This window comes from Euzebyales bacterium (genome assembly GCA_036374135.1).
Classification (GTDB): Bacteria; Actinomycetota; Nitriliruptoria; order Euzebyales; family JAHELV01; genus JAHELV01.
In genome coordinates, this window is record DASUUK010000043.1 from 1 (window position 1) to 100631 (window position 100631).

Genomic DNA, 100631 nt, shown 5'->3' on the forward strand with positions numbered 1-100631 from the left:
CGCCCACACCCCCTGGGCCCCGCCCGCCGGCTCGCTGACGCACGCCCTCACCCCCTGGTCCCCGCCCGCCGGCTCGCTGACGCTCGCCCTCACCCCCTGGTCCCCGCCCGCCGGCTCGCTGACGCTCGCCCTCACCCCCTGGTCCGGTCTTGAAGAGCACGGAGCCCGGCTGGATGGCGAAGGTGGCGCCACGGGCTCCGCGATAGGCGAACCCGTCGCCCTCGCGGACGCCGATGTGCGACAGCAGGCCTGCCAGCAACGAGCGGTGGACGGCGTCGGGCTTGGCGGGCTCCCGGTTGCGATGCATGTCCATGTCGCCCGTGACCCGGCACAGCTGCGTCACCAGGTCCTGCCACTCGCGGATCCGCAGGTAGTGGAGGTGCTCGGCCCGGCAGAGCCTGCGGAACTGGTTGCCCGAGCGCGCATCCCGCTGCTCGCGCACGTAGCGCCACAGGTTGAGCCACGTCAGGAAGTCCGACCCCTCGGCGGCGAAGCGCGCGTGGAGCGCATCGGCGCCCTGGCGCGCATCGGTTGGGCGCTGCCGTGGATCCGGGATCGACAGTGCCGCGGCGATGATCGTGACCTCGTTCAGGCACGCGTTGCGGTCGGCCTCGATCAGCATGCGTCCCAGACGCGGGTCGACCGGAAGGCGGGCCAGCGTGCGTCCGACCGGTGTGAGCGACGATCCGTCGTCGCGACCACGCCGTCCGCGACCTCGGCCCCGGTCTCGGTGGTGGCGTGGCGGCGACGCCCCATCGAGGTCGATGGCACCCAGCTCGTGCAGCAGCGCCAGCCCGTCGCGCACCTGGCGTGGATCCGGCGGGTCGAGGAACCCAAACGCGGCGATGTCGCCCAGGCCCAGCGCCGCCATCTGCAGCAGCACGGACGCGAGACTGGTGCGCAGGATCTCGGGCTCGGTGAAGCGCGGTCGCGCCTCGAAGTCCTCCTCGTTGTACAGCCGGATGCACACGCCATCGGCGGTGCGGCCACAACGGCCCTTGCGCTGGTCCGCCGACGCCTGGGAGATCCTCTCGATCGGCAGGCGCTGGACCTTCAGGCGCGCGCTGTACCGGGAAATCCGTGCGTACCCGGGGTCGATGACGTAGCGGATGCCGGGCACCGTCAGCGAGGTCTCGGCGACGTTGGTCGCCAGCACGATCCGTCGCCCGCTGTGCGGCTGGAACACGCGCCGCTGCTGGGCGGTCGCCAGCCGCGAGTACAGCGGCAGGATCTCGGTGTCGGCGAGCTTGAGCTCCCCCAGCGCGTCGGCCGTGTCGCGGATCTCACGCTCGCCGGACAGGAAGACGAGGATGTCACCCGGGCCCTCCGATCCCCGCCCACCGGCTCGCTGGCGCTCGCCCTCACCCTCCGTCCACAGCTCGGTCACCGCGTCCGCGATCGCCTCCGTCTGATCACGCTCGACCCACGCGTCGTCGTCGCTGTCGTCTGCGGGCGGCTCGTCGAGGGGCCGGTAGCGCACCTCCACGGGGTACATCCGTCCGGACACCTCGACGATGGGGGCGTCGTCGAAGTGTCGCGAGAAGCGCTCGGGATCGATCGTCGCCGAGGTGACGATGACCTTCAGATCCGGTCGGCGCGGCAGGAGCTGGGCGACGTAGCCGATCAGGAAGTCGATCGTCAGGCTGCGCTCGTGCGCCTCGTCGATGATCAGCGTGTCGTAGGTCGCCAGCGCGGGGTCGGACTGGATCGAGGCCAGCAGGATCCCGTCGGTCATCACTGAGACCAGCGTCTGGTCGCCGATCCGGCGGTTGAAGCGGAACTCGTAGCCGACCGGACCCCCGACCTCGACCCCGAGCTCGTCGGCGATGCGGTCGGCCACCGTGCGGGCCGCGATGCGCCGCGGCTGGGTGTGCCCGATCATCCCGCGCACGCCACGGCCGAGCTCGAGGCAGACCTTGGGCAACTGGGTCGTCTTGCCCGAGCCGGTCTCGCCGGCGACGATCACGACCTGGTGGTCGCGGATCGCGGCGGTCAGATCGTCGATGCGCGCCGAGATGGGCAGCTCGGGCGGGTAGGTCACCGACGGCACGGCGGCGCGTCGCCGTGCGACGTGCTGCTCCGCGCGGTCGATCTCACCCGCCACCGCCGCGAGCGCCTCGGCGCGGGCTTCACCGTCGCGCCGGCGCACGCGGTCGAGCCGCCGCCGCAGCCGGCGCTCGTCGCGCAGTGTCAGCTGCGGCAGGCGCGCACGCAGATCGGCGACGGCGGGGCTCACGACGGGTCCATTGCTGGGTTCGGTGCGATCGGTCGCGACGACGGTAGCCGCCTGCGGCCGCGCTGTACCGGCCGCCGGCGGAAACAGTCATCCTGGAGCCATGATGGAACCGGCCGTCGACGACGTGGCGCCCGACGGCTCCCCGGTGCCCGTCTATCTGGCGATGCCCGCGCATGACGCGCTCGATCTGGTGCGCGACCAGGTGCCGCCGGGCGGGTCGATGCTCGACCTCGGCTGCGGCGTCGGACGGCTGGCGAACGCGCTGGCCGACGCGGGATTCGCCGTGACCGGGGTCGACATCCACGAGCGCATGCTCGCCCACCTGTCGCCCGCCGTCGACGCGGTCCATGCCGACATCGCCGGGCTGAACCTCGGAATGACGTTCGACGTCGTGGTGCTCGCCAGTCATCTGGTCAACCATCCGACCGATGCCGGCGCGTTCCTCACGACCTGCCGGCGCCACGTCGCTGACCACGGCGTCGTGCTGGTCGAGCGCTTCCACCCCGACCTCCTCGACGCGTTCGATCAGCAGGAGGGCGCCGTCCACGGTGTGCACATCCGCCACGAGGTGCAGACGCGACAGGGCGCGCAGTTCTCCGCCAGCGCCCACTACACGGTCGCCGGGCGGACGTGGACGCAGGACTACGCCGCCGTGCTGCTCGACGACGCGGCCCTCGCCGAGCTCCTGCGGACAGCGGGGCTCGCACCGGACGCGTGGCTGGACGACGACGCCCGCTGGCTGCGCGCCGTCCCTGCGTCGTGATCGGCAACGGGACGGCGGGCCGGGGATACGTCCGTCATCCGGCCGATGCGTGGGGGCTCGGGACATCTGCGAGCGTGTCGCCCCCCGCCCCGACATGTGCCCGGCGAACCTGTACTGCGCAGGCTACAATACGTATATACTGTTGGCACAGCATACGTATGGGAGCCAGTTCATGCGTTCGATCTACGGGTCCAGCGAACGGCCCGTCGAGGACCTGACCGCGCGGGCGCGCATCCGTGACGCCGCGATGGCGCAGTTCGCCGAGCGCGGCTTCTCGGACGCCACCCTGCGAGACATCGCCGACGCCGCGGGCGTGTCGGTCGGGCTCGTGCAGCACCACTTCGGCACCAAGGACGGGTTGCGACAGGCGTGTGACGACCGGGTCCTGCACCTGCTCGGACCGCAGATGGAGCTCATCGAGGAGGCCGCGACCGCGGTCGACCGCCCGGACTTCGCGTCACTGCTCTACGGCAACGACGAGGTGCTCGTCCGGTACGTGGTGCAGATGATCCTCGAGGGGTCCGACGCCGGCAACGCGCTGTTCGACTGGATGGCAGCCAGGACCGAGCGGTTCCTCACACAGGGCCAGCTCGACCTGTTTCCGCGCGGCGATCCGCGCAGCCGCGACGCGGCGACGGTCCTGATGATCATGCATCTGGGCATGGGCGTTCTGCGCGGGCAGCTTTCGCGCCGGCTGGGCGCCGACGTCGCCGAGCCGGCCGTGGCGCCGCGCGTGGGGCTGCTGATCCTCGACGTCTACGCGGCGATGGGGCGCTGGGTGACCTCGGACGTGGGCGGCAAGGCGCGTGCGGCGCTCGCGGCGTACATCCGCCAACTGCGACCACCGACCGGCGAGGAGGGTGATGAGCATGACGACACGTGACGCGATCGCGGTCACGGGGCTCGTGAAGACCTACGGGTCCACGCGTGCGCTCGACGGCCTGGACCTGTCGGTGGCCACCGGCGAGGTCCACGGGCTGCTGGGGCCGAACGGGGCGGGCAAGACCACCACGATCCGCATCCTGCTCGGGTTGCTCCGCGCGGACGCGGGCCGCGCCAGCGTCCTGGGCCACGACCCCTGGTCGGAGGCCGTCAGCCTGCACCGCCGCCTCGCCTACGTTCCGGGCGACGTGGAGCTGTGGCCCAACCTGACGGGTGGCGAGACCATCGACGTGCTGGGGCGCCTGCACGGCGGGGTGGACCGTGCACGGGTCGACCGGCTGTGCGAGCGCTTCGACCTGGATCCCACGAAGAAGGGCCGCACCTACTCCAAGGGCAACCGGCAGAAGGTTGCGCTGATCACCGCCCTGGCCTCCGACGCAGAGGTGCTCCTGCTCGACGAACCGACCGCCGGACTGGATCCGCTGAAGGAGGCCGTGTTCCAGGAGTGCATCCGCGAGGTCCGGGCCGCCGGCCGGACCGTGCTGCTGTCGTCGCACATCCTGGCACAGGTCGAGGTGCTGGCCGACCGGATCTCGATCGTCCGGCGCGGCAGGATCGTCGAGTCGGGGTCCCTGTCGGACATGCGCCACCTGACCCGCACGACCGTCACGGTCGAGACCAACCGCTCCACCGACGGCCTGGCCGCGCTCGTGGGGGTCCACGACGTGCGCCCGGTCGACGGGCAGGTCCGGTTCGAGGTCGACGGCGAGCACGTCGACGCCGTCATGCGGCACCTGGCCGCGTCGGGCATCCGTTCCATCGTGGCGCACCCGCCGACACTGGAGCAGTTGCTGCTGCGCCACTACGGCGACGAGGTCCGCGCCAACGGCGCGCAGGTGGCACCGTGACCGCCGTGACCGCGCGGCGCGCTGACGTCCGCCGTCGTGACCACCTGACCACCGGGACGTGGCGGCTCGTCCGGCTGACACTGCGGCGCGACCGCATCAAGCTGCCGGGCTGGCTGCTCGGCCTGACCGTGTTCGTGTTCTACTTCAACACCGCGCTGCCGATCATCGCCCCGACCGAGGCGGACCTGGCGGCGTTCAGCCAGTTCTCCGCCGGGCCGGTCGGCGCGGTGCTCAGCGGACCTGGCTACGGCTTCGACGCCGGCCTGACCTACGAGCAGTTCTTCGTCGGCACCTACGGGCTGTACTTCCTGCTGGCCGCGGCGCTGATGAACATCCTGCTGGTCTCGCGCCACACGCGGGTCGAGGAGCAGTCGGGGCGCGCCGAGCTGGTCCGGGCCGGGGTCGTCGGTCGCAGCGCCCCGCTGACGGCCACCCTGATCGTCGCCGTCGCCGCCGACGTGCTGCTCGCCCTGCTGCTGGGCGCCGCGACCGCCACTTTCGGCTACGCGCCGGGCGACGCGCTGCTGTTCGGCGCCGGCGTCGGAGCCGTCGGCCTCGTGTTCGCGGCCGTGACCGCCGTGACCGTGCAGATCACGGAGTACTCGCGTGCCGCGTCCGGCCTCGCCGGGGCCGTCGTGGGCGTCGCGTACCTGATCCGCGCGGCCGGCGACTCCCTGACCGAACACGGCAGCCTGCTGTCGTGGTTCTCACCGCTCGCGTGGTCGCAGCAGACCCGCCCGTTCGTCGACGGGCGCTGGTGGCCGCTGCTGCTCTCCCTCGGCCTGGTCGCCGCCACGACCGCCGGCGCCTTCGCGCTGGCCGACCGCCGCGACCTGGGCGCCGGGCTGCGGTCGGCCCGGCGCGGTCCGGCGGGCGCCGCCGCCTGGCTGCGCTCGCCGTCGACCCTGGCGCTGCGCCTCCAGCGTGCCGGCCTGCTGGGCTGGACGGTCGCGCTGGCCGTGCTCGGCCTCACCTACGGCGCGCTGGTCGGACCGATGACCGACACCTTCGCGGACCTGTCGGGTCAGTTCGCAGAGATCCTGGGTGCCACCGATGACGTACTGGACGGCTACCTGAGCTTCATGGCGCTCTACGACGTGATCATCGTCAGCGCCTTCACGATCCTCGCGCTGCACAAGGTGCGCGGCGAGGAGACCAGCGGGCGCGCCGAGCCCGTGCTGGCCACCATGACCGGACGCGTGCGCTGGCTGGGCACGCACCTGCTGGTGGTCTGCGCCGCCGCGGTCACGATCCTGGTCGTGACGGGCCTGGCGTTCGGGATCGGCGCCGCCGCCAGCACCGGCGAGGTCGGACAGATCGCGGAGCTGACCGCGGCGCACGCCGTGCGCATCCCCGAGCTGCTGGTGTTCGCGTCGGTCGGCGTGCTGCTGTACGGCATCGCTCCCCGCGCGTTGCCCCTGGTGTGGCTCGTGTTCGCCTACGCCGTCGTCCTGGCGCTGTTCGGCCAGCTGCTCGACCTCCCGCAGTGGGCGCACGACCTGTCCCCGCTTGACCACATCGGCCGCATGCCGCTCGAGGATGCCGGGGTCACCCCCGTGCTCACGCTGTGCGCCGTTGCGGCGGCGACGGCCGCGGCGGGTCTCGTGGCGTTCCGACGCCGCGACCTGACGGTGACCTGAACCGACCGGCGAAGCACCCCGCTGACCGGACGTATCCTCAGCACCACCGCCGGGATGCGCTCGTGGAACGACGGCGCCCGCGCGGTGCACCGTGAAGGCCGCGGAGGGACGTCCGATTCAGTCGCCGGCGGTGTAGAACGCCTCCATCCTGCGCCGCATCTCCTCGTCACTGACGTCCTCGACGTGCTGTCCGAGGCCCCACGTGTGCCCGAACGGATCGCGTACGCGCCCCGAGCGGTCGCCGTAGAACTGGTCCTCGAGCGGGAACACCACCTCGGCTCCCGCAGCCAGCGCGCGCTGCCAGAGCGCATCGACGTCATCGGTGTAGATGAACAGCGCGGCGGTGGAGCCGCCGAGCGTCGTCGGGGACTGCGTCGGCCCGCCCGGCCACTCGTCGGCCAGCATGATCACGCTGTCGCCGAAGCGGATCTCGGCGTGGCCGACCGACCCGTCGGGTCCGGTCATCCGGGGCCCGATCTCGGTCGCGCCGAACGCGCGCTCGTAGAACGCGATCGCGTCGACGCACGGCGTGCAGACCAGCGAGGGTGTGACCGTGTGCAGGTGCTCGGGCACCGGTTGGGCGGTCATGATGCGCTCCAGTCGTTCGGTCGCCATGAGCCTAGGCCGCCGCCGTCCAGTGGCGCACATCCGTCGACTGGCCCAACCACTGCTCAGTGGTTGCGCAGAGCGTCGATCAACTCGTCCTTGTCCATCTCGGACCGGCCGTCGATGTCGAGCTCCCGGGCGCGCTCGTACAGCTCGTCGCGGGTCCACTCCTCGTACGGTCCATCACGGCCTGATCATCGGCTGCGCAGCTGCCGGGCAAGCTCGCGACTGCGCGCAGCGTCGGCGGCGGTCGCCTCGCGTCCCGCGTAGCGGATCGCGCACACGAGCCCCGCGAGCTCGTCCAGAGCGGCCGCCCCGCTCCTGGTCGCATGTGCGAGCACCGTCTCCGATGACCGGCGTCGAGCGGACGGCGGCAGGCGCCGCTGCACCTGCCGGTAGTCGTAGAGGATCGCTGCCTCGGGGTCCCGGGGGCGGCGGCGCAGCAGCCGGGTCCACGCTGGTGGCGGGGCGCGCACGCCGACGTCGTCGGGGGGTGGCGTCCGCGCGGCCAGGACCTCGTCGGGGGCGTCGACGGTCGTCCTGTCGCGTCGGAAGGCGAACAGCGAGCGCAGGAACATCAGCAGCGACATGCCGTGCCCGGGTCGCACGCGACGCTGACCGCGACGGCGCCTGACCGGACCGATGACGATCGCCAATGCGAGCGCCAGCAGTGCGGCGATCTGCCAGATCACGCGCCGGGATGGCGGCGCCGGAGCGGACGGTGCCGACGCGGGCGAGCCGGCCGTTCCGTCCAGCAGATCGAGCTGCACCGCCGGCATCTGCGGCAGGGCGGCGCGCAACGCGCTCTCGGCGCCTGCGGCGAGCGCGATCGCCGCGACCGCGACCAGCAGCACGGTCACACCGAGCACCGGCAACAGCGTCCGCGTCCAGCCGTCGCCGTCGGGAGGCCCGGTCATCGCCGCGCGGGCGCGCAGCACGTAGGGGCGTGCGCCGACGACCATGGCGAACGCGACCAGCACCCACGCGACACCGATCCATGCCGGCGGCGGCACCAGGCCGTCCGCCGCCCACGCCAACGTGACGATGCCCGCGACGACGAGCACGCCCGTCAGTAACGCCCCCATCAGCGCCGCGTCCGCGCTGCGGTGCGCCCGCACCGTGCGCAGCGGATCGGCCTGCCTGCGGTGGATGCGTCCAATGGACCGTCCGGCGAGAAACGCCGTGATCAACAGCACCGATGGGACGGCCAGCGGCGGCCCACGGACAGCCGGCGCTCCGGTGCCCGACACCACCATCGTCAACGCCGCGACGCCGACCAGCACGACGCCGCGCAGCACCCGCAGCACCATCCGCCCCACGATGCCGCCGCGACGGTCGGTCGCCTCCACGCCGACCCGTGCACCCCACGCCGCGGCGATCCCGACCGCCACCGCCAGCACCGGCGCGGTCAGCCACGGCACGGCCGCCTGCACCGCCACCCACCCGAGCAGCCCGATCGGGACGGATGCCGCCACCAGGGAGGCACGCGTCACCGCAGCGGGCGGATCGGCGGGGCTCACAACGGCAACCGTTGCAGCGCGCGATCGGCCGCCACGGCCACGCAATGCGCCCCGGCGACGTGGGTCGGCAGACGCGACTCCCACTCGACGCCGCTGCCGACGCTGGTGACCACGACCGCAAGACCACGACGGCTCGCCTCCGCGACGGCCGGGCCGAGCGTCTCGTCGACGATCCCGGTGACCACGACCACCGTGGTGCCCGCGTGCAGGCCGCGCACCGCGCCCTGCACGAGCGCGTCCAGCGGCACGGCGTCGTGCAGACCGATCCGGGCGAGCGTGTCCAGCATCGTGTGCAGGTGGCGGTCGCCGCCGCGCACGGGCCACCGCCGGCTCTCGGCCGCACCGTCGTCGCGGGTGGGCCATGAGAGGACGAGCCCGGCCTGCTGCCGTGCGGCGATCATCGTGTCCGCCAGCAGCGATGCGGCCGTGCTGATCGCCGCCTCGGCGACCGGGGGACGACCGCGCCGCTGATAGCCGTCGGTCCGCAGGTCGAGGCAGACCAGCAACTCCCGGGCGGCGGCGCGCTCGGCCTCGGTCCGCATCAGGCGCCCGACCCTGGCGGTCGCCGGCCAGTGGACGCTCGACAGCGGGTCACCACGCTGGTAGTCACGCAGTCCCACGAGCGCGGTGCGGTCGAAGAAGAGCGAGCGGGGGTGGGACAGCTGGGCCAGCGGCGAGCGGGACGGCAGGTCCAGGCGCCGTACCGGCGCCAGGCGCGGCACGATGACGGTCGCACCCCGCCACGTTCCCACACCGTGCGGTGCGGGCAGGCCGAGTGGGTCGGGCGCTGTCCACGTCAGCTCGGACGGCCCGTGGACGCCGCGGGCACCCGCGACGAACGCGACGGGGAACCGCCGGCGCCGGCGGCCCCGCAGGCGCAGGACGAAGCTGAACGCGTGCGGTTCCGCCGCGGCCGCCGGCAGCCGAAGATCGACCTCGAGCCAGGGCACGGGCCATCTCGAACGGTTCTCCACGGTCAGCGTGCCGGTCACCGTCGCGTCCGGCTGCACCCGCGGCGGCCCGTCCCATGTCACCGACACGCCCCGCTGCACGTCCGCCGACCACCGCCACGCGATCGCGCCGACGGCCCACAGCGTCACGCTGATCAGCGCGTTGCCGGGGATGGGCAGCCCGATGACCAGCAGCCCGACCAGCACCAGCCCGATCCGGGGTGACATCGACGCTCAGTCGTCACCGGTGCCGGGCACCGGCACCTTCGCGATGATCTCGCGCACCACGTCGCGGCTGTTGCGCCCGCGCACGTGCGCGTCGGTCGACAGCACCAGCCGGTGCGCCAGCACGGCGACCCCGACGTCCTGCACGTCATCGGGCAGCACATGGCCGCGACCGCGCAGCGCCGCGAGCGCGCGGACGACCCGTTCAAGCATCAGCATGCCACGCACGCTGGCGCCGAGCGCCACGTCGTCGTGCTCGCCGGTCGCATCGCAGACGTCCATCAGATAGTCCTCGACCGGCGCGGACAGGTGCACGGCCGCGACCTCGTCCCACACCACCGTCAGGTCGTCGGGAGCGACGACCTGACGGATGCCCGCCACCGGATCGTGGTCGCGGTGGCGGTGCAGGATCGTCCGTCGCGCCTCGCGTGCCGGGACACCCATCTCGATGCGCAGTAGGAACCGGTCGAGCTGCGCCTCGGGGAGCGGGAACGTCCCGGCGTGCTCGATCGGGTTCTGCGTGGCGGCCACGACGAACGGCTGCGGCAGGCGGTGGGTCTCACCGTCGACGGTGACCTGGCGCTCCGCCATGGCCTCCAGCAGCGCGGACTGCGTGCGCGGCGTCGTGCGGTTGATCTCGTCGACCAGCACCAGTGAGGCGAACAGCGGACCGGGGCGGAACGTGAAGCGCCCCGTGGACGGATCGACGACGTTGACGCCGGTGACCTGTGACGGCAGGAGGTCGGGCGTGCCCTGCACCCGTCCGGCGCTGAGACCCGTGGCGGCGGCGAGCGCTCTGATCGCCGCCGTCTTGCCCGTTCCCGGCACGTCCTCGATCAGCACATGTCCCTGGCAGAACAGGGCGAGCAGCAGCCGCTCCAGCTGCGGGCGCACACCGACCAGGGCGTCGGCCAGCGCCGCCAGCACCGCGTCTGCGAACGCGGCTGAGGTCGTCGACCGCCCGGCACCGTCAGGTTGCGTGCCGCTCAACCACCCACCCCCGACGTGACCGACGCGTCGCAGCACCGCTTGCGCGCGACATCGATCGGCTGCGGCACGGACGCTCCCCGGGCGGGTGGCTCACTTCGACCAGTACACCACGGCGGCCCCGACCCGTCGACGGCCGCTCAACGGCGGGCCAGACCGTGCAGGGTCGCCTGGATCTCGCCCGCCTCAGCGCTCGCGGGCAGGTCGACGGTGACGTCGAGATACCACTCGCGGTGGTCGGCGGGGTCGAGCACCACCTGCGCCAGCGTCCAGCTGACCGGGTCGGCGTGGTCGAGCTGGAACAGCGCGGGGCCGCGGGCATCACCGGTCAGGACGATCTCGTCGTGCTCGGTGAAGTAGGGGCCGAACGCGTCGGCCAACCGCTCGGCGGACCAGCTGCGGTCACCGGCCTCCGCGAGGTCGGAGGCCAGCGCGTCCCACGAGCGCGCAGCGGCCAGCTGCACCCAACGAAAGGCCCGTGTGCGTACGAGAGTCCGGAACGCGCGCCGATCGGCCGTGATGTCGTGGTCCGCCTCGGGATCGGGGACGGTCACTGCGGCCCTCGCGACGAGCGCCGCGGGGACCAGCGCGTCGTCGCCGGTCACGGCCGCCTGCGCGATCAGCGCCTGCCACTCGTCGACCAGGCTCGAGTCGGTCGCCCGGATCACCGCGGCGAGCCAGTCCAGCAGGTCCTCCACCTCGTCGGTCTTGGCCTCGTCGGGCACCGTGCGCTCGCAGGTGCGCAGGCAGTCGGTCAGGTACCGCAGGAGCCGTCCCTCGCTGCGCTTGATCCCGTAGTGCCGGACGAACTCGGGGAAGTCCATCGCGCGGTCGAACATGTCGGCCACCACGCCCTTGGGCGCGATGTTGCGGTCGCCGATCCAGGTGTTGGTGACCCGCCACCGGTCGAAGCGATCGTAGATGAACTCCGCGAACGGCTGGGGCCAGCGGATCTTCTCGAGCAACTCGATGCGCTGCTCGTACTCGATGCCCGCCGCCTTCATCTCGTCCATGGCCCGGTCACGGGCCTTGTCCTGCTGGGCGTACAGGATCGGCCACGGCTGATCCAGCACGCTCTCGACCAGCGCGAGCACGTGGAGCGGATAGGCGGGATCATGCCGGTCGAGCGTGGGCAGCACGTGAAGAATGAACGGCGCCAGCGGCTGGTTGAGCGCGAAGTCCTCCTGCAGATCGTGGTCGACGACGACCAGGCGCCCGTGCTCGTCGGGAGCGTCGAGTCGCGCGACCACCCCCGCGTCGCGCAGTGCGCGGTACAGCCCGATGGCCCGCCGGATGTGCTGCCGCTGCCGGTCACGTGGCTCGTGGTTGTCGGTCAGCAGATCCCGGGCCGCCACCCACGGGTCGCCCGTGCGGTCCAACAGCTGCAGCAGCATGCCGGGCGTCACCTTGAACGATGACTCCAGCCGCTCGGGCGGCGCCTCCTGCAGCCGCTTGAAGGTGGTCTCGTCGTAGTGCACGAACCCCTTGGGCGGGGCGGCGCGGCGTAGCTTGCGGCGCCTGCGGGGGTCGTCGGCGACCTTGGCCAGCGCGGCCTCGTTCTCGGCGACGTGCTCCGGCGCCTGGCAGACGACCAAACCGTGCGTGTCGTAGCCGGCGCGGCCGGCGCGACCGGTGATCTGATGGAATTCGCGCGCCGTCAGCAGGCGGTTCTCGGAGCCGTCGAACTTGTAGAGCCGCGTGAGCACGACCGTGCGGATCGGCAGGTTGACCCCCACGCCGAGCGTGTCAGTGCCCGACACCACTCGCAGGGCGCCCTGCTGGGTGAGGCGCTCCACGACGCGGCGGTACCGGGGCAGCATGCCGGCGTGGTGCACGCCGACGCCGTTGCGCAGCAGCCGCGCGAGGTCGCGCCCGAAGCCGGAGGCCAGCCGGGCTCTGGCGAGCTCGTCGGCGACGGCCTCCTTGCGTTCGTCGGACAGCTTCTTCGTCACCGACGTGATCGCGTTGGCCTGCGCCACCGCGTCGGCCTGGCTGAAGCTGACGATGTACAGCGGCGCCGCGTCGCGGTCCAGCAGCGACTCGATCGTGTGGTGCAGCTGGCTGCGGGCGTACTCGAACGACAGCGGTACCGGCCGCTGCGCGTCGGTGACCACGGCGGTGGGGCGCCCGGTGCGTCGGGTGAGGTCCTCGGCCAGTGCGGTCATGTCGCCCAGCGTCGCGGACAGCAGCAGGAAGGCCGACCGTGGCAGGTTCAGCAGCGGCACCTGCCAGGCCCAGCCGCGGTCCGGATCGCCGTAGAAGTGGAACTCGTCGAGCACGACGGTGCCGACGTCGGTGGCGGCGCCGCCGCGCAACGCCACGTTGGCGAGCACCTCAGTCGTGGCGCAGATCACCGGCGCGTCGGCGTTGAACGACGAGTCGCCTGTCATCATCCCGACGTTGGCCGCCCCGAGCTCGCGACAGAGGTCGAAGAACTTCTCGCTGACCAGCGCCTTGACCGGTGCCGTGTACCACGAGCGCGCGCCGCCGGTCACCGACCGCGCGTGGGCCGCGAGCGCCACCAGCGACTTGCCGGAGCCCGTCGGCGTCGACAGCACCACGTTGCTGCCGGTCAGCAGTTCGAGGATCGCCTCCTCCTGGTGGGGGTAGAGCGTCATGCCGCGCTCGGCGGCCCACGCAGTCATCGCGTCGAGCAGCGTCTCGACGTCGGAGGACGCATCGGAGAGGAATGACGACAGCGGTGCGGCGGTGGGCATGGGCGCCCAGTGTGCCCGACGTGCGACGTCCGTCCGGCTGGCGGTCGACGCCGCGCGCTCATGCCCACCGTTCAACGCGCCTGGATGCGCCATCCATGAGACCGAAAGTTCAAACTTCTGTGTCGGCGGGCGCTGCGTCGTGGCCGGGTCATGACCTATGGTCGTCAGACAGCGCTGCCGGGGTGGTGCGCAAGTGCGGGAGGTCCAGAGCGCATGTCCACGTCGTCGACCGCAATGACGATGCTCGACGCGCTCGAGCGTCTGGGCGACCCAGACGCTTCGGAGGGACCCGACCTGCGCGCCGCCTTCGACGAGGCGACGACCGACGCGAACGCCGACGACGTCCTCGCCACGGCACCGCCGACCGTCCACGCGGCGGTCGCCCGCGTCTGCCTGCTGACGGCCGCGGGGCGCGACGAGGAGGTGCTGGCGCTCACCCACGGCGTGGTCGCCGTCGACGACCTCAGCGCCGTGCTGGTGTGCTGCCGGGCGACCGCGCTCGCCCGCGTCGGCATGACGGCCGGTGCGGACGACGCGTGGAAGGTGCTCAACGGGCGGCACCGTCACGCCGACGTGCGCGCGCTGGCGCGCCACCAGCGGGACACCACCGCCCCGCCCGCTCGGCCCGTCGGCGCCTGACCCGCCGAGGGACGACGCCGGATCGCATCCCCGGACGGCGGCGCGGAACGTCAGGTGTAGACGCGGTCGATCATGGTGAACGCCCCGAGCTCGTGATCGGCGATGAAGAGCTCGTGGTCCCGGCGCACGCGATCGGCGGCCTCCTCCGCGAAGCGGACGATGTCGTCGATGAACAGCTCGCGGTTGCCGACCGCGTCCATGATCTTGGGTTCGATGTCGTGTTCGAGCTGGCCGACATCGTCCGACAGCGCGTGGGCGTGGGCGAGCGTGCGCCCGCAGATCTCGGCGTAGCGCATCCACTGCTTCTTGGACAGGTCGTCCAGGGCGATGTCGTCGCGGTACGGGGCGCGCTCGCGCGACATGAAGCTCATGCCCTCGAACTCGATGTGACCGTAGAACACGTCGCCGCGGACCAACTGGACACCGTGCGCGTACGCGATGCGGTCGGCATGGCCGTCGAACGCGTACTCCGACGGCGGGACCAGCCCCGCCATCGCCGACCGACGTGCCTGCTTGAACTCGATGACGAGATCGTCGCTGCCGTCGGCCCGAGGGCCCTCGATCAGCAGGTAGTAGCGAGCGAGTCCGAGTGACGCCGTGCCCGCACCCTTGCGCTCGGCGACGTCCTTGACGCGCAAGTCACCGGCACGCGGCGGCACGTCGACGTCGTTCTCCTCGACGAACCGGTCGATCAGGGCCTGGAACTCGTCGCGGCGGCTGGAGATAGGCACGAGCTCGTCGTCGGCGCGGAACCCGCGGCCGAACTCGTCGTGGTGATCGTCGGCCAGCCACTGCGCGCGGTCCTGCTTGGCGCCCTTGATGAGCTTGCGGATCAACTTCGGCGCGTTGTCGAGGCGGATCTGATGTTCGTGTTCGACAGGGTCCTCCGCGTACTCCGCGATGCCCTCGATGTAGCCGCGTACGAACCGCTCGGCGATCCTGCGCTGGCGCTTGGCGCCGTGGTCGCCCTCCTCCTCGGCGGCGAGCATGAATCCGACGGCGCCGCGCTTGAGGTCCCACGTGAACGGCGCGTAGTAGGACTCGTCGAAGTCGTTGACCCCGAAGATCGGCACGTTGTCCGCACTGGGCATGACGCCGAAGTTCTCCGGGTGGACATCGCCGAGCGTCAGCACCGTGGGCATCCACGCGTCCTCGCCGGCCAGGTCCCGGTAGAACAGCAGGCACGTACCGCGGAAGAACGCGAACAGCGAGTCGGCCAGCTCGTCGAACTTGACGTCCGCATCCTCGTGCCCGGTGGCGATGCGCGTCTGATGGTCCTCGCGCAGGGTCTGACGGACGTGCAGCCGCCGGTCGTTGCCGCTGAGGATGCGCGGCAGCATGACCAACTCACCGCGTGCGCGCGCCTCCGCCAGCGCCTTGAACGCCTCGAAGCGCGACGCGGTGGTCGGGTCTTCGCCGGCCGCGTCGGGCGCCGCCGCGTCAACGGCCTCCTCCATGGTCTGCTCGTCCACGTCCACGACGTCGCTGCGCTGTGGTCGGGCCTCGGCAGGCGCCTGACCGTCGGAGGCACCGCCATCCCCACCGGGCGAGCCGTCGTCCGCACGGAGGGCGGCGATCAGCTCCTCCTTGCTCATGGACGAGCGTCCTTCGATGCCGCGCTTCTTGGCGAGCTTGTACAGCTCCTTGCGGGTCGCGGCGTCCAGTGATGCGGTGTCAGAAGTCATGCACCTCTGCTACCCACCGAGAGCGTGAACCAACACGCGTGAACGCCGCATGCCGCCAGCACCTCCACATGCCCGACGCCGCTGATCCCCGTCCCCGCGACGCCGCGCCGACCTCCGTGCCGCACCGGCCACCAGGCAGCCCATAGTCGAACATATGTTCTATGCTGGGCGACAATGGCATTCGTCCGATGGCACTACCGTCGCGGGATCTATGTCCGGTCCCACCACCGCCGGCTACGACCGAGGCCCGGACCGGACCAGTCGGCACTGCTCCCAGCGCTCTTCGGACCCGTACAGACTGCGCCGGCACGCGCGCCCGAGTCCGTCGTGGACCCACTCCCGGCGCTGCCGGTCCCGGGACAGCGCAGCCTGCCACTCGGCGCGTGAACGGCCGGCGCCATGCAGCCTCAATGTGCTGGCCCGCAGACGTGGCGACCGGCGTCCCGTCAGCCTGCTCCCGGATCGGGACCGGGATCACCGCCGGCGGCACAGACGGCCAACCGCGCCAGGTAGTGGACCCAGCCCACCCGGTGCATGTCCGCGTGGTCGGCGGGCATGTCGCGATGGGTCAGCCGGATCAGCGTACCGTCGCCGTCGTCCTCGAGGTCGATCTCGACGACGGTCGAGCCGGGCGGCAGGTCGGGCAGGTCGATCCAGCCCCAGGTGAACACGACCCGCTTGTGGGGCACGAGTTCGACGAACTGACCCCGCGCACACATGCCGTTGCCCATGCGCACCCGGAACAGTCCCCCCGGGTGTGCATCGATCGTGGCCTCCTCACCCTGCCACCGCGCCCACCGCTCGGAGTCGGTCAGGTACGCGTAGACGGCAGGCGGCGCGGCGTCGACGTGACGCTCGACCACCAGCGGCGACGGTTCAGCGGCCATCTCGGTCCTCCGTGAGGTCGGCCTCGATCGCCCCGGCCAGATCGTCCAGCGTCTGACGCCACATCTGCTCCAGCGCGGGTCGAAGCGGCCCGAGCCGGTCCTTGTCGGTGCGGTAGTACCGCCGGTTGCCCTCGCGCCTGACCGTCACGTAGCCGGCGTCCCGCAGCACGCCGAGGTGCTGGGAGACCGCGCCGAACGTGACGTCGAACCGGTCGGCGATGTCGCCGGCCGACAGTTCGCCGTCCCAGACGAGCCGCAGGATCTCACGACGTCGGGGTTCCGCGACGATCTGCCAGGCGTCCATACGCCGCATTTTAGTCCACCTTGAAGCAGCGCAATCCATCCATTACATTACCCTTCGCTAAAGTAGCTACAGGAGGATCTCCCCATGGGTGACTACGCCGTCCGCATGCAGTTCGACATCGACGCCGAGCCCGAGGCGGTGATGGAGGCGCTGACGACGTCCGCGGGCGTCGAGGGCTGGTGGTCCCGCCCCGTCGACGGGGCGCCGGGCGAGGACGGTGGCGAGTTCCGCATCTCGTTCCCCGACGTTCCGCAGCCGTTCGCGTTCGCCGTCGAACGCGACGAGCGGAGCGTCGCGTGGCACACGCAGGCCTTCCCGCCGTGGTGGGCTGACACGACGATCCGGTGGCAGGTCGAGCAACCCGACGGCGTCGAGGGCACGCGACTGGTGTTCACGCATGAGGGCTTCGATCCCGCCAATCCCATCATCCCGGTCATCACGCCGGCCTGGGCACAGTTCATCTTCGGGCTGCAGGATCAGGTCGAGCAGCAGGCGTGACGGTGTCCCGGCGACGTGGCTGGGTCGGTCGATGACCTCGGCGGTGGACGGCTGACAGGTGGGCGAGGGCCGTTGAGATGTGGGCATCCGACGCCCATGGCCCGGTGAGGCGACAGCAGCATGCTGGCCCCTGTCCACACCGAACAGGGAGCACCGTCGTGTCGCACATCGAGTACCACGTCGCCACCGTCATGGCCGACCGCCGGCGCGAAGCTGACGCGGCGCGCCGGCCGGCCGTCGTCCGCCAGAAGCCGCGCTGGACAAGGAGCGGACCACTGCGCCGCGCCCGCCTCCGCCTGCGCCTGGCATGATCCCATCCCCCCGTGACCCCCTCCCCCACCGGAGGGGGTCACGCCGTCTGCGGCCCTCCGACCGCAGCGTCCGGGACGAGAGGGCGGCCACGTACCGCATCCTGATCACACGGGTGCCTGCCTACGGAGGTGGGCACATGGGCGCGTGATCTGGGCAACCGGCGCCCATGGCCGCCCGACCACGACACCTCAGTATGTGGACTGCCGCCACGACGAGGAGCCCACCGCCATGTCACACTTCGAGTACTACGCAGCCGCCGTCATGTCCGACCGCCTGCGTGAGGCCGAGGGGGCCCGCCGCCGCGCCGCCGCCCGCCGCCCGCGCCCGTGGGCACGCCGCCGGCCACGGCTGGGACTTCGCCCCCGCCTTCGCCTGGCCTGATCCGACGACCCCTCCCGGTTGAGGGGTCGTCGCCGTCTGCGTCCATCTCGGAGTTTGCGTGATATCTTAATTGCGTGAGTGCTGAACCAGCTGACGTGGCGGCAGACGACATCGCACTGCGCGCGATCGCACATCCCGGTCGGCGACGCATGCTGCGGCTGGTGTGGGACGCCGAGCGGACATCGACCGATCTTGCCGAACGGACCGGCATGTCGCGCCCGGCGACGAGCCAGCACCTGCGGGTCCTGCGTGACGCGGACCTCGTCGATGTGCGCGTCGACGGCAATCGCCGGTGGTACCGGGCCGATCGGCGGAGCCTCGCCCGCATCCGCGTGCTGATCGAGGCCTTCTGGGACGACCGGCTCGCTGCGCTGCAGGCCGCAGCCGAGGCGGAGGCGCAGCGCCGTGCCTGACGTCGTCGTGCGGCGCAACATCGCCGCGCCGCCGGAGATCGTGTTCGCGATGTTCACCGATCCGGCCTTGCTCGTCCGGTGGCTGGGTGACACGGCCGAGCTCGACCCGGTCCCCGGTGGGGTGTTCCGCTTCACGCTCGCCGACCAGGACGCGTGCCGCGGCCACTTCGTCGAGCTCGACCCGCCGAACCGTCTGGTCTTCACGTGGGGGTGGGAGCGCGCCGAGGCGATCCCCGTGCCGGCCGGGTCGACGGAGGTGACGGTCGAGCTGACCGCGACCGATCACGGCACCCACGTGACGCTGACCCACCGGGGCCTCGACGGCGACGCTGCGACGCTGCATTCCCACGGCTGGGACCGGTTCCTCGCTCGGTTGCGCGCGGTCGTGGGTGGCGCCGAGCCGGGACCCGATCCGTGGCACGAGCAGCCGGACGACGTGCTGGCCAGGATTCCCAACGAACCATCGGCCTGACGAACCACCCACGCAAGGGATCACACAGGAGCGCCCAGGTGGAGCTGTCCGCGACGCAGACGATCAACAAGCCGGCTGATGAGGTGTTCGCCTTCGTCGCCGACGCGACCAACAACCCCCGCTGGCAACGTGGCATGCGGCAATGCGCCTGGACATCGCCGCCACCGATCGGGGTGGGTTCCACCTACCGGCAGGAGGCGCGGTTCCTGGGACGCGATGTCGTGACCGAGTTCGAGGTCGTCGATCACGATCCGGGGCGCTCGATAACCATCCGGTCGACCAGTGGACCGTTCCCGATCCGCGTTCATCGGGCCGTGAAACCGGTCGACGCGTCCACGAGCCAGGTCTCTGCAGCGATCTCCGGTGATCCCGGCGGGTTCTTCCGGTTGGCCCGCCCTCTCGTCCAACGCCTCGCACAACGGTCGGTGACCGCCGACTACCGGCGCCTCAAGGCCCTGCTCGACTCCGCCTGAGTCGTCGGCGGGACCACCGTCGCCGATGATCTGGCAGATGCCGCGTGCTTCGAACCGTCGGCCGTCTGCGATGATGCAGGTGACAGCCGCACATGCGCGCCACACGCCGAACCGGGAGATGGCGATGCTGACCCTGTCGACCAGCGACATGCTGTGGTACATCGACCATGCGCTCGACGAGATGGTCGCGATCGTGATCGCTCTGGGCGACGACCTCGCCAACGCGCGCCCCGATCTGCCGGGCGCCAACTCGCCGTACGTCATCCTGACGCACTGCCTCGGTGTCATGGAGTACTGGGGTGGACGGATGATCGCCGGGCGGTCGATCGTCCGCGACCGCGCCGCGGAGTTCGTGGCGACGGGCGCCACGGCGGAGCTGGCACGGCGCGCCGTGGCCGCGCGCGACCAGCTCGAGGCCGACATCGCTGGCATGGATGCGACGGCACCACCGCCGGCGGCTCCGGACCCCGACGATACGGAACTGCCACTCGGCAGGACCCAGGGCGGCGTGCTGCTGCACATCTACGAGGAGCTGTCCCAGCACCTCGGGCACATGGAGATCACGCGCGACATCCTGCGCGCCCGTCTCTCATGACCGTGTGACCACGTTGCCGGGGCAATGCTCGCGCTCACACGACGTGTCAGAGGTAGCAGAGGAAACCATCGACGACAGTCGCGCCGCTCAGTCGCGGCGGCGCAGGGGGTGGTCGATGGGCGTCTCGACGATGACCAGCGGCAGGCCGTCGGGGTCGTGGACGACCGCTTCGACCAGTCCCCAGGGCCTGCGCTCCGGTGGTTCGGCGATCTCGACCCCCCGGCCCGCGAGTTCGTCGCATGCGGACGCCACGTCGGCAACCTGCAGCCACAACCGGACGCCGCCAGGAGCCGGTGGACGCGGGCCGCCCGGGGGCGTCTCCGTCAGCTCCAGGAAGCCACCGCCGAGGAAGTACACGATGCCGCGGTGCGGGGCGCTCCCCCACTCGCGGTAGCGCACCAGCCCGACCTGCTGCTCGTAGAACGCGACCGACGCGTCGAGATCGGACGGTCGCAGCAGCACCCGCGAGGACAACACCTGCATGGCGGTCACGCTACCCCGAGCGCGTCGGTTCGGACACGGGTGACACCAGCAGCGGTGTCGCTGGTGTCCGAACCGTGGCGTCGCAGCGCCGGCGATGTCTGCCGGTACCATGCGTGACGTGGCAGGGACCGCGCAGCAGCTGACGATCGACGGGCACGACGTCCGCGTGACCAGCGCAGACAAGGTCTTCTTCGGCGAGCGCGGTGAGACCAAGCGCGACCTGATCGACCACTACGTCCGGCTGCGCGAGCCCGTGATGCGGGCACTGGGCGGACGTCCCGTCATGCTGCAGCGCTTCCCCGAGGGCGCCGGCGGCCCATCGTTCTTCCAGAAGCGGGTGCCGAAGAACGCGCCGGAGTGGCTGCACACGACGACGGTCACCACCGTCAACGGCACGCCGTCACGAGCGATGGTCGTCGCCGACATCGCCCACCTCGCGTGGGCGATCAACCTGGGGTGTCTGGGGTTCCATCCGTGGCCGTTCCTGGCGGACGATCCCGAGCACACCGACGAGCTGCGCATCGACCTCGATCCGCAACCGGGCACCGGCTTCCCCGAGGCCGTCGCCGCTGCCCACGAGCTGCGCACGTTGTTGGGCGAGGTCGGCCTCACGGGGTGGCCCAAGACGACCGGGCGCCGCGGCCTGCACGTCTACGTCCGGCTCGAGCCGCGCTGGGACTCCTACGAGGTCCGTCACGCCGCCGTGGCGATCGCCCGCGAGCTGGAGCGCCGGCGTCCCGACCTGATCACCGCCGCCTGGTGGAAGGAGGAACGCGGCGAACGGGTGTTCGTGGACTACAACCAGAACGCCCCGCACAAGACGGTCTTCGGCGCCTGGTGCGTGCGCGACCGGGGCGGCGCGCAGGTATCGACGCCGGTGTTCTGGGACGAGCTCGACGACGTCGACCCCGACGAGTTGACGATCGCCAGCCTGCCGGCACGCCTGGCCGACCGTGGCGACCCGTGGGCGGGCATTGGCGACACCGCCCAGTCACTCGACGGCCTGCTGGCGATGCACGAGCGCGACCGCGCCGCCGGCCTGATGGACGCGCCCTGGCCGCCGGTCTACCCCAAGCAGCCCGACGAGCCGCCACGGGTCGCGCCAAGCCGCGCCCGGTCCGACACGACCGCCGGTTGACGACGGTCGACGGCGGCATCGCAGGCGACGCCGACCCACGGCACCGAGGACGTGGAGCACGGACCCCAGGTCGTGTAGCGTCAGCTGACGCAGTCATCGGACGGAGCCCCGCAGTGACCACCGCCACCCCCACGCTGGCCTGGCAGATCGCCCCACGCTCGCGGACGACGACGCTCATCGCCGTCGTCGCGGTCGCGGCGCTGACCGCGTTGGCGGCCCAGATCAGGATCCCGATCCCGGGGTCGCCCGTACCGATCACCGGTCAGACGTTCGCCGTGCTGCTCGGTGGTGCCGCGCTGGGGTGGCGCGCCGGTGCGGCCAGCCAGTTGCTGTACCTCGCACTCGGCGCGGTCGGGCTGCCGGTCTTCACCGAGGCGTCGGGCGGCATCGACGTCCTCTACGGCGCGACCGCCGGCTACCTGGTCGGCTTCGTGTTCGCCGCCGCACTGACCGGATGGCTGGCCGAGCGACGCTGGGAGCGTCGTGTGCTGCCGGCACTGGCCACCTTCGGCGCCGGAAACCTGATCATCTACCTGCTCGGCGTGCCGTGGCTGATGGTCGTCACCGGATGGGGTCTGCAGGAGGCCGTGGTCAATGGCGCGCTGGTGTTCGTCGTCGGTGACCTCATCAAGATCGCGGCCGCGGCGGGACTGACGCCTGCGGCGTGGAAGCTGCTGGGTCGGCGGGACTGACCCGGGGACATCGGGCGTGAGGGGTCACACGTGGTCGAGGGCAGCTGCGACACCGGACCGGCGCCGTTGACCGTGCCTCCCCGGAGGACGCCATGAGCCCTACCGCGTTCCTGCACCCGTTCACGCCACCGACCGCGGACGACTTCATCAACATCGTGCGCGGCGAGGGCGCGCACGTCTTCGACGACGAGGGCAACCGGTACATCGACGCGATGGCCAGCCTGTGGTACTGCAACGTCGGCCACGGGCGCGGCGAGATCGCCGACGCGGTCGCCGAGCAGCTGCGCACGCTGGACGCGTTCCACACGTTCGAACGCTTCACCAACCCGCCGGCCGAGCGGCTCTGCGCGCGCCTGGCAGCGCTGGCACCGATGGACGACCCACGGGTCTTCCTGGTGTGCAGCGGCTCAGAGGCGGTCGACACCGCGCTCAAGTTCGCGCGGCTGAGCCATCGACTGGCGGGCGACGACCAGCGGTCGGTGGTGATCAGCCGCGCGCCGTCGTACCACGGCGTGACCTACGGGGCGGTGACGGCGACCGGGCTGCCGGCGAACCAGGAAGGCTTCGGGCCGCTCCTGCCCGACGTCGTGCACGTCCCCCACGACGACCTGTCAGCCGTCGAGCAGATCGCCGCCGAACGCGGCACCGAGCTGGCCGCGATCATCGCCGAGCCGGTGGTGGGCGCCGGTGGCGTGTACCCACCGGTCGAGGGCTACCTGGACGGGCTCCGCCGCGTGTGCGACGAGACGGGCGCATGGTTGATCCTCGACGAGGTCATCTGCGGGTTCGGTCGACTGGGCACCTGGTGGGGTGCGCAACGCTTCGGCGTGGAGCCCGACCTCGTCACGTTCGCCAAGGGCGTGTCGTCGGGCTACCTGCCGCTGGGCGGCGTGCTCGTCGGGCGCCGGGTGCGCGAGCGCCTCGAGCAGGAGCCGGCGCGCAAGCTCGCCCACGGCCACACCTACAGCGGCCATCCGGCGTGCTGCGTGGCCGCGCTGACCACCTTGGACATCACCGAGCGCGAGGGACTGCTCGAGCGGGCGCCACGCATCGGTGCCCGCCTGTCGGACGGCCTGCGCGATCTGGCCGACCGCGGCGTCGTCGAGGGCGTGCGCGGCGATGGGGCGGTGTGGGCCGTCGCACTGGCCGACGACCTCGACGCGTCTGCCGTCCGCGAGCACGCCATGCGGCTCGGCATGATCCCGCGCCCGATCGGGACGAGCACGATCAGCTTCTGTCCTCCGCTGGTCATCGAGTTCGACGACATCGACCGCTGCGTCGACGTCCTCGAACAGGCGATCACTGCCACGCGGGTGGCGAACGTCTAGGAGGCGGCGCGCCGGGTCCGGACGACCTCGTCGATCACGGGAGGCAGCGGCTCGACCTTGACGTTGAAGGGCGTGAGCTCGTCCCCGCAGTGATCACAGGTGATGACCGCGCGCGTGCTGCGGTCGCACGCGTCGTGGATCAGATCGATGGGCGCGTCGTCCTCGGGTCTCGCCCAGGTGTCACCCCATCGCATCATCGTCAGCAGCACCGGCAGCAGATCACGGCCCTTGGCGGTCAGGCGGTACTCGTACCGGGGCGGATGCTCCTCGTACTGACGCCGGACGAGCACGCCGGCGTCCACGAGACGGGTGAGTCGGGACGCCAGCACGTTGCGCGCGATGCCGAGGTCGCGGGTGAAGTCCTCGAAGCGCCGGACGCCGTAGAACGCGTCGCGCAGCACCAGCAGCGTCCACTTGTCGCCCACCACGTCGAGCGTGCGGGCGACCGAGCACGAGAACTGGGATAGGTCCACTGGACGGGGCATGTGCCCATCCTACCCCACCGCAGGTGCCTAAGTTGCAGAAAACAACGCATATGCGTTGCAAGAAGAAACGCACTTCGGTAGCGTGCGTTGCTAACAGCAACCCTATGCCCCGCGCACACGCCTGGAGCCGCCATGTACCCCACCGACGCCCACCCGGTCGCGATCACGCTGGACGACGTCATGGCCGACCTCGCCGCCGGACGCAGCGCTCCCCTGCGCGCGTCCGACCACGTGCCGTCGCTGCGACCACAGCGCCGACCGACGATCGGCTCCCCGGCGTTCCTCCGGACGCTCGCCGCCGCACATGCGTTCGGGCGCGTCCACCCACGGCTGGCGCACCGGGCGCTGCTGCGACTGTGGTTGACGCCGTGGGTGCATCCGTCGACGCAGCGCCCGCTCAACGGCCTCCCCGCGGGACTGCGCCCGTGGACGACGACCCACGACGGGACGATCCTGCGCGGCTACGAGGGCGGCCACGGGCCGACGGTCGTCCTGCTGCACGGCTGGGCGGGCCGCGCCGCCGACTGGCGCTACCTCGCCGGCGACCTGATCGCGGCCGGCTGGCGCGTCGTCGCTCCGGACCTGCCGGCACACGGCGCCACCGATGGCGCGACGACCGACATCTTCGCGCTCGGGCGCGCCGCCGCGTCCGTGCTGCGAAGGGAGCAGCCGGACGTCGTCGTCACGCACTCGCTCGGCTTCCCGCTGACCCTGCGGGCGTTGGAGGAGGGTGCGCAGGTGCCGGCGACCGTGGTGGCCCTCGCGCCGGGCCGTCGGGCGAGCGACGCTCTGGACGAGTTCGCCAGTCGGGCGCGGCTGGGTGACCGGCTGACCGGCGCACTGCGACGCGCCAACCAGGAGCGCTACGGCGCCGACGTGTTCGAGGTCCTCGACGTGGACCGGGTCGTGCCGCAACTGACCGCGCGGGGCCTGGTGATCCACGACAGCAAGGACGCCGACGTGCCCCTCGAGCACGGTCGCCACATCGCTGCCGACTGGCCCGATGCCGAACTGATCATCACCACCGGCCTCGGCCACCGCCGGATCCTGCGCGACGACCACGTCCGCGGCGTTGTCGTGGCTGCGCTCACCGACGACCTGGCGCGCGCCGTTCAGGCGGGCGCGTCGCGCAACCTGGGTGCGCACCAGCCGCGCACCGATGGCGGCGAGCGCGGCACCGAAGGCGAACGGCACCGCGAACCCCTAGCCCACCAGGAGCCCCGACGCGAGCTGTCCGGAGCGCCACGAGCGTGACCGCGACCAGCGCCACCAGACCCCGCGAAGACGAAACCGGCGCGGGCGAGGTACCGTCCCGTCCGCACTAGCGCCGACCCGGCCCCGAGGAAGGTCCATGAACCAAGACGACGGCGGGCCGCGCACCGAGGCCGCGCGCGACGGTTCCCGTGCCCGCGAGCCCGGCTCCCCGGCAGGTGTCGACCGGTGATCGCCACCGAGATGACGTGTGCCGCCGCGGCATCGACCGTCCACGATCTGCTGGTCGACGTCGACGCATGGTCGGTGTGGTCACCGCACGTCGCGTCCGTCGACGGTCCCACGCGGCGGATCACGTCGGGCTGGCACGGCCGCACGCGGGCGTTCTTCTCACCTGCGGCCACACCGATGACCGTCGACCGGGTCCGCGATGACGGCGGCTACACCTGGCACGCGACCGTCGGACCGTGGCGGCTCGACTACGACAACGCCGTCCGTTCCGATGGCGCCGACGGCAGTGTGCTGCGGTTCACGGCTGACCTGTCGGGGCCCGCCGCCGCACAGCTCGAGCGGATCGTCGCCCCCCTGTCGGCGCTCGGCCAACGTCGGCGCATGGCCCGGCTCGCTCGCCTTGCGGAGCTGATCGAACGCCGGACGCGATGACGCCCCACCGTCCGGCGCAGCTCTACTGCCCCGCGCGTAACCGTCCAGCGGGTTGGGCACCGGCACGACATGCAGCGCACGGGTGTCGACCAGCCCGCCGACCAGCAGCACCACCGGCACCAGCCACGCCTCGGCCGCCACCATGCGCAGCGGACGGCGGACCACGAGGCTGATCAGCGTGGTGGCGATCGCGCCCACCGTGAGCCACGCCAGCGGTGAAGGCGTCCACGGGATGAGGAAGTCGGCACCGGCGACGAGGGCGGTGACCAGCACCCGGAACGGGCTGGCGACATCGAACGCGATCCCGGTCGCGAGCAGTTCCTCGTGCGACGTCGCGCCGACCACGAACGTGAGCCGGTCGTCAAGGGTGGCGAGGGTCGATGGCGCGCGACGGGCACGCGCCGCCCCGCTACAGCAACGAGCGCGACATCCCGCCGTCCACCGCGATCACGGCGCCGGTGATGTAGCACGCATGCTCGCTGACGAGGAACGCGGCGACGGCACCGAGATCGTCGGGGTCGCCCATGGTTCCCAGCGGGATGTCGCCCGTGATCGCCGTAGGTGCGTCCGGGTCGTCGCCGAGCAGCTCCGCAAGGCGGTCCGTCGCGTGGTAACCGGGCGCCAGCACGTTGACGGTGATGCCGGCGTCGCCGAGATCGCTGACCAGCGAGCGTGCGTAGCCGGCAACGCCGGCCCGGGCCGTGTTGGACAACGCCAGCGTGGGGATCGGCTGTTTGACCGAGACCGAGGCGACGTACAGCACGCGTCCCCAGCCGCCCGCCCGCAGGTGGGGCAGCGCGGCCTGCGTGATGGCGATCTGCGACAGCAGGTTGAGCTCAACCGCGTCCCGGTAGGCGGCGAGGTCGAACGCGGTCGCCCGACCGCCGGGCGGACCGCCGGCGTTGGGCACCACGATGTGGAGCGCGCCGAGCTCGTCGGCGGCGCCGTCGATCCATCGCGTGACCGCGGCGGCGTCGCGCACGTCCACGGACGTGGCGGTCACCCGGCCGTCACCGACGGCCTCGAGCTCGGCACGGGCGGCCTCCAGCCGGTCGCGGTCGCGCGCCCCGATCGCGACGTCGGCCCCCTCGGCCGCCAGCGACCGTGCGATCGCCAGGCCCAGTCCGCTGCTCGCGCCCGCGATCGCCGCCACTCGTCCGCGCAGTCCCAGATCCATGCCCCACTCCCGTGTCGACGTTGACCATCCTCATCCGGGCCGTACGGGCGCCGGACGATGGCAGCGTACGCTGGGTGTCATGGCCAACGACGGGGGCGGGACCGACGTGCGACACACGCGGATCACGGTCGGCGACCTGACCTTCGACGCGCTGGTCGCCGGCCCCGACAACGGTGAGCCGGTCGTGCTGCTCCATGGCTTCCCGCAGACGGCGCACGCGTGGAGCGGTCAGCTCACGGCGCTCGCCGGCGCGGGCCACCGTGCCGTGGCGTTCGACCAACGTGGCTACTCGCCGGGGGCGCGTCCGTCCGACGACGCCGCGTACCGGGTGGGCGCGTTGGCCGATGACGTGCTCGGCGTCGCCGACGCCCTCGGACCGGGCCCGTTCCACGTGGTCGGCCACGACTGGGGCGGGTTCATCGCCTGGTGGCTGGGGGCGCGCCACCCCGACCGCCTGCGGTCGGTCGTCGCGGTCTCGACACCGCACCCGAAGGCGTTCGGACGGGCACTGCGCGGGCGCGGGCAACGGTTGCGGTCGTTCTACTTCCCGCTGCTGCGCTCACGCAGAGCGACCCGGGTGCTGACCGCCCGCGGCGCACTGGGCCTGCGCGCGTTGTTCGCGTTGAGCGGGCTGCCGTCACGGCTCGCACAGCCGTACGTGGACCGCGCGCGCTCCGATCCCGGCATGGTCGACGCCGCGCTGGCGTGGTACCGCGCCAACACCGGTGGTGATCTGGCGCATCTGGCGGGCACGGGCACTGTCACGGTGCCGACCCTGTACCTGTGGAGCACACGCGACACGGCGCTGGGGCCGGAGGCCGCGCGCCTGACCGGCCGTTACGTGACCGGCCCGTACCGCTTCGAGGCGCTGCGGGGCATCAGCCACTGGATTCCCGAGACGGCGACGGACGCCCTCAACCGCCTGCTGCTGGAGCACCTCGATGATGTGTCCAGCTGACGCTGACGCGTCGCCGCGCCGCGCGGCGACCGCGGACGCCCCGGAACCCGTACCCGCTCCTCCAGGATCCGCACCGACGGTGAGCACATGAGACTTCGTGAGACGATCGACTACGAGGCTCCGCCACACGCGGTCCTTGCGATGCTGACCGACCGCTCGTTCCGCACGATGGTGTGCGAGCGGACCCACGCCCTGGACCACGCGGTGACGATCGACGTTGCCGGTCGCGTCACCACGGTCAGTGTCTGGCGGAGCATGCCTGCGGACGTCCCCGGCTTCTTCAGGCGCCTGGTCGGCGACCGTCTGGAGATCCAGCAGATCGAGCGTTGGGACGGTCCGGTGCGTGCCGATCTGGCCGTGCGCATCGTCGGTAAGCCGGCGTCGCTGGATGGGTACGTCGCGCTGGAGCAGACGACGGCGGGCACGCGTCAGATCGTCGACGGCCGGGTCAACGTCAGTGTGCCATTCATCGGCGGTGACATCGCCAAGGAGATCGCCCGGGCGATCCGCGCGGCGCTCGCGGTCGAGGCCGAGACCGGCCGGGAGTACCTGCGCGCCCGGTAGGTTCCCGCGCCCGCGACAGCGGTCGCGGCCGCGTCGTCGCGCCACCGCTACGTCGTGGCGTTCGCGCGCCCACGGCTCCGTGCGGTAGCGTCGCGGGCCGACAGCAAGTTGGCCGGTCACACGGGGTGCCCGGCCACTGTGGTATCGAAAGGGACGCTCATGCGCACACGGGTCGTGACGGTGGCGATGCTCGCCCTGATGCTTGTCGGTGGCCTGGCACCGGCAGCGTCGGCGGTGCCGGATTCCGCCGGGAAGGCCGGCGGGTCGGAGTGCTGGGGCATCGTCTCGGCGCAGGCGGCGAAGGAGGGCGGGCTGGGCACCCACTCGTCGGAGCAGGAGGAGCCCCGCAGCGGCCTGGGCAACCTGTCGCGCGAACTGGGCTTTGACAGCCTCGGCTCGTTCGGCTCGTTCCTCGCGACCGTTGACGGGATCGACTCGACGGAGTGCAGCCAGCCCGACGCATGATCGCAGCCGACGACGGCCCCGGCCCGGCCGGGGCCGTCGTTGCGTCCGGGGCCGGCGACGGCATACGCGCGGCTACGCTGAGGCGGACCGGGCCGGCCGACGAGGGGTCCATGCGCAGTGACGTCAGGTACGCGGACAGCGACGGCACGCGGATCGCCTACCAGATCGTCGGCGACGGCACGCGCGACCTCGTGTTGGTCCACGGGTGGGTGACGCACCTCGAACTGCTGTGGGAGTATCCACCGGCGGCCCACGCCGTGGAGCGGCTGGCCTCGTTCGCGCGGGTCATCCACTTCGACAAGCGCGGCACCGGGCTGTCGGATCCGGTGCCGATCGACCACCTGCCAACGCTGGAGCAGCGCATGGACGACGTCCGCGCGGTCATGGACGCCGTCGGGTCGCAGCACGCGACGCTGCTGGGCCACAGCGAGGGCGGGCCGATGTGCGCGCTGTTCGCGGCGACGTTTCCCGAACGCACGGATCAGCTCATCATCTACGGCAGCTACGCGGCGCGGATCCCCGACGATGACGACTACCCGTGGGCGCCCACACCGGAGGTGCGCGAGCGCTACTACGAGACCTTGCGGCGGGAGTGGGGCGGTCCGGTCGACATCGACATGCTGGCGCCCAGCCGCGCCCACGACACACGGCTGCGCGCGTGGTGGGCGCGGTACCTGCGGTCGGCCGCGAGCCCGTCCGCCGTCGTGGCGCTGACGCGGATGAACACCCAGGCGGACATCCGCTCGATCCTGCCTACGATCTCCGTGCCAACCCTGATCCTCCACCGCAAGGGCGATCTGGACGTCGACATCGGCGGCGCCCGGTACCTGGCCTCGCACATTCCGGGCGCTCACCTGGTGGAGCTGCCCGGCGACGACCACCTGATCTGGTCCGATCCCGATCAGATCCTCGATCCGGTCGAGGAGTTCGTCACGGGCGCGATCGCCTCACCGCCGGTCGACCGCGTGCTCACGACGGTGCTGTTCACCGACATCGTCGGCTCGACCGGACATGCCACCGCACTTGGCGACGCCCGGTGGCGCCAGCTGCTCGACCACCACGACACGCTGGTACGCCGGCTGGTCGCGCGTCACCGCGGACGCGAGATGTCGACGGCAGGTGACAGCTTCATGGTGACGTTCGACGGCCCGGCGCGGGCGATCCTGTGCGCGCTGGAGATCGCCGGCGCCGTGTCGGAGCTGGGACTGGAGGTCCGCTGCGGTGTGCACACCGGCGAGGTGACGCTGCGCGGTGACGGCATCGGCGGCGTCGCCGTCCACACCGCCTCACGGATCATGCACGCCGCGGCACCGGGCGAGGTGCTCGCAAGCCGCACCGTCCGCGACCTGGTCGCCGGATCCGGGCTGTCGTTCGCCGACCGCGGAACCCACCGGTTCAAGGGCCTGAAGGAACCGATTGCGCTTGCGGCCGCATCCGCGGAGTGAGGCCGTGCGCACGCCCCTGTCGCTGCGCGCGACACTGTGCCCATGCCGCATCTGCTGCTGATCGCTCCGGCCGGCTCATACCGGGTCGGCGATCACATGGCGGCGGCGCGGGACGTCGGCTGCGACGTGACGGTGGTGACCGACGCCGCCATCGCCATGCCGGGTTCGGCGATCGTGGTCAGCCTGTGTGACCCCGGGCGCGCCGCCGCGACGGTGCTCGCCCGCCTCGATCGGCCCATCGACGGCGTGGTCGGCACCGACGGGCCGGCCGTGGCGGTGGCCGGCGCGGTCGCGCGACGCTGCGGACTTGTGACGAGCACGGCCGGGTCGCTGGCGGCAGCGGCGGACAAGCTCGCGCAACGCCGTGCGTGCGCGGGGGCCGGCGTGCCACAGCCGGACTTCGCCGTGGTCGCACCCGGCGTGCCACAGCCGGACTTCGCCGTGGTCGCACCCGGCGCCGCTGAGTCGGCCCGGCCGGAGGCACTGCTCCCCGCCGTCGTGAAGCCGGTCGACCGGACGGCGAGCCAGGGCGTGGTCCGCGCCGACACCCCGGCGCAGCTGCGGGGGGCCGTCGCACGCGTCCGGCGCATCTGCGGTCGGGATGCGACGGTGCTGGTCGAGCAGTTCGTGGCCGGCGCCGAGGTCGCCGTCGACGGGCTGCTCGTCGACGGCGCGCTGCACGTGCTGGCGATGTTCGACAAGCCGGACGCGCCGTCGGGTCCGCTGTTCCCCGAGACGCTGCTGATCTCACCGGCCCGCCTGCCGACGGATGTGCGGGAACGGGTCGTGGCGGTCGTCGAGCGCGCCGCGGCCGCTATCGGCCTCACCGAGGGGCCGATCCACGCCGAGTGCCGGATCGACGGTGACCGCGTCGGGTTCCTCGAACTCGCTGCGCGCAGCATCGGCGGGTTGTGCAGCCGGTCGGTGCGGGTCGCCGGAATGCGGTTGGAGGAGCTCGTGCTGCGGCACGCGTTGCGCCTGCCTCTGCCTGCTCCGACCGCACGAGCCGCTGCCGCGACAGGTGTGCTGATGCTGCCCGTGCCGCGCGCGGGGCGGCTCGTGTCGGTCCACGGGGTCGAGCATGCGCGGAAGGTGACGGCCGTCACCGGCGTCGTCATCGCGATCGGTCGGGGCGAGCAGGTCGTGCCGCTGCCGGACGGCGACCGCTACCTCGGCTTCGTGTTCGCACGCGCCAACGACCCGGACGCGTGCGAGCAGGCGTTGCGCGACGCGTGGGACGCGCTGGACGTCGAGATCGCCGACGGCGGGCCGGCACGGGAGCCGGCCGGCGAACCTCAGCGCTTGGTGGGCGGGTAGTACGGGTCCGAGCCTGCGGTGTGGTCGGTCGCGTCGACCACGCCGCGCACGCCGGGGACGTGGCGGCGCAGCAACGGCTCGATCCCCTGGCGGACCGTCACCTCGGCCATGGCGCATCCCTGGCACCGGCCGTCGAGGCGCACCGTCACGACGCCGTCGGTCTCGTCGACCAGGACCACCCGGCCGTCGTGGGCCGCCACCGACGGGTTGACGATCCCGTCCAGCACGCCGGCCACCGTCGAGACGTCGGGTTCGGGCAGCCCGAGCTGGTCGCGCAGTGGCTCGACCGCGCCCGGCGAGCCCTCGGCGATCACGTCGCCGCCGGCCCGCCGCACGTCGCCACCGCGGGCGACGACGGTCCGGCGCAGCGCGGCGAACGCGGCATCGCCCTCGGACAGCCGGGCGCCTGCGTCGGTCCGCGCAGCGTCGGGGGTCGTCGCTGGTGTGTGCGCGGCGGAGGCGCGGCCGGTCACGCCGTGGTCGAGTGCCTGATCGAGATCCGCGATCAGATCGTCGGGGTGTTCCAGACCGATCGACAGCCGCAGCAGGTCGTCGGGCACCGGCGTCGACGGGCCCTCCGCGGGCGCGCGGTGCTCGGCCAGGCTCTCGGTCCCCCCCAGCGACGTCGCGCGGGCGAACACCTGCAGCCGGGCCAGCGTCGCCGCCGCCGCGGCCGCTCCCCCGCGGACGCGCACCGACAGCATCCCGCCGAACCCGTCCGTCATCTGTCGTGCGGCCACCGGGTGGCCGGGGTGGGAGGCCAGACCGGGATAGAGCACCGACGACAGCCGGGGATCGTCGGCGAAGTGCTCCGCGATCGCGCGCGCGTTCTCGGAACTGCGCAGCACGCGCGGGAACAGCGTGCGCATGCCGCGCAGCAGCAGCCACGCAGACATGCTGCCCGGCACGGCACCCGCGCCGCGGCGCCACGCGCGGATCCGTTGGACGAACGGGTCGTCGACCGCCGTCACGAGGGCGCCGGCCAGCACATCGCCGTGCCCGTTGAGGAACTTCGTCGCAGAGTGGACGACGAGGTCGGCGCCGAACGCGAGTGGGCGGGTGTGGACCGGTGTGGCGACGGTGCTGTCGACGGCGAGCCGCGCGTGGGCGTCGTGGGCGATCTCGGCAACCGCGGCGATGTCGGTGACGTCCCACGTCGGGTTGGCGGGCGTCTCGATCCACACCAGTCGCGTGCGCCCCGGGCGCATCGCCGCACGGAGCGCGTCGAGGTCGGTCGTGTCGACGTGGGTGACCGTGACGCCCCAGGAGAGGGCGAACTCGCTGAGCCACTTGCGCAGGCCCCAGTACATGATCATCGGCGCCACGACGTGGTCGCCGGGCACCAGCGCGCAGAACGGCGCGGACACCGCCGCCATGCCGGACGAGAACAGCAGCGCGATGTCGCACCCCTCGAGCGCGGCCAGGAGTCGCTCGGGCTGCTCGTAGGTGGGATTGTCCGCGCGCGTGTACTCGTGACCGCCGACAAGCGACCCGTCGGCACCGCGCGCGAACGTCGTCGACATGTGGATCGGCGGGGTCAGCGCGCCGGTCACCGGGTCGATGTGGCCCCCGCCGTGCGCCGCGGTCGTGTCAGGTCGCATACCGCAACGCTACCGATCGCCCGCCCCGTCGGTCAGCCGTCGGCGCGCACCTCGTCGAGCCGATTCAGCAGGTCGTCGGCGGCGGCCTCGATGTCATGGTGATCGTTCTGCGCGGCGCGCTGCTTGGCCGCGATCAGCCCGCTGCGGTGCACGCGCTGGAAGTCGCCGTAGACGAAGCCGTAGTGCTCCTTGGTGTCCCGGCCCGCGTCGTCGTCGAGCGCGAGGTGCCACTGCCCGAAGCCGTCGTAGCCGTGCCGCTCGATCTGGGCGTTCTCGCCGGCGCTGTCCGGCTGCGCGTCGCTCCACCCGCTGTCCAGCACGTACTGGCCGGCATCGATCAGCTGGCGGGCCTTGGTGACGCCGTCGTCATTGACGCGGTAGGTCGGCATGGTGTCCTCCTGGGATGTCGGTCGGTGGATGATGGGCGGCGGTCCCGCCGCCATGCCGGCAACTGGTCGGGGTCAGGTCCGTCGAGGTTGAGCTCGTCGGCGAAGCGGGCCGCCAGGCGCCACATGACCTGTCGGCCGTTGCCGCCGACCACGCTGCGGATGCGGGGGTGCTGGAGCCCGGCCGGGGCGCAGACCGGCGCCTCGACGCCGTCGTCGTCGATCCCGACGGCAGATCCCGGGCCGAGCATGCGCGTGGCGGTCTCGAGCGCACGGGCCCACGCGTCATCGGGTCGCCGTCCGTCGTACTCGCCGACCATCCCGCTCGGGATCACCACGCCGACGTCCATCACAGGCGGTCGCCCCGCTCGACGCGCGCGTCGCGCCCGTCGATGACGACCGTGACGGCCTCACCCTTGCCGAGCGAGGCGATCCGCTCGCCGGTCAGCCCGTACACGGCCGCCTCGTTGGTCGGGCTGTGCCCGACGATCAGCGCATGATCGCCGTCGTCGAGGCGGTCGGCGACACGGCGCAGGGCGGCGCCCAGCGTGCGCGCCTCCTCGGCGACGAAGTCGGGCGCCACGCGCTGGAAGTCGGCCAGCTCACCACCGCCGGCCTGTTGGTAGGCGTGTCGCCAGCGGTCCTCGTGGTCGGAACGCAGGCCGAGTTCGACGATCACGCCCCTGTGGGCGGTGACGTCCGGGGCGGCCAGGATGCACGCCAGCGTCTGGGTCGCGCGCTGCGCGCCCGTCGACACCGCCAGGGCGTACTGGCCGTCGTGCTGCGCGGGCAGCCGCAACGCCGCCGCGACCCCCTCGTCGGTCAGCACGTCGGCGTCGTTGTCGGTGTGCCGCAGCACGTGGAGCGTCCTTGTCATCGCTGCACCTCCAGCCATGTTCATTCCCCACCTGCGCGCGTGACGTGCGTCACGTTGTCGAGGCCCGGCGGAGCGTGGGACCGGGTGCGGTGGGGTCAGCGTGATGGGCGGGACGTGCCGGCCGACCGGTCGGCGTCGCGCAGCGCGGCCTCGAGCCAGGCCGACAGCGCGGACTCCGGTGGCGCGCCGGTCTGCCGGGCGACGACGGTCCCGTTGCGCAGCACGAGCAGCGTCGGGATGCCCCGCACGCCGAACCGGTCGGAGATCTCCGGTGCCAGGTCGACGTTGACCTTGACCAGCTTCAGGCGTCCCGCGTGCGTCCGTGCGAGGCGCTCCAGTGCGGGACTCACCATGCGGCACGGTCCGCACCACGGTGCCCACAGGTCGACCAGCACCGCGATCCTCGACGAGTCCGCGACGGCGTCGAACGTCGCTGCGTCGGCGTCGGCCATCCAGGGCAGCGGCGTGTGGCACCTGGGGCAGCGCGGGACGCCGCGCGCAACGGCCGGCGTGCGGTTGCGCTGGCCGCACGCCTCGCACGTGATCACACCCGCGCTCGCCGCCATCGATCCCAGTGTCGCACCCAGCAGGCCCGTACGCTGGTGGCCAGCGCAGCATCGGAGCACGTGTGGACCACGCCCGTGGAACGCCGGCGACGGCGCGGGACGTGCACGACGCCGCACACGCCATGCCCCACGTCACCGTCGAGCGCGGCGGTGGCGACAACCCCGTCTACCAGGTCGGGCGGAAGTCGTTCGTGTACTTCCGCACTCCACGACCCGATGCCGTGGATCCCGACACCGGCGAGCGCTACGACGACGTCGTCATCATCTGGGTTGCCTCGGAGCACGACAAGCACGCGCTCGTTGCGGACCCTGACACCCCGTTCTTCACCACGAGCCACTTCGACGGGCATCCGTCGGTGCTGGTGCGCGCCAGCCGACTCGGCGAGATCGACCGCGACGAGCTCGTCGAGCTCGTCGCGGAGGCGTGGTTGTCCAGGGCGTCGCGGCGGCGTGCGAACACTTGGCTCGCGGCCCACGACCTGCCACTGATCGAGTGACCGTCCGGTCGCGCGCCGCTGCGCACGACCGCGCACCGCTCGCGTATGATGTGGCGCTTACGACGACGCGTGGGCGCCTACTGCATCGGTCGCGATGATGTGACATCGCGGACGCGCCCGGCCCTGCTGCGCGTCGCAAGGGACCAGCCAACATGAGCGTGACCAGCGAGGACATCACCCTCGAGATCGAGGTACCGCCACCACGCAGCCGCGTGCTGCTGCGCGTGGCGGTCGCGATCGTGGCGCTGTTCGCTCTGTTCGTGCTCGCCGGCGCCGGGCTGTTCCTCGAGCGACAGCGGACCTACGACCAGAACATCGAACGGATCGCGGACGCCTTCCCTGACGAGAGCGGCCGTCCCGCACCCGCACCGGACCCACCTCCGAACGCGGTGGCTCCGGCCGAGAACTGGCTGCTCGTGGGGTCGGACCGCCGGTCGGAGCAGGCCACGACCGGGCAGGAGGCCGACGGACAGCTGTGGGATTTCGGGGCACAGCGGGCCGACACGATCATGCTGGTCCACCTCCCAGCCGACCGCAGCCGTGTCTACCTCGTCTCCTTCCCGCGCGACTCCTGGGTACCGATCGCCGGATACGGCAACGCCAAGATCAACGCCGCGCTGTCGTTCGGCGGACCACCGCTGCTCATCGCGACCCTCGAGCAGCTCACCGGGGTTCGCGTCGACCACTTCGCGATGCTCGACTTCCAGGGCTTCGAGTCGATGACCGATGCGCTCGGGGGCGTCGACGTCCGGGTGGGTCAGACGGTCAGCGACCCGGCACGTGACGTGGAGTGGGAGGCCGGCGTCCACCACCTCGACGGCGAGCAGGCGCTGAAATTCGTGCGCCAGCGGTACAACCTGCCGGGCGGTGACTTCGACCGCATCAAGCGCCAGCAGGCCTTTCTGAAGGCGCTGGCCGGGCGGGCCGTGGACGGCGCTGTGCTGGCCAACCCGCTCCGGCTCAACGCGTTCCTCGAAGCGGTCACCAGCTCGGTCAGCGTCGACGACACGGTCACCGCGGCGAACCTGCGTTCGCTGGCGCTGCAGATGCGCGCCGTTCGCCCGAACGACATCGTGTTCATGACGATCCCGACGGCCGGGTTGGGCACGGAGGACGGGCAGAGCGTCGTCTACCTCGACCGTGCGAAGAGCCGCCCGCTGCACCGCGCGCTGCGCAGGGCCACGGTCGGCCGGTATGTGCGCCGTTCCGGTGACGCCGTCAACCAGGTCGACACGGTCCGCTGACCGTCTGGCGTCGCGTGCCGTCACATGGGTGATCTCACCCATCCTCGCACCGGGTGAAGATCCGGGGTCCTGCGGATCACAGCGCCCGCGTCCCGCCCTAACGTGCGTGACACGTGAGGTTATGTGGCGCACCGCCGACCGACGTGCCGTCGAGGGACGTCTCGCCGCTCGTGGCGCCACCCGGCGAAAGGCACTGTCGTGACCGGCATGGACGAGCACGTCGACACCGTGGTCATCGGGGGCTCCCAGTCGGGGCTGTCGGTCGGCTACCACCTGGCGCAGCGAGGGTGTCGGTTCGTGATCCTCGACGCCCACGACCGCGTCGGCGACGCGTGGCGCCGGCGGTGGGACTCGCTACGGCTGTTCACGACGGCGCGCTATGACGGCCTGCCCGGCATGCCGTTCCCGGCCCCGACGCACGCGTACCCGACCAAGGGCGAGGTCGCCGACTATCTGCTGGCCTATGCCCAGCGCTTCGACCTTCCGGTCGAGACCGGCGTCACGGTGCACCGGCTGGCCCGCGATGGCCGGCGATTCGTCGTCGCCGCCGGCGACCGGGCGATCACTGCGGACAACGTGGTCGTCGCGACAGGGACGTACCACACACCCCGGGTGCCCGCCTTCGCCGACGGCCTCGATCCGACGATCCGTCAGCTCCACTCGAAGGCGTACCGCAACCCCTCGCAGCTCCAGGCCGGCGATGTGCTCGTCGTCGGTGCAGGCAACTCCGGTGCGGAGATCGCCCTCGAGGTCTCGGAGCACCACCGCACATGGCTGTCGGGGCGCGACCCGGGCCAGGAGCCCACCCGCGCCGGGAGCCTGCCCGATCGGTTGCTCCACCCGGTGATGTGGTTCGTGGCGTCGCGCGTGCTCACGATCGATTCGCCCATCGGCCGGCGGGTGCGCGACCACTTCCTCGACCCGCCGCGCGGGATCCCGCTCGGTCGGGCCCGACGCAGCGACATCCGGGCCGCCGGCATCGACCGCGTCCCGAGGACGACGGGTGTGCGCGACGGCCGGCCGCGGCTTGAGGATGGGCGCTCGCTCGAGGTGTCCAACGTCATCTGGTGCACCGGCTTCGAGATGGACCTGTCGTGGATCGACCTGCCGGTGATCGGCGACCACGGCTTCCCGCGGCAGGAGTACGGCCTGGTGCCGTCGCAGCCCGGCCTGTACTTCATGGGCCTGCCGTTCCAGCGTTCACTGAGCTCGGCTCTGCTCGGCGGGGTGGGACGCGACGCCGGATTCATCGCCGATCACATCGCCGCCCGCACCGCCGGCATGCCCGCGATGTCGGCCTGAGCCGCGTAGCAGGTCACGCCACGCAGGGCCTCACGTCGACCTGTGGTCGTCGGTCGCCGGCGCGCGGCCGAGCTCGGCGTCCGGACGCAACTCGTCGCACGGCACGTCATCGACCACCGCGTCAGCCACCACCGCGCCGATCCACGGTGCCAGCTTGAACAGGTTGTGGCCGGCGACGATGCGGACGTCGCCGCGCTGCCACACGGCGAGCCCGTCGTCACCCCACGGCAGCCGCGTGATCCAGCAGGCGCGGGTGCCGATCGGCTGCGGTTCGAGGCCCGGCATCGCCCGACGGACGTAATCGCTCGTCTCCGTGCACACCCGGGCGAACGCGGCGCTGTCGGCCACGCCCCCGCCGGTGACCGCGATCGATCGGCTGAGGCCGACGGCGTAGGTGCCGTGACCGGGTTGTGGCGTGCCGTAGGCGCTGACCTCGCCGTACTGGCCGCTGGCGTCCTGCAGGCAGGCCATCCGTGGCATCTCGGCAGCGCGGACCGCGAACGTGAACCTGACGTGGGCTTCGAGCGACACGGGCACCGTGCACCCCATGCCGCGCGCGAGTTGCGCGGTGTGCCGCCCGGCGCAGACGACCACGTGGTCAAAGCGCGTCGTCGAGCCACCGGCGACGACGTCGGCGCCGCCAGTGGACCGCGGGGCGACGGCCAGCACCTCGTCGTTGACCAGGCGGTCGCCCACGCGCTCGGTCAGGGACCTGATCGCCGCCCGCGTGTGGATCGCACCGGCCGCGTGGTCCACGAGTGCGATCCCCTCGTAGCCCCGGGACACGGGCAGGTGCTCCGGCAGTTGCGCGCCGTCGATCAGGCTGGCCGCCACCCCGCCCAGGGCGGTCATGGTGTCGAAGCGTCGCCGCACCGCCGGGCCGACCGCGACCGCGCCGTCCGCTGACACCAGCCAGGTGTCGAACCGTTGCTCCCAGGTCCGCCAGATGCGCAGGCTGCGCCGCGCACGCTCGACCAGCCGGGAATCGTCATGGGCGTGACGGAAGATGCGCGCGTCGCCGCCGGACTGGCCATTGCCGGGAACGCCGCGCTCGAGGACGGTCACGGTCGCACCGCGGTCCACGAGCGCCACCGCGGTGGACAGGCCGACGATGCCCGCGCCGACGACCGCCACCCTCATGACGGTCCGGTCCGTCGCCGTGCCCGGGTCGTCGGACGGTCACGGCGACGCGCCTGATCGGGGCGACCGCTCATGCCTGGACGATAGCGCACCACCCCGCAGCGGATCGCGAACGGGCCTTTCCGGCGACAACACGCTCTGCTACGTTCCGCTCACAACTCGAGATCGGGGATGACGTGGCCCACGGCCTGGCGTCTCGAACGAACCGGGTGGTCGTGCTCGTGGTTGCGGCGCTGCTCGCGAGCATGGTGGCTGCCGCACCACCGGTCGATGCGACCGTCGTCGACGACCCGCAGCCGGGTCGTGCCGTTGCACCGTGTGATCAGCGCTCGGACGCCGACCGGTCGACGTCGGTCCGCACGCGCAGCGCGATGGTCGCCGCCGCACACCCGCTGGCGTCGCAGGCCGGCTGCAAGGTGCTCCTGCGCGGCGGGTCGGCGGTCGACGCCGCGATCGCGACCCAGATGGTGCTCGCGGTCGTGGAGCCCCAGTCGTCCGGCCTCGGTGGCGGGACGATCATCACCTATCTCGACGCCGGCAGAGACGACGTGCAGTTCTTCGACGGGCTGGCCCGCGCCCCGCAACAGGTGACCGACGGACTGCGGACCCCGACCGTCGAGGAGCAGGAGCGGTTCGGGATCGACAGCTTCCAGAGTGAGGTCGCGTCCACGGGCCGGGCGGTCGGCGTGCCCGGGACGCTGCGGGTGCTCGACCTGGTGCACGACCGCCACGGGCAGTTGGCGTGGGACGACCTGTTCGGCACGGCGATCACGCTGGCCGCCGACGGCTTCCCCATGCCGCCGTACCTGCACGACGTGATGAGCGCGTCGACGCGGGGACTGCCCCGCTGCGCCTACCCCGATCTCGGCTCCCGGTACTGCGACGACGGCGCGCCGATCCCGATCGGCGCCACGGTCACGAACGGCGAACTCGCCGACGTGCTCCGGACGGTCCGTGACGGTGGTGCCGATGCCTTCTATGATGCGGACGGAACGATCGCGCCCGCGATCGTCGAGCGGATCGCTCGCACGCCGTACAAACTCGAGACCGACGCGTCGGGACCCGCGGTCATCCCCAGCCTGATGACCGTCGAGGACATCGCCTCCTACGAGGCGGTCGAACGCGAGCCGCTGTGCCAGGCCGTGCTCCGCCGGACCGTGTGCAGCTCCGCGCCGCCGGCGTTCGGCGGCCTGACCGTGCTCTACGAGCTCGAACTGCTCGAGCGCGGGCAGGTGTGGGACACGGACCCGGCGACGCTCGCGCGGGTGCACCTGGCGATCGAAGCCAGCCGGCTCGCGCAGTTCGACCGTCGCGAGTACGTCGGCGACCCCGACTTCCAGCCGGTGCCCGTCGATGCGCTGCTGTCCGACGCCTACCTCGACGAGCGTTTCGCGCTGTTCTCTCCGGACAGTGCGATCCACCCGATCACGCCCGGATCGCCTGAGGAGGTCGACACGACCAGTCACGTCAGCATCGTCGACAGTGATGGCAACGCGCTGTCGATGACGACGACGATCAATTCGTCGTTCGGCGCTCAGCTGGAGGCGAACGGCATCGCACTCAACAACGTGCAGGAGAACTTCACGCGCCTCGACTCGATCTCACCGGGCAAGCCCGCCAACATCATGGAGCCGAACAAGCGACCACGGACGTCGATGGCACCGACCCTGGTGTTCGACCGCCGCGACCGCCTGCAGCTCGTGGTGGGCGCCGCCGGCGGCAGCGCGATCCCCGACTACGTGACCCAGACGATCCTGGGGACGGAGGTCGATCACGCCGACCCGCAGTCGGCGATCAACCGCGGTCACTGGAGCGGCCAGACGATCACCAGCAACTGCGCCGGCATCATCGGTGCGCGCTCGGAGCTCGAGGCGGGCACCGAGGTCGCCGGCCTGCTCGACGGTCTGCAGGGACTCGGGCACCCGTGCGCGCGGACGACCGGTCTCCGCAGCGGTCTGACCGCCATCGAGCTGCGCGGACGGGATCTGCTGCTCGGCGCGGCCGACCCGCGACGCGACGGCGCGGCCGTCGGCTACTGATCGGCGACGGCCGCGCCCGGAACTGGTCAGCGACTAGAAGCCGACCGCCTGACCGTCCTTGCGATGATCCGAGGCAGCCAGGTAGCCGTCGTCGAGCCGGTGGACCAGCTGGGCGCCACCGAACAGCGGGCTGGTCTGCGGGTCGTGCACGGTGAGCCGGTGGCCGCGAGCCGCGAGCTCGTCGAGCGTGTCAGCGGGGAAGCCGACCTCGACCGCGACGTCACGGCCACCCATCACGCGCCAGCGCGGGGCATCGACGGCGGCCTGCGGATTCTGCCCGTGATCCCGGAGGCGGACGAGCATCTGGACGTGGCCCTGGGCCTGCATCGCGCCGCCCATCACGCCGAGGGCCATCAGCGGCTGGTCACCGTCCATCACGAGACCGGGGATGATCGTGTGGAACGGGCGCTTGCCGCCGCCCACCTCGTTGGGATGGCCGCGTTCGACGGTGAAGCCGGCGCCGCGGTTGTGCATGCTGATCCCCGTGGCGGGCACCACGACGCCGGAGCCGAACCCGTGGAAGTTCGACTGGATGAACGAGACCATCATCCCGCGCTCGTCCGCCGCCGCCAGGTAGACGGTGCCGCCGCGGCGCGGCGTACCGTGGCCCGGGTCACCGGCGCGCGCCATGTCGATCCGGTCAGCGCGGTCAGCGAGGTAATCGCGATCGAGCAGCGCCGCCGGTGACACCTCGACGTGGTCGGCATCGGCCACGTGGCGGGCGGCGTCGGCCAACGCGAGCTTGGTCGCCTCGATCTGCACGTGCAGCGCATCGGCTGAGTCGACCCTGTGGTCTCCCGGCCGGTGGTGGCGCAGGATGCCCAACGCGAGCAGCGCGGCCAGCCCCTGGCTGTTCGGTGGGATCTCGTGCAGCGCGACGCCCCGGTAGTCCTGCGCGATCGTCCCAACCCACTCGGGCCGGTGGGCCGCGAGGTCATCCGCCGTGAGCAGGCCACCGTTGGCGGCGGCGTGCGCGGCGATCCGCTCAGCGAGGTCACCGCGGTAGAACGCTTCTCCTTCGGTCCCGGCGATGCGACGCAGGGTAGCCCCCTGGTCAGGGCTGCGGAACAGTTCGCCCGGTCGCGGGGCGCGTCCCTCAGGGAGGAAGGCCGCGGCGAACTCAGCCACGCCGGCGAACGTCGGCACCGCCCGGGCCCACGCGCGCGCGGTGACCGGTGGAACCAGGAAGCCCTCGTCGGCGTAGCGGGTCGCCGGCGCGACCAGCCGGTCGAGCCCCAGCGTGCCGAAGCGAGCCGACAGCGCAACCCAGGCAGACACCGCGCCGGGGACGGTCACGGCATCCCAGCCGCGCAGCGGCATCTGGTCGCGGTCGGCGAAACGGTCGGGCGTCCACGCCGCCGGCGCGCGACCGGACGCGTTGAGACCGTGGAGCCGCTCGCCATCCCAGACGATCGCGAAGGCGTCGGAGCCGATGCCGTTGGAGATTGGTTCGACGACCGTCAGCGCGATTGCGGCGGCGAGCGCCGCATCGACGGCGTTGCCGCCCTGGTACAGCATGGCGAGTCCCGCCTGCGCCGCCAGCGGCTGGGACGTCGCGACGACGTTGCGCGCGAGGACCGGCATCCGCCGCGACGGGTACGGGAACTCGTAGCCGAACATGTCCGGACGCGGGGCGGCTGCCGCGCTACGCCTCGCCGATGTCGCTGCTCGCGCCGGTGACGAGCACGCGTCGGCCCGCCGCCGATCCCGATCCAGCCAGGTCCGGTGCCATCAGCTCTCCTTGCGTTCGCGGGCCCGCGGGCGGCTGCGCGTCGCCGCGGCTGTCCGCAGGTCGCGGTCGGTCGTGCGGGGTCAGTGCATCGCCTCGGCGCGGATGCGCGTCTTCGTCGCGGCCCAGCCGCAGATCGGGCAGGCGGTCAGGTCGTGGTACCGGGCCGGGCAGTGCTCACGACCGAAGTAGATGATCTGCAGGTGACGTCGCGCCCACGTGTCTCTGGGGAAGACGGCCTTGAGGTCGCGCTCGGTCTGGACGACGTCGGCGGCCTTCGACAGGCCCCACCGCCCGGCGAGCCGGTGGATGTGGGTGTCGACGGGGAACGCCGGCTCGCCGAACGCCTGGGCCATGACCACGCTCGCGGTCTTGTGCCCGACGCCCGGCAGCGATTCGAGGAAGTCCCAGTCCGGCAGCACGTCGCCGCCGGCTTCGACGATCCGGGCGGCGGCTCCCACCAGGTTGCGCGCTTTGGTGGGCGCCAGCCCGATCGTGCGGATGAGATGCTGGATCCGGTCGGGACCCAGCGCCGCCATCTTCTCCGGCGTGTCCGCCACGGCGAACAGCGCGGGCGTGACCTCGTTGACCTTCGCGTCGGTGGCCTGCGCCGACAGCATCACCGCCACCAGCAGCGTGTACGGGTCACGGTGATCGAGCGGGATCGGCGGCTTCGGGTACAGATCGTCGAGCAGCACGCCGATGCGATCGGCCTTCACCTGGCGCCTCATGATCAGCGACGATAGCCGAGCCGGGCGGGCGCGTTCGACGTCTCCGACGTGGTCACGGACGCTCGTGGCCGTGTCTCCTCCGAGGTGCAGTCACGTGATCCGACCGTCGGCGTAACGCGCCCGGGCGGCCGCGCGTGGCGACCGGTCGGTACCTGACCGGTCGCCGCGTCGCTCGAGCAGCGACCGGAAGAGGCGCATGCCCGTCAGTGACGCCACCGTGTCGTACGGGCTCAACGCGGTGTCGCCACACAGTGCTGGAGGTTGCTGGCCCACTGTACGTCGGCCCCCTCGCGGCTGGACATCGCCGCCCGCTGCGCGCATGGTGTCGATGACCGCACGGTCGCGCTCGGCGTCCCACAGTACGCGACCGCCGAACCCAAGGACGCGATCATGCAGCGCTCCGATCTGCCCGCACCCGACAGCGGGTTCGTCATCACGCACTTCCTCGTCGTCGCCGACCAGGATCGCGCACGCGACTTCTACGTCGCCGTGCTGGGCGCGCAGCCCGTCGTCCAGCGCGATCCGGTCATCCTCAAGGTCGCCAACACGTGGGTCATCCTCAACGCTGGTGGCCCACCGACCGACGACAAACCCGGCGTCACGCTCGCCACGCCCGAACGTCACGATACCGTCAGCGCCTTCATGAACATCCGCGTCGCCGACATCGCGGCCTTCCACGAGCTGACCGTCGAGGCCGGCGCCGAGTGGCTCACGCCCCCGATCGACCGCGGCGCGGAGATCCGTGGCTACATCCGCGACCCCGACGGTCACCTGATCGAGGTCGGTCAGGCGACCGGCATGCTCGACGCGGCCGACGGCTGAACCTGGAGCGCTGCGATGGACGACCGCGAGCTGACGACGTTCATGCGGGCGTTCTCCGCCCTCGTCGACCACGTCATGGAGCGTCCGCCGGGCGACGCGAACCCGGTGGTCGATCAGCTCGCAGAGCATCTGCGCACGGACCCGATGGCGCTGCCCATCGTCAGCGCCGCGTTCGCCCCCTTCGAGCACCCCGATCTGCAGCTCGCGATCGACGCATACATCCGCGACCGGGAACGATCGGTGACGTCGTTCGGCATGTCCGGCGGCGGGCGGCGGCACATGGATCTCAGCGAACTGCTCGGCGCCCGCCACTTCGACGTCGGACCGGTCGTGCGGATCGACATGCCGATCGACGTCGACGAGACGATGGCGTGCATCGAGTTCGCGTTCCTCCTGGTGTCCGGCCCGGACGATCCACCGCACGTGATCCTGGTGCGCAGCGACGTCGAAGGGATCGGCCCGACCCTGATGGTCGAGGTCATGAGCGCGGAGTCCGGCCACGCGTCCACGGTCGTCGAGGAGATCCGCCGCCACATGCGCGCCTCCAGCGTGTACCGCGGCAAGGTCTTCTCGCTGTCGCGGGCGGACGACGAGTACGAACGCCGCATCGGCGTGGCGTTCATGCACCGGCCCTCGGTGGTACGTGACGACATCGTGCTCCCCAGGGGTGTGCTCGAGCGGATAGAGCGGCGCACGCTCGGGTTCGACGTCGTCGCGGACACCCTGGCAATGCGCGGACTGGCCCGCAAGCGGGGCATCCTGCTGTACGGACCGCCCGGCACGGGCAAGACGCTGACTGTCCGCTACCTCATCGGCCGGCTGACGGAGCGCACGACCGTCGTGCTGACGGGCATGGGGCTCGGCGCCATCGGGACCGCCGCGAGCCTGGCGCGACGGCTGCAGCCGTCGCTGCTCGTCCTCGAGGACGTCGACCTGATCGCGCAGGAACGGGACTTCGGCTACGAGAACCCGCTGCTGTTCGAGCTGCTCAACGAACTCGACGGGATCGGCGAGGACAGCGACGTGCTGACGCTGCTGACGACCAATCGCGCCGACCTGCTCGAACCGGCGCTGGCCGCCCGTCCCGGACGCGTCGACCTGGCCGTCGAGCTGCCGCTGCCCGGGACGGACGAGCAGCGCCGGTTGCTCGAGCTGTACAGCCGCACGGTCGACACCGAGGTGCACGACTGGGACACCGTGATCGAGCGGATCCTCGGGACGCCCGCGTCGTTCGTGCGCGAGCTCATCCGGACAGCGGCCCTGCACGCGACCTTCACGGATCGCGTCGTCGTCACCGACGCGCACCTCGACCGGGCCATCACCGAACTGCTCGACAGCGGCCCGGTGACGCCCCGCCTGCACGGCATCGGCATGGACCACGACATCGACCCCGACCTCGACTTCGACGACGATGTCTGATGGCCCCACGTGCCACAGCCAGCCGACAAGCCGTCACGACGCGCGGTCTCCGAACGCGGGCGAGTGCACGGCCTCGCCCGGTCGGCCCACCGCCGGCGTCAGTCGCGGGTCAGCGCCCCCGGCCGCTCGTCGAGGGACCGCGTCGGGCGCGACCGCTGCCGTCAGCCTGTGAGCACCCGCCAGACGATCCGCGGGTGCAGGATGGCCTGCATCGGCGCCACCTGCGAGATGACCCTCAGGTAGGTGTTCGCGACGGCGGGGTCGTGGTGCGCGACACGGAGCAGGCGCCCGAACCAGCGGTTGAGCAGCCGCCACGCCACGGTCCGCCGCTCGAGGATCTCCGGATGGCCGAGGTCGGCGCTGGTCGCGATCGCCCACGCGGCGTCGATCATCGGCGTGGCCTGCCTGAGGAACGCCGCCCCGACGCCGTCCGTGCCGTGCCGATCGATGACGCCGCCGAGCAGGGCGGCCTCGCGCAACGCCATGCTCATGCCCTGGGCGTACAGCGGGTTGAACGAGCACACCGCGTCGCCGAGCACCACGAACCCGTCCGGCAACCGCGGCAGCCGCTCGTAGTGGCGGCGCAGGTAGGTGGGGAACGCGCCGGTCGACGGTTGGCTCACGGGCTCCGCGCCGTCGACCAGGACGTGCAGGTCGTCGGTCTCGAGGGTGCTCGCATACTCCACGAATCCGTCGAGGTCGGTCGGCGGCCGTTCACCGAGGACACCGACGAGGGTGACCAGGCAGCGGTCGTCCTCGACGGTGACGGAGAATCCGCCACGGCGCCCGTGCGGCGGCACCGCGGCCACGACGTGTCGGCATCCGTCGAGGTCTTCCGGCCGACGGCTGAACAGTCGCGTCGTGTAGTTGACGCCCACGTGGAACCGTTCCTCATCCGGCACCGGATGCCCCACGTCGGCCAGCCAGCGCGGCGCACGCGAACCACGGCCGCCGGCGTCGACGACCAACTCGCCATGGAGGATGCCCTCCGGCCCCCCATCGCGTTCGCAGACGCGCAGCCCGGTCACCCGCACGCCGCCGTCCACCACGAGACCACGGGCGTCGTGTTCCTGCACGACCTCGACGTTCGGCAGCCCGCGGACCCGGCTTCGCACGGCCGACTCGAGCAGCGGTCGGGTCGCCCCGACGATCTGCAGTTCGGTGTCATCCACCGCCAGGTGGTCGCCGGCGATGTGGAAGCGGATCCCGCCCAGATCGATCAGGTGAGCGCCGGCGGTGAGCAGGTCGTCGGTGATCCCAGGTAACAGCGCGGACAGCGCCTGGAAGCCCGCCGGCAGCAGGATGTGACCGTGCCTGCCCTGCGGAACGCCCGTGCGGGGCCGCGGCCCGCCGGCGGGCAGCGTGTCGCGCTCGACCACGGTGACGCGGTCGAACCGGTCGGCCAGTGCAGCGGCCGCGGCGAGCCCCGCCAGGCTGGCACCGACCACGATGGCGTGTCGTCCCTCGTGTGGCATGGCCGGCCTGCCTTCTCCCGCGGTGTCCGGAGGTCGTCGATCGCGTCACACCGTGCCGACGCCGACGTTGATGGCCGAGTGGAGCACCGCCTCGGGGCCACCGCCGGAGCGCTCAAGGAGCATGCCGTCGAGCACGCGCCGGACCTCGGCGGTCTGCTCGTCGGTCAGGTCGGCCACCGCGGCCGCGCCCAGCGGGTTGCTGCTCGTGACCACGTCCCACAGGTGGACGCCGGAGCGCACCGGGATGTCCCACATGTCGGACTCCACCCGCACGTCGGTCAGGCCCGCGCCGGTCAGCTTGTCCCCCAGCCGGTCGGGGTCGGCGACCTGGAACGGCAGGGGCGGAGGGTCGGTCGGCAGACCGGTGAAGCCGGTGATCACCGCACGTACGGCGCCGAAGAAGAACGTCAGGAACTCCGTCCGCGGCAGAGGGCCGGCCGCGACGATCAGCACGCTGCCGCCGGGGCGGGTGACCCGCGCCATCTCGCGCACCGCGCGGGCCATGTCGGGGAACAGCGACACGCCGTGCTGGGACGCTGCCAGGTCGAAGGTGTCGTCGTCGAGGTCCAGGGCGTGGCCGTCCATCACCAGCGTCTCCACGTTGGCCAGGCCTTCGTCGCGGGCGCGGATGGTCAGCCGGTCGAGCATGACGGGTGAGATGTCGGTCGCCACGACGTGTGCGCCCAGCCGGGCGGCGGGCAGGGTCAGCGCGCCGCTGCCCGCCGCCACGTCCAGCATGCGCATGCGGGCGCTGACGCCGTGGCGGCGCAGCAGCTTGTCGCCCAGCGCGCTGTTCGGTGGGGTCAGGTACTCGTCGAAGCCGCGTGCGACGCGGTCCCAACCGGCCCGGACCTGCTCCGGCGTCGGTGCGGTCTGCGTACTGATTGGCGTCGTCATGATGTCCTCCTCGTCGATCAACGGACCGTCGGTGGTGACGCTAGGCAGCGACCGGCGGTGCCGCGTCGGGAGGACGACCCAGATCAGTCCAACCGGCGGAATGGGTCATTCTGTGCATGCCACAACGAGCCCGTCCTCGCAGGCCAACGGCGGTGGCTGCGACGCCGCTCGTCAGGCCACGGCAGTGACGAGCTGTGTGCGGTCCTCGGCCGTGGTGCTATGCCCTGGTGCCCACGGCGGAGCGTGCGAGCTCGCTGGCGACGCTGACCGGGTCGCCCTCGACGTAGGTCGCGCCTACCCACCGACGAACTGTTCGCGCGCGAGGGGCCGTCCCACCTGGTACTGATCACATGTGGCGGCGACTTCGACAGCGCGGCGGGTTCGTACCGGGCCAACGTCGTCATCCACGCACAGCCCTCCTCGGCCTAGGAAGGAAGCTCACCGTACGCGTAGCGCTCGATCGTCGGTCCGTAGATCGCCGCGAGACGGTCCCGGTCGGCCGAGGCGAGCGGCTCGAGGCGCACGACGTAGCGGGCGAGAAGCAGTCCGGCGACCTGGGAGCCGATCAGGACGGCACGTAGCTGCGGCTCCGGTCCGGGCAGCCGTTCGGCGAACGCCGCGATGATCGAGCGCTCGATGAACTGTCGGACCGTGTCGGAGACCGGTCCCTCGCCCGCGACCGAGCGGAGCACGGCGATCAGCGGGTTGCGATGGGCTGTGGCGTCCCACACGCCCAGCATCGTGGATACGAGCCGCTCCCCCATGTGGCCGGGTTCCGCCTCGTCGAGCACACCCCGCAGGATGGCGGCGGGGTTGACCGGAACGTGCAACGTGGCGACGAACAGCTGCTCCTTGGAACCGAAGTAGTGCAGGATCAGGGCGGGGTCCACGCCGGCGGCTGCGGCGACGCCGCGGATCGTCGCACCGTCATACCCCCGGCTGGCGAATTGTCGGCTCGCTGCCTCGAGGATCTCGCCATGTGTGTCGGGACTGCCCGGCCGGCGGCCCTTCCTACTCCTTGACACTTCCTGAGATCCCACCTGTACAGCGTTATTCAACGCTTGTAGAATAGCGGCCCATGGAGCGCATCGCCCGCGTCATCGTCCACCGCTCACGCGTGGTGTTGGGTGTGACCGGTCTGCTGACGCTCCTCGCGATCGCGATGCTGTTCCGCATCAGCCTGAACGCCGATGTCTCGTCGTTCCTGCTCGAGGGCAACGCGACCGGTGAGCAGTTCGCCGCGCTCCAGGACAAGTACGAGACCCGCGATCCGATCAACGTGGTCGCGTCGTTGCCCGACGGTCAGACGCTTCGCACGTCGGCCGGCCTGGCGCTGGTCGCCGACGTGCGTGACACCCTGCTCGACGTCGACGGGGTCAGCCAGGTGGCCTCTGTGATACCCGATGTCAACCCGGTGACCGGCGCCGCACTCGACGCCGGCGCCCTGCGGGGGCAGCCCGACGCCGCCGCGACGATGATGCTCGAAGAGAGCCCGGTCTCCGACCTGCTGGTCAGCAGCGACGCACAGCACACGCTGCTGATCGTCACCGCCGAGACCGATCCGACCGCGACGGCTCGGCGCGTGACCGACGTCAGCGTGCCGGGCCTGGATCTGACCTTCTCGGGCAACCCGGTCGTGTTCGCCTCGGTCGTCGACGCGTTGTCGGTGGTTCTCCTTGTGATCCCACCAGTGGTGATTGCACTGCTCGTCGCGGTCTTCTACTCCACGATCGGCGACCGACGGCTGAGCCTGCTCGCCATCGTCCCCGCGGTCCTCGGATCGCTGTGGACGTTCGGGGTGGTGTTCGGTCTCGGCTTCGAGATCGACATCGTCACGGTGATCGTGCCGATCTTCGTGATCGTGATGGGGTCTGCCGACGGGCTGCACTTCGTCACGCACTTCCAGAAGGAGGCCGCTCGCACCACCGATCGGGTCTCCCGGGTCAGCTCCGCGCTGTCGCAGGTCGGGGTGCCGATGATCCTGACGACGATCAGCACGGCGGCCGGGTTCCTGTCGCTGGTGTTCACCGATGTCGAGCCGATCCGTCAGCTGGGCCTGTTCACCGCCGTGGGCATCACGTTCGCCGGGATCGTGTCCTTCTTCTCGCTGCCCGCCCTGGTCAGCCACCTGCAGCTGCGTCCGCACGCTCACGGCCCGATCCTGGGACGCAGCGTCGTCCGTGGCCTCAAGGCGCTGGTGCGCACGCGGGTGCCCGCCGGGGTGCTGACGGCTGGGATCGTCGTGTTCGCCGCATTCGGCCTGCCCCGACTCGAGGTCAACGCCGACCAGCTGTTCTTCTTCGACGACGATGACCCGGTCCGCCTGGCCTTCGCGCGGACCGAGGAGCTGTTCGGAGGCGCGACACCGCTGATCGGCGAGTTCGTCTTCGACCCTGCCGCGCCGCAGGAATCGCTCGAGGCCGCCCGCACGACCTCCGAGGATCTCGAGCAGCTCGACGGCGTCCGCGAGGTCTTCTCCGTCGCCGAACTTGCCGATCAGGTTCCGCCGGACCAGCTCGATGCCGTCCTCTCCGGCCAGCAGGAACTCGCGCTCGGGAGGATGGCGAGCGACGACGGCCTGCGGTTCCTGCTGCTGCCCAGCGACTTCACCACGAGCGATCTCAACAGCTGGCTGGCATTCGCCGACCAACGCGACGAGATCCGGATGCTGACCGGCCTGCCGGCCGTGTGGGACGAGATCGCGCGACTGGTCCTCAACGCCCAACTCACGTCGCTGATCGTCGCCTACCTGCTGGTCGCGGCGCTGCTGGCGGTCGCCTACCGGCGGTGGCGGGACACGGTCGTGTCGCTCGTGCCGATCACCCTGACGATCGCGACGCTGCTGGCGTTCATCGCCCTTTCTGGCATCCAGCTCAACCTGCTGACCGCCGTGGTGTCGAGCATCGTGCTCGGGGTCGGCATCGACTACGTCATCCACTACATCGCCGCCATCAACTACGCACGCCGCGCAGGCGACGGGTACGTGCTGCGGGCCATCGACCGCGCCGGCCCACCGATCGTCGCGAACGCACTAGGCATCGCGATTGCCCTGAGCGCCCTGTGGTTGTCGCCCCTGAAGCTGCACCACCAGTTGTCGCAGATCATGTGGGTGGCGATGGTCATCGCGGGTCTGACCTCACTGGTCGTGGTCCCGACGCTGCTGCCGCGGGCCGGCGTCCGCGCGCCCGCGGACGCCGCTGGCCGGGCGCAGGTGCCCGACGACGCCACGCTGTCGCCGTAGACACCGCCGTCCCTCGTGACGGCGAATCCCGGCGGCACGATCCGCAGCAGTTCATGGACGAGGTCGTGGGCCACGGTGACGCAGGAGCGCCCAGCGAACGTTGACGCCTCCCGACGTGCGACGCGAAGCCATGAGCCCGTGACGGTTGGCGCTCCCCCAGATCATGCGCGATGCTGCCGGTACGACGTGCGCATGCGCCGTGGCGGCAGCGGCTGGACACGTCCGCAGCACTGAGAACTGTCCCGAACCGGGAGGCGGCGCCATGATCTCATCCGACCCCGTCCGTGCCTGGCTGGCGCCGCCGCCGGGCGCGTCGCTGCCTGGGATCGATGTCACCATGCTCGACCCGGGCGACGCGGACGATCGTGCGATGCTGGTGCGGGCCCAGCACCCCGACCTCGCCGCGGCGATCGATGACGGTGACGACGACATCGACGTCGACGGCGAGCCGATGAGCCCGCGCCTCCACCTGGCGATCCACGAGGTGGTCGCGGCGCAGCTGTGGTCGGGTGATCCGCCGCAGGCCAGGCGTGCCGCCGAGCGGCTGCTGTCCGCCGGCCACGACCGCCATGAGGCCCTGCACCTGATCGGGGCGGCCGTCGCCGAGGAGCTGTGGGCGGCACAACGGACCGGGGTGCCTGCCGATCCGGACCGCTACGTCGCCGCTCTGGATGCGCTGGCGGCTGACGACATCGACGGGTTCGAGGGCCCCCGAGCCGACGACCTCGACCTCGGCACCGACGACATCGATGTCGGCGATGAGGAGGCGTTCGACGACATCCGTGCCTGGCTGCTCGAAGGCCACCGCCGGTGGCTGTCGGAGCGGGGCCTCACCGGTGACGACTGGGTCGCCCATCAGATGCTGGACTTCAAGTGGGGACACCTCGACGGTCACCTCGGCCGCTGGAGGGTCGCCGATCTGCGTGAGATCCTGCTCGAGCTGTTCCCGAGGAAGACGATCGTCGACGAGGAGGATCTCGACGACGTCGTGCCCGCCGCCGGTCGCTTCCTGACCTTCCTCGACGACAGCAGCCTGCTCGCAGACGACGGCGAGACGCTGCCCCGCCTCCACGACGAGCTGGCGCGAATCGCCCCGTCGTTCGCGGAGCGCATGCGCGACGCCGCCGGCTTCGGGCTGGCCAAGTCGTTGTTCACCGGCATGCTCGACGACGGGGTCGATCCCGATGAGCCCGGAGCTGTCGAGGCCTGGATCGAACGCTTCAACGCGCTGCCCGACGACGAGCGCGCCCGGCTGCTCCCCGGCCCGCCGAGTCGCGGCGTGGTGCACCTGGAGGTGCCCGACGACGCCACGCTGGCCGTGGCGGCGTTCGAGACCCCCGTGATGCGACAGATCGCAGCGTTCCTGGACTGGGTCGGCGACGACGGTCACCAGCTGACGCAGAAGGGCAACGTCAAGCTGGGCGACGGCAAGGTGCTCGTCGAGCTGCTCGACACCGCCGACCAGTTCGACCCGACCATCGGCGATCGGACCTTCAGGACCACCAGCACCACCGAGCTGCCCGGCGTCGACCTCGTCTTCCGGTTGGCGCTCGCCACGCGGCTCGCGCGCCGGCACAGGGGTCGCGTGCTGCGTACCAGACGCGGTGCCGGACTGGCCGACGACCCGTTGGCGGTCTGGCGCGGCCTGGTCGACGCGATGCTCGACATCGGGCTGATCGACGCGGGCCGCGACGATCGCCATGGTCTGCGCTGGTGGGTCCCGTTCCTCGAGGAAGGCGCCGGCGAGCTCCTCGGCGTTGCCGCGAGCGCCGGTGAGCCGCTGCCCGTGGACGCTCTGGCCAGGGACGCGGTCGACGAGCTCGGTGCAACCTATGACCTCGACGCGATGCCCGATGTCGTCCGTAGATCACTGCCCGAGGTGATCGCCGGCGGTGTGGGCAGGCTGGTCGACCGGTTGGCCTGGTTGGGCGTCGCAACACGTGACGGTGTCGTCGTGGCGCGCGACCATTGGGGCGACGAGCGACGCGACGGTGGCGAGCTCGCGCTGACGGGCCTCGGCCGCTGGTTCGTGCGGCCGATGCTCACCGCCCAGGGCTACGACGTCGCGGTCGCCGGCGAGCTGGCGGACGCCTCGGCCGACGCGCTGCTGGCCGCCGTCGCCGACCGGCCGACCGACGCGATCCACGCCGAGGTGAGGGCATGGGCGACGGCGCGCGACGACGCCGCGCACGAGCTCGCGGCCGCGGCGCGGCACGCGTCGACGCCCGACGGGCGCGCGCTCGCGTTCGAGGCGTTGGAGGTCGTCGGGGACGACGCGGTCGACGTCGTACGGGACCTGACGGACGATCCGCTGCTGCGACCGTGGGCGATGGGATGGCTCGTCGCCCGCGGTGACGCGCAGCCGGACGCGCTCACCCCTGCGGACGCCACGGCGGGGTTCGTGCAGGCGTTGGCGGTGGCATTGACAGCGGGCGGTCCCGATGCCGTCGTTGAGATGCTGGCTGCCGACACACCTGTCGCTGAGCAGACCGCCATCATCGCGCAGCTGTGGCGCGTCGACGACCCCTACACCGTCCAGGTGCTCGAGGCGCTGGCCGGGGCAACGGACCGCACGGTCGCCAAGGCGGCCCGCAAGGCCCTGTTCAAGCACCGCACCGCCGCGTCGAACAGGACGGGATGATGGCTCACGTCCGGCGACCTGCCGACCGCTGAGCGGATCCGTCGACCGGGCTGCCCTGCCCGTCTGCGCTCGGGCGTGCAGGTCTGGGCATGCCCTACCGATGCCGTCGGCACCCGCGCGGCCGAGCCTGTGGACGCAACCACAGGAGACGCCATGTCGACCGCGCAACTCACCGTGTCACCCGTGGCGGTCCGTGCCCGCGTCGAGCCGACCGCGCAGCTCCAGCGGCGCACGATCGTCACGCTCGTCACCGCGCAGATCGCGGGCGGCATGGGCCTGGCCGCCACCGTCACCGTCGGCAGCCTGATCGCCGTGGATCTCGGCGGCGACGCGGTGGCCGGGCTCCCGCTGGCTGTGTCGCTGACCGGTACCGCCGCGGCCGCGCTACCGCTCGCGACGGTGATGCGCCGCTCGGGTCGGCGTCCGGGACTTCGCCTCGGCTGGCTCATCGGGGCGGCCGGTGCGGCCGTCGCGATCGCCGCCACGGTGCTGTCAAGCCTGCCGCTGCTGCTCGCGGGCATGCTGCTGTTCGGTGGCGCCGAGGCGGCCAGCTCCGCGGCACGGTTCGCGGCCGCCGACCTGGCGAGCCCGGAGCGCCGCGGGTCCGCGATCGGGATCGTGGTCAGCTTGACCGCGGTGACCGCGATGGTCGGACCGGGCATGGTCGGTCCGGCGACCTCGGCGGCGGCCGCCATCGGCCTGCCGGCGCTGGCCGGCCCGTTCGCGGTGTCCGTCGTGGCATTCACGATCGCCAGCACCGTGATCTCCGTGGCCCTACGGCCAGATCCGTTGATCGTCGCCAGTGCTGTCGCGGCGGACGGTCACGCTGCGGAGCCGACCACGACGCCGACCCCCCTCCGGATGCTGCTCCGGCAGTCCGCGGTCCGGCTCGGTGTCGCTGCGGTTGTGGTGGCCAACAGCACGATGCTGATGCTCATGACCGTCATCCCGCTGCATCTGACGGGCGGGCACGATCACAGCGAGCGGCTGGGCATCGTCGGATTGATCATCTCCATACACATCGGCGCGATGCTCGCACCGGCGCCACTGACGGGGCGGTTGGGAGACCGATTCGGTCATCGCCGGCTCATCGTCGCGGGCGCGGTCCTCATCGGTCTCTCGGGCGTGGCCGCCGCCACAGCCGCTCCACAGGACACGGTCACCGTGCTCGTCGCGCTCCTGGTGCTCGGCCTCGGGTGGAACTGCACGTTCATCGGCGGAAGCGCGCTGCTGACGAGCGCGGTGCGTCCGGCTCAGCGTCCCCGCGTGCAGGGGCTCGCCGACACCGCCATGGCGTTCGCGGGCGTGGTCGGCGCCGGGACGTCGGGCCCGATCATGGCGGCCGGCGGGTTCGGTCGAATCGGACTGCTGGCCACCGCGATCGCGGCCGCCCTCTTCCTGTCCGCGGGTCGACCGCACACCGACCGGACGTCGACGCCGGGACTGCGCAGCGGCGGGTGACGACCTGCCGGCCGCGACCACACGTGGGGTCAGCCAGCATCGCCGGAGGGATGTCCGTCCGACGTGCGAACCGCTACATGGGCACGGGCAGCAGTTCGTACAGATCGATCGCGAAGTCGCCCTTGCCCTCGCTGAGATAGGGGTGACCGTCAGCGAGTTGTTGCGCCGCAGCGATGTCCCCGGCCTCGACGATCGAGTAGCCGCTCAGAGGCGCCGGGGTTCCTGCGGATCCGTCGTCGACAACTGATGCGGCCGCCCGCAGCGGCGCACCGAGGTCGACCAGGGCGGACCCCACGTCCTCCATCCACGCGCCCCAGGCGGCCATGACCGCCTGCTGCTCCTGCTCAGACATGTCGGCGGTGTCCCTCGGGTCGCCCTTGTAGATCATCATGAACCGTGGCATGACGCACCCTTCTGCCGGGGGGTGCCGTGGAGTGTAGTGAAACGCCACGTGAGTGTGAACCTCGCGCCGGCACGCTGGAGTCGAGACGCCCGAGTGGGCGGTGATGTCGGTTCTCACGACACCGGGCATGACGACCGACACACCGACGTTCGTGCCGAGCAGTTCCGCATGGAGCCCCTCGGTCATCAGCTTGACGGCGGCCTTGCTGGCGCCATGGACCCCGCCAGAACGGGTTGCGGTAAGGTGAACACGCAGTAGCGGTGATGTGGCCGTCGGGTGGCAGTCGGCGGAAGGAGCGCCAGATGAGCGACTCCCCGCAGGCCCGGACGGACCGTTGGCACCACCTCCGGCGCTGGTTGCCGATCCTCAGCTGGTTGCCGTCGTACCGCCGGGAGCGTCTCCGCGGCGACGTGGTTGCGGGCGCGATCGTGGCGTCCCTGCTCATCCCGCAGTCGCTGGGGTACGCGGAGATCGCGGGCGTGCCGGTGCAGGTGGGCCTGTATGCCGTGCCGCTCGCACTGCTCGCGTACGCCGTCCTCGGATCGTCGCCGCAGCTCGTGGTTGGTCCGGCGTCGACGGTGGCGATCGTGTCGGGCTCGCTCGTGGCCGACCTCGGCAACGGCGATCCGCGCCAGGCGATGGCGGTCACCGCCGCCCTCGCGGTCGCCACAGGGATCGTGCTGGTCACCCTCGGGCTGTTGCGGCTGGCGTGGATCGCGGAGTTCCTGTCGAAGCCGATCGTGACCGGCTTCGTCTTCGGGCTGACACTGACGATCGTGATCGGTGAGCTGCCGACGTTGCTCGGGATCGACAAGCCTCCCGGCGACCTGCTCGGCGTGCTGGTGCGCACACTGGCCCGCATCGACCAGGCGCAACCGCTCACCGCCGTCATCGGCGGCACCGCGGTCCTGGTGCTGTTCGGCGGTGCCCGACTGGCGCCCCGGATCCCGTGGGGTCTGATCACCGTCGTGGTCGCCGTTGCCGCATCCAGCGTCGCAGGTCTCGTCGGCAGGGGTGTCGCGACCATCGGGGACGTGCCCACCGGGCTGCCACCGTTCGGCATCCCGCTCGTATCGCCATCCCAACTCGGCGCCATCGCCCTGGGCGGGATCTCGCTGGCGCTCGTCGCCCTGGCCGAGGGCCTCGCCGCCACGCGCCTGTTCGCATCCCGCGGCGGCTACCGCGTCGAGACGGAACGGGAGCTGATCGGCATGGGTGGCGCGAACATCGCATCCGGGCTCTCGGGCGGGCTGGCGGTCGCCGGCAGCCTGTCCAAGACGGCGGCGGCGAACCAGGCCGGCGGCGCCAGCCAGGTCACCGGCATCACATCTGCCGGGCTCACGTTGATCGTGCTCATCGCACTCGCATGGTTCTTCGAGGACCTCCCCAGCGCGGTCCTGTCGGCCATCGTCGTCGCGGCCGTCTGGAACCTGATGGACGTCAGCTCCATGCGCCGCTACCGGCTCATCCGCACAGCCGACTTCGCGGCGGCGACGGTGGCCGCGGCCGGCGTGGTGCTGTTCGGTCCGCTGCCGGGCCTGGGGATCGCGATCGCCATCTCGCTGCTCGCGATCATCTACCGTGCCGCATTCCCGCGCATCGAAGTGCTCGGCAAGATCAGCGACGAGAAGGCCGCATGGGGTCGCATCCGGAAGCATCCCAACCGGAAGCCGGTGTCCGGCGTGGTCGTCGCGAGACTCGATGCGCCGCTGTTCTGGGTCAACGCGACAGCGATCGAGGACCGGCTGCTCGCCGAGCTCGACGACTGGCCGGACACGCGCGCGCTCGTTCTCAACCTCGAGGCGACCACGCGACTGGACACCACGACCGCCGACGTCCTCACGCACCTGCTGGACGAGTTGCAGCGGCGCGACGTCGCGCTGTACCTCGCGCGCGTCCTGCACCCGGTGCACGCCGTGCTCACACGAGCCGGCTTCATCGAGCGACTGGGTGAGGACCACATCTGGCACAGCATCTCGCAGGCGGTGCGCGCCGCCCGTCGCGACACGGGTCTGAAGGCCGGCACAAGGCGGGCGGGGGCGGAGGCGGCGCCACCCGTCGCAGCGGCGGCTGACGGTGGCGGCTCGCCGGCGACGGCGCCGACCGACGGATCGGGTGAGGCCGAGAGCCTGGACGACAGCGCCCCGGCGCCGTGACCTCGCGCCCGTGCCGTACGGCAGATCGCCGATTCGGTGCTCACCGTCGGTCTGAGACGACGTCGGTGATGGCGCACCGCCGTCCCGGCTGCGCTCAAGATCGGGGTGTTCCAGGTGCTGCTGTTCGTCGCGGCCCACCGCCTCCCCGCCGGCGTGGCCGCCACGGCAGGCGCCGTGCAGCCTCTGGTGGTCGCGGCGCTGGCGACGGGTCTGCTCCTGCCGCTGTGCTCGTCCTCGAGGGCCCGCCTCCGAACTGCACGGGCCGCAACCTGCTCGGGGCGGTGTGGCGCGCGCGCTCCTCGCGCTCGTCCCCGCGCCGGCTGTCCGAGCTGGTCTTCGAGATTTCAAGAGCCGGCTAAGGAACGCGCGGATATGGTTAGCCGCACAACCAACTCGACGCAAGGAGCGGTCATGACCGCGGCGTCCTCGTCATCGACTGTCACATCCGTCCCGCGCAGCGGCATGGTCGCGGCGGCATTCGCCGTCTCCGCCGCACTCGTCGCCTACCTCGGCGCCCGTTCGGTCGGCGTGGCGATGGCCATTCCCTCACGTCCGGGCAGCACGGTGCTCGAGCCGCTGCAGCTGCCCCTGGCCATCGGCTTCACGGTCGCTGTCGCGGTCGCGGCCACGATCCTCGCCTGGATCCTCGAACGGTTCCTGTCACAAGCGGCCGCTACGGTGTTCACCGTCACGGCACTGACCGTGCTCGGGCTGTCGATCATGCCCCTGGTGACACTCGGACTCGCCGGCTCCGACATCGTCGCCCTGGCCGTCCTGCACGTCGCGGTCGGCGGGGCGATCCTCCTGCCGTTGCGACGGGCGCTGGTCACCGGGTGACCGGCATCTTCGACACCGTCGGGTTCCGCATCGCCCAGGTCGGCATGCGACACCGCATCCTGGCTCAGCGGCTGCTGGCGCAGGTCGGCGTCCACCCCGGTCAGGAGTTCCTGCTCGAGCAGCTCTGGCGCCACGACGGATTGGCCCAGACTGAGATCGCGGTGCGGGCCGGTGTGGAGGCGCCGACGATCTCGCGGATGGTCCAGCGCCTCGAGCGGGCCGGCTTCGTCGAGCGCCGCGCCGACGCGTTCGACGGCCGCATCCAGCGGGTGTGGCTGACCGCCGCGGGAGCAGCGGCCCGTCCAAAGGTGCACCGGGCCTGGGACGAGCTCGAGACGACGGCACTTGCTGGCCTTGGCGCCGCCGACCGCGAGACGCTGTCGGATCTGCTCGACCGCGTCCGACGCAACCTGCAACGCGCCCTCGACGGCCACGCACCACCCTGCGACGACCTGTCTGATGACACGAGGTGAAACCAAATGGAGACAATCGACGGTCCTGACCTGCACGCCGAGGTCCGCACGCTGGCGTCCGGCCGGAACTTCGCTGCCGTCGCAACGCTGCTGCCCGACGGCCAACCCCAGAACCAGCTGACGTGGATCGACACCGACGGCACCCACCTGCTGGTCAACACCCCCGCTTCAACACAGAAGCGGCGCAACGTCGCTCGCGACGCGCGCATCACGATCGCGGTGTGGAACCGCGACAACCCGTTCCAATACGCCGAGGTCCGCGGCGACGTCGTCGACACCATCGATGGCGAACAGGCATGGCAGCACATCAACACGGTCGCCCGGCGCCACGGCGGCGACGGCTACGGCATGCCCCGCCACGACCGCGTCGTCCTCGTCATCCGCCCCCGCCGCCAACTTCTCGCGAGACCCCCGCGGTTGTGACACGCGCATCATTCCGACCGCCGACGGCCAGCACGTCTGAAGTGGTCCGGCGACGGGACAGCTGTCGCGCCGCCCGCGTCACCGCCGAGGCGCGCAGGTTCCACTACCGCTACGCCTGCCGTCCCCACCCCGACACGACGTAGATGACGGTGCAGGCCGACGGACGTAGCTGCCGTCGATCACGAACCGGCTGTCCGCAGCGTCGCCGACGAACGGTCCCGGGGAGTTCAGTCGGTGGACGATCGCGGGGCACAGGCACCCACCAGGTCACAGCACCCGCGCCGCGTCACGACCCGCGCGGCGGAGATGTTCGACGTCCTGGAAGGACATGAACGCCACCGCCAGGTCGGCGACACCGTCGCGGAACGGCATGGCGGCGGCGGCGACCGCGATCTGAGTCGCCGGGTCCGCCTGGTGTGCCGCGGCCGCCAGGGTGGCCGACGCGTCGACCGCCACAATGCGATGGCCGCATCGGGACGAGCTTGAGCCGTTGCGACAGGCCTCTCGTCACTGCGTCCGGGCGGCTCGGGCCGGCATGGCATTCCCGAACGCGGGGACGTCAACGCACAACCGCCTGCGCACGGGTGCCTTGGCCAGCGCGACGAGCGGCAGTGGCGTGGTTCAGACCAGCGACAGCGAGTCGGTGATGGTCTGCAGCGCCTCCTTGGCGTCGCCGAAGAACATCATCGTCCCGTCCGCGTAGAACAGCGGGTTGTCGATCCCGGCGTAGCCCGGCGCGAGGCTGCGCTTGACGACCACCACGGTCTTCGCGCGATCGACCTCGATGATCGGCATCCCGTAGATCGAGCTGCTCGGATCGTCCCGCGCGGATGGGTTGACCACGTCGTTGGCCCCCAGGACGAGCACGACGTCGGTGAGCGTGGCGCGCTGGTTCGCCTCTTCGAGGTCGAGCAGCTTCTCGTAGGCGACGTCGGCCTCGGCGAGCAGGACGTTCATGTGCCCGGGCATCCGTCCCGCCACCGGATGGATGGCGTACGCGACGTCGACGCCCCGTGCCTCCAGTTCGCGGGCGAGCTTCTGGACGTCGTGCTGCGCCTGCGCGACGGCGAGGCCGTAGCCGGGCACGATCAGGACCCGGTCGGCGTAGGCCACCGCAATCGCCACGTCCTCACGGGTGGCGCTCTTCACGGCCCGATCGCCCGTGTCGGCCGCAACCGCGGCGGCCGGCGAGGTGAACGCCCCGAAGAGCACCTGCAGCAACGAGCGGTTCATCGCGTCGCACATCTGCACGGTGAGGATGAACCCAGCGGAGCCGACCAGCGCCCCGCCGATGATCAGCGCGCTGTTCTGGATCGCGAAGCCGGTGCCGGCGGCGGCCAGACCGGACAGCGAGTTCAGCAGCGACACGACCACCGGCATGTCGGCCCCGCCGATCGGCAGCACCATCAGCACGCCGATCACCAGGGCGACCCCGGCCGCCACCCAGTACGGCAGTACTCGCCCGGTCGTCAACGCCGCCAGCCCGGCCGTGGCCGCCACCAGCGTGATCACGACGCTCACCACGACCTGCCCCCGGTACACGAGCGCACGTCCGGAGACCAGGCCCTGAAGCTTGCCGAACGCGACGAAGCTTCCCGAGAAGGTCGCGGCGCCGATGACGAGGGCCAGCAGCGCAGTCACCTGCACGTCGAAGCGCAGGAGTCCTGGGTCCCGGACCGTCAGCTCGGCAGCGGCCACCAGCGCCGACGCTGCGCCGCCGAAGCCGTTGAGCGCCGCGACCATCTGGGGCATCGCGGTCATGGCGACCATGCGCGCCCACACGACACCGACCGCCGCGCCAGCGGCCGCCGCGGCCACGATCGCGGTCCAGTTGACGATGTCGGAGTACCACAGCGTCAGGACGACAGCGGCGAGCATGCCCAGCCCCGCGAGGATGTTGCCGCTGCGGGCCGTCCGAGGCGACGACAGCATCTTGAGTCCGATGATGAACGCCGCCGCACACGCGAGATACAGCAGTGGCAGCATGTCAACGCCGCCGTTCGGTGCGGAACATCTGCAGCATCCGGTCGGTCACCAGGAATCCGCCGACGACGTTGACCGTCGCGACGAACACCGCGAAGGTGCCCAGCACGATGGCGAGAGTCTCCTGCTCGATGCCCGCCGCGGTGATCGCACCGATCAGGGTGATGCCGGAGATGGCGTTCGCACCCGACATCAGCGGTGTGTGCAGCGTCGGCGGCACCTTTGCGATGACTTCGAAGCCCACGAACGTCGCGAGGACGAACACCGTGAGGCTGGTGATCAGGTCAGGTGCCACATCAACCCTCCAGTTCCGACGCGTCGGACGCCGAGCCGCTGAGAAGTCGTCGCGACAGCTCGTGGCGCACCTCGCCACGGTGGGTGACGCACGCGCCCGAGACGATGTCGTCGTCCAGGTCGATCACGAGCTCGCCTTCCACGATCACCCGCTGCAGCAGCGCGAGCACGTTGCGGGAGTACATCTGGCTCGCGTCCGCGGCGACGCGGCTGGGCAGGTCGGTGGGACCACAGATGATCACCCCGTTGCCGTGCACGCGCCGTTCGCCGGCGTAGGTCACCTCGCAGTTGCCTCCCGACACGACGGCGGTGTCGACGATCACCGCCCCCGCCCGCATCCGGTGGACCATCTCGTGCGTGATCAGGATGGGCGCCGTCCGCCCCGGCACGGCGGCCGTCGTGACCACCACGTCGGCATCGGCGACGTGGGGTGTGAGCAACTCGAGCTGGCGGGTCTGCTGATCCTCCGCCAACTCCCGGGCGTAACCCTTCGCGGCCTCAACCTCGACCTCCAGGCGGACAGCGCGCGCGCCGAGGCTCTCGATCTGCTCCGCCGCCTCGGGTCGCACGTCGTAGGCGGACACGACCGCACCGAGCCGACGGGCGGTCGCGATCGCCTGCAGCCCGGCGACGCCTGCGCCCAGCACCAGTACCTTGGCGGGTGGCACGGTCCCGGCCGCGGTCGTGAGCATCGGGAAGAACTTCGGCGACGCGGAGGCGGCCTCGAGCACGGCGGCGTAGCCGGCCACGGTCGCCTGGGAGGACAACGCGTCCATCGCCTGGGCGGCCGTGACCCGTGGGAGTGCCTCGAACGCGAGTGCGGATGCGTGCCGCTCGTGGAGGCGCCACAGGATGTCGGTCGACGAGAACGGCGCGAGGAACCCCACGATCGCGCCGCCCTGCGGTAATCGCTCGATCTCCGACGGCATGGGCTGGCCGATGCGGATGACCAGGTCGGCGTCCCACGCCTCGCGCTCACCGGAGACGATCTCGGCGCCGACCGCCGTGTAGGCGCCATCGAGGTGACCCGCGAGCGCACCGGCGTCGGCTTCGACCACCACTTCGACGTCGCGTGCGATCAGCGAGGACGCAGCCATCGGCGTGAGCGCGACGCGCCGCTCACCCGGACCCCGCTCTCGCGGAACTCCCACTCTCACACATCGCCCTCTCGTCGGGACACCGCACGACAGGCGTCCGACAGACCGGGCTCATGATGCCACGGGTCCGGCCTGCGACCCGGGTGGCTGTGGACGCCGGACGGGCCGGCCGCAGTGTCGCGCCGGTGCGCACGCTCCTCGAGCAGCCCGTCGGGCACGGCCGACGCGCGTAGGCTGCTGAAACGTGCAGCTGTCAGCGCCCGACTACATCGTCCTCATCGTGGCCGACCTCGATCGGTCGGTGCGCTTCTACGCCGACGTGCTGGGGCTGCCACTCGGCCACCGGTCAGGACCTTACGCGCAGTTCTCGACCGGGGTGACCCGGATGTCGCTGTACGAGCGTGAGGCGATGGCCACGACGTTGCGTGTCGATGCCCTGCATCCCCCACGCCCGGACGCGCCCGGCTTCGAGTTGGGCTTCAAGGTCGACGATGTCGACGCGGCCTACGCCGAGCTCGTGGCGGCCGGCGCCGACGCCGTCACGGCGCCGCACGACCGGCCCTGGGGCCAGCGCACCGCCTACGTCGCCGACCCCGACGGGCACCTGATCGAGTTGGTCAGCGCGTCGTGACCTCGCTGGCGTCGAGGGGGCGCGCACCCTGCTGCTCGCCACGCAGTCGCGTACCAGTGAGCGAGCTAGGACTTCCACCTCAGCACAGCGACCGCCGCGATGGCCGTCGCCGCCATCAACAGCACATCTCCAGCATGAGCCATGTATCCACCGGGACCCAACAGACGAGGCCCCCGCATCGGCCACTGCGCGACGAGCAGAACAACGGCCAACGTCGCCATGCTGGCCACCATCAGAGCACGGGAGCTCGTCGCCGCTGTGGCACGAGACCGCAGCATGCGGACTCCCCCCGTCGTCGCTGACAGTCGTCGGAATCGGCGCTTCGGCCTCCGGACCCTCCAGCCGGCGCCGGCGCGGCACGCGGCCAGTTCGGCGCGGGCTGCACCGAGCGACTGCTTGGCGAGTACGACGTCCGCCTTCCCGGCGCCGCCGAGCATGCGCGCACGGCGCACGGCTCGCAGCCGTCGGCGTGCGAGGACCACGGCCCCTGTTGCGGCCTCAAGTGCGGTGTAGTCGGCCGTGAGCCTGTCGGTGTCCGTCACGTGTCCCCCCGTTGGCCGCTATCGATCGCGCGCCGGCTGTGACCTCTGCGGCCGCTGGATCCGGTGACGTCGGCGATCGAGCCGCACGATTTCGATGTACCCGCCACACGGACGTGGTTCACCTGGCCGTTGGGGCGGGTGCCTTCTTCCAGCTGCGCCCGGCCGACATCCCTCAGCCCAGTCCGGCATCGTCGCCGTCCTGGCCGTAGAACATGTGGCCCAGCCCCGCCCTCTCCGCAGCGGCGCGCATGGTGGCGTGTCGTGCCATCGTTCCGCCATCACGGAACGCGTCGATCGCATCGAGCACCCCGGTGGCGCGCACGGCCGCCGTCGCACCGCCCATCAGGATCGCGACGGCCACCGCCTCCATGATCTCCTGCTCGGTGGCGCCGGTGGACATCGCGTCATGGACGTGCACGGGGATCAGCCGGTCCTCGGGCAGCGCGACCGACACGGCGACCGCGATCAACTCCTTGGTCTTCGATGGAAGGTCACCGTCGACGAACGCCGCGTTCTGCAGCAACGCGAGACCCTCGACAGGTCCGGGGAGGGCGGCGCCGAGCTGGCCCATCGACTCCCGCAGACGGGTCCAGGTCGTGTATACGTCGCTCACTTCACCCTCCCGCACGCGCAGACGCACGACGCCGGCGCGCGACCTCACCATCGCCCAGGCTACTCCTACGTCGGGTGCCAAGGTCCTCCGGCTCGGGCCCGATCGCCCGCGGACGTCGGGGTCACGTCCGCAGCAGATCGGGGCCGGCCTCGAACGCCGCTGGGTGCGACGATCGCCGCCGCGGCCGTCGCCGCCGACGACGCGGGGACGTGGCGCGACCACCTCGCCGCGGCGCTGGACTACCGGCGCTGGCACCGGTTCGTCATCGAACGCCGCGTCGACGGGCAGTGGCGGCACGCGACCGGCCCGGCGTCGGGCGGCGAGCGCGTGCTGGCGGTGACCGTGCCGCTGTTCGCCGCCGCGTCATCCCACTACGGCAGCTCGCGGCGGCCGGCGCCGAGCTGCGCTACCACCGACTGGCCGGGCGTGGTGATCGCCAACGGCCTGATGCGGCGCCTGCCGGTCACGCCGTGGCGGTTCTGCGCCGCCGACTACGCGACGGCGGTCGCCGCCGATCTGGGTGCGGTGCTGTCGGGGCGGCCTGTCACCGCGTCGTGGGATCCTGCGCTGACCACGCGGATGCAGGCGTCCGCGCGCAAGGTCGAGGAGGAGCACGTACTGGCAGACCTGCTCACCGACCTCGACGGGGCGTAGACGCAACGGACGGTCGTCGCCGCGCGGACGGGGGGCGACACTCGCGCGCCGAACATCCGTCACCCGTCGCGTGGGAGCAGTGGCAACGTCGTACCGATGGTCGTTGCGAGCTCACACGTCGACTGATCGCCCCGTCAGGTTCCACGGCGCGCCAGGATCGAGTGGGTCGACTCTCGTGATGCCCTCGACACCATCGAAGATGCGATCCGCACTGACCACCTGCGCGATGTCCGCGCCGAGCGCGGTTGCGGCGTGGACTGCGTCACGCATGCCAAGCGTCGAGTAGTCGGCGACGAGGGTCAGCGCCCGTGTCAGCACGTCCTCATCGAAGGCGTGCAGAAGGCACTGCGCGTTGACCTCCTGTGCCTGGGCGACGGCCGACGACCGGTCGACGCCACGACGAATGAGGACATGCGCGAACTCCTGCACGACCTCCACACTGGCCTCGAGCCGGATCGACCCCGCGGCGGCTGCTCGTAGGACCGCTCGGCACGGCTCCCGGTAGTCGTGGGCTCTGCCGCGGGCGTACAGGAAGACGTTGGTGTCGACGAGGACGCGCGTCACGCGCCGCGATCCATGCCGTCCTCGATCGCACGTTTCGCGTCGTCCCACGAGCCGACGTCGATCGGTTCGCGTGCCAGGAACCGCTCCACGGCCGTTCGGTGGGACATCGGCTGCTGGGCATAGACCTGGTCGAGTGCCTCGCGCACGAGCGCCGCGACTGTCGTGCCGCGCTCACGCGCGATGTGCTCGAGCTGCGCAAAGCGGCGCTCGTCGATCAGGACCTGCAGTCGCCTCGTCAGCGTAGCCATGAGCATGAGCATAGCATGCACATGTCCGGGCGATGAACACCCTCGGCAGAGAACGTGGGGGCGGCCTCGTTGCGGCCCACGTGGTGCGGCGTGCGTGGCAGTCGTGGTCATGTTCATCGTCGTCACGGGTGCACGGTCACCCCCGACGCAGCCGGCTCCCGACGCCATTGTCCAGCCCGCTCGCCCTCGGCCACGCCCCCGCGGTGCACATCGCACGCCGCGGAACAGCCTGCGGATGGTCGCATGCTCTTCGGGACGTGCGCCGCGCCAGATCTCCTCGACGCCGATCGCACAGACCCACGACTCATCACCGACCCGACGCACCTGCCGCACCGATCGGCGGCGGGACGTCCGCGTAGCGCGTCGATCAACACCGGCGAGTCCAGCAGCACCCGCGCCACGTCATCCCGCCCGGCGGGCGTCGCGGCGCTGCGCCGCCCACGCCCGGCCCGCCGATCAAGCTCGGCGACAACGTCATCATCCATCGTGATGCAGGCGCCTGTGCATGATCTAGCCCACGTCCCGCCACAGCGTCCCACGCAACCCCGACGCCCGCGCCACGCGGCGGTCGACCGCGGCTCTCACCGCGTCCGCGGTGCCGATCACCGTCACGCCCCGCTGCGCCCGCGTGACGGCGGTGTAGAGCAGTTCGCGGGTCAGGATCTGCGAGGTCGCCTCGGGCAGCACGATCACGACATGGCCGAACTGTGAGCCTTGGCTCTTGTGGATGGTCATGGCGTGGACGATCTCGATGTCCTCGAGCCGGCTGGGCGCGAACCGGCGGACGCCGTCGCCGCCGCGGAAGCCCACCGCGACCGCGTCGCCCGATCGCACGACGACACCCACATCGCCGTTGAACAGCCGCAGGTGCGGGTCGTTGCGGGTCACCATCACGGGACGGCCGACGGGGAACCGTCCTGCCGGGTCGTACTGGTCGACCCCGCGGGTCAGCCAGCGCTCGACGAGCGGCACCCAGCGGTCGACGCCGACGGCGCCGTGGCGGTGCGCGGTCAGGATCCGGACCCGATCGAGGGCGTCGAGCGCCCTGGCGGCATCGCCTGCGCGCGCCGCCGCGATGACGTTGCGACCCACGTCAACGACGCGTTCACGGACGTCAGTCAGATCACGGCGGTCGGTGGCCTCACCGGTCGCCTCGATCCAGGTCACGTCGGGTGCCTCCAACCGCAGCACGTCGAGGACCTCGTCGCCGTCGCCCGCGTGGATGGCACCCGCCAATCGGGCTATTCCGGAGCCGGCGGCGAACCGGCGGACGGTGCCGAGCACGACGACGGAATCGTCGATGCCGCCGGGGCGGGCGGGGCGGACACTGACGCCGTCACCGCACCGCCGCGCCGCGGGCGGCGCCGTTGGCCCATCCGATGCACCACCCGGTACACCACCCGCCACGTCGTCAACCACGTCGTCCTCCACCGCATCGACCGACGCCCCGGCCGGCGGCAGCCCGCCGGCAGAAGCATCGCCGAGCGGCTCGCCGGTCATCGCCGTGAGCGCCCTGCGGTGCTCGTCGGACATGCGCAGCTCGTCGCCGACCGGACCGATGATGTCGGCCAGCACCGCCCCGGCCTCGACCGACGCGAGCTGGTCGGGGTCACCGACGAGCACGAGCCGGGCGTCGGGGCGCAGCGCCTCGACGAGCTTGGACATCAGCGGCAGATCGACCATCGACGTCTCGTCGACGATCACCAGCTCATGGGGCAGCCGGTGGCTGCGATCATGACGGAACCGCGTCGCACTCCCCGGCCGCCAGCCCAGCAGACGATGCAGCGTCGAACCCTCCACGGTCCGCAACCGCCCCCGCACCTCGGAGCTGACCGCGAGCTGCGGGTCTGCCGCCGCGTCGCGGAGCGCCGCGGTCAGGCGGTCGGCCGCCTTCCCGGTCGGCGCCGCGAGTGCGACCTGCGGCCAGTCACCGTCGGCGAGCTCGTGGACCGCGGCGAGCAGACGCGCGACCGTGTGGGTCTTGCCCGTGCCAGGACCGCCGGCGATGACGGTCAGGTGACGGCGCAGGGCGGTCGCCACGGCGAGGCGCTGCCGGTCGGGGCGTTCGTCCGATGGCGGCGTCAGCCGCTCGAGGACCTCGCGCACCCGGGCGGGGTCGGCGTCGACGACCCGTTGTGCCCGTGCCGCAAGCACTGCTGCGACCCGTCGCTCGTAGCGCCAGTAACGGTCGAGGTAAAGGCGGTCCCCGACCAGGACCAGCGGTCTGTCCTGCTCGGGCTCGAGCTCCTCACGGCTCGGCGTGCCCTCGGGGCGCACCCGGACCAGTGGGCTGTCGGCGAGCACGTTCCGCCACGCGTCGGGCTCGGGCCACGCAAGGTCGTCGGGGTCCACGACAGCGTCCTCGGCGATCATCGTGGTGGTGGCAACGGTGCCGAACTCGACACAGACATGACCGTGCTGCGGGGCGCGCAGGGCCAGCGCGGCGGCCAGGAGCACCTCAGGCCGGTCGTCGTCGACGAGATGGCTGAGGGTCCGCGCGCCGTGGACCTCGACGGGTCCGAGGATCCCGGCGAGGTTCCAGATGCGCAGGTCCTCGGGCGGCGCCGCCACGATGCGGGCGTCACCGGCGTCCCACGGTTCGTGATTCTCTGCGACAGGGACCGAGGCGACGCTCACAGCGCCACTCCGTGCAGCAGGTCGCTGGCGGCAACCACCAGTGCCGCCGGGGGCGTCCACGCGAACACCCCGCACGGGATACCGCCGGGGGCTGGCGCGTCCGGACCGACCATGCCCCGCAGGAACAGGTAGCCGATGGCCCCAAGGTGTGTGCAGGGGTCGTAGCCGGGCAGCCGCCAGCGCAGCATGCGGTGCACCGCCACCGCATACAGCAGCGCCTGGATCGGGTAGTGCCCGTGCGCCATCGCCCCGACGAGCGCCGCGGGCCGGTAATCCCACGCGGTCAGCGGCACACCGACGGTGCCGAGCCAGTTGGTCTTGTAATCCACGACGTGGAACACCGGCGCGCCGTCCACGTCACGCCGGAGCACCAGGTCGATCGCGCCGTTGAGGTAGCCGCGCAGGCTCCGCGGCAGCAGGACGTCCTGCACGGTGTCGGGGTAGCCGACCAGTGGATCGTCGCCGGGCAGGTGGTCGCGCAGCAGGCGCAGCACGTCACCGATCGTGGCGGCAGGGGCGCCGGTGTCGCGGTCGTCCCCGGCGAGCCCGTCGAGCGGTAGCTCGAAGCCGACCTCATCCCGCCGGTCGCCCCATGTCACGTCCCGCAGCGCCAGGTCGCCGAACGCAGGTCCGAGCGGGGTCCGCACCGCGGCGTGCAGCCCGGCCGCCAGCGCGTCGCGGTCGAGGTCGAGACGCGTGCGGTGCAGCTCGGCATCGATGACGCCGGCCAGCTCGGACGACAGATCGGCGGCGGCGAAATCGGTGTGTTCGAGCACGCGGTGGACGAACGTGCCGACATGGGTGCCGCCGGGCATGTCCGCGAGCGGCAGCGCGACGTCACGCAATCCGGATGGATCAGCGTCGGCCGTGTCGATCGGCTCGGGTCCGGCGGTCTCGTCGTCCTTGACGCTTTCCTCGGGCTCCGATCCGACACGTGGGGCGGGGTCGTCGAGGCGGGTGAGCGCGGTGTAGGACGTGCGGCGCCACCCATCGTCCAGGCTGCGGGTGAACCGCGCGCGGTCGAGGTTGACGTCGGCGCGGCGGTCGGTGCGCCACGCGGCCTTCGACGGATGCTCGGGCACCGTCTCGACGGCGATGGTCCCGTCGGCGCGTGCGGCGAGCCGGGTTGCAGCTGCGGTTGCCTGGTCGTCGTCAGGGATCGGCGCCTCCATGTCGGTGATGGGGCCGTCCCCGTTGCGGCACAGCAGCAGCCGGCCGAGCCCGGACCACTCCGGCATGCCTGCGGGGGCGTACCAGAGGACCACCTGGTGCTTGGCCCGGGTCAGCGCGACGTACATCAGACGCAGCTCCTCGCCCTGCAGCTCGCGTTCGGCGGCCGCCTTGTGCGACGCGTGATCGGGGTGGTCGCCGCCGACGTCGAGATGACGCCCGCCGTGCTCGTCGTGGAACACCGGGGTGTCGCCGGGGCGGATGCTCGACGACCATAGGAACGGGCAGTACACGACCGGAAACTCCAGCCCCTTCGCGCCGTGGATGGTCGAGATCTGCACGGCATCGCGGTCGGTCTCCAGCCGCCGCAACCGGTCGTCGCTCGACTCGTCGGACGCCTCGGCGATCCGGTCGCGCAGCCACGCGGCGATTCCCGGCGGGCCGAGGTGCTCCGCGGCCGCGGCTGCGTGGGCGAGCTCGCCGATGTGATCGAGATCGGCCAGCAGCCGCTCACCCGTGTCGGTCGCGAGCAGTCGCTGCGCAACGCCCCGCTCCAGCTCGACGGTGCGGACCGTCACGGCGACGCCGTGATCGGCGAGCAGCCGCGCCCAGCGGTGGACCGCCTCGTGCAGGTCGTCGAGCGCCGCCTCTTCGGCGTGGGCCAGGTCGTCGGCCGTCCAACCGATCCAGTTCGTCAGCGCGAGCGTGCGCACGCGGTTGGCCGACGCGGGTCGTTCGAGCGCGTCGAGCAGGCGACGCCAGTCGGTCGCGGCGGGCGTGGCGAACACGCTGCCGGCGCCGCCGACGACGGACGGCACGTCCACGGCACCCAGCGCACGCTGCACGAGCCCGGCCTCGCTGTGGGTCCGTACGAGCACGGCGACGTCTCTGGGACGCAACGGGCTGCGTGACGTCTCTACGCCGTGCCGGTCGCGGTCGACCAGCTGCGGTGCGGCGTCGAGCAGGCCGACGATGTCGGCGGCGACGTCGGCCGCGATCAGCTCACGGACGTCCGACGCGCTCGGCTTGTTGCGCGACCAGACCGGCAGGGACGGGTGGCGTGGCACCAGCCGCAGCCGCAACGGCGTCGGATCGGGGGCGCCGGCCAGGCGCGGGGCGTCGTGGCCGGGCGCGCACCCGACGGGGCGGAATGGGATCTGCTCGTGGCCGAACGTGGCGCCGGCGAACAGCCCGGCGCACGCGTCGAGCAGCCCGGCGTCGGCGCGCCAGCTGGTACCCAGCGTATGGCGGCGGTGCGCCTGCCGGGAGGCCTGCAGGTAGGCGTGGACGTCGGCGCCCCGGAAGGCGTAGATCGCCTGCTTGGGGTCGCCGATGAGCACCAGCGCCCGTCCGTTGCTGCCGTCACCGTCAGCGTCGACGAACGCCTGTGACACGATGCTCCACTGCACCGGGTCGGTGTCCTGGAACTCGTCGATCAGCGCGACGTGGTAACGCCGCCGCAGCGCCTCACGCGCCGCCGGCCCGAGGTCGTGGTCGCGCAGCGTGCGGTCGAGCTGCGTCAGCAGGCCGTCGTAGGACAGCAGGCGCCGCTGCCGGGCGCGTCGGGTGACCTCGGCGCGGATCTCGGTGGCCAGGTGCAGCCGGAATCCGGCCTCCGGGTCGTTGGGCGCGCGGGGCGCCAGGCGGGTGCCCGGGTTGCCGACGACGGCGCGCCCGAGCTCGACGAGCGCGGTGCGCTGGATGCGCGGGTGGTCGGTCTGTTCGACGTAGGTGGACACGAGCAGGTCGTCGACGACCTCCTCGACAAGGTCGTACAGGTCGTCGACCAGCTCGGCGTCGCGGTCGAGGTCGCTGGCGATCCCGAACCCGTCGAGCACGTGCTGGCAGAAGCCGTGGATGGTCGCGATGGTCGCGGCGTCGACGTCGATGAGCGCGCGGGCCAGGCGCGTGTGCCGCAGCCGCACCCGCGCGTCGTCGCCGTCGGCGAGGCCAACGAGCACCGGGTCGACGGTGTCGGTCGCCGTACCGGCGAGCACGGCCTCGAGGTGGTCGGCCGCTTCGACGAGGCGCGCGCGGACGCGGTCACGCAGCTCCGCTGTCGCCGCGCGCGTGAAGGTGACGATCAGCAGGCTGGGCAGCCGCGCGTCGGTCTCGGCGACCCAGCGGGTGGCCAGCCCGGCGATGGTGTAGGTCTTGCCGGTGCCGGCACTCGCTTCGAGCACGACCGTCCCGGACGGCAGCGGGCCGGCGAGGTCGAACGGCGCGGGATCGTCGAGGACGGGCGCGCTCACAGGGTTCTCGTCTGCTCGGTGTCGAGGATCGGCTCCCACAGCCGCCAGGCGTAGGCGACGAGTCTGCGGTCGTCATCGTCGACCCACGAGGCCTCGTCGGCGTCGATGCAGCGCTCGGCGAACAGCGCCTCGGTCGGGATCTGCCCACCCAGGACGAGCAGGTGGTAGGGGTCGACGTCCTCGCGCGGGAACGGTGCGTAGCTGGTGGTCTCCCACTCCTTGTCGACGAACTTCGTCGGCGGCTCGCCCCGCCGGCGTTGCTCAGCGGACTTGGCGGAGCTGTCGCAGTACAGCGGGATCGGCGCGCGCATGCCCCGGTCGAACAGATCGACGAGTCGCTGCAGGAGGTGGAGAGCGGTCGCGCCGTGGTCGTCCGATGGCAGGCGCACGGGTTCGAGCACCCCGGCCTGGGCCTGGTTGGACCTCCACGCGTGACGTCCGACGGTGACGGCCTTCCACCGGGTCGTCGGGTCGAAGACGACGAGCGCCAGCCACTGCGCCCAGGTCGCGAGGCGACGCTTCGGCGAGACCTTCGAGTAGCCGACCGACAGCACCCCCGCCGCGACCGTGTCGGCGACGGTGCCCGTCAGCCGACGTCCATCGGGCAGCGTGACGTCGACGTCCCGGCCGACACGCGGCGTGGCGGGTTCGATGCCGATCCGCTCGCACAGCGAGATGATGCGTCGGGCGCGCTCGGTGACCGTCTGCATGTCGGCGGTCGCGAGGTCGCCCGGCGGCACGAGACCTCTGGCCCGTACGACCTCGACCGCGCGTGCGGCGTCCTCGCCGTCGAGCCACGCCTGCACGATGGCGTCGCCGACCCGCCAGGCGTCGAGGCCCCGCAGCGTGGACGGGATGGCTTCGCTGGTCGGTTCTGCGTCGTCGCCGGGCAGCGACAACCCGAGACGTCGGCGCACGAACGCCCGCGCGGGGTGGGTCAGGAAGTCGACGAGGTCCTCGAGCGCGATCGTGTCGCCGGGCGGGTCCGGAAGCGGCGTGTCGATGAACGGGCGTGGCGGTGTCCGCTCCCCCACCCGGGCGCGGGCGGCGGCGAGTGCGGCGGTGTCGAACCCCCACGGGGCGACCGACGATCTGGCGTCTTCGATCACGAAGTTGCGGGGGTCGTGGTCGGCCAGCGGGTGACGGGTGATGACGTGGTCGCGGGGGCGACCATCGTCGACCGCGACGGTGCGGTCGAGCATGTCGAGCAGCTCGTCCACCGGTACCGCGGGCTGGCGGTCCTCGTTGGTGCGCACGTCCCGTCCCGCGTAGGTGACCACCAGGGTGTCGGTGGCGGCCATCAGGGCGTCGAGCAGCAGCTGGCGGTCCTCTGAGCGCGGGTCGCGGTCGCCGACGCGGGGCGCGAGTCCGAGCAGGTCGTCGCTGTCGGGGACGGTCGAACGGGGAAACACGCCGTCGTCCATGCCCAACAGGCACACCACCCTGTGCGGGACCGAACGCATCGGCACGAGCGTCGAGAACGTCAGGTCGCCGGTGCGGTGGCTCGTGATCGACGGCCGGCCGGCCAGCTGTGCAGCCAGCACGACCCGTAGCTCCGCCAGGCTGAGGTCGACCGGGCAGGTCCCGCCGCCGGTGGTCGCCTCGTCGACGAGGTCGACGAGGATGCGGTGCAGCTGGAGGCGCTGCCAGACGTCGTCGGCCGACGTCGCGGTCAGGCGGTCGGCCGCCGCGACGATCGCGTCACGCCACGCGTCGATCGGACGCGCTCCCGCCAGGTCGCCGACGGTGGCGTCGAGCCGCGCGACCAGCTCGGCCAGGCGCCCCGCAAGGTCGGTGGCGTGGCCTTCGAGCCCGTCGTACGGGGCGACCCCGCCGACCAGTCGGAGGTCCTCGTCGGCCATCGCGGCACCGAGCAGGAGCCTGCGCATGCCCGCCGCCCACGTATGCGCATCCAGCGGGGGGAGCCCGTGGCGCCGGCGGTGGTCGGCGTCGAAGCCCCACCGGATCTGCAGGTCGCCGATCCACGTCTCGAGTGCGTCGAGGTCGTCGTCGGTGAAGCCGAACCGCCCCCGGACCGGTGGTCGGGCGACGAGGTCGAGCACCTCGGATGCGGTCATCCGCGCGTCGATGAGCTCCAGCACCCGTGAGATGACCTCGAGGACCGGGTTGGTGCGCCGCAGCGCGCGGTCGGCGAGACGCACACGCAGCGGTGGCGGGGCGTCCGGCGCATGAGCGTCGGCGTCGGCGCGGTGGTCGGCGGTCACCGCCTCGGCACCGAACACCGCGGTGACGAGCGGTGCAAAGACCTCGATGTCGGGGCACATCACGATGATGTCGCGCAGCTCGATCGTCGGGTCGTCGGCCAGCAGGTGCAGGATCGCGTCGCGTAGCACCTCGACCTGGCGCAGCCGACCGTGGCAGTCGTGGACCTGGACCGACCGGTCATCGGGAGACAGGCGGGGTCTGTCGTCCGCGGTACGGGGCCCGGGGTGACGGTCTGCGCGCACATCGTGCTGCAGTCGCTGCAGCAACGTCCGGTCGGCGTCGTCAGCCGGTTCGTCGACGTCGTGGTGGGTCAGCGTGGCGGCCGCCAATGGCGCGGTGAGCTGCAACTCGCGGATGTCGCGCCCCCACGAGCGCAGCAAAGGGTTACGGGGCAGCACGGCGGTCGGATCGTCGTCGCGCAGCGGCAGCGCGCTGGTCGCCGGGTGGTCCGGCAGGTCGACGGCGACGGCCGCGGCCACGCGGTCCCACAGGTCGTGGGACGGGTGCAGCAGCAACAGGTGAACGTCGCGGTGCGCACCGATCGCCGCGATCACGCGCAGGTAGGTCGCGGGCAGCGTCGTGAGCCCGAACATCGCCAGGCGAGGCGGCAGATCGAGCAGGTCGCCGTCGCCGCAGAGCGCGTCGATCGCGGACGCGCGGCGCTCGGCGAAGCTGGGCAGATCGATCCGCTCGCGGACCGCGCGCCACAGCGCCGGCTGCCAACGGTGGCGGGACGACAGCGGGGTCCCGTCCGGGCCGACATCGACGCCCTCGCGCCACCGGACGACCATCTCGGGGCGGTGGACGCCGTACGTGTCGAACAGGTCGGCGAGGTGGCGGACCGCGCTGAGGCGGCGGGACGGGTCGATGTCGTCCACATCACCGCGTGGGGCGCCGACGTGGGCCCGCAGCGGCCCGAGCATGGGCGCCTTGGGGTCCTCGTCGACGATCGCCAGCAACGGCCAGGTCAGCGGGCCGGGCAGCCACGGGTCGTCCTCGGGATCGATGCCACTGCCGGCCGCGACCGCGTTGCGGATGAGGCGTCCCGGGAACGGGAACGCGACGTTCGCGCACACCCCATCGGCGCCGAGCGCCCCGCCACCGAGCCGCCGCGACAGCTCCTGTGAGATCCACCGCTCGATCCCCTGCGACGGCACCGCAACGACCTCGGTCGCCAGCGGATCGGCGAGCGGCTCCCGCAGCACGTCGGCGAGGGCACCGACCAGCTGGTCGGCGCGCTCGGCGCGGTGGATGTGCAGCAAACGACTCCCTCCGTGACGACCCCCGCCGGATAGCACGACCAGGCGTCACTCTACGGGAGCCCGGGCTCGCGACGTTGCAGGGTGTGGACATCCGGAAGGAGGCCGCCAGCGTCGCGGCTCCCCTCAGTTGTTGTGCATGAGGTGGAGCAACCAGTTGTCGCCGTCGGTGCGGATCAGCGCGTATGTGGCGTGCACCCGCCTCCCGTGCAACGTGAAGACGATCTTGTTCGCCGGATCGTCGCCGCGACGAACGGTGTAGCGACCGCGGTCCCAGATGCGCTTGACCACCGCGCCGGGCTGCCCGCCGTCGACGGGGCGCAGGTCCTCGACGTCGAGGTGGTCCAGCGAATGGTCGGGGACCGCAACGGCCAAGCGATCGGCGGTCGGATCGGTCGGCATGCCCTTGGGCACCGCCCACGACGCCAGCACCCCATCACGCTCCAGCCGGAGATCGAAGTGGTGACTGCGCGCGTGGTGCTCCTGGATGACGAACCGCCCGCCCGGCGCACCCACCGTCGACTCCTGCGCGTCGCTCACGCCTCCAGCATGCGCCACCGAGCGCGCGCGTCCGCGGCGGCGGCGCGGGACATCGCATCCGGCGACGACGCCGTGGCGCTGAGGGCGGCGACGTCCAGGACGAGAGTAGGGGTGGTGTGCGGGTTCACCGGGCTGGCGGTGGTGCTCGCGCTGGCGCCCGCGGACTGCCGGGCGCGGAGCCAGACATGGCCGCGGTTGTCAACGGATCGGGCATGCCGGTCACGGTCCGCAAGGCTCGAGGCCGGCGGCGGACGGTCAGTTCCACGTGTGCGCGGGCATCGTCGCCTGGTTGTACGCCTCCGCGAAACCGGGAGGCAGCTCTCCCTCAATGTGCGCACGCAGGGCGAGCTGCGCCAACATCCCCAACGGGGAGATCTTCGCCCGTCCCAACGTCCGCATGTCACCGTTCCACGTCACCACACCGAACTCGACGCACAGCCCGATCACCAGCACGATGACTCCGTGTGACAGTGGCCAGTGCAGGCGCACGCCACGCGTGCGAGCGCCGGCCTCGCGACTGAGCGCCCGCGCAACCTCTGCGAGGTCGACCTCACCGGCGGTGGCGACCAGCTGCACGAGCAGGAACGGCACACTGATCCACCGCCCGGACAACCGTGGATCGCAGTCGAAATCGGCTACGGGATCGCGCATCATCTCGTCGATCCACGGCTCGACGACCGCGGCGAGCGGGTGCCCGACGACCTCGTGCGCCTGCCGGCCACGATCCACCGCCGCCGTCGTAGACCACAGCGCCGGCATTCCCTCCTCGGCCTCTGTGCAGCGCAGCAGGTCGCGGTGCAACGCGGCACGCAACAGCGCGAACTCGAACAGCTCGGGAGGTCCTGCCAACAGGTGCCCCATCGGCGCCGCCTCACGCAGGATGCGCCGTGCCTGCGCCACCTCGATCGGTCCCTCGGCGTGGATCGCCCCGAGCAGCGCCCGCATCCGCACGAGGAACGGCGTGTCGGCCGCGGCCTCGGCAGGATGATCCCGCTCAGTGGTCCAGATCTCGTCGACGGCGGCGGTCGGGAGCTGCTCGGTGAGTGCGACGAGGCTGTCGCCGAGGTTCCGAGGGGTGCGGGGCATGGCGGTCCTTCCAGACGGGCGTGCCCGCAGCATCCGCTGCGCGACGTGGCCATGCCAGCCACGGAGTTCGGTGGCTGTGGACAGTGGACACGCGCCGCAGCCCCGAGCAGCGAGCCGACCACTGGCAACCGTCCGGTACGTTGAATCGGCCCCACCCCGCTCAGCAATCGCCACCAGTCGATCTCGACGAAGATCACCGCGGCGCCAGGGCGGCACCGGTCTCAACGAGGCCGCCAGCCAATCGTCGCTGTGCTCGGTCGGTCGATGGCGAGGCGCCGAGGTCCGGCGAACGTCAGGCCACGGTCACCTCGTCCGACAGGTACACGTCCTGGATGGCGTTGAGCAGATCGATGCCCTCGGCCGTCGGTCGCTGGAACGCCTTGCGGCCGGAGATCAGGCCGGTGCCGCCCGCGCGCTTGTTGATCACGGCGGTGCGGATCGCGTCGGCGCGGTCGGACGCCCCCGACGAGGCGCCGCCCGAGTTGATGAGGCCGGAGCGGCCCATGTAGCAGTTGACGACCTGCCAGCGGGTCAGGTCGATCGGGTGGTCGGTCGTCAGCTTCTCGTACACCAGGTCGTCGGTGCGGCCGTAGCCGTCGATGGCCCGGTAGCCACCGTTGGTCTCGGGCTGCTTCTGCTTGACGATGTCCGCCTCGATCGTGACGCCGAGGTGGTTGGCCTGGCCGGTCAGATCGGCCGCGGTGTGGTAGTCGGTGCCGTCGACCTTGAAGGCGCTGTTGCGCAGGTAGCACCACAGCACCGTGAACATGCCCAGCTCGTGTGCGTGCTGGAAGGCGTCGCGGACCTCCTGCAGCTGGCGCATCGACTCCTCGGCGCCGAAGTAGACGGTGGCGCCCACGCCCACCGCGCCGAGATCGAACGCCTGCGCGGCGGACCCGAACATCACCTGGTCATGGGAGTTTGGGTAGGTCAGGAGCTCGTTGTGGTTGAGCTTGGCGATGAACGGGATGCGGTGCGCGAAGCGGCGCGCGACCGAGCCAAGCACGCCGACGGTGGTCGCCACGGCGTTGCAGCCGCCGTCGATCGCCAGCTCGACGATGTGCCGCGGATCGAAGTACTGCGGGTTCGGGGCGAACGACGCCGCCGCGGAGTGCTCGATGCCCTGGTCGACGGGCAGGATCGAGACGTACCCGGTGCCGGCGAGCCGCCCGTGGTCGAACAACGACTGCAGGTTGCGCAGCACCGCCGGAGAACGGTCGGACTCGGCCACCACACGGCCCACGAAGTCGCCGCCCGGGAGGTACAGATCCTCTTTGGGCACGGTCTTGCATTCGTAGGAGAGCAGGTCCTCGGCGTCGTCGCCGAGGGAAGAGATGACGTCGCTCATCGGAGACTCCTTGCCGGGTCGTTGAGGACCGTACCCACTTCCAGGTGAGCGTGACCTGCGTGGGGACAGCTTCCACGCACGTGACCGACCGCGCCCAACGACGACCAACAGGCCTGTGTGGACAACGACCGCGCGGATGGCGAGGTGGCGGTCCGCTTCGATGACGCGGTACAGCGCCTGCTGGAGCAGCCAGGCACCGAGCCGACGCTCGGCTGCACCGTTCGTCGCGCGCTCAGCCGATCGCCGGTCACAGCGGTGTGTGGTGGGTCGACGTTGTCGCGTCGAGCAGGCGCTCGCTCGTCAGCGCCGCGATGTGCCGGTGGAACGCGACGGCCATGGCTGGATCGTCACGATCCAGGAGTTCGAGATCCTCACCCGACAGGAACAGCACCGTGCTCGGCTCATCGGCCACCACCGACGCCGACGCCCGGGCGCCGGCATACAGGCTGAGCTCCCCGACGAACACGCCGGGTCGCATCTTGCGCAGCCTGACGATGCTGCCATCGGCGTGCTCCACCTGCGCGGTCAGCAGACCGGCGTCCAGGTAGTACAGCCCCTCGGGCGACTGTCCCTGCTCGATCAGTCGCGCGCCTGCGGGCAGCGACCGGGACGCCATGTACTCGCGCAGACCGCCGAGCGTTCCGTCGCCCTCGTCGGCCGGGGCCGCGACGCTGCTGCCGGCGTCCACGGTCATGAGGACCTGATCCTCGCACCATTCCACGCCGTGGTCGAGGTCACTGAACACGCGTACGGCAGTCTCACGGGCGTCAACGAGACCGGAGGAGTGCAGCAGCTGCGTCGTGTGCACCGACGGGCCCGTCAGCACGAGTGTGAACCCTCGGGTTTCGGCGAGCTGGCCGATCTTGGCGAAGCTCGACGCCACCGAGGCATCGAGCCCTGTGACGTGTCGAAAATCGAGCACCACGAAGCGCGGACCATGGTCGGTGCCGACAACGCGTTCGCGCACCGCTTCGAGCAGCCGGTGGGCGGTGCCGAAGAAGAGGTGCTGCTGGAGCTCGAAGATGCGCACGTGCTGCCCGGATGCGTGCAGCGCCCGCCGTTCGGCGGGCGGACGATCGACGTTGCTCGTGAACTCGCTCCCCGAGTACGTCCGTCGGATCGGAGCGCCGCGGCTGTACTCGACGATGAACAGCACCATCGCCAGGAAGATCCCGAGCGCGACGCCCTCCAACGCCCCGAACACAGCCATCACGACAGTGATCACCATCACGATCGCGTACTCGCCGCGCGACAGGCGATGGCGGGCGTCGTAGAGCCAGGCGACGAGGAAGTCCAGTCCGAGGTACAGCAGAATCCCACCCGGCACGAACGTCGGCAGCTGCGCCAGGGCGGTGGAGCCACCGAGCAGCACGAGGCCGCACAGCGCCGATACGACCACCCCCGTGAGGCGCACGTCCGGTGTCATGCGGTACGACAGCGCCGACAGGCTCAGCGCCTGGTACCCGACAGGGCCGCCCCCGAGCCCGCCGAGCACGTTCGCGACCCCGACCAGCTGCATCTCGCGGTTCAGTCGCACGTCGCGTTGCATCACCAGTTCGAGGCCGGTCGCGTTCAGCAGGTACGCCAGCAGCGAGATCAGCACGACGATGCCCAGCGTGCCGCTCTGCGCGAGGATGGTGTCCCAACGCACCTGTTGGAACATCGCAGCGGTCGGCAGATGCCACAGCGTCTCCGTGGGGAACGGGCCGAGCAGCCACCCGTCGGCCCGTGCCGTCGTCTCGGACATGCCCGCGAGTCGCAGCACGACATGGAAGACAGCAGTCGCGCCGAGCAGCAATCCAGGCAGCGCCAGCGGGTGACTGGTGCGGCGCAGCACGAGCAGGGCCACGACCGCGAGCGCGAGGCCCGGAAGCCACTGCGCGAGCACAGCGCCGTCGAACAACGTGGGAAGCGCCGCGAACGTGATCCGGCTGCCGGTCATCACGTTGACGGCGCCGTCGGTGAGCAGCCAGCCGGTGCCCGCCAGGAATCCGCCCACCACTGGGAACGGCACGTACCGCACGAGGTTGGCCAGCCGAAGCCGGCCGAGTGCCAGGAACGCCGCGCCGGTCGTGAGCGAGGTGACGCCGATCGTCGCGACCACCGTGGGCAGCGCCGACTCGGCGTCCCCCTCCTGGACCAGGATCGCAGCGATGGCGGCGGTGCCGACGGCCAGGATGACTGCCGGCGTGTCCTGGGCGACGCCGATGCTGTTGGGAAGCGCGCTGGTCAGCGCTACCGTGAGACTGACGACGACGGTGGCGAACAGGAAGTAGCCGATTCCCGCCGCGATGAACGGTTCCAGCGGTCCGGCGAACACCAGCGCCGCGAACGAGATCTCCATCAGGACTGTGGACACCGCCACGATGGTGCCGGCGCTCAGCGCGGACGCGGCGGACACGACGGTCGTCGTACGAGTGCCCATCAGCGGCTCCGTTGTCAGCGGGTACCGTGCGGTCAGCGTGAGCGTACGCACAGTGTCCTGACCGCGCCTCACGCGCTCGAGGCCGGGCCCACTACGCGCAGCGATTCACCAGCCGCACTGCACCCACGGCGGGAGGATTCGACACCCCTCGTCGCGCGGAAGTTCGGCCCGGGCGGTGGGATCGACCGCATCGGGACGAGCCTCGAGAGCGTCGGTCCCAGGGGCGGTGGCTGGTGATCTGATGGCTGGGTGTCGGACGCGAAGCCGGGGCGTCGGACGCGAAGCCGAGCGTGGGACAGCGAAAGGACGCAGCCGTCAGGACGCGTGGTCGTCGACGCGCTGACGGTGCCCGCTGAGGTCGGCGAGATCGGCGGCCACGTGGCCGGCGACCCACCCCGACGGATTGCTGAGTGAAAGCGGTCGGCGATCGAGCTCGGGGAACGCGGCCGCGACGGCGTCGGCGACCCGGGTATCGCGTGCCGCGAGCACGGGCAGCAGCCGGTCCTGATCGGCCTCGTCGTGCACCTGTTGCTCGGCGGCGTGCCGCAACCGCTCGCCGATGCGGCTGGCGAACCCGTACAGGAACGCGCGGCGGAACGAGCGCGTGATCGACCTGCCGTGGCGATCGCGACGGGAGCCCTGCGTGGCCATCGCGCCGGTCGCCTGCGCGAGCAACGACGCGCCGAGCAACTCGACCGCGTCCAGATCACCGTCGAACCCGCACAGCGTGACCCACCCCATGTCCGGCGAGTGCACCGCCTCGCACCGGTTCGCCTCAGCGATCGCCGACAGCAGCGCGGCCTTCGCGTCGGGGTAGGGGTTGTCGACCGGGACACGACGGATCGACGGCTCGCCCATCTCGTCCTCTGCGTGCAGCAGGGCGTCGGCGATCGCGTGACGGGTGATCAACTCCTGCGCCTTCGCCGTCAACGCCTCGGCCTCCTCGTCGAAGGGGGTCGACTCGGCCTTGGCGAGGAGCCCGCGGACACGCGCGAGCATCCGCTGGTCCATGCGCGTCGCCGCGGCCTGATCGACCGTGGCCGACGCGTCGGGAGCTGGCATGACCGCCGGGATCGCCGGCAGGCGCAGCAGCAGGGCGAGCACCGGTACGAGCAGCCGGACGTCGTCTACCGGCGATCGCGTCTGCGTGTCGAGCAGACCGTCCGCCAGCGTGTCGAGCTGGATCTGCCACCTTTCGTGCGGTGGCGTACCCGACGTGGCACGCTCGCGCCCGTCCGCGACGACGGCGTGGCTGACGATGTCGCGATGGGCGCCGGTCAGGCGACGGGCGGTGACATGAGCGACGTCGGTCGGCGTCCACCCGTCCCGCCACAGCCGGTCGAGTGCCTGCTCGATGCCGTGCGCCACGGTGCCGGCCACGGCGACACCGCCAGCTGCCAGCTCCAGGAGCAGGTCGACGGCTTCGTCGTGGGCGTCCGGAGCGTGCTCCCACGCCTCGACTGCAACCAGCAGCAGTGATCGGACATCGGGCTGCTGCGTCGCGCGCCGGCGGCCGCGGCCGCCGGCGCGTCTGGCTCGCTGCCGCTTCTTGGCCGCCCGACGCTTCTTGTTGTTCCTGCCCATCGCGGCAGTCTGCCAGATCGCGGATCCCGCAGCGTGATCCGCGGACCCGGCATGTGGACGAGCCCCACACCGTTGCGATGATCAGTGACACGGCGGGGCGGCCCGAGGGTTCAATGATCGAACGCCGACCGCAGGAGATCTCATCATGACCGATCAGCGGATGCGTCGCTCGACGGCCGTCGGCCAGGTGGAGGGCATGGTCGACGCCGCCAGCGACATCCACCGGCTCAACTCGCACGGACTCGACATCCCGCTGCTCGAGGTCTGGGTCGGCGGCGCCATCCTCGAGCCGGTCGACCGGATCGACAGCTCGACGTCGCGCTCGTGCTCGACGTACCGACCGACGAGGGCACCTGGCGCGCGCGATCCCGCCGGTGACTGGATCGCCGATCGCGTGCGGCTGACCAAGCTGCCGGTCGCCTGGGTTCGTGCGACCCGCGGGCGACCCGCGTACGACCGGCGGATGCGCCGCATGATCCGGGTCTGGTCGACTTCCGGCACCGATCGCGATGCGATCGACCGGCTGCGCCATGGTGACCCGACACTGGGAGACGCGGCGGTGCCGGTTGACACGGAGCAGCTGGCCACGGAGCTCGCCGAGTTCCGACGACATCTGGCCACCGTGCTCGACAGTTGCCACGACCGCGACTGGCGTCGCGAGCACACGGGTGGGTGGATCCACCCCGAGGACCACCTGTGGCGGGCCGCCCAGGCCGTCCGCGAACTGACCGACGCCATCGAGGAGCGCCGCGCGGGCGAGCAGTGAGATGGCCGACACCGTTGCGCGGACCGGAACAGGCGCGTCGAAGGCGGGCGCCACCGTGGCCGCGGGACGCATCGCGCTGCGAGCTCGCGCCGATGGGCTCCCACCGCAGCCGGAGCAGAGCCGGGTGACGAGGGGTGTGAGGGGCGTCCCGGGCTTGCCTGCGCGACTAGGGTCTGTCTCTCGGACCGGTCGTGCACCGAGGGTGCAGCTGCGCCCGGCTCGCAAGGCGCAGTGAGCGACGCATAGCGGGTCGTATTCGCGCGAGCTGCAACGACGCGAGCCGGGATGCAGATGTGACCGAATGCCGGCCGGGACCGGGAGACAGACCCTATGATCCCGCCTCGACGAACGAACCGGGGACGGTGGCCACGGTCGAGGTGGGCGCGCATCGTCCCAGTGAGGGGGTGTCCATGGGGGTCAACCTGGCAGTGACGGACGTCCTCGGCGGGCTCGAGCCGGTTGAACGCTCGCGGGTGCTCGCCGGCCTGCTGGCGTTGCAGCCCGGGCTCCGGCCGACAGCGGAGGCGTTGGCCCGCAAGGCGCTGGACGCCGTCGACGAGGACGCCGTCGCCGACCAGGTCGTTGCGGCCTACCGCGGCATGGAGCTGGGGCGCATCGGCCAGCGGATGGGGCCGCGGCGGGGGCGGGGCTACGTCGACGAGAACGAGGCAGCATGGGAGCTGCTCGAGGAGGCGCTCGAGCCGTTCCTCGCACAGATCTCGCGCCGGGGCAGGTTGGGGTTCACGGACGCGGCCCGGCGCTACGCGACGGCCGTGCTCACCGGCCTCGATGAGCTGGCCGAGCGCACCGACCCCGACATCGTATTCGCGTGGGGTCCGCCCGAGGACGCCGCTGACTCGCTGGGGTGGAGCGTCCGCCACACGGCCGCCCAGGCCGGCGTGACGATACCGGAGACGCGCTGATGCGCCTGGCGCGCGTGTGGTCCCCGTGACAATCGAGGTCGCGCTCGACCGTACCGGCGGGACCACCGCGGCCGCAGACGCGAGCGGCGGGCTCGTCGATGCCCTGGACCGAGATCTGCTGGAGGCGCATGCGGGCTGGCTGATCTACATGCGCGGCGTGGACTACGCGTCGCACGGGCACGTCACGGAGCTGCGGGTGGCCGGTGACCGGGCAACAGCGGTCGTGCAGGGCACCCGCCCGTACGACGTGACCGTCGAGGCCGTCGGGTCGACGCTGGCCTTCGAGTGCTCGTGCCCGATGGGCGGGGCCGATGAGTTCTGCAAGCACCTGGTCGCGCTCGGGGTCGAACTGATCGGCGACGTCAACGACGGCGAGGACGCCATCGCCGGCACGTTCGCGCCGGACGGCGACGACATCGCGGTCGACGTTGTCCATGAAGATCCCGACGCGGTCGACCTCGAAGCGTGGCTGGGCGAGCAGTCGGCGGATCGCCTGCGCGAGCTGCTGGTCGCCGAGGCCGCCCGCGACCCTGAGGTCCGTCGGCGACTGTCGCTGATCGCCGCCGCCGACGCCGGCGCGCGGCCCGAGCTGTCCGCGCTGCGCGCGCGGATCATCGACGCGTTCGCCATGGGCCACCACGACCGGTACGGCTTCGTGCACTATCGCCACGCGTACGCCTGGGCGCACGATGTCGACACGGTGATCGACGAGGTCGGCGAGCTGCTGGGTGCCGGGTTCGCCGCCGAGGCCGTCGAGCTCACCGAGACGATCCTGGAGTCGCTCAACGACAGCGTCGGCTCGGTCGACGACTCCGACGGGCACCTGTACGGACTGTTCGAGACCGCCGCCGACCTGCACCTGCGCGCATGCCAGGACGCGCCACCCGACCCCGTCGCGCTGGCCGGACGGCTGCTGCGCTGGGCGACCAGCTGGGAGCTGGACGGGTTCCTCGACGCGATCGGCGACTACGCGTCGGTGCTCGGCGACACGGGCCTGGCGGCCTACCGGACGCTGGCCGAGCAACGGTGGGCGCAGATCCCTGCGATCGGTCCGGGCGACGACCCGCGCGCCCGCCATCACGACCGGTTTGCGATCACCAGGGTGATGGAGGAGCTCGCCGAGGCGACCGGCGGGATCGACGAGCTGCTGGAGGTAATGGCGCGCGACCAGGCATCCGGGCATGCGTTCGTACGGATCGCCACGGCGTGCCGCAACCACGGTCGCGACGACCTCGCGCTCGACTGGGCGCAGCGTGGCCGCGATGCGTTCCCAGCCGAGTCGCGGCTGACCGAGCTGATCGGTGACATCCACGCCGACAACGGCCGCCACGACGACGCGGTGGTCGCCGACCGGGAGCTGTTCCGCGGCGGACCATCGCTGGCGCGCTACCGACGCCTGAAGGACCACGCCGACGCCGTCGGGCGGTGGCCGAACGAGCGCGCGTCCGCGCTGAAGACACTGCGCGAGCAGATCGCGCACCGTCGCCACGAGACACCGCAGCGCACATCGCCGTGGTCCCGCGCGGACGGGTCGGTGCTGGTGGAGATCCTGCTGTGGGAAGGCGACGCTGACGCGGCGTGGGCCGCCGCGCAGCGCTTCGGCTGCAACGACGGTCTGTGGCTGCATGTCGCGGCCGCCCGTGGCACCGACCATCCCACCGACGCGCTCGGGGTCTACCGGCGACACCTCGAACGCGCGCTGGAGCCCGCAGACAACCGCGCCTACGACGACGTCGTGCGGCTGCTCAAGACGATGCGCCCGCTGTACGCGGCGACCGATGACACCGATGCCTTCAACGGGCTGGTGGCCGATGTCCGTACGACGTACAAGCGTCGGCGCAACCTCATCGCCCGCCTCGACCGGGCCCGCCTGTAGGCGACCACACTGGCGCGATCATGCACAACGACATCGCGCTCGGGCGCCGCGCGACCAACCTCCAGGTGACATGGCTCGCACTGCAGATCTCGTCATGCTGACCATCAAGGCGAATGCGATGTCCAGCTTGGCGGGGCGCCACCCCGGACAACTCGTTCGGCCCCGACAGACGAGACGACCAAGGCCACCAATCACATCGTCCGCCTCGAGCGCGCCGCCTCGAGCGTGCAGCGCAGGTCGTGGGCGGCCTCCGGAACCAGGAGGGGCAGACTCACGTCATGGACAACCACCACGCACGGCGCCGCTTCGCAGCCGCACGCGTCGCGCGCCTCGGGACCGTCCGCACGGACGGGACGCCGCACCTGGTCCCCGTGACCTTTGCGGTCGACGACGACGTCATCTACACGGCGGTCGACGCCAAGCCCAAACGAACGACCCGCCTCCAACGACTGCAGAACCTGGCCGCACAACCACGGTGCACGCTACTCGTTGACCACTACGACGACGACTGGTCGGGCCTGTGGTGGGTCCGAGCCGACGGCGACGCGGCCGTCGTCGACAGGCCCGACCCCTCGCATCCGGCGTTCGCGCTGCTGGCCGCCCGCTACGCGGCATACGCTGACACGTCGCCGCACGGACCGCTGATCGTCATCTCGGTGACACGATGGGTCGGGTGGTCGGCCGCCTGAGCACGCCATGCATCGACCGGCGATTCGGCTGGTGCAGTTGCTCACGTCAGCGATGGTGCATCAGTTGGAACAGCCCCTTGTTGCCGTCGGTGCGGATCAGCGCGTAGGTGGCCTGCAGCCGCACCCGTGCAACGCGAACACGATCTTGTCCGCCGGATGATCTTCGGGACGCACGATGTAGCGCGCCAGCATGCCGAAATCGGGCGGATTGCACACCGTTCTCACGGCGGACCGTCGACGGGTACGTCGCCTTCCTCCCAGCCCACACGCTGCCGCCTGGACCTGTCACTGATCGCCAGGGCCACACCGACGTCCCGCGAACCGATGGTGCTTGTCCGTGTTGACGGCCACCCGGTAGGATCTCGGCTCTCCCGTCATGACGTCCGCGTGCGAGAGGGGGACCACCACGTGGCCTGCAGGGTGATCGACCTCGCCGCCGCGTCGGCGGCCGTCCACAGGCCCCCCGATCGCGACGTGGGTCCGTACACGTGAGTCCAGGCGGGAGCCTCGATCCTCAGGGCCCGGTCGCAGAGGCGATGGCCGACCTGTGGTGGCTGATGCTTGCGCTGGGTGTCGTCGTGTTCGTCGTCTTCGCCGTGATGCTCGGCATCGGGCTGTTCCGCCGTCCGTCCGACGAGACCGGCGACGGGGACCAGGCTGACGCTTCCGGCCGCACCGGTCGATGGCTGATCGGCTGGGGGGTGGTCGGTCCGCTCGTGATCATCGCGGTGGTCTTCGGGGCCACCATCCAGGCGATGCGGGTCATGGCGGACGCGGCGCCGCCGGACGCGCTCGTCGTCGACGTCGTCGGCCAGCAATGGTCGTACGAGGTGTCCTATCCCGACCACGATGTGACGACCACCAACGAGCTGCACATCCCGGTCGGACGCACGGTCGCGCTGCGGCTCACCTCCGCGGACGTCATCCACAGCTTCTGGGTCCCAGAGCTCGGCGGGAAGATGGACATGCTGCCCGACGGCGTGAACACGCTCGTGCTGCGTGCCGACGAGCCGGGTGAGTACGTCAGCCGGTGCGCGGAGTTCTGCGGACTCGAGCACACGACCATGCAGCTGACCGTCGTCGCCGAGTCCGCCGGGCAATTCGACGAATGGCTCGCCGACCAGCGGACCACGGCGGCCGTACCGATCGGTGACGGACAACAGGCCGCGGTGGCCCGCCGGGGGGCTGAGCGGTGAGCGACTCCCCCGACGATCCGGGCGGCCGTTCGACGCCGACGGCAAAGCGGACCGCGACCCACGAAGACCTCGACCGGCTGTGGGCGGACCCGAGCGGGTTGTGGGGACAGCTGACCGGCGTGCAGAACGACATGATCGGTCTGCGCCTGATGCTGACCGGGTTCTTCTTCCTCATCCTCGGCGGCAGCTTCGACTCGTTCGTCATGCGGATCCAGCTCGCGTTCCCCGAGCAGCAGCTGATCAGCCCCCAGCTGTACAACGAGCTGTTCACCAACCACGGCTCGGTGACGATGTTCCTCGTCATCCTGCCGATCTTCGAGGGCTTCGCGATCATGATCCTGCCGTTGATCCTGGGGACGCGGGAGATGCCGTTCCCCCGGCTCGGCGCGCTGGGCTACTGGACGTTCCTGCTGGGTGGGCTGCTGTACTACAGCAGCGCCCTGTTCCAGCTGGTCCCCGACGCCGGGTGGTTCGCCTACACCCCGCTCAGCGGCCCCGAGTTCTCACCGGACCGCGCGATCGATTTCTGGATCATCGGGCTGACCGTCGCGGAGATCGGCGCCATCGCGGCGGCCATGGAGATCATCATCGGGGTGCTCAAGATGCGCGCGCCCGGGATGACGCTGACGCGCATGCCCCTGTTCGCATGGGCGTTGCTGGTCATGGCGTTCATGATCCTGTTCGGCTTCACACCACTGATCGTCGGTGATCTGCTGCTGGAGCTCGACCGCGGGTTCGGCACCCACTTCTTCACGGTCGATCGTGGCGGCAGCTCGTTGCTGTGGCAGCACATCTTCTGGATCTTCGGGCACCCCGAGGTGTACATCCAGTTCGTGCCCGCGACGGGGGTCGTGTCGATGATCGTGACGGCGCTCACGCAGCGGCGGATCGCCGGCTACACGTGGATCGTCGGCTCGTTCGTCGCCATCGGCTTCCTGTCGTTCGGCCTGTGGGCCCACCACATGTTCGCCGTGGGCCTCGACCCCTTGATCCTGAGCTTCTTCTCCGGCGCCAGCATGGCCATCGGCATCCCGGCCGGCGTGCAGATCGTCGCGTGGGTGTCGACGATCTGGCTGGGCAGGCCGCAGTGGAAGACGCCGTTCTACTTCGTCGTCGGCTTTCTGGTGATCTTCGTCATCGGCGGGATCACCGGCATCATGACGGCCGCCGTGCCCTTCGACCTGCAGGCTCACGACAGCTACTTCGTCGTCGGTCACCTCCACTACGTGCTGATCGGTGGCGTGGCGTTTCCGATCTTCGCGGGTGTCTACTACTGGTTTCCCAAGTTCACCGGCCGAATGCTCAACGAGCGGCTCGGCCGCTGGAACTTCTGGCTGCTGTTCATCGGAACGAACCTCACGTTCTTCCCGATGCACCAGGTGGGGCTGATGGGCATGCCCCGCCGCGTCTACACCTACGAGTCAGGGCTGGGCTGGGACATCTACAACCTGCTGTCGACGATCGGTGTGTTCGTCATCATCCCGGGCATCGCGGTCTTCGTGTGGAACGTGTTCCGCAGCTACCGCCACGGCGAGGAGGCCGGCGCCAACCCGTGGGGCAGCGACTCGCTGGAGTGGGCGGTGGCCTCCCCGCCCGCCGAGCACGGATGGTCGGTGCTGCCGATCGTGCGCAGCCGGCACCCGCTGTGGGACCAGGACGACCTGCACCGCGGCCCCGCCGACCTCGAGCGGTTCGTCAACGCGCTGGCGCAGTGGCCGCTGCGGTGGCGCGCCGCCGCGATCGTCGGCACCGCGGACGGGCGTCCCCAGGAGGTCTTCCGTGTGGCGGGCCCGTCGTTGTGGCCGCTCGTCGCCGCGCTCGGCATCGTCGTGATCTTCCTCGCCGAGCTCACCAAGCTGCGCTGGGGGGCCGCCGTCGGTGCCGTCGTGGTCGTCGTGTCGGTCATCGGGTGGAACTGGCCCGATCCGGCACCGATGACCGAGGACGAGGAGGCCGACTTCGAGGACGACACCGGTGTGCCGGTCAACGCTGCGGGCAGCGTCGTCGTCGCCGCCTGGGGCATGGGGCTGGCCATCCTGTTCGTCGCCATCGCGTTCGCGACCATGCTGCTGGCCTACTTCTACCTGCGGCTCGAGAACCCCGTGTGGCCACCGCCGGGGATCGCGGACCCCGGCCTCGTCGGCGGCGCGGTCGCTGCCGCGTTGATGGCCGCCAGCGGCGTGGCGATCGCCCGCGCGCTGGCGCGGCTGCGCGATGACGATCGCCGCGGCTTCCTCGGCGGCCTCGCCGCGACGCTCGTGCTCACAGCCGCCGCAGCCGTCGTCGGGTTCCGCGACGTCGCCGCCATGGGCATCAGCGGGAACGCGCACGCGTACGGATCGGTGGTCCACACGCTGACCGGCTTCATCCTGGTCGTGACGGCCGCCGCCTCCCTCATGGTCGCGATGATGACCTACTGGGCCTGGCACGGTGAGTACACGCGCCGCCGCTACGCGCCCGTCCTCAACGTCGTGCGGTTCCAGGTCGCCGCGGTCGTCGTGTGGCTGATCGGGTTCGGGACGATCTACCTGGGGCCGTACCTCACATGAGCGGCGACGGCACACGCGACGAACGGACCGACGGACCCGACGTCGGGTCGACGACGTCGCGGCACGGCACGCCCATGGCGGTCGATATCGCGGCACCGCCGCGCACCCGTCGAGCCCTGGCGCTGTTCGTCGCAGGGCCGGTCGTGTGGTTCGCCCACTTCATCGTCGTCTACGTCGTCGCGGAGGCAGGCTGCACCGGGGGCGGCACCGGACTGCGGCTGTTCGACCCGCCCGTGCCGACCGTGGTCACGCTCGTCGCGACCGCCGTCGCGACCGTGGCGTGCGCCGCGGTCGCCTGGTGGGAATTCCAGCGCTGGCAGGCCGACCGCCACCCGATGCCCGCCGACCACGCCGACGACGTCCCGGAGTCCGACGACCCCGAGATCGGCGGCGCACTGGCCTTCGCCGGCTTCCTGTTGGCGGTGGTGTCGTTGCTGTCGGTGTTGTTCGTCGGCCTGCCCGCCCTGGTGCTGCCGCCATGCTGACCGCGGTGCTCGCCCATGCGGGCCAGCCACCGCAGCCTCACGACCTGTGGACCGCGTGGAACCTGTCCCCGCTGCTGCTGACCGGACTGGTGCTGGCCTGGCTGGCCTACCACCGGGGTCGACCCACCGGTGGTCGCCGCCCCGCCGACGTCCGGCGGGCGCGCTGCTTCGCCGGCGCGCTGCTGGCGCTGGCTGTTGCGCTCGTGTCGCCCCTGGACGCGCTCGGCGCGGCGCTGGCGTCAGCGCACATGGTCCAGCACGTCGTGGTGATCCTCGTCGCGGCGCCGCTGCTGGCGCTCAGCGCGCCGTCCAGCGCGCTGCTGCGCGGGAGCCCGCTCGCCGTGCGGCGGGCCACCAGCCGCGTGCGCCATCGGCTGCGGCCGGCCGAACGCAGCTTGCGCGTGGCCGCCGCGCCCGTCACCGTGTGGCTGCTCCACGTGGCCGTCGTGTGGCTGTGGCACGCGTCGGTCCTCTACGATGCGGCCGTCGCGAACGAGTGGCTGCACGTCCTCGAGCACGCGACCTTCCTGGTCACGGGCCTCTGGTTCTGGCGCGTGATCATCGGCGTCCGCGGTGGCGCAGCACGCGTCCCACACGGACTCGGCATTCTGCTCGTGTTCGCCATGGCGATGCAGAGCGTGTTCCTCTCGGTCATCATGACCTTCGCCCGCACGCCCTGGTACGCCAGCTACGCGACGACGACGCAGCCGTGGGGGCTGGATCCCCTCGCGGACCAGCAGCTCGCCGGCGTCATCATGTGGGTGCCTGCGGGCGTCATCTACCTGGGAGTCGCCCTGGCCCTCCTGGCCGTCTGGCTCCGGCACATCGAGCGCGACACGGGTGCACCGCACGGGTTCCGTCGCGCGGTACGGGACCGCGGTTGACCCGTCAGGCGCACGTGCACCTGCGGGCGCCGCGGCGGCTTCGCGACCGTAGTCACCGCGGCCGCGGTCGAGCGTCGACGCCCAGCTGCCGAAAGGCGTAACGGTCCGCTCGACGATCACGACCCCTACCACCCTTCCCACGAGTTCGGCGTCCTGCGGCGGTCAGTGGGACCCGTCCCATGGCAGACACCGTACTCATGCGGCCGGTGGTGATACCAACCAACAGTCGTGCGTGGATGCAGCGGATCGGTGGCGCACCGGCGCGCGACGTCGATCCGCCCGCGCTGATCGCCACCACCACAATCGCGACGCAGGCCCGCAGAACCCAGAGTCCGCAACTATGCGCGGGTGGCGATGGCCGAGTGTGCGAGCTCGATGCCAACACTGACCGGATCACCCTCGACGTACGTCGCGCCGAGGTCGTCGGCGAGCTGTGGTGATGCACCTCCGGCGCCCAGGTACAGCGGCACGTGGGCGCTCAGCTCGCGCAGCGAGTCGCCGACCGCGTCGAGCGCAGCCGGGTCGGCCGCGGACAGCAGGACCAGGGCCGGCCTGACCGTACGCACGGTCGTGATGAGCGTGTCGATCGGGCTGTCGGCTCCGAGGAAGATCACCCGGAGTCCCTGCCGCCACATGCTGAGACCGCACATGATGAGCCCGAGGTCGTGCTGATCGCCCGGCGGTGCCGCCAGCACGGCACGTGGGCCGGCCCCCTGCCCCCAGCCCTGCGCCAGGCTCAGCAGCCGCGCGCGAAGCAGGTTGGACGCGAAGTGCTCCTGGCCCACCGTGACGTCGCCGGACAGCCAGCGGTCGCCGACGTCACGCAGGTACGGAAGGATCACATCCTGAAGGACGGTCTCGAGCGCGAAGGTCGCCAGCAACTCGTCGAGCACCCCATGTGCGCCGGCGTCGTCGAACGCGTCCAGGCTCGAACGCAAACGCGCGACCTCGCCGTCCAACCGCACCGGTCCGACGGCGGATGGCTCGGTGACCGCGGGCGGCTCTGACGCCAGCCGAGCCGCCTGGGCTGCGGAGGCGCCGCGCTCGAGGTGGGCGAGCATCCGCTCCACACGGGCGACGTCGGCGTCTGAGTAGAGCCGGAACCCGCCCGGCGACCGGTCCGGTGTCAGCAGGTCGTAGCGCTTCTCCCACGCACGAAGGCGCTCGGGGCTCACTGCAACGCGATGGCTGAACTCGCCGATTCGTAGGTATCCGCCACTCATGGCAACACTGTACAAACATTGTACGAAAATCTCCACGGAAGGTTGACAGGCGCCCCGGTACGGCGTACCTTGGCCAAACCTTAGACAGAACCTACACAAGGATCCAGTCATGAATGTCAGCACCGCTGGTCGCCGACGCGAGGGTAGGACCCGGCGCCGCGCGATCACCACCCTGTTCGTCGCCGCGCTGTTCGTCGCCGCGTTCGCCGGTCCAGCAAGCGCGCAGTCCGACACCGGGACCGTCACGGTCGTCCATGGCGTGCCCGGCCTGACCGTCGACGTCTACGTCAACGGCGACCCGACCCTGGAGGACTTCGAGCCGGGAACGGTCACCGATCCGCTCGAGCTGCCCGCCGGTGACTACGACGTGGAGATCCGACCCGCAGGCGAGGACCCCGGGTCCGAACCGGCGATCTCCGGTTCTGCGACCGTGGAGGCAGGGACCAACGCCTCGCTCGTCGCGCACCTGGACGCCGACGGCCAGCCGACGCTCTCCGCGTTCGCCAACGACACCAGCAACGTCGGCGCCGGTGACGCGCGCTTGACGGTGCGCCACACCGCGGCCGCACCCGCGGTCGACATCCTCGCGGACGGCTCGGCTCTGGTGTCCGGGCTGACCAACCCCAACGAGGCGGTCACCGAGGTGCCAGCCGGCACCTACGAGGCTGCCGTGGCGCCCGAGGGCACCACCGACCCGGTGCTCGGTCCGACCGACCTGACGCTCGAGGAGGGCACCAACACCATCGTGTACGCCATCGGCTCGCTCGATGAGGACAGCCTCGACATCCTCGTGCAGACCATCTCCGGACTGCACTCGAACCCGGGCGGCGTGCCCGCCGGCACCGGCGGGATGGCTGACGACGCCATGCCGACGTGGCTGATCGCGTTGACCGCCGCTGCCGCGGCCAGCGCGCTGGCGGCGGGTGGCCGCCTGGCCTACGCCCGTGCGCGGTCCTGAGCGGCTCGCCCGGACGGTGCTGGTGGTCGGCCTCGTGCTGGCCATCAGCACTCCCCTTGTCTGGGAACTGATGACGCCATCGGCCAACGCGGGGACGTTGCCCGCCCAGGCGCAGGTCACGGCACAGCCCGTTCCCACCGCCGCGGTCGCGGCCCGACAGGGCGCGACCCAACCGGAGCCGGGCGCCGTGGTGCGTCGGGGCGGCTCCGCAGCCGAGACGGAAGCCGCGGCCGAGCCGGAGCCCGGCGCCGTCGAGCGTCGGGCCGGCTCCGCAGCGGACAATGATCCGCGTCCAGCGACGCGCTCCGCCCGCATCGCCGACCTCGACGTCGAGCCCAGCCCGGTGCCAAGGAGACTGCGCATCCCGAGCATCGACGTCGACGCGACGATCGGCGCAATCGGCGTCGAGGCCAACGGCGACGTGGAGGTGCCCGAGAACGTCCGCAACGTCGGTTGGTACCGCTACGGGCCCGCGCCCGGGGAACCCGGCGCGACGGTGATCGCCGGCCACGTCGATTCCCGAGAACAGGGACCCGGTGCGTTCTTCGACCTGCGCACGCTGGATGTCGGCGCACGCGTGAGCGTGGCCGACAGCACCGGTGACGAACACCGCTACGACGTCGTCGCCCGTCGCGCCTACGACAAGTCGGTGCTGCCCACCGACAAGCTGTTCTCGCGTGCAGGGCCGTCCCAACTCATCCTGATCACCTGCGGCGGCGACTTCGACAGCACCGCGGGGTCCTACCGGAACAACGTCGTCATCTACGCGCAGCCGTCCTGACGCCCGTGACGGCTCGCGCGGGAACGGATACAACACGGCGGAGGAGTGGCACATGACCCGCATGATCGACACCGACGACGAGACGGTCACCCGGGCGGAGCTCGTCGGGCTTGGCAGGTTCAACCTGATCGTCGGGCTGCTGCATCTGGCGCAGGCCGCCGCCATGTTCGCGCTGAGCAACGACCTGAGCTTCCCGATCACCGCGTCGTTCCTGACCGGCGACCCGGTGATGACCCGAGGAGTACCCACGCCCGAGGTGGTGTTCGATCTGCCGATCGGCCCGACGGTCGCGTCGTTCCTGCTGCTTGCCGCGGTCGATCACCTGCTGATGGCCACACAACCCGTGCGTCAGTGGTACGAGGCCAACCTGCGTCAGGGCATGAACATCGCCCGCTGGGTCGAGTACGCGATCAGCGCCTCGGTCATGTTGATCCTGATCGCCACGCTGTCGGGCATATGGGACCTTGCGGCCGTCATCGGACTGTTCGCGGCGAACAGCGCGATGATCCTGTTCGGCTGGCTGCAGGAGAAGGACCACCAGCCCGGCGGCGACCTGACCGCGTTCTGGTTCGGCACCGTCATTGGACTGGTCCCGTGGCTGGCGATCGGCGCGTACCTGTTGGCCGGCAACGACCCGCCCGGGTTCGTCTACGGCATCTTCGTCTCGCTGTTCGTCCTGTTCTCGAGCTTCGGGGTCAACCAGTGGCTGCAGTACCGGCAGGTCGGCCGGTGGCGGGACTACCTGTTCGGCGAACGCGCCTACATCGTCCTGAGCCTCGTCGCGAAGTCGCTGCTGGCGTGGCAGATCTTCGCCAACGTCCTGCGCAGCTGACGGACCGCTGACCGGGCCTCGGTCTGACGGCGCAACGCTGCACACACGCGGCCGGGCGCGAGGTGTGGAGGCGGCGGCCCGACGAGGCGAGCGGCGTCAGCGCATCGCCTCCTCGCGGATGCGGGTCTTCGTCGCGCCCAGCTGCAGATCGGGCGGGGTCGCCTTCGACAGGCCCCAGCGGCCGGCGAGTCGGTGGATGTGGGTGCCCACCGGGAACGCCGGCGACCGACCGCCGCGGGACTGTGCGAGCAGTGTTCGGCCGTCAGGTGGCCTCGAGGTTGTCGATCTGGATCGCCAGCAACGCCGGGTCAAGCCCGAGCGCGCGCATCGCGTCCGCGTTCTCAGACAGGTCCACCAGATCTGGCAGCAACCGGTCCGCCCGCTCGGCCCGGTCGAGATCGCCCCGCACGACGAACAGGTCGATGATGTGTTTCTTGGCAAGCTTCACGCGATTGCCTCTGCGGTGGGCGACGGCGTCCGCTTGTGCAAGGACCGCACCGTGCGCGGGACACCGCAGCCGCGTCATCACCGCGGTCGCCGCGACCTCGTCCGCGGCTGCCCACTGTACCGGGTGATCCATCCGTCAGCGGCAGACGGCGGCCGGGGCATGCCTCCTCGCCGTCGCCTTTCGCAGTGGCTCCACACACCATCGCCCGGCAACGCAACCCCGATCGCGTGTCGACCGTCACTCGACTCCGCGGACTTTGGGCCCTGTCACAGCGCGGCAGGTCCGGTTCAGTGGGATGCGTACGTGATCTCGCTCGGGAGGGGCACCGCGATGACGACGCTGTCACGGCCCGACACCGGGCCGACCGGCCGCCCTGTCGCAGCCGGTGTTCCCCGGGGCCAATCCGGTGCTGGCGGCGCTGCCGCGCATCTGCTCGTCCGGCATCTGCACGCCCGTCGGCTGACGAGGCCCCGGCGGGCGGATCGGAGGCTGAGATGAGGATCGTGGTAGCCGCCTTCCTGCTCGGACACGCGGCGGTGCATGCGGTGATGTGGACGCTGCCGTTCACCAACGCGACCCGGGACATGCCGTTCGATCCCGGGCACTCATGGCTGTTTGGTGACAGCCGGCTGCCGGCGGTGGTGCTCGCGGGCCTCGCGACTGCCGGGTTCGCCGTGACCGCGGTCGGCTACCTGCTGGGTGCCGCATGGTGGCCGCCTGTGATGCTGGTGGCCTCGGCCATCTCGTTGCTGTTGATGGTCGGCTGGTTCACGTCGTGGTGGCTTGTTGGAATCGCCCTCAGCGCAGGCCTCGCGCTGTTCGCCTGGCGGGCCCAACCGCTGGCGTGACCGGCCGCCGGCTGGCGCCCGCACGGCAACAGGGCGCTGCGCGTGTCCAGTCGTCGCGGTTCGCGGCTCCGGAGGCATCGGACGCAGCAGATCGGAACCCGGATGAACGCAACAACCACCTCGCCGAGCCGAGCGACCGGGCCCGCGGGCGCGCGGGCCGCGGTCGTGGAGACGGCCGGTCTCGCCAAGTCGTTCGGCGATGTCGAAGCAGTCCGTGGCGTGGACCTGACGGTGCCGGCGCACTCGATCTTCGGTTTCCTGGGTCCCAACGGCGCGGGGAAGACGACCACGATCAAGATGCTGGTCGGGTTGCTGCGCCCGACGGCGGGCACTGCGCGGGTCCTCGGCCTGGACGCGGTGACGCAGTCGTTGGAGCTGCGCCGCCGGGTCGGGTTCCTGCCCCAGCAGCCGGTGTTCTACGACGACATGACCGCCCGCGAGACGCTGCGGTATGCGGGCGGGTTCTTCCACTTCGGCGCTGCCGATCTGGATCGGAGGATCGGCGACGTACTCCACGTCGTCGGGCTGGCTGGCCGCGCCGATCGTTCCGTGGTGGGGTTCTCCGGTGGAGAACGCCAGCGGCTCGGGTTGGCGCAGGCGATGCTGCACGACCCGCAGCTGCTGGTCCTGGATGAGCCCGCAGCCGGACTGGATCCCCTGGGTCGCCGAGACGTCCTGGTGCTGCTCGAACGGCTGCGCGAACGGGCGACGGTGCTGTACTCGACACACATCCTCGATGACGTCCAGCGCGTGTCGGACACCGTGGCGATCATCCGAGATGGAACGCTCATCGCGCAGGGGCCGATCGCGTCACTGCTCGCCGGTCGCGACGGGATCACCTACCGCCTCGAGCTCGCGGGCGACACCTCAGCTGTTGAGGCCCACCTGCAGCGAGAGCCGTGGGTCACCGTGATCGACCGCGACAACGCCGACGGACGCGCGGTGTGGCACGTCGGGGTCTCCGACGAGCAGGCCGCCGACCGGCAGCTGCTGCGCACCGTCGTCGCGGATCCGGAGGTGACGGTGCTGGCCTACGGCCGTCAGCGCCATGACCTCGAAGACGCGTTCATCCACCTCGTCGAGCAGGAGTCACAACCATGACCGCGCCCACCCTGCGACTGCTCGAGTCGGCGGTGACCCGTCGGACCGCCGGGTTCGGCACCGTGTTCGCCCGCGAGTCGCGGACGTGGTGGGCGACCCGCCGGTGGTGGACCCAGACGCTGCTGTGGACCGTCATCCTCAACGGGCTGCTGCTGGCGTTCGTGTGGATCGCCGACCAGGCGGCCGCGACCGGATCCGCTGTCGGGGTGTCGGAGGTGTGGCCGCAGTACCTGCCGGTTGCGGTGCTGCTGTCGACCGTCGGCGTGGTCGTGCTCACCCAGGGCGTGATGCTCGACGAACGCCGCTCCGGGACGTTGGAGTGGGTGTTGACCAAGCCGGTGTCGCGCACGGCGTTCGTGCTCGCGAAGCTCGCCGCGCACGGCCTGCCGACCCTCGTCGCGCTCGTCGTCGTGCCGTGGACGGGGCTCTATGCGTTGCTGTCGACCCAGGTCGACGGGACCTGGCCGGTCGGCGAGTTCCTCGCTGTCGCGGGGCTGGTCGCGCTGCTCCTGGTCTTCACCGTCGCGCTGACCGTGCTGCTGGGGACCGTCACCATCGGGCGCGGCATCGTGATCGGCGTGCCCATCGCCGCGGTGATGCTCTACGACGGTGTGCACGTGCTCGCACGTGACCTCGCCGGGCGGTTGCCGTTCCCGTGGGAGACGACGACCGCCGCGGTGCGGCTGGCGACCGGCGCGCCACTGGTCTCGATCGTCCCGCTGGTCGCGACGATGCTGTGGACCGCCGCCGTCGTCGCCGCCGCGTGCTGGCGGTTCGAACATGAACAGTTCTGACGGAGACGCATCGTGAGGTTCGTCGCCTGGTTCGACATCGCTGTCGGCGCGGCGATCGCCGGGCTGTGGACCATGTTGCTCGCGACCCGGCAGATCCCAGAGATCGCCGAGGGCCGTACAGACATCTGGTTCCACATCACCGCCGAGCTCGTCACGGCGGCGCTGCTGGTGGCCGTCGGCACCCGTGCGGGCCAGCCCCCTCGGCGACGTCAGCAATCGGAGAGCGCCCGGAGTGCCTCGCAGATCGCTGCACGCGGGTACGACAGGACACCAACGCGCTGGGTCAGGAACGACCGCCTGATCGGCTGGAGGTTGTCGAACGTCGCGGCGCAGGTGTCGGCCAGCCCTTCAGCGGCACCCAGCGGGACCTCGGTGGGGATGCCGCGCACCGTCCGGGTCACCGGAGCGACGATCAGCCAGCGCAGGACCGGCACGACCTCGGAGCGCGTGACAATCAGCACGGGCCGCCGCTTGTCCTCCGCCTCAGCCCACCAGATCTCACCCTGCGCAGGCGTCACCACGGCTCGTCGGCGATCATCTCGCGGGTCGCGTCGTCGGTCCAGCTGTACTGGTCGTCGGTCTGCGGTTGAGCCCGATAGGCATCCACGATCTCCGATGCGACCTGCGCGCGTCGGTGGCGATCGACGATCACACGCAGCCCTTCCCGCACCGCGTCCGAACGCGACGCGAAGACCCCCTCGCTGACAAGCACGTCGATCGCAGCCGCAAGTTGATCGTCCACGCG

At 71.4% G+C, this 100631-nt stretch carries 92 protein-coding genes and 1 pseudogene; 50 read left to right on the plus strand and 43 right to left on the minus strand.

The annotated features are described in order from the left end of the window. Positions 1–2236: ATP-dependent RNA helicase HrpA (gene hrpA / locus VFZ70_07255; protein ID HEX6255596.1), on the minus strand; the 2236-nt coding region annotated here is incomplete at its 3' end. Positions 2237–2336: 100 nt separating this feature from the next. On the opposite strand from hrpA, the gene VFZ70_07260 reads away from it, so the two are divergent. The 4 genes from VFZ70_07260 to VFZ70_07275 all read left to right on the plus strand — a co-directional run bounded on the left by VFZ70_07260 (position 2337) and on the right by VFZ70_07275 (position 6429). After that, on the plus strand, positions 2337–2999 hold the full coding sequence (locus tag VFZ70_07260) for a methyltransferase domain-containing protein (GenBank protein HEX6255597.1): 663 nt from the start codon (positions 2337–2339) through the stop codon (positions 2997–2999). Between the two features lie 172 nt (positions 3000–3171). After that, positions 3172–3882, plus strand: a complete 711-nt coding sequence (locus VFZ70_07265; GenBank protein ID HEX6255598.1) for a helix-turn-helix domain-containing protein — start codon at positions 3172–3174, stop codon at positions 3880–3882. Continuing rightward, a complete protein-coding gene (locus VFZ70_07270) occupies positions 3869–4789 on the plus strand; it encodes an ABC transporter ATP-binding protein (protein ID HEX6255599.1) in 921 nt (306 codons plus the stop codon). Before VFZ70_07265 ends, VFZ70_07270 begins: the two co-directional genes overlap by 14 nt. Next, complete coding sequence (locus tag VFZ70_07275) at positions 4786–6429, plus strand: hypothetical protein (GenBank protein ID HEX6255600.1); 1644 nt, start codon at positions 4786–4788, stop codon at positions 6427–6429. The genes VFZ70_07270 and VFZ70_07275 overlap by 4 nt, the downstream gene beginning before the upstream one ends. Positions 6430–6546: 117 nt before the next feature. Here VFZ70_07275 and VFZ70_07280 read toward each other — a convergent pair whose 3' ends face one another. The 5 genes from VFZ70_07280 to VFZ70_07300 all read right to left on the minus strand — a co-directional run bounded on the left by VFZ70_07280 (position 6547) and on the right by VFZ70_07300 (position 13434). Then, entirely contained in the window at positions 6547–7017 is a 471-nt protein-coding gene (locus tag VFZ70_07280) for a VOC family protein (GenBank protein HEX6255601.1), read from the minus strand. Between the two features lie 212 nt (positions 7018–7229). Next, positions 7230–8510 (minus strand): hypothetical protein, encoded by a 1281-nt coding sequence (locus VFZ70_07285; protein HEX6255602.1) that lies wholly within the window; start codon positions 8508–8510, stop codon positions 7230–7232. 41 nt (positions 8511–8551) lie between these two features. After that, a complete protein-coding gene (locus tag VFZ70_07290; protein ID HEX6255603.1) occupies positions 8552–9733 on the minus strand; it encodes a DUF58 domain-containing protein in 1182 nt (393 codons plus the stop codon). A 6-nt stretch (positions 9734–9739) separates the two neighbouring features. Further along, positions 9740–10720 (minus strand): MoxR family ATPase, encoded by a 981-nt coding sequence (locus tag VFZ70_07295; protein ID HEX6255604.1) that lies wholly within the window; start codon positions 10718–10720, stop codon positions 9740–9742. 137 nt (positions 10721–10857) lie between these two features. Continuing rightward, complete coding sequence (locus VFZ70_07300; GenBank protein ID HEX6255605.1) at positions 10858–13434, minus strand: DUF3516 domain-containing protein; 2577 nt, start codon at positions 13432–13434, stop codon at positions 10858–10860. Between the two features lie 213 nt (positions 13435–13647). Between VFZ70_07300 and VFZ70_07305 the strand changes: the two genes are divergently transcribed. After that, the gene (locus VFZ70_07305; protein HEX6255606.1) at positions 13648–14073 is read left to right on the plus strand and encodes a hypothetical protein; all 426 of its coding nucleotides are present in this window, start codon (positions 13648–13650) and stop codon (positions 14071–14073) included. Between the two features lie 50 nt (positions 14074–14123). On the opposite strand, the gene VFZ70_07310 is transcribed toward VFZ70_07305, so the two are convergent. The 3 genes from VFZ70_07310 to VFZ70_07320 form a co-directional block, all read right to left on the minus strand. Next, positions 14124–15758, minus strand: a complete 1635-nt coding sequence (locus VFZ70_07310) for a DUF2252 family protein (protein HEX6255607.1) — start codon at positions 15756–15758, stop codon at positions 14124–14126. A 446-nt stretch (positions 15759–16204) separates the two neighbouring features. Beyond that, entirely contained in the window at positions 16205–16645 is a 441-nt protein-coding gene (locus VFZ70_07315) for an SRPBCC domain-containing protein (GenBank protein HEX6255608.1), read from the minus strand. After that, positions 16635–16958 (minus strand): metalloregulator ArsR/SmtB family transcription factor, encoded by a 324-nt coding sequence (locus tag VFZ70_07320; GenBank protein HEX6255609.1) that lies wholly within the window; start codon positions 16956–16958, stop codon positions 16635–16637. Before VFZ70_07320 ends, VFZ70_07315 begins: the two co-directional genes overlap by 11 nt. Before the next feature lie 75 nt (positions 16959–17033). On the opposite strand from VFZ70_07320, the gene VFZ70_07325 reads away from it, so the two are divergent. From VFZ70_07325 to VFZ70_07355, 7 genes are all read left to right on the plus strand, one after another. Further along, positions 17034–17447, plus strand: a complete 414-nt coding sequence (locus VFZ70_07325) for an SRPBCC domain-containing protein (protein HEX6255610.1) — start codon at positions 17034–17036, stop codon at positions 17445–17447. Positions 17448–17605: 158 nt separating this feature from the next. Continuing rightward, the gene (locus VFZ70_07330) at positions 17606–17758 is read left to right on the plus strand and encodes a hypothetical protein (protein HEX6255611.1); all 153 of its coding nucleotides are present in this window, start codon (positions 17606–17608) and stop codon (positions 17756–17758) included. Between the two features lie 229 nt (positions 17759–17987). After that, complete coding sequence (locus VFZ70_07335) at positions 17988–18140, plus strand: hypothetical protein (protein HEX6255612.1); 153 nt, start codon at positions 17988–17990, stop codon at positions 18138–18140. Positions 18141–18235: 95 nt separating this feature from the next. Next, on the plus strand, positions 18236–18553 hold the full coding sequence (locus VFZ70_07340; protein HEX6255613.1) for a metalloregulator ArsR/SmtB family transcription factor: 318 nt from the start codon (positions 18236–18238) through the stop codon (positions 18551–18553). Next, complete coding sequence (locus VFZ70_07345; GenBank protein ID HEX6255614.1) at positions 18546–19025, plus strand: SRPBCC domain-containing protein; 480 nt, start codon at positions 18546–18548, stop codon at positions 19023–19025. The genes VFZ70_07340 and VFZ70_07345 overlap by 8 nt, the downstream gene beginning before the upstream one ends. A gap of 38 nt (positions 19026–19063) precedes the next feature. Beyond that, entirely contained in the window at positions 19064–19498 is a 435-nt protein-coding gene (locus VFZ70_07350; GenBank protein ID HEX6255615.1) for an SRPBCC family protein, read from the plus strand. 79 nt (positions 19499–19577) lie between these two features. Next, positions 19578–20093: a DUF664 domain-containing protein gene (locus tag VFZ70_07355; protein HEX6255616.1), complete on the plus strand. Its 516-nt coding sequence runs from the start codon at positions 19578–19580 to the stop codon at positions 20091–20093. Positions 20094–20180: 87 nt separating this feature from the next. Here VFZ70_07355 and VFZ70_07360 read toward each other — a convergent pair whose 3' ends face one another. After that, positions 20181–20576: a VOC family protein gene (locus VFZ70_07360; GenBank protein HEX6255617.1), complete on the minus strand. Its 396-nt coding sequence runs from the start codon at positions 20574–20576 to the stop codon at positions 20181–20183. 109 nt (positions 20577–20685) lie between these two features. Between VFZ70_07360 and ligD the strand changes: the two genes are divergently transcribed. From ligD to VFZ70_07375, 3 genes are all read left to right on the plus strand, one after another. Next, on the plus strand, positions 20686–21714 hold the full coding sequence (gene ligD / locus VFZ70_07365; GenBank protein HEX6255618.1) for a non-homologous end-joining DNA ligase: 1029 nt from the start codon (positions 20686–20688) through the stop codon (positions 21712–21714). Between the two features lie 113 nt (positions 21715–21827). After that, positions 21828–22406, plus strand: coding sequence for a biotin transporter BioY (locus tag VFZ70_07370; protein HEX6255619.1), 579 nt, complete (start codon positions 21828–21830; stop codon positions 22404–22406). A gap of 92 nt (positions 22407–22498) precedes the next feature. After that, positions 22499–23734, plus strand: a complete 1236-nt coding sequence (locus tag VFZ70_07375; protein ID HEX6255620.1) for an aspartate aminotransferase family protein — start codon at positions 22499–22501, stop codon at positions 23732–23734. Here the strand turns inward: VFZ70_07375 and VFZ70_07380 are convergent. After that, the gene (locus VFZ70_07380; protein ID HEX6255621.1) at positions 23731–24219 is read right to left on the minus strand and encodes a helix-turn-helix domain-containing protein; all 489 of its coding nucleotides are present in this window, start codon (positions 24217–24219) and stop codon (positions 23731–23733) included. The two genes, VFZ70_07375 and VFZ70_07380, sit on opposite strands and share 4 nt — an antisense overlap. A 132-nt stretch (positions 24220–24351) precedes the next feature. On the opposite strand from VFZ70_07380, the gene VFZ70_07385 reads away from it, so the two are divergent. Continuing rightward, on the plus strand, positions 24352–25473 hold the full coding sequence (locus VFZ70_07385) for an alpha/beta fold hydrolase (protein ID HEX6255622.1): 1122 nt from the start codon (positions 24352–24354) through the stop codon (positions 25471–25473). Positions 25474–25821: 348 nt separating this feature from the next. Here the strand turns inward: VFZ70_07385 and VFZ70_07390 are convergent, their stop codons facing one another. Together VFZ70_07390 and VFZ70_07395 are read right to left on the minus strand one after the other, a co-directional pair. Further along, on the minus strand, positions 25822–26439 hold the full coding sequence (locus tag VFZ70_07390; protein HEX6255623.1) for a hypothetical protein: 618 nt from the start codon (positions 26437–26439) through the stop codon (positions 25822–25824). Positions 26440–26503: 64 nt separating this feature from the next. After that, complete coding sequence (locus VFZ70_07395) at positions 26504–27271, minus strand: SDR family oxidoreductase (protein HEX6255624.1); 768 nt, start codon at positions 27269–27271, stop codon at positions 26504–26506. Between the two features lie 79 nt (positions 27272–27350). On the opposite strand from VFZ70_07395, the gene VFZ70_07400 reads away from it, so the two are divergent. The 5 genes from VFZ70_07400 to VFZ70_07420 all read left to right on the plus strand — a co-directional run bounded on the left by VFZ70_07400 (position 27351) and on the right by VFZ70_07420 (position 32020). After that, positions 27351–28229 (plus strand): alpha/beta hydrolase, encoded by an 879-nt coding sequence (locus VFZ70_07400; protein HEX6255625.1) that lies wholly within the window; start codon positions 27351–27353, stop codon positions 28227–28229. Positions 28230–28316: 87 nt separating this feature from the next. Then, complete coding sequence (locus tag VFZ70_07405; protein ID HEX6255626.1) at positions 28317–28793, plus strand: DUF2505 domain-containing protein; 477 nt, start codon at positions 28317–28319, stop codon at positions 28791–28793. A gap of 159 nt (positions 28794–28952) precedes the next feature. Further along, positions 28953–29258 (plus strand): hypothetical protein, encoded by a 306-nt coding sequence (locus VFZ70_07410; GenBank protein ID HEX6255627.1) that lies wholly within the window; start codon positions 28953–28955, stop codon positions 29256–29258. Positions 29259–29368: 110 nt separating this feature from the next. Next, a complete protein-coding gene (locus VFZ70_07415) occupies positions 29369–30703 on the plus strand; it encodes an adenylate/guanylate cyclase domain-containing protein (GenBank protein ID HEX6255628.1) in 1335 nt (444 codons plus the stop codon). A 42-nt stretch (positions 30704–30745) separates the two neighbouring features. Further along, entirely contained in the window at positions 30746–32020 is a 1275-nt protein-coding gene (locus VFZ70_07420; protein ID HEX6255629.1) for an ATP-grasp domain-containing protein, read from the plus strand. On the opposite strand, the gene VFZ70_07425 is transcribed toward VFZ70_07420, so the two are convergent. The 4 genes from VFZ70_07425 to trxA all read right to left on the minus strand — a co-directional run bounded on the left by VFZ70_07425 (position 31999) and on the right by trxA (position 35336). Next, positions 31999–33621 carry an aminotransferase class I/II-fold pyridoxal phosphate-dependent enzyme gene (locus VFZ70_07425; GenBank protein ID HEX6255630.1) on the minus strand — a complete coding sequence of 541 codons (1623 nt, stop codon included), beginning with the start codon at positions 33619–33621 and terminating at the stop codon, positions 31999–32001. The two genes, VFZ70_07420 and VFZ70_07425, sit on opposite strands and share 22 nt — an antisense overlap. A gap of 32 nt (positions 33622–33653) precedes the next feature. After that, positions 33654–34010, minus strand: a complete 357-nt coding sequence (locus VFZ70_07430; GenBank protein HEX6255631.1) for a hypothetical protein — start codon at positions 34008–34010, stop codon at positions 33654–33656. 346 nt (positions 34011–34356) lie between these two features. Continuing rightward, positions 34357–34884, minus strand: coding sequence for a hypothetical protein (locus VFZ70_07435; GenBank protein ID HEX6255632.1), 528 nt, complete (start codon positions 34882–34884; stop codon positions 34357–34359). Positions 34885–34979: 95 nt separating this feature from the next. After that, complete coding sequence (gene trxA, locus VFZ70_07440) at positions 34980–35336, minus strand: thioredoxin (GenBank protein HEX6255633.1); 357 nt, start codon at positions 35334–35336, stop codon at positions 34980–34982. Between the two features lie 176 nt (positions 35337–35512). Between trxA and VFZ70_07445 the strand changes: the two genes are divergently transcribed. From VFZ70_07445 to VFZ70_07455, 3 genes are all read left to right on the plus strand, one after another. After that, entirely contained in the window at positions 35513–35947 is a 435-nt protein-coding gene (locus VFZ70_07445) for an MmcQ/YjbR family DNA-binding protein (GenBank protein HEX6255634.1), read from the plus strand. Between the two features lie 152 nt (positions 35948–36099). Then, positions 36100–37191, plus strand: coding sequence for an LCP family protein (locus VFZ70_07450; protein ID HEX6255635.1), 1092 nt, complete (start codon positions 36100–36102; stop codon positions 37189–37191). A gap of 207 nt (positions 37192–37398) precedes the next feature. Then, positions 37399–38493, plus strand: coding sequence for an NAD(P)-binding domain-containing protein (locus tag VFZ70_07455; protein ID HEX6255636.1), 1095 nt, complete (start codon positions 37399–37401; stop codon positions 38491–38493). Between the two features lie 30 nt (positions 38494–38523). Here the strand turns inward: VFZ70_07455 and VFZ70_07460 are convergent, their stop codons facing one another. Then, positions 38524–39633 carry an FAD-binding oxidoreductase gene (locus VFZ70_07460; GenBank protein HEX6255637.1) on the minus strand — a complete coding sequence of 370 codons (1110 nt, stop codon included), beginning with the start codon at positions 39631–39633 and terminating at the stop codon, positions 38524–38526. Between the two features lie 209 nt (positions 39634–39842). Here VFZ70_07460 and VFZ70_07465 point away from each other — a divergent pair, with 209 nt between their 5' ends. Then, a complete protein-coding gene (locus VFZ70_07465) occupies positions 39843–41672 on the plus strand; it encodes a gamma-glutamyltransferase family protein (protein ID HEX6255638.1) in 1830 nt (609 codons plus the stop codon). A gap of 33 nt (positions 41673–41705) precedes the next feature. On the opposite strand, the gene VFZ70_07470 is transcribed toward VFZ70_07465, so the two are convergent. Next, the gene (locus VFZ70_07470; protein ID HEX6255639.1) at positions 41706–43292 is read right to left on the minus strand and encodes a gamma-glutamyltransferase family protein; all 1587 of its coding nucleotides are present in this window, start codon (positions 43290–43292) and stop codon (positions 41706–41708) included. Between the two features lie 192 nt (positions 43293–43484). After that, entirely contained in the window at positions 43485–44132 is a 648-nt protein-coding gene (nth, locus tag VFZ70_07475) for an endonuclease III (GenBank protein HEX6255640.1), read from the minus strand. 390 nt (positions 44133–44522) lie between these two features. Between nth and VFZ70_07480 the strand changes: the two genes are divergently transcribed. Both VFZ70_07480 and VFZ70_07485 read left to right on the plus strand, forming a co-directional pair. Next, positions 44523–44954 carry a VOC family protein gene (locus VFZ70_07480; GenBank protein HEX6255641.1) on the plus strand — a complete coding sequence of 144 codons (432 nt, stop codon included), beginning with the start codon at positions 44523–44525 and terminating at the stop codon, positions 44952–44954. A gap of 15 nt (positions 44955–44969) precedes the next feature. Next, on the plus strand, positions 44970–46373 hold the full coding sequence (locus VFZ70_07485) for an ATP-binding protein (GenBank protein ID HEX6255642.1): 1404 nt from the start codon (positions 44970–44972) through the stop codon (positions 46371–46373). 161 nt (positions 46374–46534) lie between these two features. On the opposite strand, the gene VFZ70_07490 is transcribed toward VFZ70_07485, so the two are convergent. From VFZ70_07490 to VFZ70_07500, 3 genes are all read right to left on the minus strand, one after another. Further along, positions 46535–47848, minus strand: coding sequence for a hypothetical protein (locus tag VFZ70_07490; protein ID HEX6255643.1), 1314 nt, complete (start codon positions 47846–47848; stop codon positions 46535–46537). A gap of 45 nt (positions 47849–47893) precedes the next feature. Beyond that, a complete protein-coding gene (locus VFZ70_07495; protein ID HEX6255644.1) occupies positions 47894–48745 on the minus strand; it encodes a methyltransferase domain-containing protein in 852 nt (283 codons plus the stop codon). Positions 48746–49170: 425 nt separating this feature from the next. Then, complete coding sequence (locus VFZ70_07500) at positions 49171–49785, minus strand: TetR family transcriptional regulator (GenBank protein ID HEX6255645.1); 615 nt, start codon at positions 49783–49785, stop codon at positions 49171–49173. A gap of 38 nt (positions 49786–49823) precedes the next feature. Between VFZ70_07500 and VFZ70_07505 the strand changes: the two genes are divergently transcribed. The 3 genes from VFZ70_07505 to VFZ70_07515 all read left to right on the plus strand — a co-directional run bounded on the left by VFZ70_07505 (position 49824) and on the right by VFZ70_07515 (position 56088). Further along, entirely contained in the window at positions 49824–51986 is a 2163-nt protein-coding gene (locus VFZ70_07505; protein ID HEX6255646.1) for an MMPL family transporter, read from the plus strand. 262 nt (positions 51987–52248) lie between these two features. Then, a complete protein-coding gene (locus VFZ70_07510) occupies positions 52249–54627 on the plus strand; it encodes a DUF1841 family protein (protein HEX6255647.1) in 2379 nt (792 codons plus the stop codon). Between the two features lie 153 nt (positions 54628–54780). After that, positions 54781–56088, plus strand: coding sequence for an MFS transporter (locus VFZ70_07515; protein ID HEX6255648.1), 1308 nt, complete (start codon positions 54781–54783; stop codon positions 56086–56088). Between the two features lie 73 nt (positions 56089–56161). Here the strand turns inward: VFZ70_07515 and VFZ70_07520 are convergent, their stop codons facing one another. After that, positions 56162–56491 (minus strand): YciI family protein, encoded by a 330-nt coding sequence (locus tag VFZ70_07520; protein HEX6255649.1) that lies wholly within the window; start codon positions 56489–56491, stop codon positions 56162–56164. 302 nt (positions 56492–56793) lie between these two features. Here VFZ70_07520 and sulP point away from each other — a divergent pair, with 302 nt between their 5' ends. The 4 genes from sulP to VFZ70_07540 all read left to right on the plus strand — a co-directional run bounded on the left by sulP (position 56794) and on the right by VFZ70_07540 (position 60380). Continuing rightward, positions 56794–58647 (plus strand): sulfate permease, encoded by a 1854-nt coding sequence (gene sulP, locus VFZ70_07525; GenBank protein HEX6255650.1) that lies wholly within the window; start codon positions 56794–56796, stop codon positions 58645–58647. A 411-nt stretch (positions 58648–59058) separates the two neighbouring features. Next, positions 59059–59484, plus strand: coding sequence for a DUF6069 family protein (locus VFZ70_07530; protein ID HEX6255651.1), 426 nt, complete (start codon positions 59059–59061; stop codon positions 59482–59484). Beyond that, positions 59481–59957, plus strand: coding sequence for a MarR family winged helix-turn-helix transcriptional regulator (locus tag VFZ70_07535; GenBank protein HEX6255652.1), 477 nt, complete (start codon positions 59481–59483; stop codon positions 59955–59957). The genes VFZ70_07530 and VFZ70_07535 overlap by 4 nt, the downstream gene beginning before the upstream one ends. Positions 59958–59963: 6 nt before the next feature. After that, positions 59964–60380 (plus strand): TIGR03618 family F420-dependent PPOX class oxidoreductase, encoded by a 417-nt coding sequence (locus VFZ70_07540; GenBank protein ID HEX6255653.1) that lies wholly within the window; start codon positions 59964–59966, stop codon positions 60378–60380. A 267-nt stretch (positions 60381–60647) separates the two neighbouring features. Here VFZ70_07540 and VFZ70_07545 read toward each other — a convergent pair. From VFZ70_07545 to VFZ70_07560, 4 genes and pseudogenes are all read right to left on the minus strand, one after another. Further along, positions 60648–60845 (minus strand): annotated as a pseudogene (locus tag VFZ70_07545) (methyltransferase domain-containing protein). Positions 60846–61001: 156 nt separating this feature from the next. Next, on the minus strand, positions 61002–62366 hold the full coding sequence (locus tag VFZ70_07550) for an NAD(P)(+) transhydrogenase (Re/Si-specific) subunit beta (GenBank protein HEX6255654.1): 1365 nt from the start codon (positions 62364–62366) through the stop codon (positions 61002–61004). 1 nt (position 62367) lies between these two features. Then, positions 62368–62658: an NAD(P) transhydrogenase subunit alpha gene (locus tag VFZ70_07555; protein ID HEX6255655.1), complete on the minus strand. Its 291-nt coding sequence runs from the start codon at positions 62656–62658 to the stop codon at positions 62368–62370. Between the two features lies 1 nt (position 62659). After that, the gene (locus tag VFZ70_07560) at positions 62660–63814 is read right to left on the minus strand and encodes a Re/Si-specific NAD(P)(+) transhydrogenase subunit alpha (protein HEX6255656.1); all 1155 of its coding nucleotides are present in this window, start codon (positions 63812–63814) and stop codon (positions 62660–62662) included. Positions 63815–63998: 184 nt separating this feature from the next. Here VFZ70_07560 and VFZ70_07565 point away from each other — a divergent pair, with 184 nt between their 5' ends. Next, positions 63999–64385, plus strand: a complete 387-nt coding sequence (locus VFZ70_07565; protein HEX6255657.1) for a VOC family protein — start codon at positions 63999–64001, stop codon at positions 64383–64385. Positions 64386–65099: 714 nt separating this feature from the next. Here the strand turns inward: VFZ70_07565 and VFZ70_07570 are convergent. After that, positions 65100–65540, minus strand: coding sequence for a carboxymuconolactone decarboxylase family protein (locus VFZ70_07570; GenBank protein HEX6255658.1), 441 nt, complete (start codon positions 65538–65540; stop codon positions 65100–65102). Between the two features lie 234 nt (positions 65541–65774). Here VFZ70_07570 and VFZ70_07575 point away from each other — a divergent pair, with 234 nt between their 5' ends. Further along, positions 65775–66194: a DUF2399 domain-containing protein gene (locus VFZ70_07575; GenBank protein ID HEX6255659.1), complete on the plus strand. Its 420-nt coding sequence runs from the start codon at positions 65775–65777 to the stop codon at positions 66192–66194. A gap of 111 nt (positions 66195–66305) precedes the next feature. Here the strand turns inward: VFZ70_07575 and VFZ70_07580 are convergent, their stop codons facing one another. From VFZ70_07580 to VFZ70_07625, 10 genes are all read right to left on the minus strand, one after another. Continuing rightward, complete coding sequence (locus VFZ70_07580) at positions 66306–66758, minus strand: type II toxin-antitoxin system VapC family toxin (GenBank protein ID HEX6255660.1); 453 nt, start codon at positions 66756–66758, stop codon at positions 66306–66308. Then, positions 66755–67006, minus strand: coding sequence for a hypothetical protein (locus VFZ70_07585; GenBank protein ID HEX6255661.1), 252 nt, complete (start codon positions 67004–67006; stop codon positions 66755–66757). The genes VFZ70_07580 and VFZ70_07585 overlap by 4 nt, the downstream gene beginning before the upstream one ends. Before the next feature lie 510 nt (positions 67007–67516). After that, positions 67517–69643 carry an AAA family ATPase gene (locus tag VFZ70_07590; protein HEX6255662.1) on the minus strand — a complete coding sequence of 709 codons (2127 nt, stop codon included), beginning with the start codon at positions 69641–69643 and terminating at the stop codon, positions 67517–67519. After that, positions 69640–73065 carry a UvrD-helicase domain-containing protein gene (locus tag VFZ70_07595; GenBank protein ID HEX6255663.1) on the minus strand — a complete coding sequence of 1142 codons (3426 nt, stop codon included), beginning with the start codon at positions 73063–73065 and terminating at the stop codon, positions 69640–69642. The genes VFZ70_07590 and VFZ70_07595 overlap by 4 nt, the downstream gene beginning before the upstream one ends. Beyond that, positions 73062–76553, minus strand: coding sequence for an exodeoxyribonuclease V subunit gamma (gene recC, locus VFZ70_07600; GenBank protein HEX6255664.1), 3492 nt, complete (start codon positions 76551–76553; stop codon positions 73062–73064). The genes VFZ70_07595 and recC overlap by 4 nt, the downstream gene beginning before the upstream one ends. A gap of 123 nt (positions 76554–76676) precedes the next feature. Continuing rightward, positions 76677–77090, minus strand: a complete 414-nt coding sequence (locus VFZ70_07605) for a DNA polymerase ligase N-terminal domain-containing protein (GenBank protein ID HEX6255665.1) — start codon at positions 77088–77090, stop codon at positions 76677–76679. A 255-nt stretch (positions 77091–77345) separates the two neighbouring features. Further along, positions 77346–78176: a hypothetical protein gene (locus tag VFZ70_07610; GenBank protein ID HEX6255666.1), complete on the minus strand. Its 831-nt coding sequence runs from the start codon at positions 78174–78176 to the stop codon at positions 77346–77348. A gap of 292 nt (positions 78177–78468) precedes the next feature. Next, positions 78469–79524 carry a class I fructose-bisphosphate aldolase gene (locus tag VFZ70_07615; protein ID HEX6255667.1) on the minus strand — a complete coding sequence of 352 codons (1056 nt, stop codon included), beginning with the start codon at positions 79522–79524 and terminating at the stop codon, positions 78469–78471. A 247-nt stretch (positions 79525–79771) separates the two neighbouring features. Beyond that, positions 79772–81949, minus strand: a complete 2178-nt coding sequence (locus VFZ70_07620) for a SulP family inorganic anion transporter (GenBank protein HEX6255668.1) — start codon at positions 81947–81949, stop codon at positions 79772–79774. A gap of 315 nt (positions 81950–82264) precedes the next feature. Next, complete coding sequence (locus VFZ70_07625; GenBank protein ID HEX6255669.1) at positions 82265–83533, minus strand: DUF2786 domain-containing protein; 1269 nt, start codon at positions 83531–83533, stop codon at positions 82265–82267. Positions 83534–83678: 145 nt separating this feature from the next. Between VFZ70_07625 and VFZ70_07630 the strand changes: the two genes are divergently transcribed. The 8 genes from VFZ70_07630 (at position 83679) to VFZ70_07665 (ending at position 92901) form a co-directional block, all read left to right on the plus strand. After that, positions 83679–84299 (plus strand): hypothetical protein, encoded by a 621-nt coding sequence (locus VFZ70_07630; GenBank protein HEX6255670.1) that lies wholly within the window; start codon positions 83679–83681, stop codon positions 84297–84299. A 410-nt stretch (positions 84300–84709) separates the two neighbouring features. After that, entirely contained in the window at positions 84710–85222 is a 513-nt protein-coding gene (locus tag VFZ70_07635) for a hypothetical protein (GenBank protein HEX6255671.1), read from the plus strand. A 25-nt stretch (positions 85223–85247) separates the two neighbouring features. Further along, a complete protein-coding gene (locus tag VFZ70_07640; protein HEX6255672.1) occupies positions 85248–87098 on the plus strand; it encodes a hypothetical protein in 1851 nt (616 codons plus the stop codon). A gap of 278 nt (positions 87099–87376) precedes the next feature. Continuing rightward, positions 87377–87787 carry a TIGR03668 family PPOX class F420-dependent oxidoreductase gene (locus VFZ70_07645; protein ID HEX6255673.1) on the plus strand — a complete coding sequence of 137 codons (411 nt, stop codon included), beginning with the start codon at positions 87377–87379 and terminating at the stop codon, positions 87785–87787. A gap of 488 nt (positions 87788–88275) precedes the next feature. Then, positions 88276–88983, plus strand: a complete 708-nt coding sequence (coxB, locus tag VFZ70_07650; protein HEX6255674.1) for a cytochrome c oxidase subunit II — start codon at positions 88276–88278, stop codon at positions 88981–88983. Then, positions 88980–91532 carry a cbb3-type cytochrome c oxidase subunit I gene (locus VFZ70_07655; GenBank protein ID HEX6255675.1) on the plus strand — a complete coding sequence of 851 codons (2553 nt, stop codon included), beginning with the start codon at positions 88980–88982 and terminating at the stop codon, positions 91530–91532. The genes coxB and VFZ70_07655 overlap by 4 nt, the downstream gene beginning before the upstream one ends. Beyond that, positions 91529–92017 carry a hypothetical protein gene (locus VFZ70_07660; protein HEX6255676.1) on the plus strand — a complete coding sequence of 163 codons (489 nt, stop codon included), beginning with the start codon at positions 91529–91531 and terminating at the stop codon, positions 92015–92017. The genes VFZ70_07655 and VFZ70_07660 overlap by 4 nt, the downstream gene beginning before the upstream one ends. Then, complete coding sequence (locus VFZ70_07665) at positions 92011–92901, plus strand: cytochrome c oxidase assembly protein (GenBank protein ID HEX6255677.1); 891 nt, start codon at positions 92011–92013, stop codon at positions 92899–92901. The genes VFZ70_07660 and VFZ70_07665 overlap by 7 nt, the downstream gene beginning before the upstream one ends. 338 nt (positions 92902–93239) lie before the next feature. On the opposite strand, the gene VFZ70_07670 is transcribed toward VFZ70_07665, so the two are convergent. After that, entirely contained in the window at positions 93240–94124 is an 885-nt protein-coding gene (locus VFZ70_07670; protein HEX6255678.1) for a B12-binding domain-containing protein, read from the minus strand. A gap of 109 nt (positions 94125–94233) precedes the next feature. Here VFZ70_07670 and VFZ70_07675 point away from each other — a divergent pair, with 109 nt between their 5' ends. From VFZ70_07675 to heR, 3 genes are read left to right on the plus strand one after another with little or no spacing between them, the layout of a single operon-like run. Next, positions 94234–95082: a DUF4397 domain-containing protein gene (locus VFZ70_07675; GenBank protein HEX6255679.1), complete on the plus strand. Its 849-nt coding sequence runs from the start codon at positions 94234–94236 to the stop codon at positions 95080–95082. After that, positions 95069–95863 (plus strand): class F sortase, encoded by a 795-nt coding sequence (locus VFZ70_07680; protein HEX6255680.1) that lies wholly within the window; start codon positions 95069–95071, stop codon positions 95861–95863. The genes VFZ70_07675 and VFZ70_07680 overlap by 14 nt, the downstream gene beginning before the upstream one ends. A gap of 52 nt (positions 95864–95915) precedes the next feature. Continuing rightward, positions 95916–96695, plus strand: coding sequence for a heliorhodopsin HeR (heR, locus tag VFZ70_07685; protein ID HEX6255681.1), 780 nt, complete (start codon positions 95916–95918; stop codon positions 96693–96695). 262 nt (positions 96696–96957) lie between these two features. On the opposite strand, the gene VFZ70_07690 is transcribed toward heR, so the two are convergent. Then, on the minus strand, positions 96958–97224 hold the full coding sequence (locus tag VFZ70_07690) for a hypothetical protein (protein HEX6255682.1): 267 nt from the start codon (positions 97222–97224) through the stop codon (positions 96958–96960). Between the two features lie 413 nt (positions 97225–97637). On the opposite strand from VFZ70_07690, the gene VFZ70_07695 reads away from it, so the two are divergent. The 3 genes from VFZ70_07695 (at position 97638) to VFZ70_07705 (ending at position 99886) form a co-directional block, all read left to right on the plus strand. After that, positions 97638–97991 carry a hypothetical protein gene (locus tag VFZ70_07695; protein HEX6255683.1) on the plus strand — a complete coding sequence of 118 codons (354 nt, stop codon included), beginning with the start codon at positions 97638–97640 and terminating at the stop codon, positions 97989–97991. A gap of 102 nt (positions 97992–98093) precedes the next feature. Beyond that, positions 98094–99092, plus strand: coding sequence for an ABC transporter ATP-binding protein (locus tag VFZ70_07700; protein HEX6255684.1), 999 nt, complete (start codon positions 98094–98096; stop codon positions 99090–99092). Continuing rightward, entirely contained in the window at positions 99089–99886 is a 798-nt protein-coding gene (locus VFZ70_07705) for an ABC transporter permease subunit (protein HEX6255685.1), read from the plus strand. Before VFZ70_07700 ends, VFZ70_07705 begins: the two co-directional genes overlap by 4 nt. 209 nt (positions 99887–100095) lie before the next feature. Here the strand turns inward: VFZ70_07705 and VFZ70_07710 are convergent, their stop codons facing one another. Both VFZ70_07710 and VFZ70_07715 read right to left on the minus strand, forming a co-directional pair. Further along, complete coding sequence (locus VFZ70_07710; GenBank protein HEX6255686.1) at positions 100096–100404, minus strand: type II toxin-antitoxin system PemK/MazF family toxin; 309 nt, start codon at positions 100402–100404, stop codon at positions 100096–100098. Beyond that, a partial coding sequence (locus VFZ70_07715; GenBank protein HEX6255687.1) for a ribbon-helix-helix domain-containing protein occupies positions 100401–100631 on the minus strand: 231 nt, incomplete at its 5' end. The genes VFZ70_07710 and VFZ70_07715, both read right to left, overlap by 4 nt.

Bases quoted from the DNA above. Each gene is read 5' to 3' on its own strand.
- VFZ70_07260 (HEX6255597.1), top strand. From the start codon at position 2,337: ATGATGGAACCGGCCGTCGACGACGTGGCGCCCGACGGCTCCCCGGTG.
- VFZ70_07265 (HEX6255598.1), top strand. From the start codon at position 3,172: ATGCGTTCGATCTACGGGTCCAGCGAACGGCCCGTCGAGGACCTGACC.
- VFZ70_07270 (HEX6255599.1), top strand. From the start codon at position 3,869: ATGACGACACGTGACGCGATCGCGGTCACGGGGCTCGTGAAGACCTAC.
- VFZ70_07280 (HEX6255601.1), bottom strand. From the start codon at position 7,017: ATGACCGCCCAACCGGTGCCCGAGCACCTGCACACGGTCACACCCTCG.
- VFZ70_07290 (HEX6255603.1), bottom strand. From the start codon at position 9,733: ATGTCACCCCGGATCGGGCTGGTGCTGGTCGGGCTGCTGGTCATCGGG.
- VFZ70_07300 (HEX6255605.1), bottom strand. From the start codon at position 13,434: ATGCCCACCGCCGCACCGCTGTCGTCATTCCTCTCCGATGCGTCCTCC.
- VFZ70_07305 (HEX6255606.1), top strand. From the start codon at position 13,648: ATGTCCACGTCGTCGACCGCAATGACGATGCTCGACGCGCTCGAGCGT.
- VFZ70_07310 (HEX6255607.1), bottom strand. From the start codon at position 15,758: ATGACTTCTGACACCGCATCACTGGACGCCGCGACCCGCAAGGAGCTG.
- VFZ70_07315 (HEX6255608.1), bottom strand. From the start codon at position 16,645: ATGGCCGCTGAACCGTCGCCGCTGGTGGTCGAGCGTCACGTCGACGCC.
- VFZ70_07320 (HEX6255609.1), bottom strand. From the start codon at position 16,958: ATGCGGCGTATGGACGCCTGGCAGATCGTCGCGGAACCCCGACGTCGT.
- VFZ70_07325 (HEX6255610.1), top strand. From the start codon at position 17,034: ATGGGTGACTACGCCGTCCGCATGCAGTTCGACATCGACGCCGAGCCC.
- VFZ70_07335 (HEX6255612.1), top strand. From the start codon at position 17,988: ATGTCACACTTCGAGTACTACGCAGCCGCCGTCATGTCCGACCGCCTG.
- VFZ70_07360 (HEX6255617.1), bottom strand. From the start codon at position 20,576: ATGCAGGTGTTGTCCTCGCGGGTGCTGCTGCGACCGTCCGATCTCGAC.
- ligD (HEX6255618.1), top strand. From the start codon at position 20,686: ATGCGTGACGTGGCAGGGACCGCGCAGCAGCTGACGATCGACGGGCAC.
- VFZ70_07375 (HEX6255620.1), top strand. From the start codon at position 22,499: ATGAGCCCTACCGCGTTCCTGCACCCGTTCACGCCACCGACCGCGGAC.
- VFZ70_07380 (HEX6255621.1), bottom strand. From the start codon at position 24,219: ATGCCCCGTCCAGTGGACCTATCCCAGTTCTCGTGCTCGGTCGCCCGC.
- VFZ70_07385 (HEX6255622.1), top strand. From the start codon at position 24,352: ATGTACCCCACCGACGCCCACCCGGTCGCGATCACGCTGGACGACGTC.
- VFZ70_07395 (HEX6255624.1), bottom strand. From the start codon at position 27,271: ATGGATCTGGGACTGCGCGGACGAGTGGCGGCGATCGCGGGCGCGAGC.
- VFZ70_07400 (HEX6255625.1), top strand. From the start codon at position 27,351: ATGGCCAACGACGGGGGCGGGACCGACGTGCGACACACGCGGATCACG.
- VFZ70_07405 (HEX6255626.1), top strand. From the start codon at position 28,317: ATGAGACTTCGTGAGACGATCGACTACGAGGCTCCGCCACACGCGGTC.
- VFZ70_07410 (HEX6255627.1), top strand. From the start codon at position 28,953: ATGCGCACACGGGTCGTGACGGTGGCGATGCTCGCCCTGATGCTTGTC.
- VFZ70_07415 (HEX6255628.1), top strand. From the start codon at position 29,369: ATGCGCAGTGACGTCAGGTACGCGGACAGCGACGGCACGCGGATCGCC.
- VFZ70_07420 (HEX6255629.1), top strand. From the start codon at position 30,746: ATGCCGCATCTGCTGCTGATCGCTCCGGCCGGCTCATACCGGGTCGGC.
- VFZ70_07425 (HEX6255630.1), bottom strand. From the start codon at position 33,621: ATGCGACCTGACACGACCGCGGCGCACGGCGGGGGCCACATCGACCCG.
- VFZ70_07430 (HEX6255631.1), bottom strand. From the start codon at position 34,010: ATGCCGACCTACCGCGTCAATGACGACGGCGTCACCAAGGCCCGCCAG.
- VFZ70_07435 (HEX6255632.1), bottom strand. From the start codon at position 34,884: ATGACAAGGACGCTCCACGTGCTGCGGCACACCGACAACGACGCCGAC.
- trxA (HEX6255633.1), bottom strand. From the start codon at position 35,336: ATGGCCGACGCCGACGCAGCGACGTTCGACGCCGTCGCGGACTCGTCG.
- VFZ70_07450 (HEX6255635.1), top strand. From the start codon at position 36,100: ATGAGCGTGACCAGCGAGGACATCACCCTCGAGATCGAGGTACCGCCA.
- VFZ70_07455 (HEX6255636.1), top strand. From the start codon at position 37,399: ATGGACGAGCACGTCGACACCGTGGTCATCGGGGGCTCCCAGTCGGGG.
- VFZ70_07460 (HEX6255637.1), bottom strand. From the start codon at position 39,633: ATGAGGGTGGCGGTCGTCGGCGCGGGCATCGTCGGCCTGTCCACCGCG.
- VFZ70_07470 (HEX6255639.1), bottom strand. From the start codon at position 43,292: ATGTTCGGCTACGAGTTCCCGTACCCGTCGCGGCGGATGCCGGTCCTC.
- nth (HEX6255640.1), bottom strand. From the start codon at position 44,132: ATGAGGCGCCAGGTGAAGGCCGATCGCATCGGCGTGCTGCTCGACGAT.
- VFZ70_07480 (HEX6255641.1), top strand. From the start codon at position 44,523: ATGCAGCGCTCCGATCTGCCCGCACCCGACAGCGGGTTCGTCATCACG.
- VFZ70_07485 (HEX6255642.1), top strand. From the start codon at position 44,970: ATGGACGACCGCGAGCTGACGACGTTCATGCGGGCGTTCTCCGCCCTC.
- VFZ70_07490 (HEX6255643.1), bottom strand. From the start codon at position 47,848: ATGCCACACGAGGGACGACACGCCATCGTGGTCGGTGCCAGCCTGGCG.
- VFZ70_07495 (HEX6255644.1), bottom strand. From the start codon at position 48,745: ATGACGACGCCAATCAGTACGCAGACCGCACCGACGCCGGAGCAGGTC.
- VFZ70_07505 (HEX6255646.1), top strand. From the start codon at position 49,824: ATGGAGCGCATCGCCCGCGTCATCGTCCACCGCTCACGCGTGGTGTTG.
- VFZ70_07510 (HEX6255647.1), top strand. From the start codon at position 52,249: ATGATCTCATCCGACCCCGTCCGTGCCTGGCTGGCGCCGCCGCCGGGC.
- VFZ70_07515 (HEX6255648.1), top strand. From the start codon at position 54,781: ATGTCGACCGCGCAACTCACCGTGTCACCCGTGGCGGTCCGTGCCCGC.
- VFZ70_07520 (HEX6255649.1), bottom strand. From the start codon at position 56,491: ATGCCACGGTTCATGATGATCTACAAGGGCGACCCGAGGGACACCGCC.
- sulP (HEX6255650.1), top strand. From the start codon at position 56,794: ATGAGCGACTCCCCGCAGGCCCGGACGGACCGTTGGCACCACCTCCGG.
- VFZ70_07530 (HEX6255651.1), top strand. From the start codon at position 59,059: ATGACCGCGGCGTCCTCGTCATCGACTGTCACATCCGTCCCGCGCAGC.
- VFZ70_07540 (HEX6255653.1), top strand. From the start codon at position 59,964: ATGGAGACAATCGACGGTCCTGACCTGCACGCCGAGGTCCGCACGCTG.
- VFZ70_07550 (HEX6255654.1), bottom strand. From the start codon at position 62,366: ATGCTGCCACTGCTGTATCTCGCGTGTGCGGCGGCGTTCATCATCGGA.
- VFZ70_07585 (HEX6255661.1), bottom strand. From the start codon at position 67,006: ATGGCTACGCTGACGAGGCGACTGCAGGTCCTGATCGACGAGCGCCGC.
- VFZ70_07610 (HEX6255666.1), bottom strand. From the start codon at position 78,176: ATGCCCCGCACCCCTCGGAACCTCGGCGACAGCCTCGTCGCACTCACC.
- VFZ70_07615 (HEX6255667.1), bottom strand. From the start codon at position 79,524: ATGAGCGACGTCATCTCTTCCCTCGGCGACGACGCCGAGGACCTGCTC.
- VFZ70_07620 (HEX6255668.1), bottom strand. From the start codon at position 81,949: ATGGGCACTCGTACGACGACCGTCGTGTCCGCCGCGTCCGCGCTGAGC.
- VFZ70_07625 (HEX6255669.1), bottom strand. From the start codon at position 83,533: ATGGGCAGGAACAACAAGAAGCGTCGGGCGGCCAAGAAGCGGCAGCGA.
- VFZ70_07630 (HEX6255670.1), top strand. From the start codon at position 83,679: ATGACCGATCAGCGGATGCGTCGCTCGACGGCCGTCGGCCAGGTGGAG.
- VFZ70_07635 (HEX6255671.1), top strand. From the start codon at position 84,710: ATGGGGGTCAACCTGGCAGTGACGGACGTCCTCGGCGGGCTCGAGCCG.
- VFZ70_07645 (HEX6255673.1), top strand. From the start codon at position 87,377: ATGGACAACCACCACGCACGGCGCCGCTTCGCAGCCGCACGCGTCGCG.
- VFZ70_07660 (HEX6255676.1), top strand. From the start codon at position 91,529: ATGAGCGGCGACGGCACACGCGACGAACGGACCGACGGACCCGACGTC.
- VFZ70_07665 (HEX6255677.1), top strand. From the start codon at position 92,011: ATGCTGACCGCGGTGCTCGCCCATGCGGGCCAGCCACCGCAGCCTCAC.
- VFZ70_07670 (HEX6255678.1), bottom strand. From the start codon at position 94,124: ATGAGTGGCGGATACCTACGAATCGGCGAGTTCAGCCATCGCGTTGCA.
- VFZ70_07675 (HEX6255679.1), top strand. From the start codon at position 94,234: ATGAATGTCAGCACCGCTGGTCGCCGACGCGAGGGTAGGACCCGGCGC.
- heR (HEX6255681.1), top strand. From the start codon at position 95,916: ATGACCCGCATGATCGACACCGACGACGAGACGGTCACCCGGGCGGAG.
- VFZ70_07695 (HEX6255683.1), top strand. From the start codon at position 97,638: ATGAGGATCGTGGTAGCCGCCTTCCTGCTCGGACACGCGGCGGTGCAT.
- VFZ70_07700 (HEX6255684.1), top strand. From the start codon at position 98,094: ATGAACGCAACAACCACCTCGCCGAGCCGAGCGACCGGGCCCGCGGGC.
- VFZ70_07705 (HEX6255685.1), top strand. From the start codon at position 99,089: ATGACCGCGCCCACCCTGCGACTGCTCGAGTCGGCGGTGACCCGTCGG.